Raw genomic sequence first — 115,343 nt, forward strand, 5'->3', positions numbered from 1 at the left:
AACGGGTTCAGCATCAACAAGAACTCCAAGCATCTGGAGGAGGCCAAGAAGGCTTGGGAGTTCCTGATCTCGGATGAAATGTTCGTAGAGCTGGCCCGCAAAGGTCTCGGTTCCTTCACCAACCTCGCCGCTCAGGACAAAGCCATTCAGCCGACTGACCGCAAGGGTACCGATGGCTTCGTTATCGGAGCAGACTCAGTGGATTATCCCATGGCACCGCGGCTTGATTATTCCGTCGTGAATCCTCCGCTGAAGGTAGGTTCGCTGGATGTCAGCAAATCGGCTGTCGTCAATGATGTAATGAATCAGCTGTTCATGACCAGCAAGGACCTGCCGGAGATTGAGAAGACACTGCAGGAGTTGGGCGATGCCTTCAACAAGCTGGCGGAAGCCAATACCGCGGCCGGTACCATAGATCTGAACAACTACCTGAAGCCTGATTTCAAACCGTTGAAGCCTTAAAAAAGCTAGTAAGGAGCTGCAGGGGAACTAAACTAGTACCTGCTTTTGTTGGCACAATCTCAATGGTTAAGGGAGTTGTGTCAACAAATTTAGCGGTTCTTAATTTCGCCCGCAGCTTCAAGGATGCGCCCCGGCCCTGCTTGACCGTCATTGGCAAGGCCGGGGCGCATTGCCCATTATGCGGGAGGAAGTTCAGGGGAGGAGAAGCGGTATGGCGAATGCAGATATGGATGGGAGGAGGAAAGCGGGATGAATAGGGATGTGAATGCAGGTACGGGTGGAGGAGCAAGTGCAGGAGCAGGTGCGGGAAGAAGTGCAGGAGCAAGTGCAGGTATGAGTGCAGAAGGAGGTGCGGGAAGAAGTGCAGGAGCAAGTGCAGGTATGAGTGCGAAGGCGGGTGAAGATTCGGGTGCAGGTCCTTCCGCATCCGTAATAGAGAAGATTCGGCAGCATAAGGTGGTGGCGATTCTGCGGGGCCTGCACGCTGATGACGCACTGCGCGTAACCGAAGCGCTGCTTGCAGGCGGCATCACGCTGGTGGAGATCCCGTTCAATCAGCGCGGGGCCGCGCCGGGGCATGATGCGCCGGCGGTTATCCGCCTGCTCAAGGAGCGCTTCGGCGGCAGTCTCTGCATTGGCGCAGGCACGGCACTGACGGCCGGGCAGGTCGATCTTGCCGCCGCTGCCGGGGCGGAATTCATTCTGTCGCCCGGTACCGCGGCAGCAGTGATCACAAGGACGAAGGAACACGGCCTGGTGTCTGTACCAGGCGCGGCTACAGCCAGTGAGATGGCCGAGGCTTACCGCTGCGGGGCGGATATTGTGAAGCTGTTTCCGGCCGGAGACTTGGGGATCGGCTACATGAAGGCGGTGCTGGCTCCGCTGAATCATATCCCGGTAATGGCGGTTGGCGGCGTGGACGACAGCAATCTGCAGGAGTGGCTGCAGGCTGGAGCATGCTCGGTCGGAATTGGTGCGCGGCTTGTACGGGAGGTGTGGGTGAAGGAACGGCGGTATGACGAGCTGACGGCACTGGCTGCGCAGTATGTGAGCCGGGCAGTACAGGGCGGGAAGACAGGCAGTTAGAAGTTATGGAACTGGCGGTATAGAGGTGTGCAGATGAGCGTGCTGGGAGTTTTATTGTATTTTGTACAACAGACAACGGTTAAATCAGCCTGAAAATAGAATCTATTGTAGTTTGTACACTAGTTTCTTAGAAATTAGGCATTTTAGTCTCCTTTCCCTGAAAAGCATTGTACGAAATACAATAGAATGGATTTTTTGGCTGTTTTCCAAGGAAACTACTGCATTAAATACAATGGCTCCAACACTACGGGCATACTAGCATACTCTTATTGCTGTCAGGCCCTTGAGAGTTTCAGTACAAGCTATATAGCAGCGTAACTCCGGCTTAAGCAGAGTGGGCTTGGAGATCGTTTTGTAGTCAGAGCTAAATCTTCAATGAATGAAAGAAGGATAAGAACTATCTATTTAGGAGGATACAAGAAACATGGATGCAGACAAGGATTTATCACTGGCACCGCCGGAGATCGTTACCTCTCCCGGAGAGAAATACCGTAAGGAGAACCGCCAGTGGCAGGGAATTCCTGCTATTGAGCGTACTCCGGGAGGGAGGCTGTGGGCCGCGCTGTACAGCGGCGGCGATACGGAAGGGCCGGATAACTATGTCGTCCTGATCACCAGCGGGGATGACGGGGTGACCTGGTCCCATCCGGTGCTGGCTGTGGACCCGCCCGGCCCGGTACGCGCCTTCGATCCCTGCCTGTGGATGGACCCGGCAGGCAGGCTTTGGCTGTTCTGGGCACAGAGCTACGAGTTCTACGACGGACGTGCCGGTGTCTGGGCGATGGTCAGCGGGAATGCGGATGAAGCGGCTCCGGAATGGAGCGAGCCGCGGCGGATAGCAGACGGAGTGATGATGAATAAGCCTACCGTACTCTCTACTGGCGAATGGCTGCTGCCCTATGCAGTATGGGGCTTCCGGGATAAAGAGACCGGAGAGCAGATTTCATCAGAGCATAATCATCTTCCGGCTGAGATGTATGCGAATGTCCTCTCCTCTAAGGACCAGGGGGAAACCTTCCACAGGATCGGTTATGTGGATATGCCGCAGCGGAGTTATGACGAGCATATGCTGACTGAGCTGAAGAACGGCGGCCTTTGGATGCTGGTGCGCACTTACGGCGGCATTGGGGAGAGCTTTTCCGCAGATCAAGGTGTTACCTGGTCTGAGCCGCAGGCGGATGTGCTGGAAGGCCCCTGCTCGCGCTTCTTCATCCGCCGCCTGCACTCGGGCAATCTGCTGCTGGTCAACCATCATAACTCCGAGGGCCGGAATAATCTCAGCGCCATGCTGTCACGGGATGACGGCAAGACCTGGGAAGGCTTCCTGCTGCTCGATGAGCGGGAGAATGTCTCTTATCCGGACGGTGTGCAGGCGGCAGATGGCCTGATCTACATCATTTATGACCGGGAGCGGTACAAAGACAAGGAAATTCTGCTTGCGGTATTTGAGGAGGCCGACGTATTAGCGGGTCAAGCGGTTTCAGGCCGCGCCCGGCTGAAGGTGCTTATCGAAGAGGGGACAGCTGACTCTTAATTTGGAAGAATGGAGTTCAAATTTGAGTTAGGGAACACCCGATCAGGATCGCAATTCGAAATCCTGCATGAAATACAACATTCCTCCCACGATTTCGCTGCTAATCGAGAATTGTTGTAAGAAATGCAGCATTCTGCCGCTATCAAACAGGTTAAGGGAGCTATTGTTGTATTTCATGCAACAATCCAGCGATTTTGCGAGAATGGCAGCATTTAAGTTGTATTTTCTGCAGCATTTAGGCTATGTAAATAGATTTGAGGAGGTTAATCAATGAAGAGATATATGCAGGCATTATCATTCATTCTGGTTATCACTTTGCTTATCAGCAGTCTGAATTTGACCTACGGTACGGCGAAGGCGCTGGCTGAAGAGACGGAGAGTCCCGATCTGGAGCAGATTGCTGCTGCCTGGCCGGTCGCTTTTGAAGATACCTTCAGTTCGCCGGCAGCGAATTGGGATGCCCCGGCCGGCAACTATATGAACTACGAGATTACCGGCGGAAGGTTCGCCGCCAAGGATAACTATTCCAGCTCCAAAGCCAGAATAAAAGGGAAATCCTGGTCGCAGTTCATGCTGAGCTTCAATCTGGTGATTCCCGATCTTTCGGCGGCGGGCGCTTTTGCCAGGGTGGATCTGGGCGATGCCGGCAGCGCGAACTATGACTCCCTGCTGATCAAGCAGAACAAAGTCTCGTTCTTCAAATCAGGCGTAACGGGAGAAACTACGCTGTCTACAGCCTATCCCGTGACTTCCGGGACGGGCTATGATGTGCGGATGCTGGTTGAGGGAAATACAGTGGTCGTGCAGATGAAATCCGTGACGGAGACGGTGTACCAGACGCTGGGCGAATACACGAATCTGTATACAGCGGCTGCCCGGACGGTAACCTTCGGGCATAATCTGGCTAAGCCGAGCCTGGATGATGTCCGTGTCTATTCACAGGAAGGCCAGGAGCCGCCAGTTCCTGACATCGACCAGATAACTTCAAATTGGCCGGTAGTGTTCGAGGATCTGTTTCAGACGCCTACGGCCAAGTGGGATACGCCAGCCGGCAATTATATGAATTATCAGTATCTGGGCGGCAGATTTGTGGCTAAGGATGTGAACTCTACCTCCAAGGCGAGAATCAAGGGCAAGTCCTGGAAGAAGTTCCTGCTTACATTCAACCTGACCGTACCTGATCTGTCGGCGGCGGGAGCTTTTGCCAGAGTGGATCTCGGAGATGTGAACAGCGGGAACTATGATTCCCTGCTCATTAAGCAGAATAAGATCTCTTTCTACAAATCAGGAGTTACCGGGGAGACAAAGGTAGCCGATTATATCATAACTCCGGGTGCGGCCTATGATTTCCGGGTGCTGGTGGACGGCAATTCGGTCATTGTGCAGGTGAAGGCGGCGGGAGAATCCCAGTATCAGACACTGGGCCGGTACACGGGGCTGTATGATGCGGTTAAGCGGACGGTTACCTTCGGGCATCATTTGCTGAAGCCGAGCCTGGATGATGTGCGGGTGTATGCTCTTGCGGCTGATAATCCGTATACCGGACCAGTCCTGACAAGCATGCAATTCTACAAGACAGCGATGAACCTCAAAGCCGGGGAGACGGAGAATCTGCGGATCATCTATGAGCCCGCGGCGGTAGAGCTTGATGATGACAGTGTGATCTGGACCAGCAGCAATGAGCAGGTGGTGAAGCTGACCGGCACTGCGTCCAAAGCAAGAGCGGTAACGGCGCTCAGCCCCGGAACGGCAGTGATTCAGGCAGTTACGGCGGACAACCAGATTACGGTGACCAGCACGGTCACGGTTACTCCGGCGACGGCTGCGGGGAGCGGGAGTGCTGCTTTTGCCGTCTACGGGGAGAAGCAGTTAATCCCTTCTGATCTGTACGGGATCAATTACCAGAAGCTGAATGATCTGGGGCGGACCGACAACTGGTACAGTAAGCGTGACATCAGGCTGATGCAGGATATCGGAGTCGATCTGCTGCGCGTCCCGGACGGAACTTCGGCTAACTATTATCTGTATAACGACGGCTCTCTGATTAATGCCAATGATCCGCGGTTCAGCGGGATTACCACTGGCTTCGAATATACTTCGGTGAACGGGATTAACAACGGGCTGAACGGGATTTTTCTGGAGGATATTTACCGGGCACCGAATGAGCTGGAGCTGCCGAGCACGTTTGTGCTGAATGTGGCTTTTCAGAGCGTGGAAGAGATTACTGCCGAGGTAGAGGAGATAGTCAGCCTGTCCGATCAGCCAGTGCGCATCGAGATGGGCAATGAATTCTATCTGAACAAATACGGCGGCCAGTTCCCGTCCGTTACCGATTACGTCTATAAGGCGCGCGATGTGTATCATGCGATCAAAGAGATTGACCCGGCTATACAGGTGGGAATCGTAATTCTGGATAAATGGCAGGAGACGATTATTGTAAAAGACCCCGATTCGCATAAGCCGAACGATCCGCTCGATCTGGAGGACACAGCCGGCAACCGTTATGTGCGCTGGGAGGAGTGGAACCGGACGATTGCCGCCAATCCGGATATCTATGATGCTGTAATTCCGCATGAGTATACGGGGATACACAGCATTGATGATATGACCCAGTCCGATTTCATGGACTTCCTGTATATAAACAACGAAAACCGCTACCAGCTGATTAAAGAGCAGGCGTTAGAATTCCCGGGCAAGGAGATCTGGATCACGGAGTATGGCGGCATCAGCGGGCTGATCTTCGGCGGGGAGACGAATCTTGCGGAGAAGGGCCGGATTCACCTGGGCAAAACCCCGGCCTACTCCCTCCACTACATGGAACGGTTCATGAACTTCATGAAGACCGGCAAGGTGCAGGTTACTGCATATCACTGCCTGATCGACAACCAGTTCTTCGGCATCGTGCAGGACAGCTTTGACAGCAGCAATAAGACCGGCATGGTCGTGCTGCCGCCGTATTATACCTTCCGGGAGATCGGCAGTCTGCTGAAGGATAATGACTATTATTATGATCTGGCCATGACGAGCGGTGATTACCGGATGCTTAACAATGCTGTACCTGCCAATTATGTCTACGGCAAGGATCTGAAGCTTAATGATGTCGGCGCCTGGGGACTCGGGAATGAAGACGAAATGACGACCGTCGTATTCAGCAACCGGACGGATAAGGAGATTGAAGTGTCGCTGCCGGGCCAGGAGCTAATGCCAGTCTGGACTTACGGCGGTGATCCGGTGCCGGATTATCTGGTCAACGATTATACCATCTGGAGACAGGAGCCGAAGAACAATCCGCTGCCGGTAACCCCGGGCGGAGAATTTGCGGCAACGGCTACTTTGCAGCCGTATTCGATGACCGTTGTGAAGCTGCATGCAGCCAGCTATTCCGATGTAGGTGCAGCTCACTGGGCCCGGACCTATATAGAAGCTTTAGGTACCAAGGGTGTTGTATCGGGTGGAACAGGGACGGAGTATCTGCCTGAAGCCCTTATAACCAAAGCGGATATGGCAGTGATGCTGGTCAAAGCACTGCAGATGCCGAATGACTATTCGGATACACCGGCGGTGTTCAGTGATGTTGCGGGTAGCTCGGTTGTGTATCCGGCCCTTGCAGCGGCAGTGTGGAAAGGGATTGCAGCAGCGGACAGTTCCGGTAACATCAACCCGAATCAGCACCTGACGGTGCAAGAGATCATTGCCATGACGCAGAATGCGGCTGTGGTGCTGGGCAAAGATCCTCAGCTGGTCGTGAACCCGGGCTTCGGCGGCACGCCTTCTCCTTCGGGCTATGCTACCCGGGCGGAAGCAGCGCGGATTGTGTATGCGCTGCTTGAGCTGCAATGATCGACCGGAAAGTAATGTTAAATCAGTCTATATTCAGATTGGAGCATAGGTTATGGATGTGGTGAGCCTAGGAGAAACAATGGTTTTGTTCACGCCGGAGAAGCGGGGGCAGATGCGCTACAGCCGGAGCTTCTCCTCGCAAATCGCCGGTGCCGAGACCAATACCCTGATTGGGCTGGCGAAGCTCGGCCATCAGGCGGGCTGGATCAGCCGGCTCGGCAATGATGAATTCGGCGCCCTCGTCCGCGCAGCCGTGCGGGGGGAAGGTGTAGATACAGGTCAGGTCATTATTGACGGAGAAGCCCCGACAGGCCTGCTGTTCAAGGAACGGCTGAATGAACGGGAGGTGCGGATGTACTATTACCGCTCGCATTCCGCCGCCAGCCGCCTGCAGCCGGGGGATATTGATGAAGCTTATATCGCTGCTGCGAAATATTTGTACCTGACCGGGATTACGCCGGCGCTGAGTCCCTCCTGCCGGGAGAGCGTCTTCCATGCCGTTGAGGTGGCCCGCAGGCATAAAGTGACAGTGGTGTTTGATCCGAACCTCCGCCGTAAGCTGTGGGGAGAGGAGGAGGCACGGTCTGTGCTGAAGGAGCTGGTCAGGAAGTCGGATATCGTGCTGGCCGGCATTTCGGAGGGTGAATTCCTGTATGGGACCAAGGATTGCACCGAACTGGCCGGGCATTTGCACAGGGAGGGCTGCGGCACCGCAATTATTAAGCGCGGCGAGCTTGGCGCCTATTATTCCAATACGCTCGAGGCACGTTATGTCAGCAGCTTCAAGGTAGCCAGAGTAGTTGATCCGGTGGGAGCGGGTGACGGTTTCGCCGCCGGGGTGCTGTCCGGGCAGCTGGATGGCCTGCCGCTGGAGCAATCGGTCGCACGGGGCTGTGCGGTGGGAGCGGCAGTAACGATGGTCAGCGGAGATATCGAGGGATTGCCCGATCGCCGGGCACTGGCGTCACTGTTGTCAGCGGCAGCGGAGGATGTACAGCGTTAAATCTGTAACAGGGAGTGGAGACATGGGTAAAGCGACAGAAATTCTTAATGAGCAGGATTATTACCGGATCGTATATGGCGGCTGGCTAGGCAAAAACATCGGCGGAACCCTCGGTGCTCCCGTAGAAGGAGTTAAAGAGCTGCTGCAGCTGGATTTCTATCCGGAGCTGCCGGACGGGCCGCTGGAGAATGATGATCTGGATCTCCAGCTGGTCTGGCTGCATGCGCTGGAGCAATACGGGCCGGGAATAACGGCACAGCAGCTGGGACAGGAATGGGTGGATCATATTTTTTTCCCGTTCGATGAATACGGATATGCCTTAACTAATCTGCGGCGGGGGCTGAAGCCTCCGCTGGCCGGTTTGTTCAATAATCCCTTCAACAATTGTATGGGCTCGCCCATCCGCTCGGAGATCTGGGCGATGGTCGCTCCGGGAATGCCGGAGGTAGCTGCAAGGTATGCCTATGAGGATGCGATCACGGACCATGCGGGCGGCGAAGGTGTGTACGGGGAAATGTTCTTTGCGGCGCTGGAGAGTGCGGTCTTCTATGAGCAGGACCGTGATACCTTAATTGAAATCGGCCTCGGATTCATCCCGGCAGATTGCCGCACGGCACTTGCCGTCAGGGATTTGCTGCGTTGGCATAGCGAGGGGCAAGACTGGCTGAGCGCGCGGGAGCTGATTCTTCAGCATCACGGGCACAGCAACTTTACGGACGCTCCGCAAAATATCGCCTTCACCCTGCTCGGCTGGCTGTATGGCGAAGACTTCGAAGACGCCATTCTGAAGGCGGTCAATTGCGGCTACGATACGGACTGTACAGCTGCTACGCTGGCCGCGATCCTCGGAATGATCCTCGGGCCGGAGGGACTGCCGGCCAAATGGGTTGATCCGGTCGGCAACCGGGTGGTGGTCAGCCCGCCGATTAACGGATTTCCGCATCCGGCCACGCTGGAGGAGCTGACAGAGCGGACCATAGCGATGGGCAAGCGTGTGCTGGCCCACGCCGGTTCCCGGATTGTGGTGCTGCCGGATCTGCCGACCCGGCTGACCGCGCCGGATGTGGCTGACGGGTCTTTCAAGGAGTTATGGACACGCGATCCGGGCGTGGATATCCGCTATCTGCCCGAAGGGTCGCAGGAGCATGCGCTGCTGAAGCTGGAAATCCGATATGAGGGCAATGATCCGGGCATAGGTGCCGGAGGCTCCAAGGCGCTGGCGTTCAGGCTGACGAACCTGACTAACATGCTGCTGTCCTTCCGTACTGGACTTGTGCTGCCGGAGGGCTGGCAAGAGGCGGAGCAGGGATGGATGACTGGGCGAAGTCAAGAGGTAGGGCAGGGCTGGGTGACTGAGCGGACTCAGGAGTCGGGGGAAGGAGAGAGGACTGGGCGAAGTGAGAAGGCCGGTCAAGGCTGGGGAACCGAGCGAAGCCAGGAGGCGGCTCAAGATAGGGTAGTGGAGCAGGAAGCTGGAGGAAACCGGACTGAGCAAGCTCAGGGTGCCGGGAGAAGTCTGGCAGTGGGTCAAGTCCCGGTAATGGAGCAGGGAACTGAGGGAAAGCAGGCGGGTCAAGCACAGGTAACTCTAAGTCTGGCAGCCGGGGAGAGCTACAGCTGGGATACGCTGATTACAGCGGCGGAGGAGCTGGAGGAATCCGCCTATCCCCTGCAGCTGCAGCTGACCCGGCTGCATAACGGTGCGGAGTGGGCGGTTCTCCGGGTGCCCTTCACGCTGGTCCGCGCTAATGGCTGGCTGGTTTCTGGTCCGGGCGGCAAGGCTGAGAAGCCGGTCTGGATATCCGGGAACCGTGTGCCGCTTGACGAAGCTGCCGGGCTGCATACCGCTGGGTGGTACACCGGGCGGACGGCACTGCATAATCCGCTGGAACGCGAGGTTTGTCTGGCTGTATCAGCTCCGGGAGCGGTCCGGCTGAAGCTGAACGGCAAAATGATATTGGATTCACCCGGAGCCGAGGATGCACTTCCGGCGTATCACCGGGGAGCAGACGGGCAGCGTATCGAGCTGCATTTGTCCGCCGGGGTGCACCAACTGGAGGTAGAAGCCCTTCGCGGGCAGGACCCGCTCGAGCTGCACGTACTGACGGTAGCTCCCGCTGTCACCGAGCAGCCCGGCTTCTGCTACAGTCTGACTGATCTGCGGCTTGATCTGCCTGAGGGAGGCCGGCTTAAGTAACAGGATTATAGCGGGCTGAATGAAGAAAGCGAAGTAAGTGGAAGGAAGTAAATGGAATGAAGTAAAAGGTAGAGTTAGAAGGAGAGAAGGAGTGAGGATAGAGAAAGTATAAGGTAGGTAGAATGAGTTGGGTTCTATAAAGTTAATGGAGTGAAGTAAGGGGAATGAAGTAAAAGGGAGAGTTAGAGCGAGAGAAAGAGTGAGGTTAGAGTAAATATAGAATAGGTAGAATAAGTTGGGTTCTATAAAGTTAATGGAGTGAAGTAAGTGGAATGAAGCAAACGGGAGAGTTAGAAGGAGAGAAGGAGTGAGGATAGAGTAAGAGTAATGAAGTAAGTAACTTAGATTAAGGTAAGTATAAAAAAACTGTCCTCTTGCAGAGAAACTTTGCTGGGGACAGTTTTTGTGCTTGTTACTAAAAACTCTACTGGGAGAGGATAAAGTGAAAAATCCCACTAATCCAGCCAAAAGTGGGCTACGTGGAGGAATTAGAGTGAAAAATCCCTCTAAACTAGTCAAAAGTGGACTAAGTGGGAGAAGTAGAGTGAAAAATCCCACTAAACTAGTCAAAAGTGGACTAAGTGGGAGAAGTAGAGTGAAAAATCCCACTAATCCGCCGAAAATTAAGGGCACAAGTGCCCTTAATTCCGCCAGAACCAGGCGGGCAGAGCAAAATAGGGGCACAAGTGCCCTTAAATCCGCCGAAATCAGGCGGACTGGGCAAATTAAGAGCACAAGTGCCCTTAAATCCGCCGAAACTAGGCGGACTGGGCAAAATAAGGGCACAAGTGCCCTTAAATCCGCCGAAACCAGGCGGACTGGGCAAAATAAGGGCACAAGTACCCCTAAATCCGCCGAAACTAGGCGGACTGGGCAAATTAGGGGCACAAGTGCCCTTAAATCCGCCAGAACCAGGCGGAGTAACTATATGAAGGCCACAAGCAAGTGCCCCTAATTCAGCCCGGCAATCCCCTCTGCCAGCTCTCCTTCTGCTTACATTAATTTGTAAAAGGGAAGATTGATTTTTTTGGCAGAAGGATTGATCTAAGCGTTTTCATCTGCTAGAATATCATTATCGTTTATCGATAATGTGGAGGTTGGAGCATGAGTGAAATGAACGGTCCGCTGATTAGTTTATCGATTAGTCAGCAGATATATGAGCAGATTAAGAATGATATTTTGTCCGGAGTATACACTCCCGGTGACCGCCTGCTGGTGCTGGAGCTGGCAGACCGCTTCAAGGTGAGCCAGGCCCCGGTGAGGGAAGCGCTGGAACGGCTGAAGTTTGATGAGCTGATTATTGGTGCGCCTAACAAAGGCTCGGTAGTGTCCAATATCTCCGCGAAGGAGATCCGCGATATCTTCGAGCTGCGTGAGGTCGTGGAGATTTATGCGGTCCGCAAGGCTCTGCCCCAGCTGAATGAGGCCGATTTCCGGCACATGGAGCAGACCGTCCGCCAGATGGAGGAAGCGGTAGCTAAGCAGGATATGCTGCAGATACTGCAGTGTGATCTGGAGTTCCACGGGTATCTGTATGAGCGCTGCGATAATCAGATGGCGCTTGATATCTGGAACCGGATGAAGATGAAGATGATGCATTTCATGTCCATTTCAGTGCGTGTGCATACTACCGACCAGCTGGTGGAGGAGCATCTGGCGCTGCTGGAAATTATCAAGTCGGGCGATCTGAAGACGGCCGAGAAGCGGTTCAAGCAGCACATGAAGGGCTACAAGCTTTTCTCGGTGTGACAACCGCGCTCCAGCGGGGGGATTTACAGCTGCAGCAGCGGGCCCGGCCCGCCTGGAGCAATAACATCATGGAATTGGAGGAGTACATGTATGCATATCGAGCTGCTGAATGAATTCAGCGTGGCAATTCATAGAATGATTGGTCAAAGGTTCCTCGGAGATCTGCTGAGGAAATCTGCGCGCAAGGAATTCCACATGACGGGCAAGGAGATGTTGTCCATCCCGCCCGGCTGCCGGGTGCATGCAGCGATAGCCGTCATTGACGCCGGATACTCTTCCCTCCGCTCCGCTGAGACTGAAACGGCCAGGGAGCTTTTATATGAATATCTGGAGAAGGAGTATGAGGGCAGATATGTTTTTCTGAGAACAGAGGAAGGCCTGATTGTCTGTCTCTTCCCCTGGGGGGAGCGGCAGATCTGGCATGGTATTTATGAAAGCGCAACCGTCAAATTCGGTGTTCCGGTCAGCATCGGTACCGGCCAGCCGTGTGCAAGCCTTCTGGATATCCGGGAATCGTATAATCAGGCGCTGCTGACGTTAAGTGAAAAGTTTCGCAAAGGCCGGGGGATCTATGAGTACCAAACGGATACACAGTACAACAAATGTGTGGATTATCCGTATGCTTATGAGAAGCTGGTGGCGGAAGAGGTTACAGGCAATGGGGATAGCGGCGCCCTGCAGGGGATCATTCATTCCTTTTACAACTCGCTCTATGATAAAGGGCCGGTGGAGGTGGAGGCGGTGTATTCGGTAACGATCCGGCTGCTCGTCTCGGTGGAACAGGCGGTGCGCGGGGATAATGATCTGCCGGCACTATTCAATCTGTCGCTCGTGGAGATTACCAATATCGGTATGTTGTCTGAGCTGGAAGAGAGAGTGTGCGGCATCTTGCTGGAGATTCATCAGGCTTACCAGGAGCGGATTCAGCTGGAGGATCACAACAACATCGTGGAGCAATCCATTACATATATGAAAAAGAATGTCGCAAACGTCACTCTGCAGAGCATCGCCGCCGAGGTGTTCGTGACACCGAATTATTTGAGTATGCTGTTCAAAATCCGCACCGGCAAAACCTTCATCGAGACCTTAACCGACCTGCGGATCGAAGAGGCTAAACGGCAGATTACCGAAACCAGCCTGAAAAATATGGAAATCTCCAAATATATCGGCTATCAGGACCCGCGCTATTTCAGCAAGCTGTTCAAGCAAAAGGTGGGTCTGACGCCAAGTGAATACCGTGAGCACAAAGGCGGCCTGCAGCACCGGCGCCTGGGATAGAGGCTTGCTTGCCCCTACCCCGAAGCCCCCGGGCGGCTGTAGTTATTCCCGGACCTGCGGCAGGCCGGAACCGGCTGGACGATTACGTGCTTCTTCGATTTCCTGCTCCCAGCTCAAGTGCTGGAACTCCTTCGCATCCTCACTGCTCCGGAACCAGTCCTCGAAATCACTCCACAGCTCTGTAGTCCACGGTGAATCGATCTGCGCGGTAGTATAAGTGCCGGACCGCAGCCGGACGAAGCCGAAGACATCCCGGATCTGCGATTTCTCCGCTTCAACGACCGTCTGCTCAGCCAGATGCGGCGGAATGAAGATCACGCCATACGGTGTCCCGAAGACAATATCTCCCGGCAGGCAGATCGCATTACCGATGCGGCAGGGCACATTCATGCCGGTCATCACTACATCAGCAATAGCTGTAGGATCGGAGCCCCGGTAATAGACATTGATTTCTTTAATTTTGCTGACCTGTTCATTGTCGCGGATGCCGCCCCAGACGACAGCGCCGCCTCTTTTGGTACGGGTAGCAATCGCAGTTGACAGGTTCCCGCCGACATAAGTCCCTAAGTGTACCTTATCGAACATATCGGCGACCACGACATCATTTTCCCCGAGCACATCAATGACCCACTGGTTGTAAAAGCCTTTACGGCCCTCTTCCGCACCGACAGCAACAAGGGTCTCATGCAGATCCGGACGCGACGGCACCATCACTGCAGTGACTGCACGGCCGATCATGATCTGATCCGGCTGTACGCTTTTGAAGCCCCCTTCGAACTGAAAGCGGTATCCATTATTCCAAAGCGGCATCCACGCCTCTTCAAGTGTAATTCTTCTCATACGTTCCAGAATATCATCGGAAACCTTCGGCCGGCCGTTCTCAAACCGTTCCCCGTCCCATTTTTCTGTCCATTTCATAATATCTTCCTTGCGGTCAAACATGAATATCCATCCTCTCCTGAGCCTGTATTCTCTGATTCCCTTTCATCATACCCACGCTATAAATTCCGGTCTATCAGCGAAATCAATACTGTTTTGGAGCCGATTGTAGATTTGTCCCCCCTGAATCCGGGATGTAGAACAGCCCGTCAATGATATGGGATTAAAAGTTAAAAATGGATGTTTCAAGTCGTAAAATCATCGTACGCCATCATAAGTCTGTCTGCTATTAAGCTACTTTTGCCGGTGCTATATTAGTGGGGAGTACTCGACATATTACTTGAATCGGGGTGTTGTTCTTGAAATGAGGAATCTCTCTCATAGAAAATCAGTCTCCCGCCACATCGCCGGTTATCTGTTTATTTCCCCATGGCTGACCGGGTTTCTGCTGCTGGCGTTATGGCCGATTGTACAATCGCTTTACCTGTCTTTTACGGAATACTCCTTATTGGAGGCTCCTAAATGGATCGGGCTGAGAAACTTCCAGGAGATCTTTCATGACCAGCTGTTCTATAAGTCTTTGAGGGTCACCTTCCTGTTCGTGTTCATTTCCGTACCGCTGAAGCTGGCGTTCTCCTTGATGGTCGCGATCCTGCTCAACCGCAGCATCCGCGGCATTAATCTGTACCGGACCGCCTTCTATTTCCCTTCGCTGATCGGCGGAAGCATTGCGGTGTCGGTGCTGTGGCGGAATATGTTCGGCATGGACGGTTACATCAATCAGATTCTGGCAATGGTCGGCATCCAGGGCATGGGCTGGATCTCCAATCCGGAGACGGCGCTCGGGACGCTGATCCTGCTGAATGTCTGGCAGTTTGGCTCCACGATGGTTATATTCCTGGCCGGACTCAAGCAGATCCCGAAGGAGCTGTATGAATCAGCAGGTGTAGACGGGGCCGGAGTGTTCCGCAGATTCTTCAGTATTACGCTGCCGATGCTGTCACCTGTGCTGTTCTTTAACCTGATTCAAGCGATTATCGGATCATTCCAGATGTTCACCTCGGCATTCATTGTGACTAAGGGCGGACCGGCTAATGCCACTTACACGTATGCGCTGTTCCTCTACGAGAAGGCCTTCAGCCAATTCGAGATGGGCTATGCTTCGGCGCTGGCCTGGATTCTGCTGCTGATCATCGGAATCTTCACCGCCATCAATTTCACGGCATCCAAGTATTGGGTGTTCTATGAAACGGAGGGGAGATGAGGATGGAGATGCGGATGAAACTTAATAACGTATGGATTCATGTCTTTATGATTGCAGCCTCCATACTGATGCTGTATCCCGTCTTCTGGTGGGTCGGGGCGTCGCTGAAATCACCGGGTGAAATGGGGCTGCCCACCATCTGGCCGAAGCAGCTGATCTGGGACAATTATATTGACGGCTGGAATTACTCGGCCAACTACAGCTTTGCAACCTTTTTCAAAAATTCACTGGTAATGGAGTTCTGGAACGTTCTCGGCGCTGTAATCAGCAGCTCACTGGTCGCCTTCGGCTTCGCAAGAATCAAGTTTGCCCTCAGCAAATTCTGGTTTGCGGTGCTGCTGATGACGATGATGCTACCGGCGCAGGTGACAATTATTCCGCAGTACATTCTGTTTAACAACTTTGGTTTTGTAAACAGTTACATTCCGCTGATTATGCCTCATATTCTGGGGGGAGGCGCCTTCTTCATCTTCCTGGTCGTGCAGTTCATCCGGGGGATTCCGAAGGAGCTGGATGAAGCCGCTACGATTGACGGGACGTCGGTCTTCGGCATTTATTACCGGATCATTCTGCCGCTGATCGTTCCTGCCTTAATGAACGTGGCCATCTTCACCTTCATCTGGAGCTGGGATGACTTCCTGGCCCAAGTGCTGTATCTCAATACGATTGATAAATACACGGTAGGCCTTGCACTGCGGATGTTCATCGACCAGTTCGATATCCAGTGGGGGCAGCTGCTGGCGATGTCTTTATTGTCCATCATGCCTTCTGCGCTGATCTTCCTGTTCGCACAGCGGTATTTCGTGGACGGAATCGCAACGACCGGCATCAAAGGTTAAATTAACCGAGGAGATGATCCATGTGAAAATTCAAAAAAGAGCGGTCATTATTTTAGCATCAATGATGGTACTGGGAAGCAGCCTGGCCGGCTGCGGCGGAGCAAACAAAGAAGAGCCCGCTGCTTCCGGCAGCAATAATCAGACCCCTGCTACAGCAAAAGCAAATCTGAGCATCATGTGGTGGGGCTCGCAGGAACGGCATGATGCCACGGTTAAAGCTACAGAGAAATATACCGAGGCACATCCGAATATTACCTTTACCCCGCAATATACAGACTGGGACGGGTACTGGAAGAAGCTGCCGACACTCGCCGCATCCAAGACACTGCCGGATATCCTGCAGATGGATGCCACTTACATTCAGGAATATGCAGCCAGAGGCGTGCTGGAAGACCTGTCTGACATGGATCTCAGCGATGTGATCGACAGCGGGGTGCTGGAGAATTCCAAAATCGGCGGCAAGCTCTACGGTGTACCGCTCAGTTATAACGGCAACGGCTTTGTCTATAACAAGCCTGAGCTGGAGGCTGCAGGTGTTACCCTGCCGGTACAGGACTGGACGTATGACCAGTTTTTCGCTTTCGCTGAAGAAGCGGCGGAGAAGCTGCCGGACGGCAAATACGGAATCGGGGATTACACCAACTACTGGGATACTTATCAGGCCTATCAAATGGCTTACGACAAAGGTCCGGTATTCGTCGACGGGGTAACCTTAAATATCGACAAGGAGCTGTGGTATAAATTCGAGGAGCTGTATGTTGATTTCCGGGCCAGAGGCGTGATCCCGGATGCACAGACTACGTTCTCCATGATTGAGAATGACCCTGCCTCTGACCCGCTGATCTCCGGTCGTGTGATGACGCGCGGGGTTCCGGTCGGTGCGGTGGGAGCGCTGGACAGCGCTGTACCCGGCAAGCTGGAGATTGTGAACAATCCTTCCGGACCTTCCGGCGGCGGCTGGGCGCAGTCCACGATGTATCTGTCGCTTAGCTCGACTTCAAAGAATAAAGCGGCGGCGAAGGAGTTCCTGAAGTGGTTCATCAGCGATCCTGAAGCGGGCACCCTGCTGGGTACTACACGCGGCATTCCGATCAGCAAGGTTATTTTCGAATCGATTAAGGATAATCTGACCCCGGGTGAACTGCTTGGCGTGAAAATGTATGACATGGCTGCTCCGAAAGCGATGCCGTTCTCCCCGGCCCCATCGGGCTGGGCGGATTTTGTGAAAACATACAGTGACACGATGACTGAGGTCATGTTTAATAAGAAGACACTGGATGAAGCCTACGAGATCATCATGAACAAAGGCAAGGAAGTGCAGGACAAAATCTCTTCACAAGGATGATGTAAAGATGCAGGTAGCTGAGGCTTACTTTTATCATGATTACAAATGCGATTTCTGGACGCTGTGCAAGCAGATGGGCATTACGGATGCGGTCATTCCGCTGACTTCATTAACAGAGGGCAATCCGTGGGAATATGACAACATGGTGCGGCTGCAGCAGATGTATGCGGAGGAAGGGCTGCGGGTAACCGTTATTGAGAACATGCCGCCTTCCAATCTGATTAAGCTGGGCCTGCCCGGCCGGGATGAGGAAATCGAATACTTCAAGACGCTGCTCCGCAATATGGGCAAGCTGAAGATTCCGGTGCTGTGCTACAACTTCATGGCCGAATTCAATTGGTTCCGCACTTCAGTCGGTCTTCCGGCCCGCGGCGGTGCGCTGGTCTCCGGCTATGATCATGAAAGTATGCTCGAGGCACCGCTTACTGAGCAGGGGCAGGTCAGTGAGGAGCGGCTGTGGGAGAATCTGAAATATTTCCTGGAGCAGGTAGTGCCGGTAGCGGAAGAGGCTCAGGTGCAGCTGGCGCTGCATCCGGATGATCCGCCAATCTCGCCGATCCGCGGCATTTCCCGGATTCTGACCAGCAGCGCGGCGCTTCAGCGGGCAATCGACCTGGTGCCGAGCCCGTACAGCGGAATTACCCTGTGCCAAGGGACGCTGGCGACCAGCGGGGATGATATTCCGGCGGTGATCCGCCAGTTCGGGGAGCAGGGGAAGATCTTCTTCGTCCATTTCCGCGATGTGGCGGGGACGCCGGAGAAATTCCAGGAGACCTTCCACGACGACGGCAAAACCGATATGTTCGAAGCGATGAAAACCTACTACGAGGTCGGCTTCAAGGGACCCGTCCGGGCAGACCATGTGCCGACGATGGCCGGCGAGAGCAATCAATATCCGGGATACGAGGTGCTTGGACGCCTGTTCGGCAACGGCTATCTGATCGGGCTGATGGAAGCTGCCGGGTATAAACGGTAAATTGCTGGATATAAACGGTAAATTGCCGGATGTAGACGGTAGCTTTAGAGTATAAACGGTAAGTTGCCGGATGTAAACGGTAAGCTGCAGGATATAAACGGTAAGTTTTAGGCTGAAAAGCTATGATCGTAGTATATGTTTGAGCTTGAGCAGCAGCTTAAGACAAACCACAAATAGAGCATGTCTCCATACTGGAGATGTGCTCTGTTTGGTTTGATGTGGATGAGCTTGAAGGGAAGTAATGTGAAGGGAGGTAGTGTGATGGGAAGTGGTGTGATGGGAAGTGGTGTTTAGTGGATGCAGTGTGATGCATAGTGTATCCGGCCGCCGCTAAGCAGTTCATAGGTCCGCGCACCGCCTGCCCGCTGGTAGCAAAGGATAAATTAAGTGGAAAAATGACAACTAATTCTAGAGTAATCTCCGGATTCAGAGAATTAATTGGAAAAACAACACTTAAATCGGCCCGGGAAGCTAAATCGGCGGGATTCGGGCAGGATTAAGTGCTGTAAATCCACTTAATTCCATCCCGGCGGCAGAATCCAGCCCAATAAGTGTCATTTATCCACTTAAACCCTGCCGCCTACCGGCCAACACACCCGCCCCGCCGCAAGCCTGCCGCCTACCGGCCAACACACCCGCCCCGCCGCCAACCCTGCCGCCTACCGCCAACACACCCGCCCGCCGCAAGCCTGCCGCCAAAGTGCTGCAGTACCTGCAGCTCCTTCCCGCACTCAGAAGGTAATCTTCTGCTCTATCATCATCCGGCCGATCTCGAAGATAGCGGCGCATTCCGCGAACATGACCTCGGAGATGACCGACTGGTCGTGCCTGCGGTAGTAATATTTCCCGTCCGTGTAGACATGGTCGTAGATTGGGCTGATATCGAACACCGAGGTCGGGTACAAATCGCCTTCCCCCTTGGCGATGCCGGCAGTGACCGAATGGTGCCCGGAGCCTTCGACGAAGGCGATCCCGAGCGGAAGCCAGAGAATGACCTGGTGGCCGGCGTCCTGTCTCCAGCCGCCGTTAAGTGTACCTTCGCCGATGCGGATCAGGCTGTCCCGTAATTTCCGGGGAATCCAGGGGGAAGGGAAGACCAGATCACGCGACAGGTGGATCGCTTTGCTGTTATCATCTATGGGTTTCATCAGAAAATGAAAGCTTTGCCCGCCCGGAGTAACCTCTGCCCATTCATCAAAGAACAGATTATCCGAGAAGATCCGCTCAAGCTGGTCGATCTCCCCGTGCAGCACAGGTGCCAGCATCAGCTCGCTCTGGATCCGCCGGCCGATCAGCCGGATGAAGTCGATAATGGGATGGGTCTCGGGCTGGAAGTACCCGTAATTAATATCGTAATAGAAACCGAGATTCTCATTGATTAAATCCTTGGCAAAGGCCATGAGATGATCAAAGTCTTGCTTCGTGTTCATGCAGGAACTGCTCCTTCAGTCGTATAATATTTTGCTTATCATAATACGCCCGAAAACAGTCTGTCTGTGATGAATAAAGCAGGTAAAGAATGGTGTGTTCTGGCAGAAATATCAACCCTGTGCGGAGCAGCGGAGAATATGAAATGCCGCGTAAAAAGATGCCCCGGCGGCCAGAAATGTACTGGGTGCCAGGGCATCTTTTATCAAGCAAGGCTTAGGCGCTATGCGCAGCCGTCCGTACCGGGAACATCCGGGTGAACAGGAAGCGGGTCAGCGGACCGACTACCAGCAGCTGCAGCGGCAAGGCGCAAATGAAGTTAAGCCCCAGAACTCTGAAGTAGTTGCGGAAGAAGTTGTCCCCGAATCCGAAGTGTGCTAGTGTGCCATATAGAGACATGAGAATGACCATGCCGCAGACCATGAAGCAAGAAATCGTCAGTACTTTCTGGATGGCAGGTGAGGCAGGCTTTACAATCTTGAAGGCAAGGCCTTTGGCGATTTTACTGACGATAACAATATCGCAGAATAAGGCGACGATCAGCGCCGGAATCAAGCCCTCAGCCACATGCACGACCAGCTTATTATTGAACCCGCTAGAGATAATCACATTATAGAAAGACATAAAGACGACCATGAAAAAACACATAATGCTGGTGAAGATTAAAGCTTCTTTTTTGTTACTGCCCATTTCTCAAACTCCCTTAAAGTTAAGTTTTATAAACTTCACTCATATTAGCAGGGGGCGGAATTATTGTCAACCTAGTTGACAATAATGGAATGAAGATGTTTATTTGCTGTAACTGTATATGTGAATTTGGAGGCTTCTATATGAAAGAGTATATTCAGGATTTGAATTTGATAGATTTACTTAGTGAAAAGCATAAGGTGCTGCGGGACAAGGTCAATCTGCTGAGCGGAGAGCCGCTGAATAAGACAGAGACGCATATTCTGGCGATGCTGGAGCTGCATGAGATGCTGTCTATTTCCGAGCTCAGCCGGATGATCAGCATCTCCCGCCAGGGAACGCAGAAGACGATTAATAATCTGCTTGCCGAGGGTTACGCGGGGACGGCTGCCGTGGAAGGGAATAACCGGGACAAGCATATCGTGCTTACGGAGAAAGGTGCCGCAGCCTGCAGAAGCATGCTGGAGATCAAGCAGGGCATTGAGGCGGAGATTGCGGCCAAGATCGGCAAGGAGCAGGTGGAGAACCTGCGCAGACTGCTCACGGCAGACTGGCTGTAGCAGCCGGATTGTACCTGAGCGCACAGGCCGGTTCATTATCACAGCTTGTTCCGGCATCCGTACCGGATAATTGAAACAGGGTCCCCGGAGGTTTCCGGCGGGCCTGTTTCTGCCTGCTGCAGCGTGCACCGGGCAGGGGCGGCGGACATTTTGCACACGTTAATAATCCTTGAACTTCACAGAATGAAAACGCTATAATTGAGCTTGAGTACTTAGTTGAAGGAGCCAATCTATGAAAAAAGGCAGGATGTTCTATAAGATTTTCATCCCTATACTGGTGCTTGGCATCGGTCTGGTAATCAGCTTCGGCAGCTATATTTATATGACAACCAACCATTCTGTGATTGAGCGGGTCGCTGACGGCAAGCAGCGGCTGATTAATCAGATCAGAAGCACGCTTGAGCAAAAAATTAAGACGATCGAATATGCCTTCAACACGTACAGCACCACCAGCTCGTTCAGTGAGGTCATCAAGAATCCGATTACCGAATCGGATTTCCAGGCTTACCGCGATATTAATACGCAGCTGAATTACATAGCCTCTCTGGGGATGGACGGCGTGGAATACTCCCTCATCAGCCTGGAGCAGGATTGGCAAATCTCGAACGGCCGGCTCTCGTATCTGACCGCCGGGGACCGGGCCGCCCTGTTCGCGGAATATATTGATGATCAGAAGCAGTCGCTCTTCTGGATCAAGACGGATAACGGCATCCGGTTTGTGAATACGCTGCCGGTATTCTCCCAGAATAAGCAGGCCATCGCCTTATCCGATATATCCCTGCTGTCGCTGCGGCGCACCCTGCAGACGGAAGATAATACCCCGGTATTCCTGCTGAACCGGCAGGGAGATATTCTCTACGGGCCTGATGCGGGAGAAGCAGAGCTGCCGACAGCAGCCCAATTAAGCCGCGTTACAGAGGCAGCCGGCAGCGGAGGCCTGACGGGCATAGTGCCGCTTGAGCTGTCCGACCGCCAGAAGGTTAAGGCCATCTACGCCAAATCTTCCTATAACAATTGGATCTATGTAACGCTGCTGGAGCAGAAGGAGGTTTCGGATGCGCTGACGGCCACCCGGTTCGGCCTAATCATGATGATTGTAATCATTACGCTGCTGATTGTAGTTGTGGCTTACGGCACGGCGCTGCATTTCACCAGGCGTATCCAGAAGATCCAGCGGAAGCTGTCTGGGGACGCTCAGCCTGCACCGAAAGATGAGATTGACTGGATTATCAGATCCATAGATACTATTTTGTCGGAGAAAGAGAATCTGGAGGGGCTGCTGGAGCTGGAGATGCCGCAGCTGGAAACCCAGTGTATCCTGAATCTGTTCCGGGGCAGCATGTCGGCCGGAGAGCTGGAGCATAATATGGCCCGGTTCGGCTATTCGTTCGCGGAGGATACGCGTTTCGCCGCCATGCTGATCCAGCTCGACAATTACGGGGAACGGCAGGCGAATGATAAGAATCTGCTGCTCGTCGCCGTGAACAAGCTGGTAGAGGAGCTCCTTCCGGGCTCCCGGAGGATGATTCCGATTCTGCTCAACGATAAGACGCAGGCGACGATCCTGATCTTCGAAGGCGCAAGTGAGCAGGAGAACCGCAAGCAGGTGCTGGAGGATGCCAAGCGGATCATCAGGGCGGTGCGGGAGCTGCTCAAGCTGTCGGTCAGCGTTGGGATCAGCCGGTTCTATACCGACCTGACCGGCAGCAGGGAAGCCTGCGAGATGAGCAAGCAGGCGCTGCACACCCGGCTGAATCTGGGGAAGGAATCCATTATCTTTTATGAGGATATCTCTAACGTGATCTCGGGGCCGGTGCTGCTGCATTACCCGTCAGAGCTGGAATCCCGGTTGTTCGACGCGATCCGGCTGGGCGATGAGGAGCAGGTGTCGCGTTCGCTCTACCCGCTGCTCGGGGAGATGATGAAGCACAGCAAGAACCCGCTCAACTTTGAAGTGACGCTGATCCGCTTCGTGAATAACCTCATTCAGCTGGAACAGCTGATCGGCGTGGAGGTGCTGCTGACCCAGGATCATTCTGCCCTGTACCACCGGCTGCTCGATATCCGCAATCCGGAGGAGATTGAACGGATTCTGGTCAAAGAGGTGATTCAGCCGATGGTGACCAGCATGAAGGAGAAGACGACCCGGCAGTTCCGCGGCCTTGCCGACCAGATAGCGGGCATTGTGCGCACGGAATATGACCAGGATCTGTCGCTGGAGCTGATCGGTGAGCGCCTGCATTACAGTCCTAACTATTTGAGCAGCATTTTCAAGAAGGAATTCGGCATGACCTTCAGTGAATATCTGATGGGCTACCGGCTGGAGACGGCCAAGAAATGGCTGGTGGAGAGCGACATGACGATTAAGGAGATCGGCGAGCGGCTGCAATACCATAATCCGCAGAACTTTATCCGCTCCTTCCGCAAGAAGGAGCATGTAACTCCGGGCGCCTACCGGTCGATGAAGCAGGAGAAATAGCCTGCCGGTACAGCAGGAGCAGCATAACCAGAATAACCAGAATAAACAGAATAACGAGCATAACAGCAAACAGCCAGCCCCATACCCGGGACTGGCTGTTTGCATCATTTTTGGAAACCGTGTTCATTCCGGCGGGTCAGCCTTTGACTGCACCGAGCATGGCCCCTTTAGTGAAATGCTTCTGCACGAACGGATAGGCAACCAGCATCGGCACGGTGGCAACGACGATAACGGCCATCTTAATCGTCTGGGCCGGCGGAATAATATCGACCGAGGCGTTATCGCCCTGCATCCCGCTGGAGACGATAACGATCTGGCGCAGCAGCACCTGAATCGGCCATCTGACCGAGTCGTTGATATACAGGACGGCTGTCATATAAGTGTTCCAGTAGGCTACGCCATAGAACAGGGAGAGGGTGGCGATGGAGGGCAGCGCCAGCGGCAGCATGATTTTGATTAAGACACCGAAGTCATTGGAGCCGTCAATCTTGGCGGATTCCTCCAGCCCCTCCGGCAGCGCCTGGAAGAAGTTGCGCATAATGATCAGATTGAAGGCGTTGATGGCTGAGGGGATGATCATGGACCCGTAGGAGTCGATTAATCCGAACATTTTGACCACGAGAAAGGTAGGAATCATCCCCCCGCTGAACAGCATCGAGAACACCACTACGAAGTTAATGAAATCCCGGCCGGCCAGATATTTGCGGGATAAGCCGTAAGCCATCAGTGCGGTAAGTATCATACTGAATACGGTTCCGGCAACCGTGACCCCGACAGATACGCCGAGGGCTCTGAAGATTGTGGGTGTAGACAGAATAAAGCGGTAAGCGTCTAATGAAAAGGTCGTGGGGAACAGGACGAATTTCTTCTCCACCACCTCTTGTGTAGAAGCAAAGGAGCTGGCAAACACATTGACAAAGGGAAAGAGACAAATCAGGGCGATGAGTGCCAGCAGGGTGGTATTCACAATGGTGAACATTCGTCCGCCCATCGTTTCTTTTTTGAATGATGATGTTGATTGCGCCATGCGGTTATCCTCCTTGTATTCGTATCAATGACACTGTAACAAGGCGGATACATTCCGTATATAATCATTAGCTACGGCTTTGCGGAAGGGCGGAAAACGGCTCACAACCGGAGATGCTCCTTAGCCATGATAGGTATCCCTGCAAGAGATACTGCTCCAGGAAAGCCTGTAGCGGCGCGGGCTGCGGCAAAAGTGTAGGTAATGATTATATACGTAATTCCGGTGCCGTCATAAGCTTGAGGCGTAGAGAAACACGTTCAAGGAGGCCGATCTGGTGAAGGAAGCAAATGTTGCCGCGATGGAGCTTAATCCGGTAGCGGCAAGCAAGAAGCGGAGAAATTACAATCTGCTGAGTCTAAAAAGAAACAAGCTGTTATATCTGATGATCCTGCCGGGGTTCGTGTACTTTGTAATCTTTAAGTACCTGCCGATGGGCGGTCTGATTATCTCATTCCAGGACTATCAGCCTTATATGGGGATCGGGGGCAGCCCGTGGGTCGGATTCAAACATTTCATCCGCCTGTTCACGGAGCCGACCTTCCTTATGCTGCTCAGGAATACGCTGATCCTGTTTGCGCTGAACCTGGTGATCTTTTTCCCGCTGCCGATTATTTTATCGCTGATGCTGAATGAGGTCCGCAATAAAATGTTCAAAAATGTGGTGCAGACGATCATTTATATTCCGCATTTCCTGTCCTGGGTAATCATTGTTTCCATTACTTATGTATTCATGAATGTGGACGGCGGGGTACTTAATGAGGCTATTGCCGCACTCGGCGGCCGGAAGATCAGCTTCCTCACTTCTCCGGAGTGGCTGCGCGCCGTCTATATCGCACAGATCATCTGGAAGGAGCTCGGCTGGTCGACCATTATCTATCTGGCAGCCATCACAGTTGTCGATACCCAGTTATATGAAGCCGCCGAGATGGACGGAGCAGGCAGATTGCGCAAGACCTGGCATGTTACCCTTCCGGCAATCCGTCCGGTTATCATTACGCTGCTCATTCTCAAAATCGGGCATACGCTCGATCTCGGCTTCGAGCATATGTACCTGCTGATTAACTCCCTGAACCGTGAGGTGGGGGAAATCTTCGATACTTATATCTACACTGCAGGTCTGAAGAACGGCCAGCTCAGCTTCAGTACCACCGTCGGTCTATTCAAGGGGCTTGTAGGTCTGATTCTCGTTATGCTGTCGAACAAACTGGCTAAGAAGATGGGCGAAGACGGGGTGTACTAGACTTAGCTGAATCTAATGTCATTTCAAACGGAGGTTATGATGGCGGACAGGATGAGATGGGCGGTGCGGACGGCAGAATCGGTTATGGAACGGACACCGCGGCTGTATGAGGCTAAAGGCTATGAGGGCAAGTGGTCATATGATTACGGGGTTATATTGAAGGGCTTCGAGCTGCTCTGGCGGCAGACGGGCCATCCGGAATATTTCCGCTACATCCGGGAGCAGATGGATTATTTCATCGGGGAAGACGGCAGCATTAGGGGTTACCGGCCCGATGAGTATAACATTGACCATCTCAATAACGGCAAGCTGCTGTTTGCGCTTTACCGGGAGACCGGGCTGGATAAGTACAGGTTAGCCGCCGGGCAGCTGCGGGAGCAGCTGAAGCAGCATCCCCGGACCTCAGAGCTGGCGTTCTGGCATAAGCAAATCTACCCGCAGCAGATCTGGCTGGACGGATTGTACATGGGGGCACCGTTCTATCTCGAATACTTGCTGGCCTTCGAAGCTGGACAGGGCCTTGAGGATGTAACGCGGCAGTTCATCATCTGTGAGCGGCATACGAAGGACCCGCAGACCGGTCTGCTCTATCATGCCTGGGATGAGCAGCGCGCCCAGCCGTGGAGCCATCCGCAGACCGGCCAGTCCCCGAATTTCTGGGGGCGGTCGCTCGGCTGGTATGTGATGGCACTGGCCGATGTGCTGGCTATTCTGCCCGCCGGGCATGAGGATTATGCAGAGCTGGTGAGAATACTGCAGGATACACTGGGCGCCTTGCGGAGATTCCAGGACCCCTCTTCCGGTGTCTGGTACCAGGTGGTCAATGAGAGCGGCCGCAAGGGCAATTATCTGGAGTCCTCGGCTTCCGGCATGATCACCTATGCCATAGCGAAGGGGATCATGCTGGGCGTGCTGGAGGCAGAGGCGGGCTGGCAGGAGACGCTGGACCGGGCCTATGCAGGCTTAATTGCCGAGTTTGTGACGGTAACCGGACGCGGGTGGGTCAATCTGAATAAGACCTGCCAGGTCGCCGGCCTGGGCGGGGAAGACCGCAGAGACGGAACCTACGCGTATTACATCAGTGAGCCGATTATCACGAATGACCAGAAGGGGCTGGGAGCCTTCCTGCTGGCCTGCGGCGAGTATGAGCAGCTGCAGCGCTCACGCGGGCAGCATACTGCGTCTCATTAAGGAATTCTGACTCCCCCGCAAGCGGGGGAGAGGAAGATACAGCTACACAAATGAGCAGAAAAGGGGAATAGGGAATGAATAAGAAGATTAGTAAATTGGCAGTGCTTGCTGTCAGCAGCGCTCTGGTACTGGGGGCCTGCGGCAACAATGAACCTGCGGACACAGGGCAGGCTGCAAGTCCGGCGGGGAACGGGACAGTGCAGGAAACGCCGGCAGCAAAGACAAAGATCAGCTGGATGAACATTCTGCATTCCACCACGCCGCCGACAGATACCGTGCTTAATAAAATTGAGGAGATCACGAATACAGAGCTGGACTTCACCTGGGTACCGGATGCCTCCAAGGAGGAGCGGATCAATACAGCGCTGGCTTCTGATTCCCTTGCCGATATAGTGACTCTGACCCTGTTGGAGAATTCTTCCGTGCGCAATGCGCTGAAAGCCGGAGTCTTCTGGGATGTCGGCCCGTACCTGGATGAATTCCCGAACCTCGCAGCTATTTCCCAGGATATGCGCACCTCAGCTTCTATTGAAGGCAAGCTCTACGGTATCCCGATGGTGAAGGATCTGGCCAGAAATGGTGTTATTCTCCGCAAGGACTGGCTGGATAAGCTGGGTATGGCGGTCCCCAAAACAACTGATGAACTGATGCAAGTTGCGAAAGCGTTTACAGAACAGGACCCGGACGGCAATGGATCTAAAGATACTACCGGCTTCATCGACCGGAGCGATCTGGTCTTCGGTGCATTCAAAACGCTGGGCTCCTATTTCGGCACGCCGTCCGGCTGGCATGTGGATGACAGCGGGACTGTGACGCCGGAGTTTGAATCTGAAGGTTATGTGAAGGCAATGGATTATATGAAAGAGCTGTATAAAGGCGGCTATATCAATCAGGATTTCGCTGTAACCGCCAAGACCGACCAGCAGCAGGGCTTTGCACAGGGGAAGGCCGGGATTTATGTCGGAGCGCTCTTTGACAGCAAGAACCTGTTGAACATGGCCAAAGGCATTCAGGATAACATGGATCTGGTCATGGTGAACGATATTACCTCCACCGGCAATGAAGCCGACCGGGCGATCTGGAGCTCGAGCAACGGCGTGGGCGGTCTGATGTCCTTCCCGAAATCGGAAGTCAAGGACGAAGCCGAGCTCAAACAGTTACTGCAATTTGTAAATGATATTATGTCGGAGGAAGTATTCGCCCTGATGACCTATGGCATCGAAGGTGTGCACTACACAGTTGATGCCGACAAAGCAGTTACGATTATCAACACCGAGCTGTGGCAGCAGGAGGTCCAGCCGTTCGCTTCCGCGCGGCCCAAAGAGCCTGGCTATGTTATCCATGATGCTGATCCGCTGAGAACAGAAGCTGCGCGCCTGATCCTTGATAACGAGAAGCATGCGGTGCTGAATCCGATGTACTCCCTGGAATCTCCGACGTTCTCTGCGGAAGGCTCCGAGCTGCAGAAGATTATCACCGATGCCACCTACAAGTATATTCTGGAGAAAATCGACCTTGCCGCATTCAAGCAGGAAGTGGAGAAATGGCGCAAATCCGGCGGTAATGACATCATCTCTGAATATGAGGCTGCTTACAAAGCGGTAAACGGCTAAGCGGACAGCTGCACGGGTTCACCAGGGACAAAGCGGAATCTCCGCTTTGTCCTTTTTGCCGTACATGCCATCTGCATCTGTACAGACGGCGTCAAAAGGATTAAGGTAGTTACGGACGGAGCAGCAAATATAGTGTCTCCACCCAGTTATAGGGCCAGATTATAATTGAACGCCATGGGTAATATAACATTAAAAAAAGTCGGGTGAGCTGATATGTTCTCGGTAAAAAGATTCCTGATTGGACGGCCGCTGAAGTCGGAGCAGCTGGGTGAGCAGAAGCTGAACAAGACCAAAGCCCTGGCCATCTTGTCCTCCGATGCCTTGTCTTCGGTAGCTTACGGACCCGAGCAGATTTTGCTGGTGCTGATTACGGTCAGTACAGCGGCTTTCTGGTATTCGATTCCCATCGCTGTTGGTGTGCTTGTACTGCTGCTGGCGCTGATTCTTTCCTACAGGCAGATTATTTTTGCTTATCCGCAGGGCGGCGGGGCATATGTGGTATCGAAGGAGAATCTGGGCAAATATCCCGGTCTCATTGCCGGCGGCTCCCTGCTTGTTGACTATATATTGACTGTGGCGGTGAGCGTATCCGCCGGAACAGACGCCATCACCTCGGCTTTTCCGGGCCTGCGTCCTTATAATGTGCTGATTGCCATTCTGTTTGTTCTGCTGATTACGACCCTGAACCTGCGCGGAGTGACGGAATCCGCGTCCTTTCTGGCGTATCCGGTATATCTGTTCGTCTTCGCCATGTTCATCATGATCGGCCTCGGCCTCTTCCGTATTATGAGCGGCGATGTGCCGGCTCAGCTGCATACTTCGCTGGGCACACCGGTAGCCGGGGTCAGCCTGTTCCTGCTGCTCCGGGCCTTCTCCTCGGGGAGCTCGGCGCTGACCGGTGTGGAGGCCATCTCGAATGCCATTCCTAACTTCAAGGCGCCTGCACCGAATAATGCCGCGAAGACACTGGCGGCAATGGGCATACTGCTGGCGCTGTTATTCTCAGGCATTGTCTTCCTGGCTTACTATTACGGCATAGCCCCGCGCGAAGAGGTGACGGTTGTCTCCGATATTGCGGAGCAGGTCTTCGGCAGGAACTTCATGTATTTCTTCCTGCAGGGAACTACGGCCCTGATTCTGGTTCTGGCGGCCAATACCGGATATTCCGCATTCCCGCTGCTGGCGGTGAATCTGGCCAAGGATAAATTCATCCCGCGGATGTTCACGGTCCGGGGGGACCGGCTTGGCTACTCTAACGGGATTCTTAGTCTTGGCATCTTGTCGATCATCCTGATTATTGCCTTTGAGGGGCGGACGGAGCACCTGATTCCGCTCTATGCGGTCGGGGTGTTCATTCCGTTCACGCTCTCGCAGACCGGGATGATGCTCAAATGGATCCGGCAGAAGCCGGAGGGCTGGCTGCCCAAGCTGATTATTAATACAGCCGGAGCACTCATCAGCTTCATCGTGACTATGATGTTCTTCCTGACCAAATTCCCGCAGGTCTGGCCGGTGCTGGTCTTCCTGCCGCTCATCATTCTGCTCTTCTACCGCATCCGCAAGCATTATGAGTCCGTGGCTGAACAGCTGCGGATTAATACCTGCGGGGAACCGCCGCTTGCGATTGAAGGGAATATTATCATCCTCCCGGTGGCCGGCATTACACATGTAGTGGAGAATTCCCTGCGGTATGCCAAGTCGCTTGGCGCCCAGCAGATCATTGCTGTACACGTCCCGTTTGAGCGGGAGGATGATGCCATTTTCGAAGAAAAGTGGAAGAAATTCCATCCCGAGGTACGCCTGGTGACGCTGTATTCACCTTACCGGACGATCATTCATCCGCTGACTAAGTTCATTGATACCGTTCAGCGCAAGGCCAGTGAATCAAATTATCAGGTGACGGTCATCGTTCCGCAGTTCATCCCGAAGAAGGGCTGGCATAACATCCTCCATAACCAGTCCAGCCTGCTGATCCGCACTCATCTGCTCTACCGGAGGAATGTAATTATCACTACAGTACCTTATCATTTGAAGAAATAATGGTTGCTATACCAAACTCTGCTCTTATACAGGAGCGGAGTTTTTGGTAAGCTGGCTCTATGTAACTAGCAGAGCAATTGCGACAGGAAGGATGGAGGGGAAGAGTTGAAGAAACGGGGGCTCCACAGAATGAAAGCTAGAATACTGCTGATGATAATGGTGCTTGTGCTGCTGCTCTCAGGCTGTGCGCAGGGGACGGCTCATATGACCGTCAAGAAGAACGGCTCGCTCGACCTGGCCTTCAGCCTGCTGCTGGATTCCCGTGCCGAAGCGCTGGTCAGCGGTTCCGTAGAGAAGCTGCTGACGGACAAGCTTGCGGCAGCCGGCATTGAACTGAGTAAAACAGCAAGCGGTAAATCTACGAAATATCAGTTTCTGAAATCCTATGCCTCCTTCGAGGAGCTGCAGGCGAGCGGAAGCAGCTTCGATATCGTGGAGGCCAAGGTCGAGACGGCGGACAAGTGGCTGTATACGAGATATGATGTTGTGGCCCAGCCCAAGCTGAACGCCTATTCGGAAGAAATTATTGACGGCATCGGCAGCTTAAGCGTGCCGAAATCGCTCGTGCGGCTCCTGATGGGCAGCTTCACCGTCGACTTCAAATTAACGCTTCCGTATAATCTGTACGGGGCGAACAATGCTGCTGAGCAAGACGGCAACACTTTGACATGGCATATTTCACTCGCAGATTCTGAGCCGCTGCGGCTGGCCGTGTATGTGCCTGATCTTAAGAATATTGCTATTGCCGCAGGCGGTCTGATCCTGATTGTAGCTATCATTATTGCGTCCTTTATCCGTTCAAGAAAACCGCGCAAACCCCAAGCGGGAGCCGGCCCCTCAGCCGGGGCCTCCTAAGCAGCCGCCAGCTAATAATCATCCGGCACAGCCTTAGGCTTCGAGCTGAAGCTGTCCCGGTATTGTCCCGGTGTCATTCCCTCCTGCTTGCGGAAGGAGCGGATGAAGTTCTGCGAGTTATTGTATCTTAAGCGGGAGGCGATATCCTTGACCGGCATGTCGGTTTCCTCCAGCCATTTTTTGGCCATTTTGAACCGGTACATAATGAGGTAGTCACTGAAGTAATACTGGGTCTCCTTGCGGAACACACTGCTGATGTAGTTGGCGTTATAATGCAGCCGGGAAGCACATTCCTCCAGCGTCAGATCCCGGTCATATTCATGCTGGACAATATCGATCAGCTTCTCGGAAATATTATGATACTGGGCGTTCTGCCTGCTGTTAAAGATAACAATGACCGGCTCGATGACGATGGTCCAGAACCAGTCTTCAATCTCCGCCACGATATGCAGATCGGTCAGCTCCTCGAACAACGATCCGTTAGTGTGATAAATCTGATTCAGCGTGATTCCCGATTCCTGCATCATAATCAGCGTATTGTTCAGCAGCCGGGTCAGCGGAATCTGGTACTCCTGCGGCGAGAGGCCCAGTGCAAAAATACACTTGAACAGCTTATGCAGCAGCTCCTTCGCCTTATCGCTGTCCGCCAGCTTGATGGCGTCCATCAGATCATTTTCGGTATGAGTCGGGTAGTTCAGATTAAGATAATGCTTGCCGGAATTCAGATTCTCGTATTGAATAATGATGCCCTTGCCGAGCGTAATCCGGTGCTTCAAGGCCTCCAGACCCTCGCGGTAAGCGATAGACATTTTATCCAAAGCGTGAAAGGGCAGACTGAGGCCGATACTGACCTGCAGCTTCAGGTAATTATTGATCTCCTGCTGCAGCGTCTCCGTCAAGCCATAGAGCATCCGGTGAAAAGCCTCCGTGCTTGCATCACCGCTGCCGATCACGGTTACGAGGGCATGCCCCATCACCACAGGTGTCAGCCGGTTATCCGCAGAGACCAGCTCTTCAATCATATTGTGCGCGGCAAACAACAGCAGATTGAGATCCTTCTTCTCATAGCTGCTCTCCTCCGTGAAATCGATGCTCAGCGTAATCACCGCCATCGTCCGCCATTCCTCCAGCTGCCGGCTATACCCGTACTGCTCCAGCTCCTCCAGCAGCTCGCGTTTCCTGAGGTTCCCCTGCAAGGCCTGGATGAGGAAGAAGGTCCGCACCTGCCGGATATGCTGGCTGACCTCTTTTTCCAGCTGGGATTTGGATTGAAACAGAGAATGTACCTGCTCCCCGATCAGCTGGAACTCATCCGTATGTCTGGCCCGCAGGCCGGGACGGCGCTGGCCCATCTGGCTGAGCAGTCTGGCGATCGGAGTGTACATGCGCCGGGACCCGAGCCACGCCAGCAGTACAGATAACAGCAGCATGAATGTACAGACCAATACTGTATAGGTACCGATTTTACCGGATTCCCGGGTCAGGCTCTCAATCGAAGTTACAGACAAATAAATCCAGCCGTTAAGCTGGGAGCGCATATACGTCACAGAATAATCCGCTTTGCCGATCTCCGTCTTGAATTGTCCGGAAGGCTCTGCGGCAGCGCTGATCTGCGGAAAGCCCATGAATCCGCCCGCCTCGGCAGGCTGACCGATCAGGGAGCGGTCAGGATGCAGCAGAATCCGCCCCGCCTGATCCAGCACAATGATACTGTCCAGCGGCTGCACATCGGAGTTAATGAAGTCCTGAAGACTGCAGGCCGGGATGTTGGCCAGGGCCAGCCCGTATTTTTGCAGCTTGGTGGTCGGCAGCTTCTTAATCAGACTGATGCTGTAGCTGCAGCCGGTCACATTGATGCTCTCCTCGCTGTAGAACAGGGAAGAGGGATTCAGCACCCACGCAGAGCTGCCCTGAACATTCAGCAGATTGGCGAGCTGCTCGTAATTGGGATATTCATTCAGCCGGTAGAGGCCGGAATTCTTAATCATCCAGTTCTGCCGCTGATTGAGCAGAATCACATCCTCCAGCCGGGTATCAAAGGACTGCATATTGCGGATTTCGTTTCTTATGTCATTATATAAAATGAAATCGGTTTCATTAAGCGGATTATTAAGCGCTTTTTTCAGCACTGAAGAGTTCACTACCTGGTTCAGCGTCTGATTGACAGTGTTAAGCTTATGCTCTACATTTGAGGTAATTTGTAAAATAAGTTCCTTTTTGCTTTCGTTAACATTTTTTTGAATTTCCTTGGAGGATGTGAAATAAGAGAAAGAACCGATGAATACCACCGGAAGGATACTGATGGCGAACGTGAACATCATTAATTTGCTCAGAAAACTGAAATGCTTCAACGGGTTCAGCACCTTTGCTTAGATTTGCGCCGAGAAAGTCTCTATCAGCTGCTTTAAGTGTATGCACCACGAAGGATAATAACAATAATCATCTGGTGCCGCAATAATCATTTTCTCTAATCATCGCTTGAAATGCCAGTAAATTCATGTAATAGGGTCTTATTGTATATAAATTATTCTGATTTTGCTATGAAGATAAGGAGGATATTGAAATGGTCAAAAGACTGGCGGGCAGGGCGCTGAAGATGATCTGCGGGGCAGCACTGATGCTGCCGCTGAGTATGATGAGTGCTTGCAGCAGGGGGGAAAGTGCACTTTCAGACAACTCTGCGGATCAGCCGCCGATCTCGATTCTTGCCCCGCTGCATTTCCCGCAGACGCCTTCAAGTGAGCTGATTACCGAGATTGAGCGCCTGACCGGAACACAGCTGAATATTACCTGGGTGCCGGAAGGGGTCTATACGGATAAGATGAATACGGCGCTGACCACCGGCTCGCTGGACAAAGTAACCTTTGTTAAATTCACCGATTATAATCCGGTCAAGAATATGATCCGCTCCGGCGCTTTCTGGGAGATTGGCCCTTACCTGGAGGAATTCCCGAATCTGCGGCAGCTGGATGCCGCTATCCTCAAGCAGACTGCTGTAGACGGGGGGATTTACGGGCTATACACGGAACGCCCGGCTTCCCGGCAGGGCATCATTATCCGCAAGGATTGGCTGGAGCAGCTGCACCTGAGCCCGCCGCAGACGCTGGATGAGCTGTATGAGGTGATGAAGCAGTTCACCTATAATGATCCGGACGGCAACGGCAAAGCAGATACGCTCGGGCTGGTGGACCGCAATGATCTGGTGTACGGGGTATTCAAGACGTTAAGCTCCTATTTCGGCACGCCGAATAACTGGAAGATCGAGGATGGCCGGTTCATCCCGGAATTTGCGACGCCTGAATATATGGATACGATGAATTTCATGCGTAAATTGTACAACGAAGGGATTATCAACCAGGATTTCGCCCTGACCAGCAAGGAGGTGCAGCGGGATAAGTTCATCCGCGGGACGGCAGGGATTTTCATTGGCAGCATGACCGATGTGCAGCGGCTCTCAATTGAGGCGAAGGCGATTAATCCGCAGGCAGAGCTTACCCTGATTAACCGGATTGAAGGACCGCAAGGGTACAAGGTATGGTCAATTCCCAAGTATAACGGTCTGTATCTTTTCTCCAAAAAAGCAATCGCCACCGAGCAGGAGTTGAAGCAGGTGCTGCATTTTTTTGACCGCGCGATGGATAAGGATGTCGCGAATCTGATGGTGTACGGCTTCGAGGGGCGGCATTATACGCTGGATGGAAAGGGGAAGGTTATTCTTCCCGAGAATACGTCGCAGCTGCGAGTATATGAAGTCAGTCCGCTGTACTCACTGATGATCGCTGACGGGGGCAATAAGAATATTATGGAAGTCGCGCAAAAAGAGCAGCTGACCGCCCTTGCCGACCAGCTGAACAAAGATAACGAGCAGTTTCTGGTCGATGATCCTACCGTCGGCTTAATCTCTCCCACCTATGATGAGAAAAACGTTGAGCTGTCCGCCATTATCGCAGATGCTACTTATAATTATATTCTAGGGAATATCGATGCGGACGGATTTGCCGAAGAGGTGGAGAACTGGAGAACCAGCGGCGGCAGTATGATCATTCAAGAGTATGCCGAGGCCGAGGCAAAGGCGAGAAATGACGAGAATTAGGGAGAATAAGGGCCTGAATATTGTCGAAATGGCAACTCTAATGCCAAATATTAAATTTTTCGGAAAAGAACATAAATAGAGCTTGAAAAATTTATCGACCACTGGTATGTTTTGTATAACAAAAAAGTAAATTTATTCTATTTATTTAAATTATTTAGGAGGGGTGATTTGACTTTGGAGGCAACTGCCACGATATTAGCAGAATTGGAGGAGTACTTGAAAAAGAATGCTCTCACGTTAACTCAATTCGCCAGACATTCGCAGCTTCATTCGGGCACACTGAGTAATATTGTTCACGGGCATCGTCCGATTGCAATGGTGCAGCTGGACCGGATTACCCTCGCCATGGGGCATGAAGAGGGGTTCTTCTATGATCTGTATATCGATAATTACATTATTGATAACTCCTCTGACTGGCGCCGCATCGGTCCCGCGCTGCTCCGTTGTGCAGATCTGAATAAGCTGGACAGCATCCGCAGAATTGCCCGGCATATTATGGACAACCTGATGTACGCTCCGCTTTTATTCGACACGGCAGAAGAATTGTTTCGCAATGAGAAGCTGAATGCGGCAGCGGCCATCTATGAGATTGTTGCCGAAGCGGAGAAGTATCAGCATTCAGAACGGCTGGCCTTATGCCAATACCGGCTGTTTACCATTTCGCTGGGTGATGATCAGGACCGGAATCTGTGGGCGGCCAGCCGCTTCGAGCCTTATGTTGAACGCCTGGATGAAGTGGATCAGCTGGATGCGCTCAAAGAGCTTGCCAATACATACCGTTCGCTGCAGCGCTGGGACCGGGTTGATGAATTTGCCTCCACGATGGGCCATAAGGCCAGAATTCAATACGAGATGTTAGACCGTTCCGGGCGTAGAGCAGCCGATACGGCTAAGCGTCCTAGCAGACCTTTGTTTTTTTACGTTGCTTATAGTGATTTGCTGCGCGGAAATGTATGCGATGAGCTTGGGGATTATGAGGGGGCGCTGGGGTACAAATATACTTATGCGGATTTAAGTTGGGTGAAGGAGCAAGGTGAAGAAGTTGACCATTGGATAAAGCTTTTTCAGGAGTGGGCAGTGGCGAACATTTATATTACGAAGCTACTGAGTGGCGATACGACTGTAATAGAGAAGTATGTATCGTATATTGATAAGCATCAAGATGAATTAGTTATGGGCCTGCTCTTTATATTAAAAACGGCAAATAAATATAATCATAATATCGATCAAACCTTAGAACACTATAAGTTGGAGTTAGAAGAGATATTAAATGAATTAGTTAAAGGAAGGTATTCCCGGAATTTAGCTATGGATCGTCAGGCTACCTTAATGTATGAATTGGCCTTTTATTATCTTCACAAGGGTGAAAACGACAAAGGTTTCGATTTTTTGCTAAAATCTTTAAAAAAATTCCAGCAAATTAACAGCGAAAAGTATATACTAGAAAGTGTAACACTCTTCGAACGATTTCGAAGAGTGGCCAGCCTAGAAATTCAGGAGCAGTACCAAAATCTACTTTTAGGAGGAGTATCTTATGAAGAAAAAGGTAGTCGTACTTCTAACTGTTTTTAGTATTATTTTTGCACCCATTATTGTTGGTCCATCTGTACCAGAGTCCCCTGTTGTCTCCTTGTTTAATCACGGCGAAGGTTAAGTTATTTAAAGTTGCCCGTTAGCCCAGCCCATGTACAGGCAATACTATTCTTTACATATTAGGAGGAGTAACTTTTGAAGAAAAAGGCAGCTGTACTTCTAACTGTGGCTAGTCTTATTTTGTCATCTGTTCTTATCGGGCCAATTGCACCTAACACTCCTATTGTGTCACTGTTCACTCATGGAGACGGCTAATACACTCTATTAAGCCTCTTCCCATTAGCTATATCAACAGCCCCATCGCAGAGGCTTGCGGCGGGGCTTAAGTCTGCTCTGTTTATTATACTGGAGAGACTGGTAACATATAAATAAAGGAGTGAGACTATGCAAGAGCAATTATCAATGGCTAACAAAGCCGCCTGGGAATCGGGAGCTTATCAGGCTTGGATACAGCATCACGGGGCGCCGGACGAATACGCGCGGAAATTAGCAGCGGACCCCAGGCATTCGCTTCGCTATTGGCTGAAGTACACAGGGAATCCGGCAGGGAAACGGATCCTTAATCTGCTGGGCTCGCATGGGACGAAAGCGATTTGCTTCGCTCTGTTGGGTGCGGACGTTACTGTGGTGGATATTTCGGAAGAAAACCGCTTGTATGCGGGTGAAGCAGCGGCTGCTGCAGGTGTGAAGCTGAATTATATATGTGCAGATGTATTGAATATTCCTGATGAAGAAGCGCTTGGAACGTTTGATGCCGTCTTGATGGAATTCGGGATTTTGCATTATTTCACCGATTTGAGCTCCATCTTTTCATTGGTCAGCAGGAGGCTAAACTCAGAAGGGCGGCTGATGCTGACGGATTTCCATCCTTTTGCAAGGACGTGGATGACAACGGTTAATCTGCCGCATCCCACAGGAAATTATTTTGACGACACTCTCCATGAAGGCGAGGTTGCATTTGCCAAGCTGCTTCCCGAAGAGGAGCGTGCCGGATTAAACAAGGTTCTGACACGCAGCTGGACCGTCGGCGATATTCTTAGCTCCGTGGCAGCCGAGGGTCTGTGTATCCGCACCTTTGAAGAGATCAAGACGGCTCAAAACCCCGGTTGTCCCGAGTATTATACGCTGATTGCGGATAAGCTGGGACTTCAGCTGCCTCCTTTGTATCCTGAACCTGTTTCTTAATCGATCTGAAGCTCAGCGACAGCATACAGCACTGACGAGCCGCTTATCTTTAGCCGGTCCCTATTCTTTGGATCGCCTTGGAAGTCCATAGCACAGAAAAAACAATTCGAAGCCTATTTAAAAAATAAATATCAAATCGAATTCAGGTTAAAAAAATGGACTTTGATTTTATGCACCGTACATACCTTACTTATGCCTACCCCGTGAGTGATCCAACTTTAGTTTTTTACCCGAATCCAGAACCCCCCTTTTCTTTGTTTTGATCCCACCTCCGGTAAGTGCAAATAGTGAAATAATCCCAGTTGATACTGCTATACTGCTTGAGCGTTCCTTCAATGAACCAGTATCAATCCGGCGTCAATTATATCTGACCCATGCGGACACCACAGCCTTTATTCGCTCAAAAAAAGTCAATTGGGCGGGCTTACGGACATGACGGCCCTTATCCGCCGCTTATCATGGACAAACTCCGATTTTCCGCTGAAATAACGGCGCTCATGTCCGTAAGATCGACACTCCGGTACCTTTCCGCAGGCTTAACGTCTCTCATGTCCGTAACGCTAAGCTTGTCCCTTGAACAACCGTTGCGTGGCTGGCTGCTTTTTTTAATGGAGGGCATATTCAACCCATTTACCTGCGCGCGGCAGCTCATTGTACATGATTTTCCGCTTATAGATGAGTTTTGGAATTCCGGCCGCTGTTGTTTCCTATTTTTGATGATTACTGCTGTTCATGGTGATCGAATTGTGAGTTCCACGCCTCCATTGGTATGCGGGATACATTAGGTATCTTTCCTTGGCTTGATCCTGCTGTGACTTGGCATTGGCAGACAGGAGATGGATACAGAACAAGTAATGGAGTCTTCGAGTTAGGCGTCAAAGCCCCGCCATCACCCGATAATCATTAACCCACACACCCCATCCATATCCCCCCATTATGAGGAAATGATTGTATTCGTAATCCTGCGCTGGCTGTAATGTGAGGCTTGTAACCAATACAAGTTAAACGGAGGTCAATTAGGAATGACGAAAAAATCCTTCACCCTGCTCCTTAGCTCGCTGCTGACACTCAGCATGCTGTCCGCATGCGGCGGCAACAACAACAATAACGAGGCGGCGGCAACCAAAGATCCGGGCGCGAGCACCGGCACTAACACAGCAGCAACAACAGAACCGGCACCGGCACCAGAACCGGAGAAGCCGACAGAAATCAAAATTATGCTTCCGCTGAACACAACCGATACTCCGCCGGACACGATCAAGACAGAAGTAGAGAAGCTGACGAATACGAAGCTGACCTATCAGTTTTTCCCTGCCGATACCTATGAAGAGAAGCTGAATTCCTCCTTCGCTACCGGCTCGCTGCCGCAGGTGACTTATCTGAAGAACCAGACGACCTTCCTGCAGATGAAGGAAGCAATCAAGGACGGGCAGTTCTGGGAGATCGGGCCTTACCTCAGCGAATTCCCGAACCTGAACAAGCTGAAGCCGGAAATTCTTAATAACACCAAGGTAGACGGCAAGCTGTACACGCTCTATATCGGCCGTCCGCTGGCCCGTCAGGGGATTATCTACCGTAAGGACTGGGCGGATAAGCTGGGACTTGCAGCACCGGCCAACACAGAGGAGCTGTTCGCGATGGCTAAAGCCTTCACGGAGCAGGACCCTGACGGCAACGGTAAAAAGGATACAATCGGGGTTGTTGACCGGAATGAGCTGGTGTACGGTGCGTTCAAAACGGTCTCTTCCTGGTTCGGCACACCGAACAACTGGGCTGAGAAGGACGGCCAGCTGGCACCGGAGTTTACCTTCCCGCAGTATATCGATACGATGGATTTCTTCAAAAAACTGCGTGACGGCGGATACATGAACCAGGACTTTGCAGCCACCAGTAAGACGGATGCGGTCAATATGTTCACCAGCGGTAAAGCCGGACTGTATATCGGCGGTTCGATGCAGGATATCGATACACTGAACAAGGACCTAATCAAGAATGTGCCGGATGCGGTGCTGGATACCCACAGTATGGTAGCCGGACCTGACGGCAAGTTCGCACAATGGATGATTCCAGGCTATAACAACGTAGTGCTGTTCCCGAAATCCGCCGTGAAGGATGAGGCGGAGCTGAAGAAGATTCTGAAGTTCTTTGATTACATGATGACTCCGGAAGTCTCCAACCTGATGTACTGGGGCATTGAAGGCACCCACTATACGGTGGAGGGCGGCAAAGCCAAAGCCACTGACAATAAAGAGCTGATCGAACGCGAAGTCAAGGGCTTCAAGGACAGCGTCATCGGTGAATACGAAACGAACGGCATGTACCAGAGCTTGAACGTGCTGCCGGGCCGGATTCATGCGGAAGAGCTGGTGCTCGAGAATGTGAAGGTCGGGGTCGCAGATCCAACCGCAGCACTTGACTCGGCAACCTACACCGCCAAGGGTGTTGAGCTGCAGCAGATCATTACCGATGCTACTTATAAGTACATGTATGGTCAGCTTGACAAAGCCGGATTCGAGAAAGAAGTAGAGAACTGGAAGAGCCGGGGCGGGGCGCAGATTATTGAAGAATATAATGCCGCGTACAAAAAATAAACCGGATGCCGCAGCTTAGGCTGCATGCTGAAGAAACGATGGAAGGAAGGTTGCCAGGACCCTCCGGCAGCCTTCCTGATGTCTTTTCAGTGCCAGGCAGGTTCGTTCTGCGGGCCAGCGCTGCATCCAGGATTGCCGCCACAAATATAATATTTTTATTTCAAGGAGAAAGGAAGAAAACCATGCAGGAAGTTACCGCCCGGCCCCGGACAGCTCCCGAACCGAAGCCTAAGAGATACAAGAGCAGCAGTGAGCTGAAGAAGCGGCTGTGGAGAAACAAATTACTCTATGTGATGCTGATCCCCGGCGTACTGTATTTTATCATCTTCAAATATTTACCGATGTACGGACTGATCATTTCCTTCCAGGATTACAAGCCTTATCAAGGGATTACAGGCAGCGAGTGGGTGGGGATGAAGCATTTCAGCAGGCTGTTCACCGAGCCTGATTTCCTGAACATTCTGGGGAATACCCTGATTCTGTTCGGGATGAATATTCTGATTTATTTTCCGATTCCGATTATTCTCGCTTTGATGCTGAATGAGCTTAGAGGCACCTTCTTCAAAAGATTCTTCCAGACCCTGGTCTATGTACCCCACTTTATGTCCTGGGTAATCGTGGTCTCGATTTCCTTCGTTATGGTGACGATGGACGGGGGGATTATCAACGAGCTGCTGGCGTACTTCGGATTCTCCAAAATCAATTTCCTGCTCAGCCCCGGCTGGTTCCGGCCGATGTACATCATTCAGGTGATCTGGCGGGAAGCAGGCTGGGGTACAATTATTTATCTGGCGTCGATAGCTGCTATTGACCCCGGGCTGTATGAAGCTTCGCGTATGGATGGGGCCGGGCGCCTCAGACAAGTGTGGCATATCACGCTACCGGCGATCCGCGGAGTTATCATTACCCTGTTTATTCTGAAAATCGGTTCCGTACTCGATCTGGGATTCGAGCATGTCTATCTGCTGCTGAATTCCATGAACCGGGAGGTTGCGGAAATTATCGATACGTATGTCTACACCGCCGGGCTGCGGCAAGGACAGTTCAGCTATAGTACCGCCATCGGCTTCTTCAAGTCGATTGTAGGCCTGATCATGGTTATGACCGTCAATAAAGTATCCAAGAAAATCGGAGAAGAAGGCGTTTATTAAATGCCGCAGGAGGAATTGAAATGGTAGAAGACCGCACGATTAGCGGCAGAATATTCTCTGCTGTCAACTTTACACTGCTGGCAATCATCGCGCTGGTAACGGTGCTTCCGTTTGTCCATGTGGTGGCCGGCTCGTTCACAACCAGCGCTGAGCTGGCTGCCAACAAGTTTGTGCTGATTCCCAAAGTGTGGAGCTTAGAGGCCTACAAATTTATTTTCTCAACGAATACGATCTTCAGAGCCCTGGGTGTATCAATCGGCGTTACGCTGGTCGGGACCGTGTTCAGCATGTTTATCACTGCGCTGATGGCCTACGGCCTCTCCCGCAGAGACCTGGACGGCCGCCGGGTATTCAACTTCCTGGTGGTGTTCACGATGCTGTTCCACGGCGGAATGATTCCGACGTTCCTGGTGGTCAAAGAGCTGGGACTGATTGACTCGTATTCAGCATTAATTCTCCCGTCGGCGATCAGTGCATTTAATATGATTATCCTGAAGAACTTCTTTCAGAATATTCCCGAAGGGCTGGAGGAATCGGCCAAAATTGACGGCTGCAACGACTTCGGCATTCTGTTCAAAATCGTATTGCCTTTGTCGCTGCCGTCGATTGCGACCATCTCGCTGTTCTACGCCGTAACGTACTGGAACACGTATATGAGCGCGATTCTGTATCTGGATGACAGTGCCAAATGGCCGATTCAGGTGCTGCTGCGGCAGATTGTCGTGCTGGCCAGCGGGATGGACCACAGTGCGACGCTGGACGGTACCGTACCGCCGCCGGATCAGACGATTAAGATGGCTGTAATTGTGGTAGCCACGCTGCCGATTCTGATGGTCTATCCGTTCCTGCAGAAGCATTTCGCCAAAGGCGCGATGCTGGGCTCGATGAAGGGTTAACGGTGCGGGACTGCCAGAGTAGACACAGGATACACACAATACAATATAAGGAGGCATCCAGTGTTTAATATAGCGGACTACGGAGCGCTCCGCGACAGCGGGGTGCCGGCAACGGACGCGATCCGCGAGGCCATCGGGGCGGCGGGCCGTGCCGGAGGCGGCACAGTCTATATTCCGGCCGGCGTCTTCCTGACAGGAGCGGTACGCCTGCGCAGTAACATAGAGCTGCACTTAAGCCCAGGAGCGGTATTGTCCTTCAGTACCGATCCGGCGGATTACCCCGCCGTGGTATCACGGTGGGAAGGGGTGAAGCAGGAGGTGCATGCAGCCTGCATCTATGGAGCGGATCTGACCAATGTCTCGATTACCGGCAGCGGGATGATTGACGGCAACGGTGCCCCCTGGTGGGAGAAGCACCGGAATCGGCCGGAAGCGCTGGAGTATCCCCGGCCAAGGCTGATTGGCTTCGACCGCTGCAGCCGGGTAACGATCAGGGATGTGAGGCTGATCAATTCGCCGAGCTGGACCGTGAATCCGATCAGCTGCAGCAATGTGACGATCGATAATCTGTCGATCCTGAATCCGGCAGATTCGCCGAATACGGACGGCATCAATCCAGAATCCTGCCGGGATGTCCGCATCAGCAACTGCCATATCGATGTAGGCGATGATTGCATTGCTATTAAGGCAGGCACTGAAGATACTGAGGAACGTATCCCCTGCGAGAATATTACGATTACGAACTGCGTCATGGTCCACGGCCACGGGGCAGTGGTGCTGGGCAGTGAGATGAGCGGGGATATCAGGGGTGTGACGATCAGCAATTGTGTGTTCAAGCAGACAGACCGCGGTATCCGCATGAAATCGCGGAGAGGGCGCGGCGGGATCATTGAAGATATCCGTGTCAGCAACGTCGTAATGGAGGATGTTATCTGTCCCTTCACGCTTAACCTCTACTATTTCTGCGGGCCGCGGGGCAAGGAGAAATATGTCTGGGACAAGAATCCGTATCCGGTAACGGAGGAGACTCCGCAATTCCGGCGAATCCATTATGCCAATATTACGGCCCGCAATGTCCATGCCGCTGCAGGATTCCTGTACGGGCTTGCCGAGCAGTACATATCGGAGATTACGTTTAACAATATCGATATCTCAATGGCTGAGCACGCCGTGCCGGGGCATCCCGATATGATGACAGGCATGGAGAACATGCAGCGCAGGGGATTCTACCTGGGCAATGTCCGGGAGGTACAGTTCCAGCAGGTGCGGATTGAGAACCATGAAGGCCCAGCCTTTTATATCGAGAACGGGGAAGAAGTGGAGTTCCTGAACTGCCGCTCACGGAATACGGCGAAGCCGGAGCAGCTCGTGGAGCAGGTAACCGTGGAGCCGGCAGGGAAATAGCGCTCAGCGCGGACAGGACAGATTTGCAGCGATACCTCCTTCAGTCTGAGTAAACGAATAACCGGATACCAAAGAGCCTGATTCTGTTAAGGAACAGGCTCTTTGGTATCCGGTCAGGCAGGGCTGCAGTGCCCTGCGTGAACTGGATATTTACTATATGAATTGCAAATCGCAGGCTACCTGCTGCGGCAAGTAAAGTGAAAAGTCCCTCTAACGCTGCTCAAAGCGGGCTGTATGAGGACGAATAAAGTGAAAAGTCCCTCTAACGCTGGCCAAAGCGGGCTGTATGAGGACGAATAAAGTGAAAAGTCCCTCTAACACTGCTCAAAGCGGGCTGCATGAGGACGAATAAAGTGAAAATTCCCTCTAACGCTACTCAAAGCGGGCTGCATGAGGGGAAATAAAGTGAAAAGTCCCTCTAACGCTGCTCAAAGCGGGCTGTATGAGGGGAAATAAAGGGAAAAGTCCCTCTAACGCTGCTCGAAGCGGGCTGTATGATGGGAAATAAAGGTAAATTTCCCTCTAACGCTGCTCAAAGCGGGCTGTATGAGGCAAGTTCGCTTGCCGCAGGTTTGTTTTATCCCAGAAAAGGTATGCTAATTGCACTTCATACAACTAAATAATCTGATTCTCTAACTAATATGGGTTTAGCTGTATTTCGTACAACTAAACTGCTTTGGGAGGCTTGTTTTAACGTATTAGGGCGAATTTAGTTGTACAGAGTGCAGCTATACTACCCGGGCAACAACTTTTAGTTCCTTTTAATTGCACACAATACAGCTATTCCTGGGTTTCCTCTAAGAGATGAAGATATAATTTGCTTCTTGCTCGATGACCCGCTTCTTTGGTTCCTATGCTGTACTAACCCTGTTCGCCAGTTTCATAATGTTACCTGCAAACGGGCGTACAAAAAGCCCTAAAAGCCTACAGCCGTCTCAATAAATCTTTCTTCGTCAGGCCGTTCTGCTTGGCAGTGGCATTCCAGAAGAAATGTGTTGCTGCGAATTTCCAGGCGAAGCGCGGGAAGTTCGGACTGAACAGCTGGGACTCGGCGGCGCTTCTGGATTCTATATTACTTGCCAGGCTGTATATGGCTTTGCCCAGGTTCTTCAGCGGACCCTTGCCGGGAGGAACCTTCTCCAGAGAGCCCATCATTTCACCGGCGCCTTGACCGAGACCCTGCCCGAAATGAACACCGGCCCGTCTGCACCAGTGCTGAAGAATCTCAAGGGCGATATGATTCTGTCTGCCCTCAAAGAATCCATTGTTAATCATGGCATAGACGTAAATCTCCTGCTCATGTCCTGCCTTGAGGTATTCTTCAAGCGTGGCCAGCAGCCTGAACAAGTGTGACGGTATCCCGTCCACATAGAGCGGGAAGGCAAACACCAGGATATCCATGCGGCATAGTTCACTGTATTGTTCAGGAGTGAGCGGTCTTTTATTCGGAGTGTAGTAAGTCAATTCATTTCCGCTGCTTATGAGCGGGTCCAGCATCTTGAGCAGAGCGGCCGAATTGCTGTTAGCAGGCTTGGGGCTGCCGTTGATCATGGCGATGTTCATACGATGGCCTCCTTAACGCTGTCCAGGCTGTTATGGAAATACACCTGGTTTCCTGTAGAAAATAAATTCAGGCTGTTCGCCGCGACCAGACTTCTCGCCGTTCCTTGTTCAGCCTCTGTGATGTCGTCGCCGTAGAAATGGACCGATAAAGCGAATTGGTGATTATAACGGCGGCGGTGATGAGTTTCCCCGTTCTTGCTTGCGAAATAAGGCAGAACGTAAGAAATGCTCCGGTTGAGCACATTCAGCACAAAGGGGCTGTAGCTGCCGTACATACATTGGCTGATGATAATCAGCTCATCACTCCGGGAGAGCAGCTCGCCCATATGCTGATAACTGTCCCGGATTACGCATACTCCAGGCGTCCGGGTCCAGCAGCCGAAGCAGCCCATACACTGGCGGATGGTCCCGTTGTCCGAGATCACCGTCAGCCCCTCCTGCCCGCCGTCTGTCCAGCCCGCAAATTGTTGTTCCTGCAGATCGTGTACAATCATTCTCATGATTCACATCTCCTTATAAGACAGATTGGACCTTCAATAATTCACGCCAATTCCCCGAATAATGCACTCCGTTATTGGTAAGCAGTGAAGCAATGCCATGTACCGTCGCCCAGAGGGTAATTAATTGATGGGAGAAATCATCCTCCGGCAGGCCGAGGGTATGGAACATTTCATAGGCTGTTGTTCTGAACAGGACAAAGGGCGGATAGTTATCGGAATTATAGTTGTCCAGATCGATGACGATGCCTGAATGGTAGTACAGGAACTGGAAATACTGTGGATGCTCCATGAAAAAATCAATATAAGCCTGCCCCAGCAGGTACATTACCTCCGGGCTGCCCTCCTTTCCTTGAACGGATGCGTGAAGTGTCCCCATAAACTGCTCTGTAACATGCTCTCCCATGGCGGAGATCAGCTCATCTATATTTTTGAAATGGCTGTACGGGGCGGTGTGGCTGACCCGGCACTCGGCTGCAACCTTACGCAGGGAAAAGCTGCTGATGCCGTCTGTGTTGATAAGCTTAATGCCTGCTTCGATAAGCTGATTCCGTAAATTGCCGTGATGGTAGGGTTTATCTTTCAATGGTGTGCCGCCATCCTTTCTGGTATCTTGACGCTGGTAAGATTGTAGCATGATATCTTTACGGTGTTAAGATAGATTGATCACACCAGGGCCCCGGAAAGTATTTTTTTTGCAAAACTGCCTGGGGGAAGTTATAATTAGTACCAAGTACTAATATCAGATACTAAAAATATAATTTGAGGTGATATTTATGACAGGTGCAAAAATTACAGCGATCGGGTCTTATGTACCGGCGAAGCGGCTTACGAATCATGATCTGGAGCAATTGGTGGATACGAATGACGAGTGGATTGTCCAGCGGACGGGTATCCGGGAACGCCGGATCAGCCGTGAGGATGAGTACACCAGTGATTTATGTGCTGCTGCCGTGCGGGATTTGATGAACCGTTACGGCAAAAGCGTACAGGATGTCGATATGATTCTCGTGGCTACGAGCACGCCTGATTTCTCTTTTCCCTCTGTAGCAGCTATTGTCCAGAACCGGCTTGGCATTCCGCTGACAGCGGGAGCCTTGGATATGAGCGCTGCCTGTGCCGGATTTGTCTACGCCCTGCATACGGCGCATGCGCTGGTGTCTTCAGGCCTGCATCATAAGGTGCTCGTAATCGGTGCGGATGCCCTGTCCAAAATTACGGATTATACGGACCGCAGCACCTGTATTCTGTTCGGGGATGGCGCCGGGGCAGTGCTTGTGGAGAGCGGCGGCAACGCCGGGGACTTCGCCGGCTTCCATCTGGGCAGCGACGGCAGCGGGGCACAGCATGTGTACCGCACAGGGCTGGCCAATAAGGTCAACGGCGTGGAGCTTACGGATACCGGCAAGCTGGTGCAGAACGGGCGGGAAGTGTACAAGTGGGCGGTCCGGACGGTGCCGCAGGGGGTACAGCGGGTGCTGGACAATGCCGGGGCCAGTCTTGATGAGGTGGACTGGTTCATTCCGCACAGCGCCAATCTGCGGATGATTGAACCGATCTGTGAACGGCTGAACTATCCGTTTGAACAGGCACTCTACAGCCTGGAATATTTCGGCAACACCTCGGCGGCCAGTATCCCGCTTGCCCTTGATCTGGGCATCCGGGAAGGAAAAGTACAAAGCAGCGAGCAGGTGCTGCTCTACGGATTCGGGGCCGGGCTTACCCAGGCGGGCCAGCTGGTCAGGCTGGCGCTTGATCCGCAGGTTGCTGCTCCAGCTCCGCTATAACAGGCAGAATTCTAGCCTGAGAACAGTCTACAGGGGGGCCAAGCCGAAAAATGGTCCCCCTAACCAGAAAAACGGTGCCTTGAAGATTTACAATAAATGAGAGATTATATTATCGAAAGCGTTTTCGGTTTGCTGCCTTGCAGCTTGTCTGCCAGGCATTAACCGGAAGCTGCAGCGTCATTCCGCAATGCGCGCTGCAAGCAAGCGGAGTTCTGAAGTAGAGGGGAGGTACAGACAGCAGACTGAATCCTGAAGGAAGCCGCAGCTTAGTTGTTTAACAGACTGCCGCAGGATTCCCGGATAATTAATGCCGGCTCCACGACAAAGGAGCCGCCTTCTGACTGATTATTAATCAGATCGAACAGCATGTGGGCTGCGAGCACACCCAGGCGCTCTTTGTTCTGGCGGATCGTGGTCAGCGTAGGGCTGGTATAGCGGCAGGCTTCAATATCATCGCAGCCGATGACCGCAATATCCTGAGGCACACGGAGGCCATGCTCCTTCAAGGCACGGATAGCGCCCAGGGCAAGCAGGTCTGAGGCGGCAAAGATCGCCCCGGGCAGATGTCCGTTTGCAATCAGCTGTTTCATGGCCGCGTAACCGCTGGGCTCGAAGAAATCATCGCCATGCACGAACCACCCGGGATGCATCGTCAGGCCGAAGCCGGCAATGGCTTTGACATATCCTGCTTCGCGGCGGCTGGAAATATCCGATTCAGCTGTACTGCCGATGAAGCCAAGCTCCCGGTGTCCAAGCAGGTAGAAATGCTCGACCACTTTGGAGGCAATCTGGTAATTATCAGACATCACATAGCCGGACTTCTTGCCGGTCAGCTCCAGATCCACGCCGATGCAGGGAATATTGCTCATATCCAGATTGCGGATGGCAGGCTCCATCTTTTGCCCGGAGATAATGACACAGCCGTCCACATGAAAATGCAGACAACGCGAGAAATAATCGCCGCTGCTGATGAACTTTTCGTTCGAGAAGAAAATCAGATCATAACCGAGCACCCCCATCTGCTTCTTGAATGAATTGAGCACCTCCACAAAAAAGGGATGGGTAAACTCCACATTCAGCTCACCGGCAAAGATCACCCCGATCAGATTAGACTTCTTGGTAGCCAGCGTCTTAGCGGAGCTGGAGGGAGAGTATCCGGTTTGTTTGATAATCTCCAGCACTCTTTTCTTCGTTTTGTCGGAAACATCGCTGTAATTATTCATTATTTTTGAAACGGTGGACACGGAGACCCCGGCCAGTTCGGCAATTTGCTTAATATTCATTTGCATGCTAATGTCTCCCCCGCAGGATAGTTATAACAGGGCCTAGAGGATGGTCTAACGTGATTAATCCGGGTACAGACCTTTATTCCGGCACTCAGCTGTTGTTAAAAGCAGTATCTTCTAGAGTCTATTCAACTTGTCATAACAAGTCAAAGGTTTATTGCACTCAGGGCATAAGTATGGAGTTTTTCGAAACCGATTTCGATTTACGCAATGGACTAAGCCTGATCATGAGCTTGCAGGAAAGAAGAGAACGGATAACTAGAGGAGGCATAAACAGGATGAAGAGAAATAAGCTAGCGGTGCTGGCTTCTGCGCTGATCATTACCGGTCTGCTGTCACCGGCGGGAAGCGGGGCAGCAAGTGCCGAGCCTGTGCAAAGCAAGCCGGCAGCTGTGGCGGAGGGAACAGCCCCTCTGCAGACCGGAGTCTCCGCTGCTGTATCTTTGAAAGCGTTTACGGATGTGAAGGCGGAATATTGGGCGGCGCAGGCTATTGACCGCTGGAGCCGGAGCGGAGTCATCTCAGGATATGGAGACAATACGTTCCGGCCGGATCTGCAGGTAACCCGGGCGGAGTTCGCGGCAATTGTTAACCGTATCTTCGGTTATAAGGATACAGCTGCCGCGCTGCCTTCGGATATACCGTCAACTGCCTGGTATAAGAACGATATCGCCAAGGCGGCAGCAGCGGGATATTTAAGTGCCGGTGAGGATGGGCAGATCCGCCCTGCTGCTCAGCTGACACGCGGGGAGGCTGTGGTTGCCCTGCAGAAGATTGCCCGGCTGGAGGCAGGTAATCAGGCACAGACAGGGTACAGCGATCTGGCGGGTGCTGGCAGTGAAGTAATTGCGGCCGCAGCCGCGCTTACAGCAGGCGGTTATATTCAGGGTTATCCCGGCGGCTTGTTCAAGCCGGACGGACGGATCACCCGTGCGGAGCTGGCTAAGATTACCGACTTGCTGGTGAAGGAGCTTAAGTCCTCCGCGGGTGAAGCTGTATTAGGCACAGTGCAAGGGAACCTGGTACTGAACCATGAAGGAATTACACTGAAGAACAGTGTAATTGAGGGTAATCTGTATCTCACTGAGGGAATCGGTGAAGGAAATATTACGCTTGATAATGTAGAGGTGAAGGGTACGACCTTCATCCGCGGCGGCGGGGAGCATAGCGTAAGCCTGAATAACAGCACCCTGAACTCTGTTCAGGTGGCGAAGCCGGGCAGCCCGGTCCGTATTGTGGCAAGCGGAACAACCAGGGTTGGCACTGTACAGCTGAACTCCGCTGCCAGCCTCGAAGAAGCCGGCCTCACCGGAGAAGGCTTCGGTAATGTTGAGCTGTCCCTCCGGGATAAGCTTGTGAGCCTGAAGGGGAATTTCGGCGTGGTCGCTACTTCGGATACGGCCAGTGGTGTTACGCTGAATTTCTCCGGCAAGCTAAGCAAGCTCGTCTGGGGCACATCCGGCAAGATTGAGCTGCTGGATAAAGCGCAGATTGCAGAGCTGCTGATTAAGGCCGGCGCCAAAGGCCTGACGATTCAGGGCAGCGGCAGCTTCGGGCTGGTGGATAATCAGGCTGAAGGCGTTACTGCCGGGGCTATTGCGCTCAAGCAGGGCAGCCATAGTAATCTGAACCCGGCTGCACCGTTGGCCGGCCAGGCGCCTGCCGCAGGCGGCGGAGAGACTCCGGCTACAGCTGCGCCGACACCGACTCCAGCACCTACGGCTGCACCGACGCCGGTCCCAACGCCAGTGCCGACAGCAACACCTGCCGGTGAGATGTGGAGTCTTGTATGGAATGATGAATTCAATGATAATTCCATTGATCCGGCTAAGTGGACCTATGACCTTGGAGACGGAATGGCAGTCGGCAATCCGGGCTGGGGCAACAATGAGCTGGAGTGGTACACGAGCGACGCGAAGAACGTGAAGGAACAGGACGGCAAGCTGATCATCACCGCACACAAGGAAGCTGTAGGCGGTAAAGAATATACGTCCACACGGATCAAGACCAAAGGGTTATACAGCAAAAAGTACGGCAAATTTGAGATTCGGGCAAAAGCCCCGACAGGCAAAGGACTCTGGCCGGCGATCTGGATGCTGCCGGAGAATTACGAATACGGCAATTGGGCTGCCTCCGGAGAGCTGGATATTATGGAAGGCTGGGGCAGCCGCCCGCATGAGGTAGCCGGTACGATCCATTACGGCTCCCAGTGGCCGAACAATACACTGTCCAGTACAGAATATGTACTGCCGGATAATTCGACTATTGCGGATTATCACACCTATTCCATTGAGTGGGAGCCGGGTGAAATCCGCTGGTATGTAGACGGAATCTTATTCTCCACGAAGAACGACTGGTACAGCTTCAGCAGCGGCATGCCGGCTATGAATGCTTATCCGGCACCGTTCAACCAGAAGTTCCATCTGCTGATGAATCTGGCGGTAGGCGGCAACTTTGACGGTAATCCTACGGAGGATACGGTATTCCCGAGCTCCATGGAGATTGATTATGTCCGGATATATGAGCTGACCGGACGTGAATACCGTGAACCGGTACCGGTTCAGTTCGAGAAGGAACCATACCTGGAAGGGGCTAAGCTGCCGCTTGCAGACGGTAACTTCATTCATAACAGCGGATTCACTGAAACTGTAGAGGGCGATGCCGGGATGGGCATTCCGGATACAGCGCACTGGGTGCTGTATAAGGACGAAGGGGCAAACGCGGCGCTTACGCTGGAGCCGCTTGAGGGAAGTAATTTCCTTAAGGTGAACATCAGCAGCCCGGGCGGGAATTCTTATTCGATTCAGCCGCAGTCTATTGTCTCGGTAGCCAAGGGCAGATATTATAAGCTGAGCTTTGATGCCAAGACAGACACGGCGCGGAATATTGCCGTCCGGCTGACAGGCGGGGCGCAGCTGAACTGGCCGGCGTACTCACCGGCCTTCAAGGCTGATCTGACATCACAGCTTCAGCACTACGAGACTATGTTCCAAATGAAAGCCGATTCGGATAACGCAGCGCGGATTGAGTTCAATATGGGCACCAATGCTTCACCGGTCTGGCTGGGCAATGCGCGGCTTGAAGAAATAGACAGTATTCCGCTCGACCATGATGGTGCCAAAACCCCGCTCGGCAGCGGCAACCACCTCTATAACGGCAGCTTTGATCTGGGTGAAGCGGACGGCCGCAGCTATTGGCATTTCGCTGGCACAGGAGGTGCAGAGGTTAGTCCGTCTGTTAAGGAAGGCATATTGAAGCTTAATATTGCAGGCACCGGCGGTAAGGATGCCGATGTTACCATGCTGCAAAAAGGAATCTTCCTGGTGCAGGGTCATGATTACAGGCTGACCTTCAATGCTGACAGCTCATCCGCGCGGACTGCTGTAGCGGAGCTGCGGGGCAGTAACGGTTCAGTATATGCCTCGGAGACGATACAGCTTGCCGCAGGTGAGCATGAGGCTGAAGCCGTATTCAAGAATCTTGCCGGAGCCACGGATCGTATGGGGCAATTTGTGCTGCGGCTGGGCGGCACTGCCGGGACCGTGGTGCTGGATCAGCTCCTGCTGGTCCGCACCAGCTTCTATTATGATCCTGATATCGACTATTATCCGCTTAAGAACGGAGACTTCAGCAACAGCTTCAGCAGCTGGGAACGCCTGGTTACCGAGGACGGCGGCCAGAGCACTGCATCGGCAGCGGATGGGGCTGCGAAGTTTCATATTACGAATACCGGCAATCAGGCATACTCGGTGATGCTGTTCCAGAACGGTCTGAAGACTGCTGCCGGCTCGAAATACATCATCGGCTTCGATGCCAGCTCGAGTGTAGCGCGCGATATCAGTGTAAAGGCGGAGAACGGGGATAATTCGCCTTCGTACAGCACAATTGTGAAGCTGTCACCGGATAAAGCGCATTACGAATTCGAATTTACGCAGCTGACGAAGGATACCCTGTCACTGAAGTTCCTGCTCGGCAAAGTGGAGAACGTAAGCATTCTGCAGGCGCATGACATTGTGATTGACAATGTGAACTTTGAGGTCAAGGATGCTCCGGCCAAGCCGCAGGAGCTGATTGCCGACAGCACCAATAACCGGGTATCGCAGCAGATCGGGCTTACTTTTGCGGAGAAAGCGGAGTGGTCGGGTAAGATTAAGACGGTAAAGGTGAACGGAACGGCGCTTACGGAGGAGCAGTATGATATCGGAACCGGAAGCATTCTGATTCATGCATCTGTATTCCCGGTAGAGGACAGCTATAAGATCACCGTAGAAGCGGATGGATATGTCGGGTCATCAGTGGAGCAGTTCGTTCTGGCCAATGATGATAATCTGGTCTTCAACAGTTCATTTAATGCCGGTAATGCGGGGTGGTCAATCTGGAGCAATACAGCGCCTGCTTCTACCTTCAAAGTAACTGAAGGCGCAGCGGAGATTGGCATTGCTGCTGCAGGAAGCGACACCTGGAGCACCCAGTTCTTCCAGGAGAAGATCAAGCTTGAAGCCGGCAAAACTTATGAACTGAGCTTCAAAGCTAAATCAACGGTTCCGCGGCAGATTATTGTAGAGTACAGCGGGACTTCAGCTGCTACGCCTGCGAAGTTTGATATTACGGCAACCTGGGCTACTTACAGCGCACAGTTTACCGTAACCAATGACAGTCCGCTGAAGCTGAACTATCTGATCGGCAAAACCTTGGGGAATGACGGAACGGCAAATACAACTCCGCATGTCATCTCCCTGGATGATATTGTGATTAGAGAGGTTACAGGCGGTCCGGTCATCGATCCCCCTAGCGGCAGGCTGGATAATGGAACATTTGATGCCGAGCCGGCACTCAAGGGCTGGGAACAGTACTTCGACGGACCCGGAAGTGCGGCAGTCAAGAACGGGGAACTGGAGGTATCCCTGAATTTCACTGGAGGCAACAACTTCAGCGCCCAGGTCGACTACAGGAATTTGAAGCTTGTACAGGGCAAGAGCTATACGCTGACCTTCAAAGCCCGCTCAACTATCAATCGTCTGATCGAGCTTGCAGTCGAGCATTATGATGAGGGCTGGACCAAACATTTTGTACCGGCGGAGGCTATAGCTCTGACGGATGCGATGCAGACCTTCAGCTATACCTTCACCATGAACAACGCAACTGATGCCGGTGCGCATCTGGTCTACCTGATGGGAAAGATTGCCGGCAACAGCGCTGAAACCAACACAGCCATCGAAGCAGGCAACCTGATCTGCATCGATGATGTCAGTCTGGTGGAGAATCCGTAAGGATTGTATTGATATTGCAGTCAATAGAAACAGCAGCACGCAGAGCATGATAAACGGCCGTAATCCTTGAGAAGGATTACGGCCGCTTTTGCATTTTAGGAATCAGGAGCGAAGGTGTATCATTACATGCTTAGCGTTACGGACTGAGGAGACGTTAAATTGCGGGAAAGCAGCTGAATTCGCGCCTTAAACGGACACCAGTGAAGTTATTTCACTAGAAGAGTGGAGATAGGCATGAAAAAACGGTGAATAAGAGCTGTGATGTCCGCAAGGGCAGAAGGAAATGAGTCTTACTTGCCCCGGCCGGGAAAAAAATCCTGGGATTTGCTTGAAGCTAATCTTCTTTAGGGATAAAGTCAAAAATCTTGCCCGTCTCCAGGGCTTCAATCAGCTTCAGCAGCCAGCGGTAGTATTTGATGGCTTCCTCAATCTTAGCCTCATCGGTCTGCAGTAAGCGTTCGATGCCCGGCTCCTCACTATATTCGCTCTTCATCTGGCGGATTTCGGCCAGGGAGCGGTTAAGCGCAGTCATATTGCCCTCGACGGCTTTTCTCCACTTAATAGAGAAGTAATCACTGAAATTCTGATGCCAATCGGGAACAACCTCGAACAAATCCTTGCGCGTGCCTTTTCCCCAGACTTTATCAATCATCTTCAGATCCAGCAGTGTGCGTACCCCGGTGCTCATCGATGTCTTGCTCATGCCCATGGTGCGGCTCAGCTCATCCAGCGTGACCGGGCCCTGATTGAAGTACATATACCCATATAAATGCCCGATGGACAAGGTAATTCCGTATAAGTCCATATTTTTGCCGATGGAATCAATTACCCGCTCGCGGGCTTTGCTGATTCGCTCTATTTGCTCGGGCAGAAGCCCATCTAAATCGTTCATGATGTCCCTCCTGAGGATTAAGCTTACAGATACAAACCTCTCCAATGTATTGTAATCAAATCCCTAGTAATAAGTAAAGAATTCAACCGGAACGGAATTTGGCGTTAAACGGAGTATTCTATACGTAAAGTTCGTAAAGTTAAAACTGTACACTAATTTTTTAGCGAATATGAGCTTTGCATGACTTTTCACAAGTCCGTTACACTAGTTCAGGAGAACTAACCTGAGAACTTAAATGGAGAGAAGGAGGTCACCATGGCAATTATAGAGGTGAAACAGCTTACCAAAGTATTCGGTCATGATGCAGTACGGGCACTTCCATTATTAGAACAAGGCTGGTCCAAAGAGAAGATTGCCCGGGAAGTGAAGCTGACAGTTGGAGTCAATAAGGCTGAGTTCAGCATTGAAGAAGGCGAAATATTCGTCATTATGGGCTTATCAGGCAGCGGGAAGTCGACGCTTGTCCGGTTACTGAACCGGCTGATTGAGCCTACCGGAGGCCAGGTCCTGTTCAAGGGCAAGGATGTGGTCCGGATGAATCCTGAGCAGCTGAGAGAGTTCCGGCGCAAGAACATCGGGATGGTGTTTCAAAAGTTCGCATTATTTCCGCACCGCACAGTGCTGGCTAACGCTGAATACGGGCTTGAGGTTCAAGGTGTGGAGAAGAGCAAGCGCACACAGCTTGCTATGGAGGCCCTTGAGCTGGTAGGCCTGAAGGGCTGGGAGAACCACCGCCCGGATCAGCTCAGTGGCGGCATGCAGCAGCGTGTCGGCCTGGCCAGAGGCCTGGCCAATGATCCGGATATCCTGCTGATGGATGAAGCGTTCAGCGCGCTTGATCCGCTGATCCGCAAGGATATGCAGCAGGAGCTGCTGGAGCTGCAGGCGAGAGTAAAGAAGACGATAGTATTCATAACGCATGACCTGGATGAGGCGCTGCGGATCGGCGACCGGATTGCCCTGATGAAGGACGGCGTGATCGTCCAGATCGGCTCGCCGGAAGAAATCCTTATCCAGCCTGCGAACAAATATGTGGAGCGCTTCGTGGAGGATGTCGATTTGTCCAAGGTGCTCACCGCTGCACATGTGATGCGCCAGCCGGAGATGATCCGTCCGGAACGCGGCCCCCGGGTGGCCCTGCAGCTTATGCGGGACAGCGGGGTGTCGAGCCTCTATGTGGCGGATAATGAGATGAGGCTGCAGGGTGTGCTTACGGCGGATAATGCAGCGCAGGCGCTGAAGGAGAACCGCAGCATCCTGGAAGTGATGCAGCGGGAAATTCCCCGTGTTCATCCGGATACGCTGCTGAATGATCTGTTCGAGCTGATGTCCGGGACTCATCTGCCGGTCGCTGTTGTTGATGAAGGGAACAAACTGAAAGGTATTGTAATCAAGGGGGCTGTCTTGTCCGCACTTGCCGGCAATGCGGTTCCGGAAGGAGGTGCAGCTTCATGAATCTTCCCAAAATCCCCCTTGGCAAGGGCGTAGAATGGCTCGAAGACTGGCTGACGGCTTATTTCGGCCCTTTATTTGATTTCATTCATGCGGTAATCGGCGGAATGGTAAGCGGCATTAATGCAGCGCTGACCTTCCTGCCCGCCATTGTATTAATCATTCTTATTGCTGCACTGGCTTATTGGATCGGCAAATGGCGGATGGCGCTGTTCGCTGTCGTAGGGCTGCTGCTGATTGATAATCTCGGATTATGGGACCCTTCGATGCAGTCACTGGCGCTGGTGCTGACGGCTTCACTGCTGGCTGTAATCATTGGAGTGCCGCTGGGTGTGCTGTGCGCACAGAGCCGGACATTTCAGAACATTGCGACACCCATCCTGGACTTTATGCAGACGATGCCGGCGTTTGTCTATCTGCTTCCGGCGGTATCCTTCTTCTCGCTGGGTGTAGTTCCCGGCGTCATTGCTTCTATTATATTCGCGATCCCGCCAACGATCCGCTTAACGAACCTCGGAATCCGCCAGGTCTCACCGGAGCTGGTAGAGGCTGCGGATGCCTTCGGCTCGACGGCAAGCCAGAAGCTGTTCAAGCTGCAGCTGCCCATTGCCCTCCCGACCATTATGGCCGGTATCAACCAGACGATTATGCTCTCGCTGTCGATGGTGGTTATCTCGTCCATGATCGGTGCCCAAGGGGTCGGGGCTTATGTGTACCGTGCGGTATCACAGGCCAAGACCGGAGCGGGCTTCGAAGCAGGGATTGCCATTGTTATTATTGCGATATTGCTGGACCGTCTGACGCAGAAGCTGTTCAAACCTAAAACTCAAGGATAAGGAGTGTTTAATATATGTTTAATTTCAAAACAAATAAGTTTGCCCGTCTGAGCCTGGTTATACTGCTGCTGGCCGTTACGGTGATTGCCGGCTGTTCGTCTAACAATAAGGACACTGTGAAGCTGGCTTATGTTGCCTGGGATTCCGAAATTGCCAGTACGAACGTTGTGAAGGAAGTACTGGAATCTAAGCTGGGCGTTACGGTGGAGATGCTGCAGGTCGATGCCGGACCGATGTGGGCAGGTGTTGCTGACGGCAGTGCCGACGCAATGGTCGCTGCCTGGCTGCCGGGTACGCATGCTTCCTACCTGGAGAAATACGGCAACGATATGGAAGATGCCGGCGTGAATCTGGACGGAACGAAGATAGGTCTTGCTGTTCCGGCTTATATGGATGTAAACTCCATTGAGGATTTGAACAAACCGGAAGTGGCAGCTTCGCTGGACAACCGGATTATCGGGATCGAACCGGGGGCCGGAATTATGACGGCTACGGAAACTGCGCTTGAAGCCTACGGACTGAGTGGCTATACCCTGCTGGAGAGCTCTTCGGCAGCGATGGCACAGGAGCTGCAGAAGGCTTTTGACAATAACGAACCGATTGTAGTGACCGGCTGGACGCCGCACTGGATGTTCGCGAATATGGATCTGAAGTATCTGGAGGACCCGAAGAATGTGTATGGCGGTGACGAGCAGATTCATACTATGGTGCGTACAGGCCTGAAGGACGATATGCCCGAGGTGTACACGTTCCTGAGCCAATTCAAGTGGACACCGGAGGATATGGCACAGGTGATGGTGAAAATTCAAGGCGGCGAGTCCCCTGAGGAAGCGGCCAAAGACTGGGTAGATAACAATGAAGCTAAAGTAAATGAGTGGCTGGCCGGTGTGGCAGATCAGGGATGATCTTCCACATCCCCTGATTTGGCAGTGGAGTTCGATGTGTGCTATGATTGAAAGAACATAGGCTACAATTCTGTAACTTGTACGCTAACGACTGTTCTTTACACCTACATATCATAAGCAAACTCATTTAATAAACACCCCGAGAGGGGTGTTTTTCTTGAAGATTAACGAATCGTCAAGCGTTAATATGCGGTTGCCTTATGTTCATAGTAAATCAGGAGACGGCTGCTGCAAGGAGTCAGGAAAGGAGAGAGCTCCATGACTGAAACCATTAATGCCTGGATTGACTGGCTGCTGCAAAGTCTTGGACTCAGCGGCCCGTATATCCTTTTCGCCACAGTACCGCTCGCGGTTCTGCAAAGTTTGTTCGGATTTTTCCCCTTGGCGATCCTGATTGTGCTCCATGTCTCCGTATTTAATGTAATCGGCGGGATGATTGTCAGCTGGATAGCCTGCAATATCGGGGCGGTCCTTGTCTATTTCCTCTTCAGGCGCTACCTGTTTGACTGGTTTGACCGGAAATGGGGCTATAAGCTGCAGAAGTATGACAAATGGCAGGTATACTTAGACCGTTACGGCATCTGGACACTTGTACTGCTCCGGACGATTCCGATTATGCCGAGCAATATCATCAACCTGATGTCGGCTGTGTCGCCGGTTAAGCCTGCTGCATTTATCTGGGGGACTGTGCTCGGCAATCTGTCTTATATCTGGCTGTTCGGCACGATCAGCTCCACGCTGATTGTCCCCCGGGAGGAATGGAACGGGTTCCTTGCCTGGTACGCGGTATTTGTGGTGATCCTGATTGCTATATTTGTCCGCCGCCACTGGGGCCATCTGCAGGAGGATAAGCGCAAGCGGCTGGGGTAGAGCAGAGCCTGCTGCGCTTTTACCAGCCCCTGCGTCTGCGCAAGGAAATAATATGTGCGAGATGATGCTTGCCGTGCCAGGCGTAGATGCCTATATTTCTGCCAATGGAGACTTCTCCTGATTCCGGATGAACAAATGTCTTGTCCATATCTGCAGGAGTCAAGTTGTGTAAAAGCTTCGTCCAGCGGGTGTGCAAGGCTTCCAGAAGCACAAGTGAAGTCTCGATTGGCAAAGTATAGTCAGATAATTCCGCCCACTCCGTTTCGTTATAAGGCTTGATGGTAGGACGTTCTTCTGTAAGAGCTAATTTGAAACGGATGAAGGCATTCATATGGCTGTCTGCCACATGATGGATGACTTGCCGCACAGTCCAGCCCCCGGGGCGGTAAGCTGTTTCAAGCTGTTCCTGATTCAGATCTTGTACAGCAGACCTTAATAATCCCGGTAAAGCCCCGATTTCACTAATCCAGTTACTTGTAACACTGCCGGTAATTTCTTCATCAAATTGAAAAGTGCCGATCGGATATTTCAGATCCATTGGTGCCATCCCCCTTCTTGCAGCCCACTCAAATGAACCGCTATAGATATAGCTCTAATTCTACAACGAATTCTCCGGCACCTGTACCCCTGAATTGCGGCGGCCGGACAAGGAAACTTACCCCTGTGCCCCACATTGTGGGGTTATTTTGCCTGTCTCCCGAATAGCCTATAAGTATGGAGGCGGCTTGACCGCAGCATGTCGGGAGGGATTGCAGGGCATGGGCAGAATCAGAAAATGGGGGAACCGGAGAGCAGGCATGCCGAACCTTGGCCGTATCCGGCTGCCGGGACTCAGCTGGAGCGGGCTGGCGAGACCGGCCGGGTTCAAAGCTAAACCGTCTAAGGCTGCTGTATTCAGGCCGCCGGGATCAGGTGCACGGTTTCAGGCGAAGCCGTCCAGAAGCGGGGGGAGGCCGGCCAGCCGGGGAACGGGAGGCTTCGTGGCGAAGCCTTCACGGACAGCGGGGCGGCACCTGCAGGGGGAAACGCGCTACGAGAGTGTTCCGCCTGCAGGTGCCGGCGCTCCCGGCCAGCGAGTCTGGCGCAAAGCCGGCCGGGGAAGCGGCTCGCGGTGGTTCCATTTCTTCGGCGGCAGGCGGCAGGGAGGGCAGGGAGCGAACCCGGGGAAGGAGGCCAGGCCGCGCAGGCGCGGCAGATTCTGGCTGATCCTGAGCCTGGTGCTGATTCTGGGCGTGCTGCAGGGGCTGCGTTATGTGGAGCGGCATTTGAAGCCGCCGATTGTTCATCTGGCACAGATCCGCGTGAAGCAGATTGCTACGGAATCAATCAACAAGGCGATCACCTCACAGGTTGAGGACAGCGGAAGCGCTGAAGGCCTGATTGACTGGAAGACGGATCAGAGCGGCAAGATCTCCGGCTTCATGCTCAACTACAAGGAGCATATGCGGATTACCTCGCAGGCAGCGGAGGTCATCCAGTCCACCCTGCAGGAGCTGCAGAACCGGACGGAGCATATTCCGCTCGGCCAGGCGCTCGGCAGTCCGCTGATTGCCTCTTATGGTCCGGATATTCCGATCAAGATAGAGCCGCAGGGCGCAGTCAAGGTAGAGCTGAATACAAGGCAGAAGAATGCCGGCATCAACATGATTCTCGTAGAAGTGTTTATTCATATCGTTACCGAGGTAGCGGTTGTCGTTCCGTTCGATATGGAGCCGCAGATCGTAGATACGGAGATTCCGGTCTCGTACCTGATGGTCGTCGGCGATGTTCCGATGTACTATTATGACAACCAGGGCCAGCCTGTTGGCGAGAACGGCAGCAGTGCACCGGGCATTGCCATTCCGGCACCGTCACTGACCCCGGAGAAGAGCGGCGCGAATACGGAGGGTACAGCCCCCGGCGGCGGCAGCTCAAGCGGAAATATGAATACAGAAGAGAATAATCCACCCCCGGCAGGCAATAACTCCTCACCGTCCGCAAACGCCGGGAACAGCGGCGCTGATAATGGCGGCGGAGAGTAAAGGGATGTAAGAGTAGTAGAATAAATAAGTGGAAAAACTCCATCTGCTGTTGGATGAACCGCTGATTCTGGTAGCTTAGATTGAAAAACGGCACTTAATTTTAGCCGGATTTGCTTACTGCGGGGATATAGGCAGAATTAAGTAGCATAAATCCAATTAATTTCTGTAAAGCAAGCAAACCGGAAGGATTAAGTGGAGGAAATCCAACTATTGTACCTTGGAGGGCCAGGGGCAGCAATCTTGCGGGCCTTCGTGTCGTTGAAGAGATAATAAAAAAGACTGCCAGGAAGAATCCCAGGAACCCTAAGAGCCGCCGTGAATAGGCGGCTCTTCCTTTTGCGCAGGCATAGCCGTGCTTGATGCAGTTAAGAACAGCTTTCCTCCCGCACTCCGTCCACCTGCACAATCATAATCCACCAATCCAATATTAATGCCCTATGATTAAGCCGTTACGGCTTTTATAATTAGGGCAAAGCTGCGGCGAAGCGAAGCTGCAAACCAATATCGGGGGGCTGAGCATAGTGAGAATATTGATCGTGGATGATGAGCCCAGGCATCTCAGGGGGATGGTCAATCTGATTGGGCGTCTCCGGCCGGAGGACCAGGTAGCGGCAGCGAAGGATGGCTTGTCGGCTATGGAGCTGGTGAAGGCTCATCGCCCGGAGGCTATATTGACAGATATCCGCATGCCCGGCATGGATGGGCTTGAATTTCTGGAACGGCTTAAACAAGAGGGCATCACAACCAGGGTTATTATGGTATCCGCTTACAATCTGTTTGAGTATGCCCAGAAGGCGGTTCATCATGGCGCTTATGATTACCTGCTGAAGCCGGTGGAGATTGAGAAAATAGCGGATGTCTTAAGCCGGATCGATCTCCAATTAATAGCAGAGAAGAAGCAGCGGAGCGAGGAGGAGGAGCTGCAGCACCGGCTTAAGCTGTATGGGCTCCGACCCAGATTGGGCATAACGGCCGGCATTATCTGGTCTTTGCCTCGAATGATATTCAGCAGGACGGTGAAACCGGGGGGCTTGAGATAGCCGTCGCGGATTCCCCTGAAGGTCCATACCGAGGGTATCTGGGCAGGCCGCTGATTGGCCGGTTCATTCACGGCGCCCAGCCGATCGACGCTCATCTGTTCAAGGATGATGACGGCGGCATCTATCTGTATTACGGGGGCTGGGGACATTGCAATGTATGCCGGATGAATGAGGACATGACAGGCTTTGTCCCTTTCCCGGACGGGCAATTGATCCGTTCTATTACCCCGCCCGGTTATGTGGAGGGGCCGTGTATGATTAAGAAGGACGGCCTGTATTATCTGATGTGGTCGATGGGCGGGTGGACCAACGGCACGTACCGGGTCGCTTACGGCGTAAGCGATAATCCTCTGGGGCCGTTCGATAACAAAGGAACCATACTGGAGAAGCAGGAGCCGGTAGCGGACGGCCCCGGCCATCACGGATATTTGCATCTGCCGGACCGCGATGAATGGCTGATCGTCTATCACCGGAGAATCATTGGAGACCCGGAGCCGGGCAACCGGATGCTGTGCATCGACAAGCTGGAAATGAATGCAGGCGAGATCAAGCCGGTCATCATGACTGACGGGTGGTGAGCATGTCTGCAGAAATGGCAAAGCAGCCGCTGCGGAGCAAATCGGGTTAACGGACCCCGTGTCTGCTGAAAATGGCAGATGAAGGGATACCTGCACCATCCCGCTCATACACTATAGACAGCACAGTTTTGACTAATGGAGTGTGAGTCTGAATGTCTTATGAGGCGATGAATGCTTGGAATACGGAGACGGACGGGAGTGCGGCACAAGCGGTCAGGAATGAACGGCTTGCCGGGAGATACAGCTATCTGGAACGGGAGGGCCTGCTCCCGCTTCCTGTGCAGGGAGGCATTACGCTTGTAGTAGAACTGCGGCATGCCGGTTGGTCGGCAGAATGCCTGCGGCTGCTGCTTCAGCACTCCGGGCCGTCAGTCCGGCTGATTGCGGTACCGGTGACCGCTGATTTTCCGCTGCAGTCTTTGTCGGAGCAGTTCGCCGGGGAACCGGGGCTGCTGTTTCTTCCGTTTACCGGAGATCATTACAGGGTGAATGAGGCCTTGGCTTTTGCCGAGACCTCCTTTGTCGTGCTGCTGGAGGATTGTGTGATGGTGTCGCCCGGCTGGCTCGGGAACCTGTTGTGGCCGCCGGTTGATGATCCTGCAGTAGGCGTGGTGGCACCCTATTCTGCGTCGGAACGGGGAGAGGGGCAGCAGCGGCGGCATTTTGCCGGATATGGAGAGCTGTCAGCTTATGCGGGGCATTTGCGGGATAACCGGCAGGCTGACTGGAGTGCCCAGGAGGTGCTCAGCGGCTCTTGTCTGCTCATCGCCCGGGAGCTGCTGCTGAGAGTAGGGGGTTTAGATGCTTCGCTGGGCGGGCGGCGGCTGATCATAGCCGACTGGTGCCTGCGGGCTAGGCAGTCGGGGGCAAAGCTTGCCCTCAGTGCTCCGGTATATGTTCATGTTCTGCATCCGCTGGAGGCAGGGGCTGTGAACAGTGCCGGCAGCAGAGCCCGGAGTGAGGAGGAGCAGGCCTACCTCCGGAAATGGAATTTGCCGGAAGGCTCTGACGGCGGGGATACGCGCCTGGTCCCGGCGGACCTCGCGGCTTGTCCTGCACAGCCGTTCATTCCGCTCGGGCTGGATTCAGCCGCCGGTATGCTGGTTACAGCTGTGGTCTATTTCGAAGAGAACTGGACGGCAGCGGATTCCCGTGAACGCCAGCAGAGCCTGCAGGCAAGCCAGAGCTACGGAAATATCCGCTGGGTCTGGGTCAGGGACAGCTGGAGCCAGTCATTCCCGGAATTTCCGGTGCAGGAGCGGGATGCTGTGATCACCGTCCATGGAGAGCAGCCCTGGCTGCATGCGCTGGAGAATATTTCAGCTCTGTACAGCGGCGAAATTGTCGTCTACTTGTCTGCCTCTGCAGCATACGACAGCCAATATGTCGGGAGTATGGCAGAGATTCTGCAGCATAGCCGGGCAGATATTATCGTCAGCTCGGTTTATGCGGCAGATGAGCCGGGACAGCGTGCGGAGACAGACGGATATCCCGGCGCGCTTCCGCTTGAACGGACTGCGCACCGCAGCGGAATTACTCCGGGGAGGATCGTCAGGCGGGAGGGCTCCCTCCGCAGTCTGGTGCTGGCTCCTGACCCGGCGCTGTCGGTCGGCTATACCGGTGGGCTGGCAGAGAAGCCCGGTCCTGCCCGTCCGGCGGCTTTCAGCGGGGAGGGCGAAGAAGGATGAATTATATTGTGCTCAGCCATGTGGCCTGGGAGGATTATCCTTATAAAAGAATGCTGGAGCTGCTCCCGGACCGGGGCGAGGTCTGTTATGCCGGACAGCTGACGCCTGCCCAGCAGCTCCGCTGCGGGATCAGGCCCGTGACGCTGCCGGAGATCTACAGTATGAAGGCTGATGAATATACTTTGCTGGTCTCTTCCCCCTACTGGCTTCCGGATGTGCTTGCGCTTCAGCCTGCTTATACCGTTGCTCTGCTGGAATATTGCCCTGAAGGGGAGGACAGCAAGCTATGGGATAAATACAGCGCGCTGCTCGCGGCAAAAGCAGACCTCGTAGGCACCGCATCGGAACGGCTGTACCTGGAGCAGAATCTGCGCCGCAGCGGCGTGGTGTATTTAAGCGGAGACCAGCCGCTGTCTTACGGGCTGCTCCGCCGGGAGGAAGTGCTGTATTTCCTGGCTGATTATGAAGCCGTCTGGAACCGCGCGCTCATAGAATTATGGCAGCCGCCGCGAGCACCCGGGGAGGTGCCGGACTGGCAGGACATCCAGCGCCGGCACCGGGCTGAATTCTATATCTCGATGTGCGGGCTTATGCCGCAACAGCCTTCAGTGCATTACTTAGCCGCTTCTTATCTGTATTTGTGCGGCGATGAGTCAGCTGCGCGTTATCTGGCGCGCTCCTTCGAGCTGATGCTGCTGCATGATTATACGGATTGTCTGCACTCCCACTACCGATTCTTCTCAGCTGTTGAGACGAAAAAAGGTAATTTGGAGCTTGCGGTACAGCAATATGAGATTACCGCGTTCACGGCCGGTGAACGGGCAAGGGTTGCGTTAATGAAGCAGTGGCTGGACGGCGGCGAGGCCGGGCAGGAGCTGCTGCGGGCAGAGCTGTACAGGGTCAATGAGGACGGGGCGGCGGCCGTTGACATACTGAGCCGGCTGCCCGGACGGGAGGCCCGGGAGCAGCTGCTGCTGAATTATACGGGCACATCCGAGTGGGAGAAGGCGCTGCGGCTGTATGCTGAGCTGGAAGCCGGTGAAACGGGTGGTGCGGAGAATGCGGCATTGGCCGGAGGGGCGGCAAGTGGAGGTGGTACAGGAATTGTGGGAAGTGCAGTGAGTGTAGGAAGCACGGGGAGTGCGGGAAGTGTGGGAAGCGCGGGGAACATTATTCCTGCAGGCGGGCCGGCAGGGTTAAACGATGGGCAGCTGCCCGTAATGGAAGGGACGCTGCATCTGCTGTACGGCAGGCGTCATGAGGCGATCCGCAGCTTCCTGCGCTCGGCAGTGGCGGATCAGGGAGCGAGGCAGCTTTTTGCTGAGATGGCGGATCTGGAGGAAGCGGTGCAGCGGGTAAGGGGGAGGGCTAAAGGTGGCGAAGAGCAGACGTGAACCGCTGCGCAAAACCTCCGGCAACCGCCTGACGGCGATGATGCAGGTGCGCAACGAAAGCGGCCGGTATCTGGAGCAGGTGCTGGAGGAGCTGAGCGGATTTGTCGACGATATTGTAATTGTGGATGACGGCAGTACGGATGAGACGGTACGGCTGTGCCAGTCTTTTGCCAAGGTGAAGAAGCTGGTATCGCTGGAGAGCTCGGTCTTCGGACGCGAATGGGAGCTGCGCAAGACACTCTGGGATTTGGCGGTATCTACCGGCCCGGATTGGCTGCTCTCCGTGGATGCCGATGAATTCTATGAAGACCGGGCCAAGCAGGAAATGCGGCGGCTGATCGATCAGGATGCCTATGACTGGGTGGCCTTCCGGATCTACGATTTCTGGGGCGGTACGACCCATTACCGGGAGGATGAGCACTGGGATCTCCATACGAAGCATACACGCACGCTGATCCGTTATCTGCCTGATTTCTATTTCTTCACTCCGCAGATGGATCATCATGTTCCCCGGCTGCCGCTGTCGTACGCGGTCCTGCCGGGGTTCCTTGCCGAGCTGCGGGTGAAGCATTACGGCTGGGCCCTGGAGCCCGAGGCGCTGCGCCGTAAATACGACCGCTACATGGAGCTTGACCCCGAGGGCAGATGGGGCAGCCTGGAGCAATACCGTTCCATCCTGGATGCGCAGCCCCGCCTGGTGGAGTGGAGGGAGTAGGGGGGCGTGCGGCTTCGTTTGCTGGAGCGGTATGGGCAGGGGCTATGTGCAGTTTACCGTCTGCATTCAATAGCCCTAATTGGGGCTAATCTGTGTTTCACTTATACCGACGAAGCCGTACGCGCTACATTATCTTCATTCTCCTCATGGTCCTCCATTAGTGTTCAAACAGCGAGCTGGCACCCCTGATCCGTCCCTCGTATTTAGGGGATATCCTCACAAATACTCACTCCTTCGCAGGGTTTCACCGCGGTGGAACGGGGGAGAAATCGCCGTAAGCTGCCGGTGCAGATAGCTGAAATCAGGGGCAGAAATACCCCTAATATAACTAAAAGTGGACGATACGAGGCAAACAGGGGCAAAATCACCCTTATTATTCCTAAAAATGGGCGAAAAGAGGAAAATAGGGGCAGAAGTGCCCCTAATATCGCCAAAAGTGAGGAATAGGAGAAAATCAGGGGCAGAAGTGCCCTTATTTTTGCCAGAAGTGGGATATATAAGGGGATTAGGGGCTCTAGATTTTGCTAGAAGCAGGCTGATTCGGTCTAACTGTTGCTTGAGGTGCGGCAAAGCAGAGTAAGCAGGCTGAGGACCTGATGTGCATCAAGTTTCTATTTGGACCAAACTGTTGCGGCTAACTGACAGGAGGAAATGTTACTGTAAATAATTAGTTTTAGTGAGAAGCTGTGAGCATTACGAGTGACGATGGTAATATGATTGCATGTGTGTATCGCCGGGTTACGGACAGCTATATCGACCGGTGTTGTCGGGCTTCTTGGAGTGCGGATCTGACGAGCAGCAGCCAGGGGATGTTACCGGCAACGGGTGCGGTTAGCTGTCTCTGCGGAAATGCCTCTGCTGCAAGCAGAAGGTTATGATAGCTGATACCGATTGCTGCTGCAGTTCCGCCGGATTGCCGAAGTGTATGTTCGTCTGCCGGAGTCAGCTGAGGCATCAGCCCGCAGGAAGTAGACAGGGCTGCGTATAGCAGCCACTCGGCAGCATCGCCGGGCGAGATGTAATCATGAGCCTGCCTATCATACATAGCACACCACTGTATTCTAAAAGGAGCAGGTGCATGCAGCAGCCCATGCAGCAGGGGCTGGGGCAAGCGGCTCCACCTGAAGTGAGTTGTTCCGGTTAAGCTGTGCAGCAGGAGCAGATTATCCCAAGCACCTGCCTGGGCCAGCAGCTGGGCAGCATAAGAAAGGTCCGGGAAGCTTAACGGCTGCTCGGCGCTTTGCTCCGCTCCGGTCATATTCTGCAATAATGGACAGGCTGCATCTGCACCCGTCTGCCCGTTTGTCCGGGCGTTGAGACAGCCGGACGCGGGCGTTAGCGCATCCGGGCTGAGTCTGCTGCCCTGCGGAGGCTGGCATGCGGGCCCGCTGCCAGCTTGTTTACGGCTCCCTGCAGGGTAGCCGTCAGGGAGAGCCGTCTCCGGCTGCTGCGCCGCCGGAGACACCGGTGCCCCGCCTGCCGGCTCCGCCAGGCAGCGGTGCACAGCAGAGAGGCCGTGCCTGTGCGGCGCCAGCCTCTCCAGCCACAGTCCTGCTGCAGCGGTATCGCCGCTGCGGCAGGACAAGGCCCAGAGATAGCCGGACAGCCAGGGCTGCTCCGGCGCTCCCGGGAGCAGCCGTTCCAGCTGAACGGCTGCGGTGCAGGGCTGTTCCGGCTGCCGGAACAGCGTACCCAGCAGCACCTGGAGCACCTGCCGGACGGCTTCCGGCAGATGCGGTGCTGCGCAGAGCGCCGCCAGCCACCCGGCGGCGCGGGCATTGAGCGCGGCAGGCACCAGCCTGCTTAGCAGGTCAGGGGACAAGGAGGGGAGCAGCTGACGGGTGAAGACCGTCAGCCGCTCCTCTTGTCCCCCCAGCAGGCACAGCGCTGCAAGCTGTTCCCAGGCCGCGGGGGAGCCTGGCCTGCAGCGGATAGCCTGCTCATAATGACCGGCCGCTTCTTCGTACAGGAACAGCTTTTCGCAGAGCTGTCCGGCGGAGCAGCGGGTGCGGCTGGTGCCGCTGCCGGAGGAAGAGGGATATCTCCGGGCGGCGTCACCGCTCAGCAGCGCGGCCTGAAGCAGCTCGTAAGCCTGCGGGTAATTCCCTTGTTCCTCCAGCAGACCGGCGTAGCTCTCCAGCAGATCCGTGAAGTCTGCATAAAGAATCCGGCCCGCCTCATACACAGCAATGGCTTCTTCCGGCTTTCCGGCAGACTGAAGGGCGTAAGCCGTCTTCAGATATAAATCGGCTGTGTACCCTGAGCCGGCCGGAACCTGATTCAGCAACGGCAGCAGCACACCGGCGGCTGCGCCGTATTGCTCCTGCTGGTAATACTCTGTGCCGAGGGCGTATTTCAGTTGAATGTTATCCGGATCATGCTTCAGTGCGGCGCGGATCAGCTTCAGGTTGCGGCTGGCCTTATCCTTGCGCTGCAGCTCGCCGTCCAGATAACCGTAGTGATGAACCGGCAGGCCGGCATAGGCGATATGACCCTCAGGAAGGGCCCAGATACTGGAGGCTGCCTCTTCATGAATGCTGCCGCGGAAGTGGATGCGCTCATCATTGCGGAACAGCCGGCACACATGATCTGTAACATAATCCTCTCCGCCGGTACCCCCTACATAATGGATAAATGGCAGAAAATAACCCCAGGCTTCCGCCGCTTCCAGCAGCAGATTTACCTCCTCAGTCTTCCAGTCTGCAAGAACTTCATCGGCGTCCAGCACCAGAATCCAAGGAGAGGAGGCCGCGCACAGCGTCACGTTCCTTGCTTTGGAGAAGTCATGCTCCCAAGGCACCTCAATGACTCTCGCACCGAACCTGCGGGCAATCTCTATACTGCCGTCCGTCGAACCGGTATCCGCGATAATGATCTCCGAGACGATCCCCTGCACAGATAAAAGACAATTCTCCAGATGCTGCGCCTCGTCCTTAACAATCATACAGAGTGAGAGACCGGGTGTGTCCATACCTTAAAGCCCCTTCCTATTCGTCTATCAAGGGAAGCGGAAGCATCATGCGTACTGCTGCGGCAGCCGGAGCATAGGGCGAAGCAGCCTGAAGCTCAGCAAGCACCCGGTCAGCCAAAGCAAGCCAAGGCTGTGCCGGGGTAATGGCTGTCCCGACGGTCCGGGAAACGGCAGGATGCAGCAGCAGTGCGGCAATATCCCCGGTTGTTATCTGAGCAGCAGGAGTTTCCTCCGCCATCCGCAGCAGTCTGAGTAGCGAAGCTTCACCATCATCCCCCTCACCTGCTGTGCCCTGCGCATCCCACTCCACCGCCCGCGCTGCCATCCGCTCTGCATCCCGCTGCTCCGTCCGCTCTGCATCCCGCTGCTCCGTCTGCTCTGCATCCCGCGCTGCCGTCCGCTCCACCGTCCCGGCCCCCAACACTTCAGCCGCCGCTGCATAACAGCCGTCCCTGACCAGCAGCTGCACAAGGCTCTGCCGCTCCTCAGCCAGAACACGGGGCAGATGATCTGCCAGCCATCCGCAGATTTCCGTTTCCCTGCCGGCGCATTTGAACTGCCGGAGCAGCCGGGCAATCAGCGGCCAGGGGGCAGGATGAAGCTGAGCCGCGCGCGTGAAGCAGGCAATGGCTTCAGTCTCATCGCCAGTCTGCTGGCAGACTTGCCCGAGCAGGCTTTGAGTGAGGTATGTGCCGATGCCGTTCTCGGTATGGTAGGCAGGAGGGGAGACCCCGATGTCCAGCGCCCGGTGCAGTGCGGCCTTTGCCTCAGACCGGGCGGAAACCTGCAGCAGCAAGGCCCCCTTAATATGATGCAGATCGGGATAATCCGGAAAAAGCGCAATCCCCTGCTCGCAGGCCTCCAGAGCTGACCTTGAATCGCCTAATGCAGCCAGGCAGCGGATTTCGTATTTATAGAGCAGATGCAGGTAGCTTGTATCCGGCTCTGCCCCGGCAAGTGAGGTCCGGAGATGTTCCAGCGCAGGGTTGTACTCGCCAAGCCGCATATATTCAACCGCCATATTGAAATGATGAAAAGCATCCCCGGGACTCCGCTCCAGCTGCTCCTGAAGCAGCCGGATATTGCGGGTGATTTTATCTTTTTTTTCCACAACCCCGTCCGCATAGCCGTAGTGATGAACGATGACAGTGCTCAGGTGCATTGCGGCTGCCGGTCTTTTCTCTACAATGACACTAGCAATCTGCTCATGAATAATCCCGCTGAACCGGTACTCTGGCCGGCTTCGGAACATGCGGAGGATCGGATTGACTGTAAGGGTCTGCGAAGAGCGTTCAGTTCCCTTATGGTTATGAATCCGGACCCAAAAAGCCTCATACTCCATATGCTGCGCGCATGCCCGCAGCTCATCTTTACTCCCCGGCTCCAGCTCTTCATCCGCATCCAGTACCAGAATCCAGCTTCCTCTGGCCTTGGCCAGGCCGGCATTGCGTGCCGCGGCGAAATCCCCGCTCCAGCGGTGCGTGATAATCCGGGCACCGAAGCTGCGGGCAATAGAAACTGTGGAGTCGGTAGAGCCTGTATCAACAACTATGAGCTCATCAGCGACACCCCGAACGCTTGTTAGACAGCGGGCCAGTGTATCGGCTTCATTCTTTACGATCATACATAAGGAGATTAGCGGTTTGCGCGATTTTGTCATAAGTCTGGTTCGGCTCCTCTCCGGCGCTGCCTGTAGTTCCAGCTTGTGTGCCAGGGAACACGGTTAAGCACAGTTATGGCATGGGCGGTTGCGGTCAGATCCTCCTGAAGAGGCCCATGGACCTTAGCCCCCTTGAAGCTGCCTATAGCCTCCTCCAGAGCCTGCCGGGCCAGCTGCAGATAGCACAGCGACAATCCGGCGTTTGCTGCCCCGCTCCCGGACTCCTGCCCGGACAATAGCCGGTACCAGCCGGCCGCTTCAGCATAATGGCCTTTATCAAGCAGCAATTCCCCGAGATATTGCAGTGTTGTTCCAGCCTCCGGCGCCTGATTGCTGCTGACAAGAGCGATGAATAATTCACCCGCCTCGGCCCGCCAGCCTTCTTCATACAGGACGGCCGCCAGATCCTCCCTGCAAGCGGGGAATACCGCAGCTATAACTTTGCTTAACGGTACGAATTCCAGCTTAACTGCAAGCCGGATGATTTCAGTAAGAAGCGGAGCATGACCGGAAGCGGTGAGAGCTGCCTGCGAAGCGGTTTCTTTTGACGCCAGATGCTGATCGATAAAAAGCAATCCGGAACGCAGCTCCGCCGGCACGGATAACTCATCCTCCTGCGGCAGTGCTTCGCCATGCTCCCACCTGCATAATGCCTCTAGCAGCCATAGCTGCCTTGCAGTTTCCGCATCCAATGCTCCGGTGCTCAGCTGCAGTCCGTTTGAGCGCAATCCGGCTGCAGTCTGCCTGAAAAGAGGGTATTGGCCGGTCATGATCCAGGAGGACAGTCTGATTATAAGTGTCTCCGCCTCCAGCGGGTATAGCTCAGACGGTAAGCCGGCAATCACCCTGTGGGCGCCGATTTCATTTAAAGTACAGAGGATTGCAGCTCTTGCTCTGCCTTGCTCTGTACCGGCGAGCTGCTGCAGCAAGACGGCGATATTCTCATCCGGGACCTCAAGCTGCTGAAAGGCGGAAGCAATCCCGAGCAGCGCGGGGGGATAGACGGAATGATGCTGCAGTGAGCGGTGAAACAGCCGGGCGGCCTCCTCCAGCTGGCCAAGCTGCTGTGCGATCCATCCCATCCGTTGCAGCGGACGGAAGCTGTCCATACCGTGTTCGCTGACATAAGCCCTGTGCGGAACCGTAAGAGCTGCGCTGTCCACAGCATGCTGGTAAGCCTGGTAAGCATGTTCCCAAAGCCCCTGCATCTCCCAGGACTGGCCTTGAATAAAGTGCAAGTCGGGGTAGTCGCTGTAGCGTGCCAGTTCACGGGCCAGAAGGCTGTCAATTGCTTTTACTTTTCCGGCTGCAAGATAGATTTTACACAGATCACGGATGATAGACGGACGATAGGAAATTTGAAGCGGAGCGTAATTGAGGCTATGCCGCAGCAGTTCCTCCGCTTCTTGAAGCCGCCCGTTCTGGCAGCAGTTTACCGCAAGATTGTAGCTGTGAAAAGCATCCTCAGGTTCTTCAGCCAGCGCGAGGCACAGCAGATGTTCGTTGCGGGTGAGTTTGTTTTTGGAGCTTATAATTTCAGGCAGATAGCCGGTATGGATAAGCTCGATCGAACTGCTATGAATCGCTGCGGATCCATGTGTATGCAGAATAGAGGAATCCACACTCTCATGAATTCTGCCGCTGAAGTGGAAGCCCTGTCCGTTACGGAATAAACGCACGCTGCTGTGATGCAGGCGGTCCTCCGGGCTGTACCCCAGCAAATTCTCTATACGCACTGTGTAGGCTAAGGCTCCGCTGTTTTGCAGCAGGCTCCGGATGGTTCCGATCGGGGTATGCAGGACTTCATCCGCATCCAGGACCAGAATCCAGTCCGCCGCAGCATGGGATAATCCGGCATTGCGCGCCGCTGAGAAATCATGGGTCCACGGGATCTCATACACCGCTGCTCCGTAAGTCCGGGCTATGTCTAGGGTATGGTCTGTAGAGCCGGTATCAACCACGATCACCTCATCGGCACCGTCAATACTAGCCAGGCAGCGGGGCAGGAGTCCGGCTTCATTCTTGACGATCAGTTGCACACCGAGTGTAAGCCCGGCAGATTTGTCCACGGTAGATCCTCCCTTGGCGAATTAAATATCATTCGGGTGCTGTTGACAGGCGGCTGGTATACAGACAGAAGGAGAGCGGCCGTCTTATGTAGTCACAGAAGGTCGCACAGGAAACAAAGAGTACACGGGTATCCATGCACTCTTTGTTTAGTTCACGAAATTGTAGCTTAGTACAGTAAATTTACTTCTGTTTCTCGCTGAAACGGACGCCGTCCTACGAAGGGCGGCGTAGCCGTTTATGCATGCTGCATTATATGACGGATGGAAGGCTTACGTTCCTTGGGCATCAAAAATGACATTAATCGTTGATGCTGCCCCCGGAGTAGCAGACTGATAGGAGAGACGGGTGTATTTCAGGAAGCGTGCAGGAACGATAACATCCACGGCACCGGCTGCCAGCGGATTATCGCCTGTAGTATCGATGAAATAGTTTGTTCCGTCTGCGCTGATCTCTACGCGGGTGTTCACAGGATTGGCCCCGGTGTTCACGACAAAATAGGAATAGGTGCCAAGCACGCTCGTAGTATTGGCCGGCAGAGGTGTGAAGGTATCTCCTGTTGCAATTCCGTTCGTAGCAAGCTCGATAAAGCTGCGCTGCGAAATGGAGGTTACGCTGCTCAACGTACCGGCAGTAATCGTAGCGCCAAGCACGCTAGTGATCGTACCGGCGAGGATGTTAGTAACCGTACCAGCTGACGATAATGTACCAGCAGTAATCGTAGCCCCAAGCACGCTAGTAATGGTACCATCGAGCAGGTTAGTAACCGTACCAGCCGATGATAATGTACCAGCAGTAATCGTAGCGCCGAGCACGCTAGTGATCGTACCATCTAACAGGTTAGTAACTGTACCAGCCGATGATAATGTACCAGCAGTAATCGTAGCCCCAAGTACGCTAGTGATTGTACCGGCGAGGATATTAGTAACTGTACCAGCCGACGACAACGTACCGGCAGTAATTGTAGCGCCGAGCACGCTAGTAATCGTACCATCTAACAGGTTGGTCAATGTACCAGCAGTGATCGTAGCGCCGAGCACGCTAGTGATCGTACCATCTAACAGGTTAGTAACTGTACCAGCCGACGATAATGTACCGGCAGTGATTGTAGCCCCAAGCACGCTAGTGATGGTACCATTCAGCAGGTTAGTAACCGTACCAGCCGATGATAATGTACCAGCAGTAATCGTAGCCCCGAGCACGCTAGTGATCGTACCATCTAACAGGTTAGTAACTGTACCAGCCGACGATAATGTACCGGCAGTGATCGTAGCGCCGAGCACGCTAGTAATGGTACCGGCGAGGATGTTAGTAACTGTACCAGCCGACGACAATGTACCGGCAGTGATCGTAGCCCCAAGTACGCTAGTGATGGTACCATTCAGCAGGTTAGTAACCGTACCAGCCGATGATAATGTACCGGCAGTGATCGTAGCGCCGAGCACGCTAGTGATCGTACCGCCCAGAATAACGGGGGTCAGGTTTCCGCTGGCATCCGTTGTAAGCGGGCTGTCGATCAGGGTTGAGGGGTCCCGGCCGAAAATAAGTGTGCGCAGATTATCCGGGTTGGCCTGAAATGAACTGAAATTCGGCAAAAGTATTCATCCTTTCATCATAGAATAGATATCGCCAGCGTACTCATGAAAAGACCCAAACCGTCGTCTGGGTCTATATCATATATAGGCTGCCGTTTGCGTAAGGTGGTCAGGAACCATTCGAATGGTGTGATATTACTATATGGGGATTTTAAGAGAACGCGCGGGGCAACTGTGCAAAAATACGCAGATTGCCAAACAACCCCGTACACACGGATGCATACTATGAGAGTATGCTAGGGCCGATAGGAGGAGTGAGGAAATGCCGAATGATGCAATTTTTAATCAGAATAGCCAGCCGCTGTATACCGAGCAGGTCAATACTTATGTTGCTCCAGCTATAGATACATTGCCTGAGGCGGGAGCTGCCATGTCAGGCTTGCTGTTTGGGGTTCCTTTTGCCGCGACGGTTACTGCTGCTGCCCCGCTTGTTCTGCAGGTGGCGAATCCGGGCGGAAGCGGGCGTACGGTATATATCTCGCGGGTAGTCGGGAGTACCGGAGCCGCGGCGGTAACCTTGACTCTGCTGCGTAATGCAACAGTCGGAGGTTCCACAACGGCTCCGGTTAACTATAACTTTGGCAGTGCGGTCACCAGTGTGACAACTGCCCGTACAGCAGCTGCGGCACCTACAGGCAGTCCGGCAACCATTATGTCCATGCTGCTGGCTATAGGTCCGGTTATTCTTGATTTTGACGGAAGAATTATTGTGCCTCCCGGCAACTCGCTGACCCTTACAATAACAGCTTCGAGCAGTACGGCGGCTACAGGGAACATCAGCTGGTGGGAGAACTAGAATGGGAGGGGGCGGGCTATGCCGAATAATTATGTAATCAACGATAATGATCAGCCGGTCTATGTAGAAATGACTAACACCTTCCAGTCACCGGATATTAGCGCACCGCCGGAGATCAGCGCTTCAGAGTCAGCGGTATTATTTACGGCCAATGCCTCGAACTCTGCTACGATCGTACTGGGGCTGAGCTCGGCGATCATATCGGTGCGCATCAACAATCCTGCGGGCAGCGGCAAAACCTTATATTTATCACGGATCAGCGGCAGTATTGGCGGAACTTCACTGCTGACCTCGATCTCGGGAACCTTTACATTAGTCAGAGGGGGGACGGTCTCGTCTCCAGCCACGGTAACCCCGGTGAATAATAATCTGGCCAGCCCGGCCGCGAGTGCCATGACTGTCCAGTCCTCAACTGCGGTCATCTCAGGAGGGAGTATACTGGCCACATATCAATTGGCGCCGGGAGTGTTCACCCCTATATTTACCGGGAGCATCATTGTGCCGCCCGGTGCGGCGGTCAGTGCCAATGTTACCTCTTCAAGTGCTGCTGTCGGAACGATTATTTCAGCGCTGAGCCTGACCTGGTGGGAAAGATAGCCGGCCGTTCTGCAGATATTCATAACAGGAACCACAGAGTAAACCTTGACTTCGGGGAAGTTAAGGTTTATTTTTCTATAAATGGATCTTAATGTAGAATGGATAGAAGGGGGGAATGGGCGGTATGGACAGTTGTTTGTTGATACATGGCTTCACAGGGGGCGAATATGAAGTCTTACCGTTAGCGCAGTTTCTGGGAGCCCATGATTACATAACCCGGACATTTACGCTAAAAGGTCATGGGGGTACCCGCCGGGACCTGCTTCATTCGGACCGCCATGACTGGCAGCAGAGTGCGGAAGAGGAGCTGAACATGCTGCTGTCCGGGGCCGAGGGGGTACATCTGGTCGGATTTTCCACCGGTGCACTGATTGCTTCCGGGTTGTCTGTCCGGTATAAGCCCTATATCAAATCACTGACGCTGCTCTCCGCGCCTGTATTTCCGCTTAACCCGGCGCAGATCCTGCGGACCCTGGGCAGTCCGGAGATGGTCAGGAACTATTTACGGAAATGGCGCTCCACACCGCTGAAGGCAACCAGGGAGTTTCAGCATTTGGTCCGGGAGAGCTTCGCAGTGTATCCGGAGCTTGAGCTGCCTACATTCATTGTACAGGGCAATCGGGATCATCTGGTGAAATCCAAAAGCGCGGGGTATCTGCAGCAGACCATCCCCTCCCGCCGCAAGCAGGTGCATATGGTATGCCATAGCGCGGACAGCGCCGGCATGATGGATGAAGTGCTGCAGTTTATGCGCAGTGCGGGAGATTACAGATAGAGCTTGTTATTTCTTGTTTTTTTTCAGCCTGCGGTATTCCTGATTCTCCCATTGCTTCAGCAGCGGGTAAGGATCGAAGGCCCATTCGGTAATTCCGCGGTCGCGGTAGATTCCGTAGTGGAGGTGGGGCGGGAATTTACCCTGGGTGCCCGGATTGCCGTAACCTGAGCTGCCCACCCAGCCGATGGTCTGGCCCGGAATGACTATATCTCCACGGGAGAGCGACTTCTCATACCCCATCAGATGCGCATAGTAGTGGTAGCGGTTCTCGATATCGCGGATTCCGATCCGCCAGCCGCCGTAACGGTTCCAGCCCTTGGTCTCTACCACGCCGAAGCAGGTGCTGCGGACGGTCAAGCCATGCGGTGCGAACAAATCCGTGCCTTCGTGGATGCGTGCTCCGCCCCAGCTCCGGCCTGTGCCCCAGGTGCTGCGGTAAGCGTAGTTGGTTCCTATTGGAAGCGGAAAGGCACTGCCCGTTAAGTCAAGACGTCCGAAATGCTCGTACAGCTTGGCGAATTGGGCCACACGCTGGGCCGCCCGGCCGTTATGATAGTACTCCCAGATGCCGATACTGAAGTCACTGGCGGAAGTGCCGTACTTTAGCAGATGACTGGCCATGCTGTACAGAACGTCGGCATCATTAGCGGGATCGGCGAGGCCATCCCCGGAACCGTCCCGGCCGAAGCCGCCGAAGAAGCTGATAGATGCCGGCTGCTTGTCCTCCTGGTCAGGATTCAGCGGCCCCGACCATACCGGTGCGGGAATGGTGATGCCTGTGAGCCTGGACGGAAGGTTCGCCGGGTCAGATGCTGCGGCGGCAGCTGCACCTTTTTTCTTTTTGGATACGGACCGTTCATATTGATCAATGGCAGCGAAGCGGAACCAGGGGATACCGGTCGCTGCACTCATCTGTTCATAGAGTTCTTTGCGGGCAACAGCAAGTGGCTCTTTAGTGTCACCGGCAGCCGGAGCAGCCGAGCTCAGCTCCGGCGCTGTGTAGGAACGCGCAGCGTGAGCTGAGGCGGCGGGCAGGCTGCCGCAGAGCAGGGCGGCTGCAGACATGCATATCAGGGTTTTCCGGGTGGTATCTTTTTTGAAATATAAGAATTTATCGGTGGTACGCCATAAATAATCCTTATATTTCTCGCTGAAACGGATACCGTCCTCTGAAGGACGGCACAGCCGTTTCTGCTTGAATAGGCTCAGCATGCTCACAACCTCCTGCGCTTTCAGGCGCGTCAATGATATATACATCCGCATGAATTGCAACTTGCAGCTGCTTTTCTTTAGATTGAAGCAAAAGCGCTGTTTTTATCCATTCTGTTAAACAGGATGGTCCACAAAAACAGGCAATTGCCCGGTGCACATGCTATAATATGAGGCAGATTGTGATATATTGGCATTAGGACAATAACTCCAGCCTTCGCTTAAAGCAGCTGAATGTGGAGTAAATGGAAAGGCAGGCGACACACGCTTGATCGTTATAGGTGGAAAAGGCTACGAGCTTATGCTCGATCATAAGGACGGCTGGAACCCGGAGGCATTCCGCGGAAGATACAGTGAGGTACTGGACCGTTACGATTACATTATCGGCGACTGGGGTTACAGCCAATTGCGTCTTAAGGGTTTTTACCGGGATAATCATCCGAAGGTGAACCGGGATACAGCGATTTCAGGCATGGTGGATTATATTAATGAATACTGCAATTTTGGCTGCGCTTATTTCGTGCTGCATAAGCTGAAGGAGTCACCGCAGGAAGGAACCTTCAAGGATATTCTGATTAAGGAGCTTCCTGAACCGGGGCTTGAGGAAGAAACGGAGCAGGCCGCAGCGGAGCCGTCAGCAAATGTGAAGGAGCACCGGGAGACTCCGGCCAAGGGAGCGAACCGCGAGAAGGATAATGCTAACGCGCCAGGCCGGGAGCATCCGGCCAAGGACAGACCCGTGCGTGAGCATCAGAGCCGGAACCACCGGAACAAAGAGGGCCAAGGCAAGAAGAACCATAAGGAATTCCAGGGCAGAGCGCAGCAAAGCCATCAGGGGAATTCGCATAACCATAAATCAAACCATCAGGGTAAGCAGGATAACCCGAACAAGCACAATAACCAGAACAGCTGATGTACCAGGAAGGCATAAGTTCAATGCATACAAAAAGAGTCATCCCAGCCGCAGCGGCCGGGATGACTCTTTTTTGTACATATATGAATTTGTATTAGCAGGGATTATTTCACCGACAGCTTAAGCTGGTTCTGGGCAGCATTGTAGCTCCAGGTCAGCTGCGGGAATTTCTTCTTGAAGGCAGCAAGGTCAATGAATGTCTCGCCCTCCTGGTATAAGGCTTCTTTGGAGGCCAGGGTGAAGCCGGAAATTTTGCCGGCACCTGTAGTAATCAGCACCTTCTTGTTCTTGGCATCCCAGGATACTTCGCTCTCCACGAGAGCAGATAATACACGGGAGGAGGCATAGACTTGATTGCCTTGTTTAACCAGACCGACATTTCCGGCAAAAGCAGTACCGTTAATATCCAGAATATGCCCGTCACCGGAAGCGGTAATTCCGGTCATTCCGGCGATTTGCAGTGCGGTGATCAGCTGGGCGGTTTTGCCCTTAACCTCAATATCAGGCGCAAGTCCGATATGGTTGAAATCTTCTTTGCTTGGAGTCAGGTATTTCATGGTTGTCATCTTCAGTTCAGCACCGTCGGAGAGGGGAATTAAGCTCTGAATCCGTGCTTTACCGTAAGAACGGGCGCCGACAACTGTAGCGATCTTGTTATCCCGGAGCGCGCCGGTCAGCGCTTCCGAGGCGCTGGCAGTATATTCGTTCGTCAGCACAACAACGGGAACACCGATTTTGCTGCCGTTCGTGATGGTTACAGGTGTTGGAACACCGCTCTGGTCGGAGGTGTACATCATAATGCCGGCATCCATGAACTTGGCGGCAATGTTCTGGGCACTTTCCATATAGCCGCCTGTATTATCGCGCAAATCAAGCACCAGTGATTTCATTCCGGCGGCACGCACCTTGTCGAGAATTACAGCGAATTCTTCATCGACTGTCTGTGTGAAGCCGTTGATTGCAATGTAAGCGACACCCGAGCCGATGATTGCGCCGCTAACAGACGCGGCTGAGATTTCTCCGCGGGTTACGACGATAGATTTATTAGCCCCGTTTCTCTGAATGAGCAGTGTGACCTTGGAGCCGGAAGTGCCGGCCAGCTCATCTCCTGCTGTATCATCCACCGGTACGCCGTTAATTTTGAGGATGGTGTCCCCGCGCTTGAGTCCGGCTTTCTCTGCCGGAGACCCGCTCATCACTTCTTCGATGTACAGCTCTTTGGTCGTATAGATCAGGCGGACGCCGATGCCCACATATTCCAGATCCACCTGGTGCCCGAATTCAGCAGCCTCATCCTTATCCAGATACTGGCTGTACGGATCATCCAGTGTGCTTACCATACCGTCGATGGCTCCGCGGATCAGTGTATCCTGGTCTACGCCTTCGACATTGTAATATTCAAGATACTGCATAATCTCATTGATAATATCCAGCTTGGAGGATTGTCCGAGCTCGGTGGTAGCCGCATCTGCAGCGAATGCAGCAGGAGAAGCGGCGATGGATAAAGCCAGCAGGCCGCTGAGCGCTGCGGTAACAATTTTTTTGGCTGATTTCATTAGGTCATACATCCTTTAAATAAATTTTAGATGATTAGGATTGCGCGGTTTGTACGGTATCAAAGCTGATGTGATAAGTATCATCAATGGTCCAAGATCCGCTCTCGGATTTGAACATAATGAATATAAGTGACTGGGTATAGTTCTCTCCGGACTCACCGTCTTTAATGGATACTTCTGTGTAGACAGCTGCTTCGTCATCGGAGTAGTAATAGATATTGGCTGTACCCAGTGAATAACTGAGATCGTAGGTATCGAACAGCGCCTGAAGATCGGCTTTGGCGGCAGCATCATAATCCTCACCATAGGAGGTCATCAGTGCCATTGTTGCATCCACATTCTGAGCGCCCATGTACTGGTAGTATTTGCTGAGAGTATCCTTAATCACAGCCGCATCACCTTGCGGAAGCACAGCCGGCTTCATGCCTGCTTCGCGGGTCAGGAGTACAGTGGATTCCTGAACCTCCATATCGGAGATCTTCCATTCCCCGTTCCTGCGGACCAGCGTATACAAATATTCAAACCGTTCATCCGGTGTATAGTAACCGCCGGTACGGATGTTAGTCTCCACCGTGTAGACCGTAGCCTCATCTCCGGCCAGACTCAGAATCTTAAGACTCTCAATAGTATTCTTGAGATCATAGGCCTGGAACAGGGAATTCATATCTGCTACAGAATTCATATTATCAGATTCGGAATCTACCAGAGAATAAAAGCTGATTGCTTTCTCTTCATTATAATATTTGTTGGACAACTGAATAAGAGCTGTAATCTCCGCCTGATCGGTGGAAGCAGACTTGGGTACGGTAATTTTAACGCTGCGGCTTGCGGAATCCCAGAGCGCTGTACCGCCGGTGGCCTCGGCAATGAAACGCAAGGGTATGTAAGTGGTACCCGCTGCGGCGACTGGGGCAACGGTAAGCTGCTTGACGGTACCGTTAACGGTTGCCCGCTTGCTGCCGACCTTAAGGCTGATATTCAGGGTTGCTCCTGTGCCGGTAACCGTTCCTGTCTTGGCATCCCACAGTACCTGCAGTCCCAGCTGTTCAAAAATTACACGGAAAGGCACGAGCACGGTGTTATCCTTCAGATACGGCGTTCCCGCCGGGAAGGACAGAGTAGTGCCGTTTATGTAGACTTTGATGGGCTTCTCCGCCGCAAATGCAGGAACGGCCAGCATGAGGGCCAGCAGGGTGATGCCTATCATGGATAGTAGTTTTTTCAATAGATTCGCTCCTTTTAATTTAACAATCTTTGTCAAATAGATTTATTATACCATTTGAAAATTCTCTCTGTCTATTTAATCTGCCAGATATTCCGGAGGGCGGCAGGCCTCCCGGCAACCGGCACAATAAAGCCGGAGAGGCGGGGCATCTCCGGCTTTATGAAGTAGAAGACAGATGTGTTATTCAGCCCGGATGTCTTCTGTTTCTTCATGCAGACTTCAGATCAGAAATGCATCACGGACACGGTTCCAGAACGGGAAGGGGCGGTAGCGGGCGAAGCTGATTTTTTTGTCAGACACCTGGCAGCGTACGGAGATCAGGTCATCCACAGGGATGTTATTGTGATCTATCGTGAGCAGCAGGCGCTGATCCTTGCGCGAGAAAATATCACAGTGATGGTGCTTCGGCAGCAGCAGCGGCGAGCCCATGGTCCGGAATACCCGGTTATTAATCGAAGCAATTTCCGAAATCTGCAGCGCTTCAATCGTAGGATGCACCATCGCACCCCCGAGGCTTTTGTTATATGCGGTACTGCCTGACGGTGTGGAGATGCACAGACCGTCACCGCGGAACATTTCAAAGGTTACATCGTTGATATCCACCTGAATAACAACTGTTCCGTCTACTCCCTTGAGCGTGAATTCGTTCAGGGCAATATGCGAGCTGGAACCGGATTTCTTATGAATCTCCAGTTCAAGCAGCGGATACTTGACCATACGCGGGTTATGCGGTCCGATATCCCCGCACATATAATCAATCAGGGTAGGCAGTTCCTCGGCCTGCCAGTCCGCATAGAATCCCAGGTGGCCGGTATGCACGCCGACAAAGGCCAGATTCGGAATCTGATCAATGAACGTGTGAAAAGCATGCAGCATCGTGCCGTCTCCGCCAATCGATATCACGATTTCCGGAGATTTGGCATCCAGCTCCAGATTCCGCTCCGCCGCCAGCTTGTGAAATTGCTCCGCTAGTTGGATGGACAATTCATCTCCGCGGTCCAGAACATAATATCTCAAGATGTACAGGCTCCTTTGTATAATTCAGTCATACACCGATCATAATCAATCTTGAACCGGAACACAATATTCAGGGATCTTAAAGTCCCTAAAATTGCAGCTGCCGGTTGACCGGATGTACGGGATTACCTGTGGCCGGGCGGACGGCGGAGCTTGCCGAGCAGCAGAATCAGCAGAGAGAGCAGCAGCATGAATGCCAGCAGAAGGCAAAGCAGGCTGAGGCTGCTGAGCAGGCCGGATTCGGGTGAAGCCAGACCGGCAGCGGCGGGCAGCGTGCTGAAATACGCTGCCAGGCGTGAGCCGGTTACGGGCTTCCACAGCAGGAGCACAAGACCGGAAGAGAGCAGCGCGTGCACGGTCCGGGCCGCCATGAACGGAAGATAGCGCAGGCCGGTGCCGTTCAGGATGCTGGCTACCTGGGCGTGGACAGATAATCCGCCCCAGGAGAGGATACAGGCGGCAGCCGCAGCCTTGAACTGCAGCGGCAGCGCTGCGCCGGCTTCTCCGGCAGAGCGGGCACCGAGCGTCACTTCGAATAATCCGCTCACGAGAGCGGAGGACAGCCCCTGGGGGAATCCGGCCAGGGACAGCAGCCAGCCGGTAACGCTGAACAGGGTGGACATAATTCCGGCGCGGGCGAGCAGCTCCATCAGCACATTGAAGAATACAACCAGGCCGCCGACGACAATAATAAGCTGCAGCGACGACTGAACCGCATTCTTCAGCAGTTCCCCGAAGCTCCGGCCGTCCTGGCGGCGGGCGGCGGCCATGGCATTCAGCGCGGTGCGCAGCCGCCCGGAGCCTTGTCCGGCCGGTCCAGCGGGATTAACCGCCGCCTTGGCCGGAAGTCCGGAGTCCGGGAGATCGTTACGGCCGTGGAATTTCATGAGCAGACCCACGATGAAGCCGCCCCCGTAATGGGCAAGGGCCAGCACCAGCCCGAGCGAGGCATCGTGAAAGAAGCCGACCGACACAGCGCCCAGCAGAAAAATCGGATCCGAGGAGGTTGTAAAAGCCACCAGCCGTTCCCCTTCAAGCCTGCTGATCATTCCCTGCTCCCGCAGCTTGGCCGTCAACTTGGCGCCTACGGGATAGCCCGACACATAGCCCATGGCTGCGACAAATCCGCCGCTGCCGGGAATATTGAAGAGCGGACGCATCAGCGGATCCAGCAGGGCGCCGAAGAGATGGACGATGCCGAAGCCCAGCATAATTTCGGATATGACAAAGAACGGGAACAAGGAGGGAAACAGTACATCCCACCAGACGGACAGCCCGCGCAGTGCTGCATCCAGAGAGCTTGCCGGATGGATCAGCATCAGCAGCATGCAGCCTGCCAGCAGAGCGCCGAGCAGCGGACCGGACGCTTTAAAAGATAAGAAATCAAATATGCTGTGCCATAAATGTTCCTTATCACTTGAAGGATGGCGTAGCCGATTCTGCTTGTTCAGTGTCATATTGCTCCCTCCAGTTCTATGCTTAGTTGTATGCCGCAGTAGGGACAAACATCACAAAAAAAACCGGAAAGCGGTTACATTTTACGGTGCTTTTTCGCTGAAATTATGATAAAATAAAAATTAATTAATGCACATCTTAATCTAAAATGATTTCGGGATGGAGTGATGGTGATGAGTGTAGTTGCCGGAGTTCTGGTTTGTGCCTTTGTATATGTAATCCGGGTCTCGCTTGTCCCGCCCGGTGATGAAGAATTTAGAACCTACTAGAATATGTCACGGGTGCCGGACTCAGGTTCGGCATCCTTTTTTTATGATAAATTCAGATCTGTTTTTGGGCCCATGCAGAGCACCCGGGTCAACTTTGAAGCTAAAGCCCCACTTTACGGAGGCATTTTGGTGCTAATCGATGCAAGTATCACCGGGCATTTTTTGGTATAATAAGTGCAGGCTGCCTGTCAAATTTGAATGAAAGAAGGCTGAACCTCCAATGAATCATCAAGAAAGCCTGTTTGATAAGCTGGGAGGTGCCGGGGGCGTTCACCGCCTGGTGGAAGTGTTCTACTCCAAGGTACAGCTGCATCCACAGCTTAGCCCATTATTTCCTGAAGATATCACACCTGTGATGGAGAAGCAGTATCAGTTCTTAAGCCAGTTCTTTGGCGGGCCGGCACTTTACTCGCAGGAGCACGGCCATCCTATGATGAGAGCCAGGCATATGCATATTCCGATTACACCGGAACTGGCGGATGATTGGCTGGGCTGTATGAAGGAAGCGCTGGAGGAGACAGGTGTAGAGGAGCCTTTGCGCTCATTTGTGCTCAGCCGGCTGGCGGGTCCTGCGCATCATTTTGTCAACATGCCCCGTGAATAAGAGTTGTTGTGAAAGGATGAGGGCATTTTGCCGGATTTAATACCCCTGTACGCTATTAAGGTTACATGCTGCAACTGTGAACATGAATTTACAACATCAAGAGTGCGTCCCAGCCTGAAAAAAGCGATCCGCCGGGATGCGGACTTCTGCTCGTACTATAAGGATGAGAATCCCGACTATTATGTCGTGCGTGTGTGTCCGAAATGCGGGTTTGCTTCCACGGAGAATTCCGCGGATAAACTGGCTGACTGGCAGCGCAAGTCATTTGACGCGCAGGTGGGTAACCGCTGGACAACCCGTGATTTCGGTGAGAAGCGCAGCTGGGAAGTAGCTCTGGAGACGTACAAGCTGGCGCTGATCTGCGCCCAGAGCATTAAGGATAAGGAACGGATTATTGCGAGCCTGCTTCATCATATTGCCTGGATGTACAGGTACAAGGGGGACACAGTCCAGGAGCAGCGCTTCCTGCGTTATTCGCTTGAGGAGTACGTACGCGTCTTCGAGAATGATTCCTTGGGCGGAAATGATGCCCGGCTGATGTATCTGATCGGGGAGCTGAACCGCCGCCTCGGCGAATACCCCACCGCGGTCAAGTGGTTCTCCCGCCTGATTAACGACCAGCGCATTACGGATGCGGCAATGATCCGGGCTGCGCGTGAACAGTGGGCCATTCTGCGGGAGCAGATGCGCGGGGAAGATATTGATCCTGACGGGCTTCCTGCAGGTACATAGCACTCTCAAGCAGCCTGCTCACAGCCGGAACTGCTTGCAGGTAAAAGGCGCAGAAGAGGATTTTCTTCTGCGCCTTTCCGGGGGCAAAGCTATAGTTAGAGCTGCTGCTCTTTGACTGCAGGTTAGCGGACAGCCCGGTCGAATAGCAGATAGTCGGCATCATTGTCGATGACCGTCGGGCTTGCGCTGCAGCAGGGGAAGACGAGCAGCTTTTTTTTGCCGTCACGGACGTTCTGCAGCTCTTTGGGCTTCATTGGCAGAAGCACGTTCTCCCGGTCACAGAACGGGCAATACTGGACGTACATATCTCCCAGAATAATGTCATAAGGCCAGGTGTGGCTGAAGGGGATCATTGCTTGTCCTTCTCCGGAGACGGGGCGGCTGCGCCGCCTTCAGCTGGCTGTGCGTCTTGCTTCTTTGACAGTTCAGCAATTTTTTGCAGCAGGATATGTTGGGGCATATGCATCAGGTGTTCCAGCGGAACGCCGAGTTGTTTGGATAGTGTAATGGCCGTTTCCGGCGATATTTGCAGTGGCTTCACAAGGATTACCTCCTTAAAATTTATGCTGTAGTATTGTAATTCACTTTAACATGGCTGCAGCACAAACACAAAGAAAACCAATCGATTACAAAGGAACGGTGAGAACATATGAAACAACCGTTATCCCTGACATGGGAACTGGAGTCTATTTTCCCGGGAGGCTCGGCATCGCCGCAGTTTGAGCGTTTCCTTAGCAGCCTGGAAGAGGATATTGAACAATTGCGCGTGCAGGTAGCTGCTGCTGTCTCCCCGGCAGATGCTGCCGGAACGGAGTCCTTGGACAGTGTGATTGCACTTCTGCAGAGCTGCGCCGGACGCCTTACACAGGCTGCTGAATTCGCAGGATGTCTGGGTGCACAGAACCAGCAGGACAAAGGAGCTGTGAGGCTGTCAGCGAAGGTAACCGGCATGCGCGCCGGATATGAAGGCATCAGCGCTGCTTTTGACAACGTGCTGCGCCAGACTGCGGATGCGGTATGGACGGAGTGGATGGCCCGGCCGGAGATTGCCCCTTTGAAATTCGTCCTCAGTGAGAGCCGGAATCTGGCCCGTGAGAAGATGAGCCCGGAGCTTGAGAGTCTGGCGCTTGAGCTTGCCGTTGACGGGTATCATGGCTGGAGCGAGCACTATGAGACGATCGTCAGCTCCATTCAGATTCCATTTGAGGACGGGGAAGGAATGAAGCTGCTGTCTGCCGGGCAAGCCTTCAACAAGCTGAGTGATGAGGACCCGGAAATCCGCAGCACCGTGTTCCGCAAATGGGAAGAGGCGTGGGGCGGTGCTGCCGATTATTGCGCCGACACGCTTAACCATCTGGCCGGCTTCCGCCTGAAGCTGTATAAGGGGCGCGGCTGGGAGGATGTGCTGAAGGAGCCGCTCGGCATCAACCGGATGACCCGTGAGAGCCTTGACATGATGTGGCAGGTTATTACGAAGAGTAAGCCGGCGCTCGTATCCTATCTGCAGCGCAAGGCGGAGATCCTGGGCCTGGAATCTCTTGCCTGGACCGACGTGGAGGCGCCTGTCGGCAAGTCCTCCGGCAAAATTCCTTATGAAGAAGCGGCAAACGACATTGTTACCCAATTCCGCAAATTCAGTCCGAAGCTGGCGGACTTCGCCGAGCGCGCTTTCGACAATAACTGGATTGAGGTGGAAGACCGCGCAGCCAAACGTCCGGGAGGCTTCTGCGTATCCTTCCCTGAGAGCAAGGAATCCCGTATATTCATGACCTACAGCGGTACTCCGTCCAATGTGTCTACCCTTGCCCATGAGCTGGGCCATGCTTATCATTCGTTCCTGCTGGATGACCAGCCGCTGTTCAACCAGAATTACGCGATGAATGTTGCCGAGACGGCCTCAACCTTCGCGGAGGTTATTGTAGCTGATGCCCAGGTGAAATCAGCCGGAAGCAGCGAAGAGAAGCTGGCGCTGCTCGAAGCGAAGATTCAGAACAGCGTAGCATTCTTTATGAATATCCATGCCCGATTCCTGTTTGAGACCCGCTTCTATGAGAAACGCAAGGCCGGACTGGTCAGCAGCGAGGAATTGTCTGCCCTGATGGAAGAAGCGCAGAAGGAAGCCTTCTGCGGTGTGCTGTCGGAGTATCATCCGCATTTCTGGGCCTCCAAGCTGCATTTCTATATTACCGATGTGCCGTTCTATAATTTCCCGTACACCGTAGGGTATATGTTCAGCACCGGGCTGTACCGGCTCGCTCTGCAGGAAGGGCCTTCCTTCGCGGATAAATACGACAGCCTGCTGCAGGATACAGGGGTTATGACCCTTGAGGATCTCGTAGCGAAGCATCTCGGCGTTGACCTGTCGCAGCCTGAGTTCTGGCAGGGGGCTGCTGATCTGATCGTGGCGGATATCAATGAATTCCTGGAGATGACTGCGCAGCCTTCTTAAGAATTTGTCGGAATTAAGGCGAAAGCGGTTTTGTATGATGGAGCTACCAAATGTTATCTATGGTACGAACACGCAAAGGTCCCGGATACGGGGCCTTTTTTATAATGTATTTTTGTCGAATATGGGCGACAAAAGTCTGGATTTGCTCATAGAATTAAGAAAATTGCGCACTTGTAGGGATTATAACCCAATTATGTTGAATAATGTTGTACGCCCTTACTTAGTACCCTATAATGAGCCTAAAGCTTTATATAAGCCTCACTGCAAAGCCTAAGCGGCGGCTTACAAAGCGGATTTTGTGAAGTCAGTAAAGTCAAGTCAGGAGCAAGTTTTGTGAAGTCAACTCAGGAACTGTCTCACCTACAAAACTTTTAGGAGGAAATATATGCTTAGAACGGAGCAACTGTCACTGGCAAGACAAATCGATCTGGTGTTCAAGGAACTGCAGGAGGAATTGTCAGGATTGACTTCCGGTACTGTATTTATACAAATCCGAAATAACGTCATCGGCAAATTCGGCATCCGCCATAATCCGCTCGCCGGGCGCAGCGGCAGCTTCACGGCAGAGCAGGAGGGGCTTACATCAGGCCAGCAATCCTCTTTCCGGCTGATGGCTCTGGAGAGCCTGAAGTACAAGAAGCGCTGGACCCATGGTGAGATCAGCTACGAATTTGCTGTCCGCCAGGGAATGGTGGTGGTCGATGCCACACTGGAGTCGAATTACAACATGGCGAACCTGATGATCCGTTATCCCCGCAGCAGCCATGGGGAGTCATCGGACCAGTCCTTTGCCTGAATACATAAATCCCGGATAAACAACAAAAAGCCCCCCTCACGCTTCGACGAGAAACGCGTGGGGGGCTGTGAAGCTGCTCGGCCTAAGTCTTGCGGCTTGGCCGGATACTTATGATAAGGCTGTTACTACGAACGACCGGACAGTTGTTGCTCTGCCAGCTGCACCAGACGTTTGGTGATATATCCTCCCAAAGAACCGGTTTCGCGGGAAGTGTAGTTCCCATAATAACCGTCAGCCGGAATCGTTACTCCAAGCTCCTGTGCTGCTTCATATTTCAACTGCTGCAGCGCTGCATTCGCTTGTGGAACGACCAGGTTGTTAGAACGGCTACCACGACCTTGTTGACCTGCTTGACCCATGTTTGTTCACCTCCTTCGCCCGTTGTGAAGATAGTATGAGCGCTGTGGGGAGATTTCATGCACAGATTTCGAAGGTTCAAAGGCTGGTAATTATATGAAATTTATCAGCGGGGATAAATCAGCTGCAGGCTGCTGCCAAGGGCCAGTGTCTGTCCCGGTTCAAGCGTGATCAGCCCGGTGAAGGAAGCATCCTTCGGCAGGTTTGGCGCATCCGGCAGCCAGGTGTACGGCTCGGCGCATAGGTACTGGTCTGCTTCGCCTTTAGTATAGAGAACCCAGTGGCGGAACAAGTCCTTATCTACCGTATAACGGATTCCGTAGCCGTCGTCACGCATCAATAGGGCCTCAGCAGGCTGTTCATCTGCAGTGCGCAGGACCGTATCCATATTCAAGCCTTTCAGATTCAGGCTGCGGTTCAGGGCATCCAGTTCACCGAGCGGCAACAGGTTGCCGCTGGTCAGAAGCTCATCATTCAGCTCATAAACGGCTTGGACCGGAAGGGTGACCGACCAGCGCTCAGGTGTACCGTCAAGCATGAACCAGGTATGATAACCAATGCCAAACGGGATGCGCGCTTTGCCCAGATGGGTAACTCTCAGCGTCTGCTCCAGCCGGTTATCCTGCAGCCGGAAGGTCATCTCAAATTTGAGCGGCTCCGGGAATTGCCTGATCCATTCTGCATCATCAGTAGTAATGAACTCGGTTGTTACCGCGCAGCCTTCCTCGTCCTCTTCAATGTCGCTGACACACCAGGATTGCGTGCGGTGCAGGCCGTGGATATGATGTCCGTCTGCAGTATTCCGGTCGAACTGGTAGCTTGTGCCTTCGAACTGGAATTGTCCGCCGCGGATGCGGCCGGGCGGTACAAGCAGCGGAATGCCGAAATGATAAGGCTTCTGCAGATACAGAGCCAAGTCGCTTTCATCCGGCTGGCGCAGGATTTGCCGCTCCTCCTTGCGGTCCCACAGGGAAATTACGTTGTTCCCCAGCCGGGGTAAAAGCGTGACTTCCAGCTCATGGCTATGCAAAATATATGTATCATACCCGTTCCATTGCCCTTTGGTCACCTGTTTCATGAGAGATATGCTCCTTTGATAAGCTGTAATCAGATCATACACGAATATCCTTATCATACCAGATTTAATCCGCAGTGGTTAGGGATTTGACAACTTCCCTGACTCGCACTATGATTGAGGCATCAATGAATGACAACAACGTGATGACAGGGACAAGTAGGCAGAGAATGCATCTTCCAGAAAGCCGGTGGCTGATGTGAACCGGTGATGTACCTTTGACCGAATGGACCCTCGAGCGCCGCGCTCGAACGGGCTGTAACAGCCTTCAGTAGACCGGCCGGCTCTTCCCCGTTAACGGAAGCCAAGGCTGCTTGCCATCTTGTCGGTTAGGCATTTAGCAGCGAATAAGGGTGGTACCACGGTCTCACGTCCCTTGCGGATGTGGGGCCTTTTTGCGTACTGCGTTAGCTGGAATAATGATATGGAGGGTATAATAATGGCTAAAAAAGTATTGTCGGGCATTCAGCCCAGCGGTTCACTCACACTTGGGAATTACATCGGGGCGATCAAGAATTTCGTGAAACTGCAGAAGGAATATGAGTGCTTCTTCATGGTAGTGGATCTGCATGCAATAACGGTTGCCCAGGAACCGGCTGCACTCCGGGAGAATTCTGAATCAGTAGCAGCGCTGTACCTGGCGGCAGGCATTGATCCGTCGATTGCGCATGTCTATATGCAGTCCCATGTGCCTCAGCATGCGGAGCTGGGCTGGATGATGACTACGCTGACCGCGATGGGCGAGCTGGAGCGGATGACCCAGTTCAAGGATAAATCAGCGGGAAAAGAATCCGTCGGGGCCGGGCTGTTCGTGTACCCGTCACTGATGGCTGCAGACATCCTGGTCTATAACGCTGATCTGGTACCGGTGGGTGAAGACCAGAAGCAGCATCTGGAGCTGACCCGTGACCTGGCCGGACGCTTCAACCACCGGTTCGGCGACTTCTTCACGATTCCGGAGCCTTATATCCCGGAAGTTGGGGCACGGATTATGTCTCTTGACGATGGTACCAAAAAAATGAGCAAAAGCGATCCGAATGCCGGCAGCCGAATCGGCCTGCTTGACCCGCCGGATGTAATCCGCAAAAAAATCAGCCGGGCGACAACCGACTCCGGGCGTGAAGTTATATTCGATCCGGCGAACAAGCCGGAAATCAGCAACCTGATGAGCATCTACGCCGAATGTTCAGGAATGAGCCTGCAGCAGATTGCCGACAAGTATGAAGGACAGATGTACGGCGGGTTCAAAAAAGATCTGGGGGAAGTGGTCGTTTCCCTGCTTGAACCGATCCAGCAAAGATACTATGAAATCCGCAGCTCCGGCACGCTGGGCGATATTCTCGCCCAAGGTGCCGAAAGTGCGCGCAGCAATGCTGCCAAGACGCTGGAAGGTGTCAGAGAACGGATGGGCTTCCTGCCCTACCGTTAAGCAGAAGGCAGCTTGCTCTCGGCCTTGCGTCTGATTCTGGCTTTGAGGATAAAGCCCCAGCCGATGTTAAGCACGCACAGCGCGCCCAGAATTAATGCCTGCCAAATATTATAGCTGATGGACATGGAGGCTGCGGTTAGTAGAAGAATTGAAGAGCAGGCGAACCATAGTGACAGACCTTTACCCATATGTTCCGGCCTTCCTTTCTGCTGCGACAGCGGTGAATGAATCCCGTAATGCCTTTTGGCATTGCGGGATTTTTTAGAAAGATAACTTCGAAGCCAAAGCCCCACTTTGTGGGGTTGTATGCGATACTGAATGTAACCGCTTTATGGTGATTGTGCCTTATGCAGCGCCGGGCGTCAAGGGGCTCATCGCTGGAAGTCAGGCTCAGTTCCAGGGCGTAAAACCGGACCAATGAAAAAAGACACCCGCCGGAAGCGGGTGCCTGATGCGGGTCTGGTCCAGGCTACAGCTTGACTGTGCCGGGATCAATGGCGAAGCGTTCATCCAGCTTTTCACTGCTGAGCCAGCCTACATAAGTATTCAGCGGATGATAGTCATTATCCATTACCAGCACGGCAACAAACGGGAATTGCTTGCGGTGTAAATAACGGACATCCCCCCAGCGTACAATATAACCAGAGGACAGCTCTTCGACTTCCGCGACAGCATAGGAGGTAAAGTACAGAAAAGCCTGAATATCCGGATGCGACTTAGAGTGTTCTACAGCGGGGTGAGTGGAGCACACCGCATGCTTGAACCATTCCAGCTTGCCGTTGTTCAGCAGGCCGACATTGTAGCTGCCATCCGGCTTCGCTTTAACTACATTCCAGCGCGTAGGTGAAATGGTAGGAATTACGTAATAACGGTCACCGGCATCATGATGGATATCCTTATTCTTAATGTTCCGGGTGATGCGTGCATGCACCAGTGTCCGCCAGATGTAGTAGAGGATGATACTGGCATACAAAGTGATGAACAGAGGGGCCGGCGGCACAATTCCGCCGATCCAGAGAATAATCGCTGCCGCATGGCTGCCGAAGATAAACGGGTCAAAGATGTGGATGATGTTCCAGGCAATCCATTTCTCCGTGAACGGACGTGCCGCCTGGGTACCATACGTATTGAACAGGTCAGAGAACACATGGACAGCGACACCAATGAAGCTCCAAAGGGCAATATGGCTAAGCGCATGGAGATCGGTGAAGCCGAAGAGCGGACCTATAACCAGTGTGATCAGAGCCGGCCAGAGCACTAAAAAAGGCAGCGAATGGGTTATCCCGCGGTGGTTGCGGATGTAGACCGCATTGTTCTTGAGGCGTAGCGCTGTATCGGCATCCGGTGCCTGCGAAGCCAGAACAGTGGCAACCATCACAGCACCGGCCAGTGTCCCGTGGGAGGCGACGGCCGGGTCAACGAAGGACAGTCCGGCGAGTCCAAGTCCCATAACAAAATGTGTAGCAGTATCCATAGGTCAGATCTCCTTTGTACGGAAGTTCTCTATTAATAACTACCCAATTTTACGTTCAGTTATTTAAGGGCAGGAAATAAATATTGTCACGTAATTGTCGAATTGATGAACATCATGGTCAATGATTGTCAAAGTCTTTCGGAGTTTGCTATGATAAAGTTAACAGCGGAGCGGTAACATTATCCTGTATTAACCAGGGCGTTATCCGGTCTCCAGCGGAGCGTAAGAAGTCCCTTAGAAGGAGGAACACCATACGTGGACAATCAATTAAGATATCAAGCTTCTTCCGATTCCGCATCAACGTCTGCCAAATCCCCGCAGGAAGGTGCGGGCTGGCGTGACTTTATTACGGTAACGAAACCCGGCATTATCCGGTCCAATCTGATCGCTGCCTTTGCAGGGTACTGGGTTGCGTCAGGCTGGGAGGTACAGTACGGGCGCCTGCTGCTCACGCTGCTCGGCACTATGCTAGTGATGGCCTCGGCCTGTGTTTTCAATAATTACTTCGACCGTGACCTCGACATGAAGATGGAGAGAACACGCGAGCGCGGACTTCCGACAGGCAGACTGAAGCCGGGAACGGTGCTGGCCTACGGGATCAGCCTGGGAATTGCCGGGCTGGCTGTACTCTTTGCCTTCTGCGGCGTGCTGGCCGGTATATTCGGCATCGTGGGCATGTTCGTATATGTTGTAGTGTACACCCTTTGGCTCAAAAGAACTTCAACCTGGAGCACCTCGGTGGGAGCCATCTCCGGTGCCATGCCGCCGGTCATCGGTTATGTGGCAGTTACCGGAACTGTAGATCTCGGCGCCTGGCTGTTGTTTGCAATGCTCTTTCTATGGCAGCCGCCGCATTTCTGGGCGCTTGGCATCCGCCGCAAAGAGGAATACAGGGCAGCAGGGTTTCCGCTATTACCCGTAGTGAAGGGGACCCGCCGGACCAAATTCCAGATGATTCCTTATGTGGCGCTGCTGCTTCCGGTTCCGGTGCTGATGTATGCTTATGGTTATGCAGGGATCTTTTATCTGATTATCTCAATGGCATTATCCATTGCCTGGCTCTACCTAACTTTAATCGGATTTAAAGCGAAGGATGATGATGCCTGGGCGAAGAAAAACTTCTTTTTCTCCATTAATTATTTGACGTTAAGCCTGATTGCTCTGGTACTGAATACGATTCACGGCTAAAGGAACTCCGTATAGTGCTCTGAAAATGGGGAGGGCGATCTGTGCAGACCTTGAAACGTTATAAATGGACGTGGCTGCTGCTTCTGCTGGCAGTGATCATGGCGGCCTATCTGGCATTCCAGTCGTTTGGGTGGAAAGAGGAGAAGCTGCCGGTTATCGGTAAGGTGCAGGACTTTTCACTGGAAAATGTGGATGGAACCCGGGTAAGCCTGGCGGATACCGCAGGCAAAGTGCGGCTGGTGTATTTCTTTTTCACCGAATGCCCCGATGTATGCCCGATTACGACCTACATGCTATCACAGACGCAGGATTTGCTGATAAAGGACGGCAGTTTCGGCAAGGATGTCGAGTTCGTCTCCATTTCCTTTGACCCTGATAAGGATACGCGGGAGGCCATCCAAACGTTCGCCGACAAATTCCATGCCGATTACAATGGCTGGTATTTCCTGCGCGGCGGACAGGAGGAGATCCGTAAGCTGGCTGCAGAATCCTTCAAGATTCTGATCTATGGTAACAACAAGGAGAATTTCGCCCATGCCAATCTGATCGGTCTGGTTGACCGGGAGAATAAGTTGCGGGGACTGTACGATGCCGGTGATACGGACAATATAACGCCGGAGTTTCTGGCTAAGACGCTTAAGAAGCTGGCCCGGGAGTAAGCTGCGGATATTTAATTCATAGTGTGAAATACAGGATAAGCGAAACGCCCTGCAGGATTCCTCCAAGTGATCAAGGAGCATCCGGCAGGGCGTTTTTGTTATTTATTTGATAATGAACTCCTCAAGCCCCGCTTTCTCAAGCTGTGTAATGTTGTATTCATCAGGAGTGCCCTCAACCCCGGCATATCCTTTACGTGTATACAGATGAACTGCATCAGGGAAGGCATCACGCAGCACCCCGCGGATTTTTTTGCCTGAGCTGTCATTATCCATATAAAGATACACTTCCCCGTCTCTGACCGTTTTCTTCAGCGTTTCCAGCTTGAGTGTATTCAGAGTGCCGAATGTGCACAGAATGTCGACCTCTGGCCTGAGCAGACGCCTCAGCCGGCTGCGGTCATTTTTGCCTTCGACAATAATAGTGATGGACATATGTGCTCAGCTCCCGGATCGTAAGTTGGTATGACGATATTGTACCTAAGGAGCGCTGATTTTAACAGCTGGAAGAGCATTATGTATTCATTCCCCGGGAAATGTCGTAAAATAACCCCGCAATGCGGGGCCTTAGCTCTATGCAAAAAAAACGCCGGACCGCCGGCAAGCTCCCGGGAGGGCAGTTGCGGCGCTTGCCGGCGAATACGGCACGGGAATCAGGCGGCATGGCTGTTTAAGTCGGAGCGGTAAGAAGCCAGCCTACCGGAGCTTGCCGGCGGGAGCAGCAGAAGAGCGGTCATCAGCAGAAGGAAGGCGATGAAGTAAGGCGAGACATAATCCCGCAGCTGGCCGGCCGCGACCGGACCGGCAAAAGCGCCGAGTGACATGGCGATGGACTGCAGCGAGAAGGTGCGGCCCATCCGGCCGGCGCCTCCGAGACTGATGAACAATGAAGCCATAGCCGGGAATAACACGCCTTTGGCTGCGCCAAGTATGAATAGAATCATTCCGGCCGGGATACTGCGGAAGGCGGCAAGTGCGAAGAAGCAGACGGCCATCCCAAGCAGCGCACATGCAATGCGGATGCCCGGTGCCAGCCGGTTCAGGAAGAACAGGCTCAGCGTCAGAAGCGCACCGAGACTGAGCAGTGACAGCAGAATGCCGGTAGAGATTATCCCGCTTCCGCCGCCTCCCTGGGACAGCGGAAGCTCGAAGAAGAGCACGCCCTGGGAGCAGGATACGAAGAAGGGCAGCAGGTAATAGCGCTTGGAGACAGGCTTCGCCGGTGCCTCCGGCTTTCCGGGTTGCTCCGGCTTCACCGGCTTGTACAGAGCAGTTCCGGGCAGATGCCTTGGCACGCTAAAGAACGCCATGACCCCCGTGAAGATCAGCAGCCAGCCCAGGGTGCTGAAAGTACCCGAGTACCCGGCTTTAGCAACAATGAACGCGCCGGCTGCGGGTGAGACGACCGAGGCCAGGGTGTGGATGATCCCGTGGCCGGACATGTACTTACCCTGGGTCACCGTGTCAGACGAGAGGGAGGCCAGCAGGGTCATGCAGGCAGGCGAGAGGAATGCCAGCGCGAAGCCGCTTGCTGCCCGCAGCAGCAGCAGATGCCACGGCAGCTGTGCATGAGCCTGGAGCAGCAGGATTATTCCGGCTGCTGTCAGCGCAAAGACGATGTACCGGCGGCTGCCGTTACGGTCGACCAGCACACCGGCCAGCAGGTTGCCGGGGAGGTGGGTCAGCGAATACATTCCCATCATCCAGCCGATGAAGGCTGGTCCTGCTCCCAGAGAGATGGCAAACGGTGTCAGAATAGGATACTGGGCATGGAGATCAAAGAAGGCAAGAAACAGAAACAGATACAGCCACAGCGCGGTTTTCACGGAATGCACCTCCAGATTGGCGGCCAGCTGTCCAGGTTGGGTAACGGGTTCATGCGGAAGAAACGGCCTACTTGTACTTTACGTGACCCGCAGGGGGCTTATACCATATTATTGCTGCTCAGCAATCTTTAAGTACCGGGGCCGCGCAAGTTATCGGGCTTCTCTTGGCCAATCCCTGTATGAAGATCTGCTATCCGGCAACCATGAATTATAGAGGGCATTCATGTATAATAATTATTATTCATAAAATAGTGGTGAAAATTGCGATAGGGGTGTTGTGAAATTGATGGATCCTGAAGTGTGGTCACAGTTTATCAGAGAGAATTGGCTAGTCATTGTCATTGCGCTTGTCCTGCTGTTTGCGGTAATTAATCTCGTTAAGACTGTGGTGAAATGGGCAATCGTAATCCTTATCGTTGTAGGGCTGTTCATCTATAGCGGAGTCACAATGGATCAGATTGGCGACGCTGTGAACAAGGTAGCGGACGGAACGGTTAACACGCTGAAGAGCGAAGCCCAGGAAGTTATGCTTAAAGAGGCGAAGGAGGCCGTGTACACTTCGAACGGGAACGGCACCTTCACCATTACAACTCCCAATCTGGAAGTGAAGGGTGCGGCCGGCGAGGATAAGGTTGAGGTGACCTTCCGTGGGGTCAGCCTTGGCAAGTGGAGTGTTACGGATACGACCAAGACCTTTATTGATGAAGCACGGAAGCAGGCCGGCAAATAAGTGCGCAGTAATGCCGGCTGAGAAGATTGAGCTGGACGCGGAAGGAGGGGGAATATGCTGAATAGCTGGATAGATAGTCTTAGCGAAGCCAACATCATCACCATTGTTCTGCTGCTGGTTGTGCTGTTCTCCGCCTTGCAGGGCTGGGGCCGGGGCTTCAGGAGAGCAGCCGGAGGGCTGTTCGGACTGCTTGGCTCCGGGCTGCTTACTGTAGCCGCGCTGGCAATGGCGGTACCGGCAGCCGTGTATCTGTCCCCGCTTGCCGCCAAATACGCAGCGGAGGCTGCCCTGCCGGACAGCCGGCTGAGCCAGTGGCAGCAGCTGTACTATACAGCGCTGTCTGTGCTGGCTAATTCACCGCTAGTCCGCTTCCTGCTGCTGCTTCTGCTGTCCTATCTGCTGATCCGCCTGCTGCTGGGCCTTTTGTTCCTGCTCCTGCCCTTCCGCCTGCCCCGCTCCTCGGCACGGGGAGGGAAGCTTACCGGTGCCAGCCGGCTAAGCGGCGCTGTGCTCGGCTTCGCCGCCGGGCTTGCCCGGGCGCTGGCCCTGGTCTTCGCCCTGTACATCGGCGTAAGCCTGAACCCGGGCAGCGGATTCAGCCGCTATGTGGAATCCTCGCCGGTCTACAGCCAGAGTGCCGCAGCGGTCTTCGAGCCGCTTGCCGGCGAACAGGTGAGAGGCAGGCTGCCGGTGCTGACCCAGGCAGTAGCGGCTGAAATGAATGATATTCTGCGGCGCAAATATGAAGTGATTGACCATGATATTTCTGCGGATATTGCTGGTGCTGCTGCAGATATCGCCGGAGAGGCTGGCGGGGATGAAGCGAAGGCCAGGCTGCTGTATGACTGGATCGGATCACGTATTGCATACGACTATACCAAGGCTGAGAACTATGAACAGAAGCGGATCTGGCATGAGCAGACCCCTCAGGATACCTTCGATACCAAGCTTGGGGTGTGCATTGATTATGCGCGCCTGTATGCCATGATGGCCCGTTCCCAGGGGCTTCAGGTGCGGGTTGTAACCGGCAAAGGGTATGACGGCCGGGGCGGGTACGGGCCGCATGCCTGGAATGAGGTCTACATCAGCAGTGAGGAGCGCTGGATCCCTCTGGATTCCACCTGGGCAAGTAGCGGCAACTGGTTCAACCCGCAGGATTTCAGCACGACCCATATCAAGGAAAACATCCTCTGACAGAAGAAGCGGATGCTCCTGCATCTATGGTACAATAACAGCGTGAAGAAGAGCATCTGCCTGCAGCCTGCCGGAAGGTCTGTTGTGCAAACCATATAAGGAGAGGACATGCTGTGAGATGGTTCGGTAAGCCGGGCTTTGGCCCGGAGTCTTCGAACACCCGAAACTACCTGAGTTTACGCATAAATCTGTTTTTCTTCGGCACCTTTTTTATTTTTTGCATCATCATTATCCGGCTTGCGGGGCTGCAGTTTGTGGAAAGTCCCGAGCTTGCCGAGGCGGAGGCCAGCCGTGAGACTAAGGAGGTTCCGCTTGCGGCGATCCGGGGGATCATTCATGCGGCCGGCGGCGAGAATATTGCCTATTCCACATCGATTCAGTCGTTATATATCACTTTAACCCAAGAATATACAGCTAAAGCCAAGAATAAGGACACCGGACATTATGACTTCACTGCTGAGGCCAAAGCCAATGCGGATTCCCTGGTGAAGCGGCTGTCGGCAGTTTTTGCAGAGTATGGCGATTCTTCCAGAGACGGGCTTACCGGAGCGGAAATCCTCGCGCTGCTTGATCTGGATTACAAGAAATCGCTCGGGTATGTTCCCCGCAAAATCAAAGCAGGGCTGACCGAAGCAGAAGTTGCCCACTTCATGGAAAATAAGGATAAGTACCCCGGAGTTTCCATTGTGGAAGAGAGCGTCCGCCACTATGACAGGGACACGGTGGCTGTCCAGACAGTAGGCTATATGAAATTATTCCGTTCTACGGAGAGCTATGATATATACAAGAATATCCGTAATGCCATGAAGCAAACGGATGCAGATCCCGGCCTGATGTACCGCGACGATGAATTTGTGGGTATTTATGGCCTGGAACAGCAATATCAGCGTGAGCTAAGAGGCAAAAACGGCTATCAGCGTCTTGCAGTGAATCCGCAGAATATGGCGGAGGAGGTTATTGCTTCCGTTCCGCCGGTCAAGGGCAATGATATCTGGATGACGATCGACAAAGGGGTGCAGATGAAGACGGAGCAGGCGATCACGGATCAGCTTGACTGGCTGCATAAGAATCCGGTTCAAGGCAAATATCACCCTGATGCATTAACCGGCTATGCGGTGGCGATGGAGGTCGATACAGGGAATGTCGTGGCGATGGCCAGTATGCCTGACTATGACACGAATGTCTATAATGCCGAGAAGCTGCTGCCTGAGGCCTATGAGAAGATCAAGGATAATAACCAGAACGGTACGATTACACAGAATACTTCCGGTGTTTCGGGGAACGGGCTCAAGTCGCTGGTGTTTCTCGGCTCCACAATCAAGCCGTTAAGTGTATTAATCGGTTTGAATGAAGGCTTCTTCTCCGTTACAGATACGTATACGGACAAAGGTATTGCTTATTTCGGTAAAAACGACAGCTCTTCGGTTAGCAATTCCTCCGGCCATGTGCTGGGAAGGATTGATCCTGCCGAGGCGATTCAGGAGTCATCCAATGCCTTCATGGTCGATGAAGTCGGTAATCCGCTGTATAAGAAGTATCAGGGTGAAGGCACCAAAGTATGGGACCAATATATGAAGGCCTTCGGGCTGGGGGTAACGACACAGAGCGGTCTGCCGGGCGAGATCGCCGGAGTTATCGATTACCTGAATACGGAGGAAGCAGGCTCAGCACAGGCGGCACTGGTGTATGCTTCTTTTGGGCAAAAGGGCAAATATACAGCACTGCAGCTGGCCCAGTATACGGCAACGCTGGCTAATGAGGGTGAGCGGATCAAGCCCCAGCTGGTCAGCAGAATTACAGATGCCGAAGGCAACACCGTTAAGGAATTCAAGCGGGAAGTGCTGAACAAATTTACATTTGATCCCTCCTACTGGGAAGAAATTAAGCAGGGTATGAATACCTCCGTTAAAGTGTTTGACGGGTTCCCGTATGACTTTGCCCGCAAGACGGGTACCTCGGAGATGGAGGCCTACGGGGCGATCCGCGACAACGGGGTATTCATTGCTTATGCTCCGCGGGAGCAGCCGAAGCTTGCCGTAGCGGTCATTATTCCGGAAGGCGGCTTTGGATCGAACAGTGCTGCACCGGTGGCCCGGAAGATATTTGAGGCCTATGACTGGGAATACGGGCTTGACGGAGTCCCTAAGAAGAATCTGCTGCCGCCAGCCGGGCAGGATTCAGCAGTGAAATAACTGAAACGGTGCTGCCCCTGTTAAAGGGCGGCAAATCCGTTTCCACTTGAGATGCAGAGGAGTGAAAAACTGTGAGTGTTTTCCGAAAGCAGGCCTCTCCCACAGACGAGAAGGACAGCAAGAGCTCGCTTGGCCTGCGGCTAAACGTGTTTTTCTTCAGCACGTTTGTTATTTTTTGCGTAATTATCATCCGTCTGGCAGTAGTGCAGTTTGTGGAAGGTCCTACCCTGACTGAGGTGGAGACCAGCCGGGATACCAAAAGTGTGCCGCTTGCTTCTATCCGCGGGGCTATCCGTGCTGCCGGAGGCGAAGAGATTGCGTATTCGACCTCGGTTCAGTCGCTGTATGTAACGCTGACGAAAGAATACACAGCTAAAGTTGTAGATAAGGAAACCGGAATCAGCACACTGAAGCCTGAAGCCCGGGAGAACGCCTATGCCCTGGCTAACAGCCTGGTGGCGCAGTTTAATAAATTCGGCGATCCGAACGGCGAGAAGCTGTCGGTGAATGATGTGATCAGTTCCCTGGATTTATATTTCAAGAAATATTCCGGCTATATGGCCCGCAAAATCAAATCCGGGTTGACCTCGCAGGAAATCGCCTATTTCATGGAGCATAAAAGTGAGTTTCCCGGCGTTGAGATTGTAGAGGAAGGCGTACGGCATTACGACAAGGATACAGTTGCTGTACAGACGGTAGGGTATATCAAGCCGTTCAAATCCTCCAGTACGCTCAATATCTACAAAAATATTCTGAATGCGATGAAGAAGATCGGTTCAGATCCCGGACTGAGCTATAAAGACGATGAGTTTGTAGGCTTTGACGGCCTGGAGCTGCAGTATCAGCGTGAGCTGCGCGGCAAAAACGGCTATCAGGTGATTTCTGTTAATCCGCAGAATATGGCTGAGAAGGTTGAAGAGGTTGTACCGCCGGTCAAGGGCAACGATATATGGATGACGATTAATAAGGATGTCCAGCTCAAGACTGAGCAAGCGATTACGGAACAAATTGACTGGCTGCATAAGAATGCGGTACAGGGCAAGACCCACCCCGATGCAGTAACAGGCTACGCTGTGGCTATGGAGGTGGATACAGGGAATATCGTTGCTATGGCCAGCATGCCGGATTATGATACGAATGTCTGGACTGCAGAGAAGCTGGATTCTGCCGTATGGAACCAGATTATGGGCAACTACCAGAACGGTACCATTACTCCTTATTCCTCGGGGATGTCCGGACATGGGTTTGGCTCTACAGTACTGCTGGGTTCAACCATTAAGCCGCTGAGTGTGCTGATTGGGCTGAATGAAGGCTTCTTCAGCACTTCCTATACGTATACTGACAAAGGTATCGCTTATTTCGGCAAGGATGACAAGTCTTCTGTGCGCAACTCCTCCGGGCACGTGTACGGCCGGATGGACCCGGCGAAGGCGATTGAGGACTCCTCTAACGTATTTATGGTCGACATGGTCGGCAAGAAGCTGTATGAGCAATATCAGGGCAAGGGAATTGAGGTCTGGGACAAATACATGAAGGAATTCGGTCTTGGCGTATCTACCCAAAGCGGACTTCCCAATGAATATCTCGGACAGATCAACTACACCGATATCAAGGCAGCAGGCAGTGCGCAAGCGGCACTGGTCTATGCCTCCTTCGGGCAGCAGGGACGTTATACTGTACTTCAGCTTGCCCAGTATGCTTCAACGCTGGCCAATGAAGGAGTACGTATTAAGCCGCAACTGGTCAGTAAAATCACCGATTCAGAAGGCAACGTGGTCAAGAAATTTGAGCGCGAGGTGCTGGATGAAGTCACAACGTTTGATAAATCGTTCTGGAAAGAAATTAAGCAAGGCATGAACAGTAAGGTTTCGGCGTTCGCCGATTTCCCTTATGATTTTGCCCGCAAGACAGGGACGTCCCAGCAGCTCGGTAAAGGGGAACTGCGAGATAACGGGGTATTTATTGCTTTTGCTCCGCGTAATAATCCTAAGCTGGCTGTTGCTGTAGTTATTCCTGAAGGCGGGTTTGGCTCCAACAGTGCCGCGCCGGTCGCGCGTAAAATATTCGACGCTTATGACTGGGAGTACGGGCTGGACGGGATTCCTAAGAAAAATGTAAAAACTGCAGACCCCGCTGCCGGGGATGCTGCAACTACCGGGGGAGGAGCGGACACAGCGGCAGGAACTGCCGGAACGACAGGAACCAACTGACGAACCGCCGTAGGCCTGATTCACAAATATACAGCCTTTCCGGTAAACGGATGGCATACAAGAAATGGAGGGGTGGCATATGACTGCCAAATACCGCCTGCTTGCACTGGATATGGATGGAACCCTGCTGAATGATGAACTGAAAATTACCCCCAAGACTGTGGAATGGATTAAAAAAGCGATGGAGGCCGGAGTGCATGTCTGCCTGTCAACCGGACGCTCCTCGCGGAGTGCTATGCCTTATGCCGAGCAGCTCGGACTTAAGACGCCGATGATTATGGTCAACGGAAGCGAGGTCTGGCGTGCGCCTTATGAGCTGTACCGCCGCTCCCTGATGGATGTGGAGCAGGTTAAGCAGATGCATAAGATTGCTGAGGAATTTGATGTATGGTTCTGGGCGTATTCCGTGGATGAAGTATATAACCGGGATACCTGGGACGGCGATATCGAGGGCCGGGAATGGCTGAAATTCGGTTATTCGACCGAGGATCACGAGATCCGCCATAAGCTGCTGATGCGGCTTCAGGAGCTTGGCGGGCTGGAGATTACCAACTCCTCGCCGTTTAATCTGGAGATTAATCCGCTTGGCGTCAATAAGGCGTCCGGCATTCTGGAGGTCTGCAAGCTGCTTGGGATTAACATGTCACAGGTAGTTGCCGTCGGCGACAGCCTGAATGATCTGGCGGCCATCCAGCAGGCCGGCTTCGGAGTAGCGATGGGCAACGCGCAGGAGGTCGTCAAGCAGGAGGCCGACGCAGTGGTGGCTACGAATAATAATGACGGGATTGCGGAAGTGATCCAGAAGTATATTTTGACGGAGGCGGGAGCCTCAGCCGGAAGGATTTCCAAGCGGGCTTGAGCTTGTCCTATCAAAACTTAAGGAGCTGAAGGAATTGACGATCCTGGGTTGGATTCTGATTATTGCTTTGTTTGCAGTAGGGCTGGCAGGAGCGGTATATCCGATTCTGCCGGGGGCGCTGGCGATCTATCTGGCTTTCTTCGTATACGGCTGGTTCTTTTCCTTCGGCTCCTTCGGTGCCTGGTTCTGGATTATACAGACGCTGATTGTGGTTGTGCTGTTTGTGGCCGATTATGTGGTGGGGGCCTGGGGTGTCAAAAAGTTTGGCGGTTCAAGGGCTTCCGTTATCGGCAGCACGATCGGGATCATTGTAGGCCCTTTTGTAATTCCGGCCTTTGGCCTGCTGATCGGCCCGTTCCTGGGCGCCTTTATCGGTGAGCTGATTGCCGGCTCGAAGCCGGATAAGGCGGTCAAGGTCAGCTTTGGCTCACTCTTGGGGCTGTTCAGCAGCACCGTAGTCAAAATTATTTTGCAGATTGTAATGGTCGTCCTCTTCTTCATCTGGATTGGACGGTAGTAAATTTATTGTGAAGAAGGCGAAACAGCTTGTCCAACAAGAAGGAATCCTTTGTCAAAGGCACGCTTATTCTGGCTGCGGCAGCACTTGTGGCCCGCGTGCTTGGTCTTGCCCAGCGGGTGCCGCTGGAACATTTATTTAACGATATCGGTAACGCCTCGTTTACACAGGCCAATACCGTATATCTGATGCTTCTCCCGCTGGCGACGGCTGGAATTCCCAGTACACTGAGTAAAATGGTGTCGGAGCGTTATGCGCTGAACCGTCCGCAGGAGGCACAGCAGGTGTACCGGGCAGCGCTGATATTTGCGGCTGTAGTTGGTGTACTGATGAGCACGGTGCTGTATATCGCCGCTCCATATTATGCGGATTATGCCAAAGTTCCGGAGAGTACGCTGGCCATCCGGGCGATTGCTCCGGCGCTGCTGCTGTTTCCATCCATTGCAATGATGCGCGGCTATTTCCAGGGCCGCAACAATATGATGGCCGGGGGCATTTCACAGATCGTAGAACAGATTGCCCGGGTTTCCACAGCTGTTCTGCTTGCCTTTATCCTGCTCCGCCAAGGGTACAGCAACACATGGATGGCGGCGGGGGCTTCCTTCGGGAGTGTGTTCGGAAGTATCGGGGCCTTTGGGGTAATGATGTATTACGCTGTGAAAATGCGCCGTACCGAGGAGAAAGCCGCTTTGTATGACAGCAGTGAAGCCAGACTTCCCTTACTCGGTATTTATAAAGATATCTTTAAGTTATCCATTCCGATTGTACTTTCTTCTGTAACCGTACCGGTTGTGAACTTTATTGATACCTCCTTAATTGTACCGCTACTCAGCGGGCAAATCGGGGCAGATGCGGCAACCCGTGCCTTGGGCATCTTCGGCAGCCGGGCACAGAGTGTAGCCGGAATTCCTCCGGTGTTATCCATTGCACTGAGCACTTCACTCATTCCGATCATTTCAGCAGCATTTGCGCGTAAGGATGAGCAGCATCTGAAGCGCCAGGTGACCCTGGCGCTGCGTATTTCAATTCTCACAGGCACACCGATAGTAATTTCGCTGGTGGTTGCAGCATATTCTGTTAACGGTTTGCTATTCAGCAGTCTTGATGGCAGCGGAATCGTAGCTATGCTCACTCTGGGGACAATTTTCCAGATTACGATGATGACTACGAACTCCATTCTGCTCGGAATGGGCAAATCGCGGATTTCGATGTATTACGTACTGGCAGGTATTGTGGTAAAGCTGGCTTCAAGTTTGCTGCTTAGCCAAATTCTCGGGATCTACGGCATTATCGGGGCCACTGCCCTGTGCTTCATTGTAATTACACTGCTTAACTTACGGATGCTCAAAAAAATCGTACCCTTCGAAATTCTCGGCAAGCGCTGGGGAGGGTTCTCGATTGCTGTGCTGGCCGCGGCCGGAATCGGCTACGGATTGAATGAGGCGGGAATTATGCTGACCAACTGGCTGCCTGACCGGCTGGCCTTTCTGATTACCTGTCTGGTGGTAGGAGCTGCAGTTGTCATCGTATATCTGGTTCTGCTGATTGTTCTCGGTGTACTGAGCAGCCAGGAGATTGCGGGATATCCGCGTCCGCTGCGAAAGCTGCTTAATCCGTTGATGAAATTACAGCCTGCCCGTGTGCGTGCTAACGAATAATGATGTGATTATTGTCTTATTTTGTCTTTTTTATTTGACTTATTCCGTACATTTTGATTCACTTAAAGTAAGACTTTAAGTTGCAATGGTCTACGTAGGAAGGGAATGGTCACTGGATGGATAAAATTACTTCTCCTGCCGGTTTTCAGGTCGCAATTCAATCTCCGCGCCTGACAGTGGCGGTGTTCAAGGCGGACTGGTGCTCCGACTGCAAATTCATCGATCCGTTTATGCCGGATGTAGAGCTCAAATATGGTGACCGCCTCACACTGGTTGAAGTTGATGTGGATGCCGTGGGCGATGTCAGCCAGGAACAGAATATACTGGGCATTCCCAGCTTTGTCGCTTATACCGACGGCCGGGAACTGGTCAGATTTGTGAATAAGCTCCGCAAGTCGCGTGAGGAAATTGAGAATTTCCTGAATACGGCACTGGACGTTTACCTCAGCATTCACAAGTAATGCAGCAGCACCGCTTTCGCCCTACCCGAGCAGAAGCGGTGTTTTTTTACAATTTTATACTTATTCATTTCAACTAATAAAATGCGGGTGATAACATTGACAACGCTCCAACTGAAATGGCTCAGCTATATGACCTGTACCGTGATGTTTCTGGCGCTGCTCGGCGGAGTGGTTGTGACCAAGACAGGGTCAGGGCTGGAGTGCGGGAACGGGTGGCCGCTCTGCCACGGCAAGCTGATTCCGGCCTATACGATAGGCTCCCTGATTGAGTACACTCACCGTCTGTTCAGCGGGCTTGCCGGACTGATGTCACTGGCCTCCATGTATGCTTTCTGGCGTTATGCCAGGCACCGCAAGGATTTGCTTACCTATGCCCTGCTGACGCTTGTGTTTGTGATCGTGCAAGGAGGAATGGGAGCGCTTGCGGTAATGAAGTCGCAATCTGCAGCCGTAATGGCCCTGCACATGGGCTTCTCTCTGATTGCCTTTGCCAGCTCACTGATGCTGGCGCTTGGAGCCAGACAGGCATATCTGCACGGAGAATACAGCAGTACAGCAGTTAATTCTGCCCGTGTCAGCAAAAGCTTCCGCAACTTAACCTGGGTTACTGCACTATATTCTTATATCGTCGTTTACATTGGAGCATACGTAAGTCACACGGACTCCCAGGGCGGCTGTTCGGGGTGGCCGCTGTGTAACGGCGAATGGGTTCCGGAGCTGACCGGCGGAGTCGGGATTGTATTCATACACCGGATTGCCGCAGCGCTGCTTTTCCTGCTGACGGCTGTGCTCGGCCACCTGGCATTCTGGAAGCACCGGGAGCTGCCGGAGCTTAGAGCGCTGGGGATTGCTGCAGTTCTGCTCTGCCTGCTGCAGGTACTCAGCGGAGCTGCTGTTGTACATACACTGTACAATGAGCGCTGGTACATATTCTCGGCACTATCCCATATTGTGCTGATCTCAGGCCTCTTCGGGGTTCTGTGTTATATGAGTGTCCGGGTCTGGCAGCTCAGCAGAACGGGCAAGCAAAGATAAGATGACGAAACGGATATAGGGGATGAGTGAATAAGGAGAGGTCCCGTTAGGAGGAACGCTATAGTGGCATATGGTAATTTGCGACAATGGATTGAACAGCTCCGCAGGGACAAGGATCTTGCCGTAATTGATACTCCGGTAGACCCTAACCTGGAGCTGGCAGAGATCCACCGCCGGGTGGTCGAAGAGGAAGGCCCGGCGCTGCTGTTTACAAATGTACTGGGAACGCCGTTTCCGGTGGCAAGCAATCTGTTCGGTACAGTCCGCCGGGTCAACAAAGCCTTTGGAACACGCCCGGAGCAGCTGATGAAATCAATGACCACTGCGGTGGAGGCTATGCTTCCGCCGTCAGCTTCCGGTCTGTGGAGAGAAAAGGGCGTACTCTTTGATCTGCTGAAAGCCGGAACCAAAAATGTGCCGCAGGGTGAAGCGCCGGTGCTTGGCCTCTGCCGCAGCAATGATCCGCTGAAGGAGTTGCCCCGAATAACCAGCTGGCCCAAGGATGGCGGGCCGTTCATCACCCTTCCCTTGGTTTACACAGAGAGTATTACCAACCCCAAAGATCATAATCTCGGGATGTACCGGGTTCAGATTCATGATGACAGCACCACAGGTATTCATTGGCAAATTCATAAAGGAGGCGGGTTTCATCACCGTCAGGCTGAGCTTCTGGGTGAGACCCTGCCGTTATCTGTATTTATTGGCGGACCGCCGGCCCTGATTGCAGCTGCCGTTGCACCCGTACCGGAGCGTCTTCCCGAATTGATGCTGGCTTCACTTATGCTCGGCAGCAAGCTGCCCATGGTTCAGGATCCGTTAGGCGGGCACCGGATTCCTGCTGAGGCAGAATTCTCGCTCCGCGGGCGCGTGTCGCCGTTTGAACGGAGGCCGGAAGGCCCGTATGGCAGCCAGCTCGGCTACTATTCGCAGCAGCATGATTTCCCCGTAATGCATGTGCAGCGGATGTGGCACCGCAAGGATGCCATCTTTCCGGCAACGATTACCGGCAAGCCGCGCCAGGAGGATTATTACCTTAAGGATTATTTGCAGCGGCTGCTCGCTCCGGCCTATCCGCTGCTGATGCCTTCCGTTAAAGCGCTCTGGGCGTATTCCGAGACCGGATCCCATTCCCTGACCGCGGCTGTGGTGCGGGAGAGCTATTCGAGGGAAGCGGTGGCGGCAGCTTTTCGTATTCTGGGTGAAGGCCAGCTGTCCCTGACGAAGTTCCTCTTCCTGACCAGTGAACAGGTGGAGCTGACGGATTTCCCTAAGCTGCTGGAAACGGTGCTTGAACGCTTCAAACCGGAATCGGATTTGCTGATCCTGGCTAATACTTCAATGGATACGCTGGATTATACCGGCCCGAGGCTGAATCACGGCAGTAAAGCAGTGGTGCTGGGTATAGGGAATCCGGTCCGTGAGCTGCCTAGAACGTACACCGGCGGGCTGCTTCCAGCAATCACCGCCGCTGTTCCTTATTGCGGAGGATGTTTAGCCGTTTCCGGAGCATCCTATGAAGAGGACGCAGAGCTGCCGGCCAGACTTGTGGCTTCATTTGAGGAAAAGCCTGCAGACTGGCCGCTGATCGTGCTTGTGGACGATGCGGAAGCGGCGGTCAGAACACAGACCTCATTCCTGTGGTCCGTGTTCACCCGGTTCAACCCGGCAGATGATATTTATGCCGGAATGAAGGTTAGGCGTAATACGGTCAGCTATTCGCTGCCGGTTGTCATTGATGCCAGGATGAAGCGGGGATATCCGGAAGAGCTGGTTCCCCTTGAAGACACCGTAGAGCTGGTGAACCGCAACTGGAAGCACTATTTCCCTCTTGTATAGAGTCATCATTTCATAAGGAGGACCATCATATGCTGCGGATATTGCTGGGAGAGCCGCCCCGGGAGAACAGCGGGGTGCTGGCCGAAGCCATGGACAACATGGCGAAGGTTGCCTCCATGCTGCGCAAGGAGATGAACGCGCATGAAGACCGTGACCACGAATACCGCAAGCTGGAAATATGGACACGCGGTCTGATTTCATCACTGGACGAGCTGGAGCAGAGCTGGTTCGCTGCGGCCTTTTACCGGAGGTCCGTAGTGGCCGGTTATATGGATGATATGTCACCGGATGAGCAGGGGGAGTACGCCAGATATGTGTATTTCTATAAAAACGGCTTTATCCGTGTCTTCTCCCTGCTGGACAAGCTCGGAACGGTGCTGAACAGCCTGTATGATCTGAACACGAGCAAGGTTAAGGCACATTTCTCCTACTTTACGGTTCTGCGGCAATTTCAGCTGCTTAAAGCACATACGCCGCTCGCAACGGAGCTGGAGGGGATCAAGAATTCCTACCGCGAACCGCTGGAGAATCTGCGCAAACGGCGCAATGCCGAGATTCATTATATGAACGCGGAGATGACGGATGATCTCTGGCAGCGCCATCAGGGTCTGCATGACCGGATTCAGCTCGAGGATCTCGACAGCCATCTCGAGGATTTGAAGCAAGGCGTGGAGATGGCCAGCAAATCCTTGTCTGCCGCATTCAGGTACAGCAACGAGCAGTGGCATAGGAACAAAGCTGCTTCCAGCCTGAAGCCAAGGCAGCTGCATTCGTAAAAACTTACCTTTGACAAAGAACAGGAAACTTAATATACTTAGGCATACATTAATTCCTGACATTTGGCGGAATATTAAACTTCATACTTTTATCTTATCGAGAGCGGCGGAGGGATAGGCCCGATGAAGCCCGGCAACCGGTTTGTATACAGCTTACTGCTGCGCGCAAATGTCATGGTGCTAATTCCTACAATGCCGCCAGGTTTGCGGTATTTGGCAGATGAGAAGGCATTGTCATTATACACACAGGGCCTCTTGCGATCTGCACGGATCGCAGGGGGTCTTTTTGCATAAAGCATTAACAAGCATTATCAGCTCTAAGGGGGACGGGACGATTGATTGAACTGAAGGATTTGACCAAAGTATACGGAAAAGGGAGTAAAGCGGCAACAGCACTCTCGGGACTTAGCCTGTCGATTAAAAAAGGCGAAATATTCGGTGTTATCGGCCACTCCGGTGCCGGCAAAAGCACACTGATCCGCTGCATTAATCTGCTGGAACGCCCGACAGAGGGCGAGGTATGGGTAGACGGGGTGGAATTAACGTCTCTCAGCCAGGGCCAGCTGCAGGAGCAGCGGCGTAAAATCGGCATGATCTTTCAGCACTTCAATCTGCTATCCTCAGCAACCGTCTTCGACAACATCGCCTTTCCGCTGCGGCTGACCGGCACCTCCAAGACAGAGATTGAGCGTAAAGTCAAAGATCTCCTGGCTCTGGTCGGGCTCGAGGAGCACTGGAACAAATACCCGGCGCAGCTCTCCGGCGGTCAAAAGCAGCGTGTCGGCATTGCCCGCGCGCTGGCAAGCGACCCTGATGTACTGCTGTGCGATGAAGCGACTTCAGCGCTTGATCCGCAGACGACTGATTCTATTCTGCGCCTCCTGCTGGATATCAATACAAAATTCCGCCTGACTATCGTGCTGATCACTCATGAGATGCATGTCATTCAAAGTATCTGCGACCGAGTGGCTGTCATTCATGGCGGCGGAATTGTGGAGCAGGGCGAGGTAGCGCAGGTATTTCTGAAACCGAAGCATGAAGTTACGAAAGAATTCATCCGCAGTGAAGCCCAGTCTGACGGGCCGCTGCGCCAGGCGATCGACGCGGTGCATGAAGGATATACCAAAGCTGTTAAGATAACATTCCTTGGCCAGAAAACATATGAATCCACCCTTTCGCATGTTGCCCAGGGAACGGGAGTCAACTTTGCCATTCTGCAGGGGACCATCTCGACCATCAAGGACATACCCTACGGCCAGCTGATTGTCCGGTTCGAGGGACCTTCTGAGGCAGTAGGCGCGACACTTACGGAACTTACGGCCCAGGGCCTTGATGTGGAGGTGATTTCCTGATGGGCGGCTTGAATTTTAATGATATTAACTGGCAGGAAATGCTGGATGCAACGGTAGCCACACTAAAAATGTTAGCTTTTTCAGGAATATTCACAATTATTCTTGGTTTACCGCTCGGAATTGTGTTATATTTATGGGGAAGATCAAATAACATTATTATCAGAGCTGTTTACTCGGTATTATCACTGGTTGTAAACATCCTGCGCTCGGTCCCGTTCATCATCCTGATGGTTGCACTTATTCCCTTAAGCAAATCGATTATGGGAACTTCAATCGGCGTTCTTGGCACGATTCCGGCACTGGTGATCGGTGCGGCACCGTTCTTTGCCAGACTGGTGGAGACGGCACTGCGGGAGGTTGACCGGGGAATTATTGAAGCGGCGCAAGGCATGGGGGCATCCACGGGGCAGATCGTTATGCGCGTGCTGCTGCCTGAGGCTCGTCCGGGCCTCTTGGCCGGAGTAACAATTACCATTGTTACACTTGTCTCCTATACCGCTATGTCCGGGATGATCGGCGGCGGCGGGCTGGGTGACCTGGCAATCCGCTACGGGTACTACCGGTATGAGAAGGAAGTTATGCTGATCTCGGTAGCGCTGATGGTCATTCTGGTGCAGCTGCTGCAAATGGCCGGCGACCGGCTGGTCAAACATTTTACACGGAAATAAGGTACGTCCATATAGAGCCTTATTCAACAAACCATACTGATTTGAGGGGGATTTACAGATGAAAAAAGTACTGCTCACATTCTTCAGCTTGACCATGGTATTGGTGCTTGCAGCTTGCGGCAACAATAACGCGGCGAACAATGCAGCGAATTCCGCGGCTACCACTGCACCGACAGAAGCTGCTGCGGCTGAGCCGACAACTGAACCTGCTGCTGAACCGGTAACCCTGGTGGTTGGAGCTTCGCCTGTACCGCATGCGGAAATCCTGAAAGCTATTGCTCCGCTGCTCGAGGCACAAGGCATTAAGCTTGAGATCAAAGAATTCACGGACTATATCCTTCCGAATACACAGCTGGCCGAGAAGGGGCTCGATGCGAACTTCTTCCAGCACAAGCCTTATCTTGATGACCAGAACGCGAAGAACGGTACAGATCTTGTATCTGTGACTGCTGTTCACGTTGAGCCTTTCGGCGCTTATTCCAAAAAAATCAAATCCATCGACGAGCTGGCTGAGGGTGCAAAGGTTGCAATCCCGAACGATGCGACTAACGGCGGACGTGCACTGATCCTGCTGGCTAAGAATGGCCTGATCACCCTGAAGGATGATACCAACATCACTTCCACCAAAGCTGATATCACTGACAACCCTAAGAAGCTGGAAATCATCGAACTGGATGCAGCAATGCTGCCGCGTCAGCTGGATGAAGTGGATATCGCGCTGATCAACACGAACTATGCGCTGGAAGCAGGCCTGGTACCGACTAAGGACGCTTTGTTCATCGAGGGCGGAGACTCCCCGTATGCGAACCTGCTGGTAGCCCGTCCTGACAACAAGGATTCCGATGCGATTCAGAAGCTGGCTGCAGCGCTGACCTCTCCGGAAGCTAAAGCCTTCATCGAAGAGAAATACCAGGGTTCGATTATCCCTGCATTCTAAGCTTGAATCTTAAGCTTAAGCTGAGTAGTTGAAGAGAAGACCAGAGCTTGCTCCGTTAGCCTTATGGCTGCTGAAGCGGACTCTGGTCTATTTTTGTTGCTTAGGATGGTTTCAACATTCCAATTTCTCGCAATAGGCGAATATTGTTCCTAATCGGGCTGTAAGGTTGCCGCTATATATAAAATTTAATATAATAAAATGGCCCCACAAAGTGGAGCTCTGGCTTCGATGATTAATCAGGCACTTTGCAGGGACCCCGAAAAACATTAATTCATAGCTCATAAAAAAATCCCGGCGCTTCTTCAGCAGAAGGCCGGGATGGTTATGAAACGGGATTAGAATACTTGAATAACTTCTTCAATGCCTTCTACTTCTTCGATAAGGGCACGTTCAATCCCGGCCTTCAGCGTGATCGTGGAGCTTGGGCAGCTGCCGCAGGCACCCATAAGCTTCAACTTAACGATGCCGTCTTCTACATCGATCAGTTCTACGTCACCGCCATCGCGCTGCAGGAACGGACGAAGTTTATCAAGCACTTCCAGTACTTCATCATACATGGCTGGGCTTTGTACATTCTCACTCATTTCTCAATCACTCCTTTCGTATGTTTATTATAGTACAAAAAGTTAAAAAATAAAATGGTTTGGGCAGGATAGGGAGATTAACATGAGACCAATTATTGAATTTTGTGCCAGCAATACCGGACATGGCACAGAGGCGCTCAAAGCAAAGCTTGAGCAGAACCCCGAATATGATGTCATTGAATACGGCTGCCTGAGCAACTGCGGGCAATGTTACCTGCAGCCGTTCGCCATGGTCGACGGGGAGATTATCGAAGCGGAATCCCCCGCCGAGCTTGAAGAGGCGATCGAGGCTGCAATCCAGGCCGCAGCGGCCTGGGACAGCCTTGAGATTGATTAAGCGGGAAGCCCGGGAGGTTCTAGCCGA

General features: G+C 53.2%; 95 protein-coding genes and 1 riboswitch (2 of these 96 running past the window's edge). Of the genes, 64 read left to right on the forward strand and 31 right to left on the reverse strand.

Going from position 1 to position 115,343, the window contains the following annotated elements; genetic code table 11:
• From LOS79_RS30235 to LOS79_RS30270, 8 genes are all read left to right on the forward strand, one after another.
• Positions 1-462, forward strand: the 3' end of a protein-coding gene (locus LOS79_RS30235; RefSeq protein ID WP_315414598.1) for an ABC transporter substrate-binding protein. 990 nt of this gene lie to the left of the window's left edge; only the last 462 of its 1,452 coding nucleotides appear in the window; its start codon lies beyond the left edge, outside the window; the stop codon is at positions 460-462.
• A 249-nt stretch (positions 463-711) separates the two neighbouring features.
• Positions 712-1,548, forward strand: a complete 837-nt coding sequence (locus LOS79_RS30240; protein ID WP_315414600.1) for a bifunctional 4-hydroxy-2-oxoglutarate aldolase/2-dehydro-3-deoxy-phosphogluconate aldolase — start codon at positions 712-714, stop codon at positions 1,546-1,548.
• 424 nt (positions 1,549-1,972) lie between these two features.
• Positions 1,973-3,082, forward strand: coding sequence for a sialidase family protein (locus LOS79_RS30245; protein ID WP_315414601.1), 1,110 nt, complete (start codon positions 1,973-1,975; stop codon positions 3,080-3,082).
• 270 nt (positions 3,083-3,352) lie between these two features.
• Positions 3,353-6,922, forward strand: coding sequence for an S-layer homology domain-containing protein (locus tag LOS79_RS30250; RefSeq protein ID WP_315414603.1), 3,570 nt, complete (start codon positions 3,353-3,355; stop codon positions 6,920-6,922).
• A 52-nt stretch (positions 6,923-6,974) separates the two neighbouring features.
• Positions 6,975-7,925 carry a sugar kinase gene (locus tag LOS79_RS30255; RefSeq protein ID WP_315414604.1) on the forward strand — a complete coding sequence of 317 codons (951 nt, stop codon included), beginning with the start codon at positions 6,975-6,977 and terminating at the stop codon, positions 7,923-7,925.
• Positions 7,926-7,947: 22 nt separating this feature from the next.
• Positions 7,948-10,122 carry an ADP-ribosylglycohydrolase family protein gene (locus LOS79_RS30260; RefSeq protein WP_315414606.1) on the forward strand — a complete coding sequence of 725 codons (2,175 nt, stop codon included), beginning with the start codon at positions 7,948-7,950 and terminating at the stop codon, positions 10,120-10,122.
• Between the two features lie 1,104 nt (positions 10,123-11,226).
• Positions 11,227-11,871 (forward strand): GntR family transcriptional regulator, encoded by a 645-nt coding sequence (locus LOS79_RS30265; protein ID WP_315414607.1) that lies wholly within the window; start codon positions 11,227-11,229, stop codon positions 11,869-11,871.
• Between the two features lie 90 nt (positions 11,872-11,961).
• Complete coding sequence (locus LOS79_RS30270) at positions 11,962-13,149, forward strand: helix-turn-helix domain-containing protein (RefSeq protein WP_315414609.1); 1,188 nt, start codon at positions 11,962-11,964, stop codon at positions 13,147-13,149.
• 42 nt (positions 13,150-13,191) lie between these two features.
• Here the strand turns inward: LOS79_RS30270 and LOS79_RS30275 are convergent, their stop codons facing one another.
• Positions 13,192-14,091, reverse strand: coding sequence for an RraA family protein (locus LOS79_RS30275; protein WP_315414610.1), 900 nt, complete (start codon positions 14,089-14,091; stop codon positions 13,192-13,194).
• A 301-nt stretch (positions 14,092-14,392) separates the two neighbouring features.
• On the opposite strand from LOS79_RS30275, the gene LOS79_RS30280 reads away from it, so the two are divergent.
• The 4 genes from LOS79_RS30280 to LOS79_RS30295 are packed head-to-tail and all read left to right on the forward strand — an operon-like array spanning position 14,393 to position 18,452.
• On the forward strand, positions 14,393-15,292 hold the full coding sequence (locus tag LOS79_RS30280; protein ID WP_315414612.1) for a carbohydrate ABC transporter permease: 900 nt from the start codon (positions 14,393-14,395) through the stop codon (positions 15,290-15,292).
• A gap of 8 nt (positions 15,293-15,300) precedes the next feature.
• A complete protein-coding gene (locus LOS79_RS30285) occupies positions 15,301-16,131 on the forward strand; it encodes a carbohydrate ABC transporter permease (protein WP_315414614.1) in 831 nt (276 codons plus the stop codon).
• A 22-nt stretch (positions 16,132-16,153) separates the two neighbouring features.
• Positions 16,154-17,476: an ABC transporter substrate-binding protein gene (locus LOS79_RS30290; protein WP_315414616.1), complete on the forward strand. Its 1,323-nt coding sequence runs from the start codon at positions 16,154-16,156 to the stop codon at positions 17,474-17,476.
• A gap of 7 nt (positions 17,477-17,483) precedes the next feature.
• Positions 17,484-18,452, forward strand: a complete 969-nt coding sequence (locus LOS79_RS30295) for a mannonate dehydratase (RefSeq protein ID WP_315414619.1) — start codon at positions 17,484-17,486, stop codon at positions 18,450-18,452.
• Between the two features lie 731 nt (positions 18,453-19,183).
• On the opposite strand, the gene LOS79_RS30300 is transcribed toward LOS79_RS30295, so the two are convergent.
• Positions 19,184-19,882, reverse strand: a complete 699-nt coding sequence (locus LOS79_RS30300; protein WP_315414620.1) for a DUF6710 family protein — start codon at positions 19,880-19,882, stop codon at positions 19,184-19,186.
• 214 nt (positions 19,883-20,096) lie between these two features.
• Complete coding sequence (locus LOS79_RS30305) at positions 20,097-20,570, reverse strand: DUF2798 domain-containing protein (RefSeq protein ID WP_315414621.1); 474 nt, start codon at positions 20,568-20,570, stop codon at positions 20,097-20,099.
• A gap of 140 nt (positions 20,571-20,710) precedes the next feature.
• Between LOS79_RS30305 and LOS79_RS30310 the strand changes: the two genes are divergently transcribed.
• On the forward strand, positions 20,711-21,127 hold the full coding sequence (locus LOS79_RS30310) for a MarR family winged helix-turn-helix transcriptional regulator (protein WP_315414622.1): 417 nt from the start codon (positions 20,711-20,713) through the stop codon (positions 21,125-21,127).
• A gap of 232 nt (positions 21,128-21,359) precedes the next feature.
• Positions 21,360-23,606, forward strand: a complete 2,247-nt coding sequence (locus LOS79_RS30315; protein WP_315414623.1) for a helix-turn-helix domain-containing protein — start codon at positions 21,360-21,362, stop codon at positions 23,604-23,606.
• Positions 23,607-23,742: 136 nt separating this feature from the next.
• Here the strand turns inward: LOS79_RS30315 and LOS79_RS30320 are convergent, their stop codons facing one another.
• Positions 23,743-24,633, reverse strand: a complete 891-nt coding sequence (locus LOS79_RS30320) for a carbohydrate ABC transporter permease (RefSeq protein ID WP_315414624.1) — start codon at positions 24,631-24,633, stop codon at positions 23,743-23,745.
• Between the two features lie 382 nt (positions 24,634-25,015).
• Between LOS79_RS30320 and LOS79_RS30325 the strand changes: the two genes are divergently transcribed.
• The 5 genes from LOS79_RS30325 to LOS79_RS30345 all read left to right on the forward strand — a co-directional run bounded on the left by LOS79_RS30325 (position 25,016) and on the right by LOS79_RS30345 (position 31,572).
• On the forward strand, positions 25,016-25,873 hold the full coding sequence (locus LOS79_RS30325; protein WP_397386823.1) for an ABC transporter permease: 858 nt from the start codon (positions 25,016-25,018) through the stop codon (positions 25,871-25,873).
• 15 nt (positions 25,874-25,888) lie between these two features.
• Positions 25,889-27,064, forward strand: a complete 1,176-nt coding sequence (locus tag LOS79_RS30330; protein WP_315414626.1) for a glycoside hydrolase family 88/105 protein — start codon at positions 25,889-25,891, stop codon at positions 27,062-27,064.
• A gap of 74 nt (positions 27,065-27,138) precedes the next feature.
• Positions 27,139-28,677, forward strand: a complete 1,539-nt coding sequence (locus LOS79_RS30335; RefSeq protein ID WP_315414628.1) for an extracellular solute-binding protein — start codon at positions 27,139-27,141, stop codon at positions 28,675-28,677.
• 213 nt (positions 28,678-28,890) lie between these two features.
• Positions 28,891-30,717: an APC family permease gene (locus tag LOS79_RS30340; protein ID WP_315414629.1), complete on the forward strand. Its 1,827-nt coding sequence runs from the start codon at positions 28,891-28,893 to the stop codon at positions 30,715-30,717.
• A gap of 129 nt (positions 30,718-30,846) precedes the next feature.
• Positions 30,847-31,572: a hypothetical protein gene (locus LOS79_RS30345; protein ID WP_315414630.1), complete on the forward strand. Its 726-nt coding sequence runs from the start codon at positions 30,847-30,849 to the stop codon at positions 31,570-31,572.
• Positions 31,573-31,583: 11 nt separating this feature from the next.
• On the opposite strand, the gene LOS79_RS30350 is transcribed toward LOS79_RS30345, so the two are convergent.
• Positions 31,584-33,923, reverse strand: coding sequence for an AraC family transcriptional regulator (locus LOS79_RS30350; RefSeq protein ID WP_315414633.1), 2,340 nt, complete (start codon positions 33,921-33,923; stop codon positions 31,584-31,586).
• A gap of 212 nt (positions 33,924-34,135) precedes the next feature.
• Between LOS79_RS30350 and LOS79_RS30355 the strand changes: the two genes are divergently transcribed.
• From LOS79_RS30355 to LOS79_RS30385, 7 genes are all read left to right on the forward strand, one after another.
• On the forward strand, positions 34,136-35,665 hold the full coding sequence (locus LOS79_RS30355; RefSeq protein WP_315414634.1) for an extracellular solute-binding protein: 1,530 nt from the start codon (positions 34,136-34,138) through the stop codon (positions 35,663-35,665).
• A gap of 168 nt (positions 35,666-35,833) precedes the next feature.
• Positions 35,834-37,237 (forward strand): helix-turn-helix domain-containing protein, encoded by a 1,404-nt coding sequence (locus LOS79_RS30360; protein WP_315414635.1) that lies wholly within the window; start codon positions 35,834-35,836, stop codon positions 37,235-37,237.
• Between the two features lie 405 nt (positions 37,238-37,642).
• Positions 37,643-38,443 (forward strand): class I SAM-dependent methyltransferase, encoded by an 801-nt coding sequence (locus LOS79_RS30365; protein WP_315414636.1) that lies wholly within the window; start codon positions 37,643-37,645, stop codon positions 38,441-38,443.
• 1,022 nt (positions 38,444-39,465) lie between these two features.
• On the forward strand, positions 39,466-41,034 hold the full coding sequence (locus tag LOS79_RS30370) for an extracellular solute-binding protein (RefSeq protein ID WP_315414637.1): 1,569 nt from the start codon (positions 39,466-39,468) through the stop codon (positions 41,032-41,034).
• A gap of 182 nt (positions 41,035-41,216) precedes the next feature.
• Positions 41,217-42,185, forward strand: coding sequence for an ABC transporter permease (locus LOS79_RS30375; RefSeq protein WP_315414639.1), 969 nt, complete (start codon positions 41,217-41,219; stop codon positions 42,183-42,185).
• A 20-nt stretch (positions 42,186-42,205) separates the two neighbouring features.
• Positions 42,206-43,081, forward strand: coding sequence for a carbohydrate ABC transporter permease (locus LOS79_RS30380; RefSeq protein ID WP_315414640.1), 876 nt, complete (start codon positions 42,206-42,208; stop codon positions 43,079-43,081).
• Positions 43,082-43,141: 60 nt separating this feature from the next.
• Complete coding sequence (locus tag LOS79_RS30385) at positions 43,142-44,485, forward strand: glycoside hydrolase family 28 protein (RefSeq protein ID WP_315414641.1); 1,344 nt, start codon at positions 43,142-43,144, stop codon at positions 44,483-44,485.
• A gap of 924 nt (positions 44,486-45,409) precedes the next feature.
• On the opposite strand, the gene LOS79_RS30390 is transcribed toward LOS79_RS30385, so the two are convergent.
• The 3 genes from LOS79_RS30390 to LOS79_RS30400 are packed head-to-tail and all read right to left on the reverse strand — an operon-like array spanning position 45,410 to position 47,131.
• Positions 45,410-46,048, reverse strand: a complete 639-nt coding sequence (locus LOS79_RS30390; RefSeq protein ID WP_315414643.1) for an NADPH-dependent FMN reductase family protein — start codon at positions 46,046-46,048, stop codon at positions 45,410-45,412.
• Positions 46,045-46,548, reverse strand: coding sequence for a flavodoxin family protein (locus LOS79_RS30395; RefSeq protein WP_315414645.1), 504 nt, complete (start codon positions 46,546-46,548; stop codon positions 46,045-46,047). The genes LOS79_RS30390 and LOS79_RS30395 overlap by 4 nt, the downstream gene beginning before the upstream one ends.
• Before the next feature lie 13 nt (positions 46,549-46,561).
• Positions 46,562-47,131, reverse strand: a complete 570-nt coding sequence (locus LOS79_RS30400) for a TetR/AcrR family transcriptional regulator (protein WP_315414646.1) — start codon at positions 47,129-47,131, stop codon at positions 46,562-46,564.
• Positions 47,132-47,321: 190 nt separating this feature from the next.
• Here LOS79_RS30400 and LOS79_RS30405 point away from each other — a divergent pair, with 190 nt between their 5' ends.
• Complete coding sequence (locus LOS79_RS30405) at positions 47,322-48,332, forward strand: ketoacyl-ACP synthase III (RefSeq protein WP_315414647.1); 1,011 nt, start codon at positions 47,322-47,324, stop codon at positions 48,330-48,332.
• 266 nt (positions 48,333-48,598) lie between these two features.
• Here LOS79_RS30405 and LOS79_RS30410 read toward each other — a convergent pair whose 3' ends face one another.
• Positions 48,599-49,615: a LacI family DNA-binding transcriptional regulator gene (locus LOS79_RS30410; RefSeq protein ID WP_315414648.1), complete on the reverse strand. Its 1,017-nt coding sequence runs from the start codon at positions 49,613-49,615 to the stop codon at positions 48,599-48,601.
• Between the two features lie 281 nt (positions 49,616-49,896).
• Here LOS79_RS30410 and LOS79_RS30415 point away from each other — a divergent pair, with 281 nt between their 5' ends.
• Positions 49,897-54,888, forward strand: coding sequence for a carbohydrate binding domain-containing protein (locus LOS79_RS30415; protein WP_315414649.1), 4,992 nt, complete (start codon positions 49,897-49,899; stop codon positions 54,886-54,888).
• Positions 54,889-55,222: 334 nt separating this feature from the next.
• Here LOS79_RS30415 and LOS79_RS30420 read toward each other — a convergent pair whose 3' ends face one another.
• Complete coding sequence (locus tag LOS79_RS30420; RefSeq protein ID WP_315414650.1) at positions 55,223-55,780, reverse strand: GbsR/MarR family transcriptional regulator; 558 nt, start codon at positions 55,778-55,780, stop codon at positions 55,223-55,225.
• Between the two features lie 255 nt (positions 55,781-56,035).
• On the opposite strand from LOS79_RS30420, the gene LOS79_RS30425 reads away from it, so the two are divergent.
• The 4 genes from LOS79_RS30425 (at position 56,036) to LOS79_RS30440 (ending at position 59,843) form a co-directional block, all read left to right on the forward strand.
• Positions 56,036-57,235, forward strand: a complete 1,200-nt coding sequence (locus LOS79_RS30425) for a quaternary amine ABC transporter ATP-binding protein (RefSeq protein ID WP_315414651.1) — start codon at positions 56,036-56,038, stop codon at positions 57,233-57,235.
• A complete protein-coding gene (locus LOS79_RS30430; protein WP_315414652.1) occupies positions 57,232-58,068 on the forward strand; it encodes an ABC transporter permease in 837 nt (278 codons plus the stop codon). The genes LOS79_RS30425 and LOS79_RS30430 overlap by 4 nt, the downstream gene beginning before the upstream one ends.
• Positions 58,069-58,082: 14 nt before the next feature.
• Positions 58,083-58,973, forward strand: coding sequence for a glycine betaine ABC transporter substrate-binding protein (locus tag LOS79_RS30435; protein ID WP_315414655.1), 891 nt, complete (start codon positions 58,083-58,085; stop codon positions 58,971-58,973).
• Positions 58,974-59,231: 258 nt separating this feature from the next.
• Positions 59,232-59,843 carry a TVP38/TMEM64 family protein gene (locus LOS79_RS30440; RefSeq protein ID WP_315414656.1) on the forward strand — a complete coding sequence of 204 codons (612 nt, stop codon included), beginning with the start codon at positions 59,232-59,234 and terminating at the stop codon, positions 59,841-59,843.
• A gap of 19 nt (positions 59,844-59,862) precedes the next feature.
• Here the strand turns inward: LOS79_RS30440 and LOS79_RS30445 are convergent, their stop codons facing one another.
• Positions 59,863-60,381, reverse strand: a complete 519-nt coding sequence (locus LOS79_RS30445) for a YfiT family bacillithiol transferase (protein WP_315414657.1) — start codon at positions 60,379-60,381, stop codon at positions 59,863-59,865.
• Between the two features lie 664 nt (positions 60,382-61,045).
• Here LOS79_RS30445 and yunB point away from each other — a divergent pair.
• The 6 genes from yunB (at position 61,046) to LOS79_RS30475 (ending at position 67,279) form a co-directional block, all read left to right on the forward strand.
• Positions 61,046-61,864 carry a sporulation protein YunB gene (gene yunB / locus LOS79_RS30450; RefSeq protein WP_315422527.1) on the forward strand — a complete coding sequence of 273 codons (819 nt, stop codon included), beginning with the start codon at positions 61,046-61,048 and terminating at the stop codon, positions 61,862-61,864.
• A gap of 521 nt (positions 61,865-62,385) precedes the next feature.
• Complete coding sequence (locus tag LOS79_RS30455; RefSeq protein ID WP_315414659.1) at positions 62,386-62,904, forward strand: response regulator; 519 nt, start codon at positions 62,386-62,388, stop codon at positions 62,902-62,904.
• Positions 62,868-63,482 carry a family 43 glycosylhydrolase gene (locus LOS79_RS30460; protein WP_315422529.1) on the forward strand — a complete coding sequence of 205 codons (615 nt, stop codon included), beginning with the start codon at positions 62,868-62,870 and terminating at the stop codon, positions 63,480-63,482. Before LOS79_RS30455 ends, LOS79_RS30460 begins: the two co-directional genes overlap by 37 nt.
• 152 nt (positions 63,483-63,634) lie before the next feature.
• The gene (locus LOS79_RS30465) at positions 63,635-65,170 is read left to right on the forward strand and encodes a glycosyltransferase family protein (RefSeq protein ID WP_315414661.1); all 1,536 of its coding nucleotides are present in this window, start codon (positions 63,635-63,637) and stop codon (positions 65,168-65,170) included.
• Positions 65,167-66,564, forward strand: a complete 1,398-nt coding sequence (locus tag LOS79_RS30470) for a hypothetical protein (protein WP_315414662.1) — start codon at positions 65,167-65,169, stop codon at positions 66,562-66,564. Before LOS79_RS30465 ends, LOS79_RS30470 begins: the two co-directional genes overlap by 4 nt.
• Positions 66,545-67,279, forward strand: a complete 735-nt coding sequence (locus LOS79_RS30475; RefSeq protein ID WP_315414663.1) for a glycosyltransferase — start codon at positions 66,545-66,547, stop codon at positions 67,277-67,279. Before LOS79_RS30470 ends, LOS79_RS30475 begins: the two co-directional genes overlap by 20 nt.
• Before the next feature lie 748 nt (positions 67,280-68,027).
• On the opposite strand, the gene LOS79_RS30480 is transcribed toward LOS79_RS30475, so the two are convergent.
• The 4 genes from LOS79_RS30480 to LOS79_RS30495 form a co-directional block, all read right to left on the reverse strand.
• Entirely contained in the window at positions 68,028-70,250 is a 2,223-nt protein-coding gene (locus LOS79_RS30480) for a tetratricopeptide repeat-containing glycosyltransferase family 2 protein (protein WP_315414664.1), read from the reverse strand.
• A gap of 16 nt (positions 70,251-70,266) precedes the next feature.
• Positions 70,267-71,910, reverse strand: a complete 1,644-nt coding sequence (locus LOS79_RS30485) for a tetratricopeptide repeat-containing glycosyltransferase family 2 protein (protein WP_315414665.1) — start codon at positions 71,908-71,910, stop codon at positions 70,267-70,269.
• On the reverse strand, positions 71,907-73,979 hold the full coding sequence (locus tag LOS79_RS30490; protein ID WP_315414666.1) for a glycosyltransferase: 2,073 nt from the start codon (positions 73,977-73,979) through the stop codon (positions 71,907-71,909). The genes LOS79_RS30485 and LOS79_RS30490 overlap by 4 nt, the downstream gene beginning before the upstream one ends.
• Positions 73,980-74,249: 270 nt before the next feature.
• Positions 74,250-75,572, reverse strand: coding sequence for a DUF6385 domain-containing protein (locus tag LOS79_RS30495; RefSeq protein ID WP_315414668.1), 1,323 nt, complete (start codon positions 75,570-75,572; stop codon positions 74,250-74,252).
• Positions 75,573-75,834: 262 nt separating this feature from the next.
• Here LOS79_RS30495 and LOS79_RS30500 point away from each other — a divergent pair, with 262 nt between their 5' ends.
• From LOS79_RS30500 to LOS79_RS30510, 3 genes are all read left to right on the forward strand, one after another.
• A complete protein-coding gene (locus LOS79_RS30500; protein WP_315414669.1) occupies positions 75,835-76,368 on the forward strand; it encodes a hypothetical protein in 534 nt (177 codons plus the stop codon).
• Positions 76,369-76,386: 18 nt separating this feature from the next.
• Positions 76,387-76,965 carry a hypothetical protein gene (locus LOS79_RS30505; protein WP_315414671.1) on the forward strand — a complete coding sequence of 193 codons (579 nt, stop codon included), beginning with the start codon at positions 76,387-76,389 and terminating at the stop codon, positions 76,963-76,965.
• A 124-nt stretch (positions 76,966-77,089) separates the two neighbouring features.
• Positions 77,090-77,740: an alpha/beta hydrolase gene (locus LOS79_RS30510; RefSeq protein ID WP_315414672.1), complete on the forward strand. Its 651-nt coding sequence runs from the start codon at positions 77,090-77,092 to the stop codon at positions 77,738-77,740.
• 6 nt (positions 77,741-77,746) lie between these two features.
• Here the strand turns inward: LOS79_RS30510 and LOS79_RS30515 are convergent, their stop codons facing one another.
• The gene (locus tag LOS79_RS30515) at positions 77,747-78,805 is read right to left on the reverse strand and encodes a M23 family metallopeptidase (RefSeq protein WP_315422531.1); all 1,059 of its coding nucleotides are present in this window, start codon (positions 78,803-78,805) and stop codon (positions 77,747-77,749) included.
• A gap of 412 nt (positions 78,806-79,217) precedes the next feature.
• Between LOS79_RS30515 and LOS79_RS30520 the strand changes: the two genes are divergently transcribed.
• Positions 79,218-79,862: a YutD family protein gene (locus tag LOS79_RS30520; protein WP_315414673.1), complete on the forward strand. Its 645-nt coding sequence runs from the start codon at positions 79,218-79,220 to the stop codon at positions 79,860-79,862.
• A gap of 104 nt (positions 79,863-79,966) precedes the next feature.
• On the opposite strand, the gene LOS79_RS30525 is transcribed toward LOS79_RS30520, so the two are convergent.
• From LOS79_RS30525 to ylbJ, 5 genes are all read right to left on the reverse strand, one after another.
• A complete protein-coding gene (locus LOS79_RS30525) occupies positions 79,967-81,418 on the reverse strand; it encodes a S41 family peptidase (RefSeq protein WP_315414674.1) in 1,452 nt (483 codons plus the stop codon).
• A 34-nt stretch (positions 81,419-81,452) separates the two neighbouring features.
• Positions 81,453-82,643: a copper amine oxidase N-terminal domain-containing protein gene (locus tag LOS79_RS30530; protein ID WP_315414675.1), complete on the reverse strand. Its 1,191-nt coding sequence runs from the start codon at positions 82,641-82,643 to the stop codon at positions 81,453-81,455.
• A 71-nt stretch (positions 82,644-82,714) separates the two neighbouring features.
• Complete coding sequence (locus LOS79_RS30535; RefSeq protein ID WP_315414676.1) at positions 82,715-82,855, reverse strand: hypothetical protein; 141 nt, start codon at positions 82,853-82,855, stop codon at positions 82,715-82,717.
• Between the two features lie 7 nt (positions 82,856-82,862).
• On the reverse strand, positions 82,863-83,660 hold the full coding sequence (locus LOS79_RS30540; RefSeq protein WP_315414677.1) for an NAD kinase: 798 nt from the start codon (positions 83,658-83,660) through the stop codon (positions 82,863-82,865).
• A gap of 125 nt (positions 83,661-83,785) precedes the next feature.
• Positions 83,786-84,988, reverse strand: a complete 1,203-nt coding sequence (gene ylbJ / locus LOS79_RS30545) for a sporulation integral membrane protein YlbJ (RefSeq protein WP_315422533.1) — start codon at positions 84,986-84,988, stop codon at positions 83,786-83,788.
• Positions 84,989-85,604: 616 nt separating this feature from the next.
• Between ylbJ and LOS79_RS30550 the strand changes: the two genes are divergently transcribed.
• Together LOS79_RS30550 and LOS79_RS30555 are read left to right on the forward strand one after the other, a co-directional pair.
• Complete coding sequence (locus LOS79_RS30550) at positions 85,605-85,988, forward strand: globin domain-containing protein (RefSeq protein ID WP_315414679.1); 384 nt, start codon at positions 85,605-85,607, stop codon at positions 85,986-85,988.
• Positions 85,989-86,015: 27 nt separating this feature from the next.
• Entirely contained in the window at positions 86,016-86,720 is a 705-nt protein-coding gene (locus LOS79_RS30555) for a DUF2225 domain-containing protein (protein ID WP_315414680.1), read from the forward strand.
• 122 nt (positions 86,721-86,842) lie between these two features.
• Here LOS79_RS30555 and LOS79_RS30560 read toward each other — a convergent pair whose 3' ends face one another.
• On the reverse strand, positions 86,843-87,073 hold the full coding sequence (locus tag LOS79_RS30560; RefSeq protein ID WP_315414682.1) for a hypothetical protein: 231 nt from the start codon (positions 87,071-87,073) through the stop codon (positions 86,843-86,845).
• Positions 87,070-87,261 carry a YycC family protein gene (locus tag LOS79_RS30565; RefSeq protein ID WP_315414684.1) on the reverse strand — a complete coding sequence of 64 codons (192 nt, stop codon included), beginning with the start codon at positions 87,259-87,261 and terminating at the stop codon, positions 87,070-87,072. Before LOS79_RS30565 ends, LOS79_RS30560 begins: the two co-directional genes overlap by 4 nt.
• Positions 87,262-87,369: 108 nt before the next feature.
• Between LOS79_RS30565 and LOS79_RS30570 the strand changes: the two genes are divergently transcribed.
• A complete protein-coding gene (locus LOS79_RS30570) occupies positions 87,370-89,169 on the forward strand; it encodes a M3 family oligoendopeptidase (RefSeq protein WP_315414685.1) in 1,800 nt (599 codons plus the stop codon).
• A gap of 385 nt (positions 89,170-89,554) precedes the next feature.
• Positions 89,555-89,965 carry an O-methyltransferase gene (locus tag LOS79_RS30575; RefSeq protein WP_315414686.1) on the forward strand — a complete coding sequence of 137 codons (411 nt, stop codon included), beginning with the start codon at positions 89,555-89,557 and terminating at the stop codon, positions 89,963-89,965.
• A 125-nt stretch (positions 89,966-90,090) separates the two neighbouring features.
• On the opposite strand, the gene LOS79_RS30580 is transcribed toward LOS79_RS30575, so the two are convergent.
• Both LOS79_RS30580 and LOS79_RS30585 read right to left on the reverse strand, forming a co-directional pair.
• Positions 90,091-90,324, reverse strand: a complete 234-nt coding sequence (locus LOS79_RS30580; protein WP_039307200.1) for an alpha/beta-type small acid-soluble spore protein — start codon at positions 90,322-90,324, stop codon at positions 90,091-90,093.
• 104 nt (positions 90,325-90,428) lie between these two features.
• On the reverse strand, positions 90,429-91,400 hold the full coding sequence (locus tag LOS79_RS30585; RefSeq protein WP_315414692.1) for an aldose 1-epimerase: 972 nt from the start codon (positions 91,398-91,400) through the stop codon (positions 90,429-90,431).
• A gap of 436 nt (positions 91,401-91,836) precedes the next feature.
• Between LOS79_RS30585 and trpS the strand changes: the two genes are divergently transcribed.
• Positions 91,837-92,826 (forward strand): tryptophan--tRNA ligase, encoded by a 990-nt coding sequence (gene trpS / locus LOS79_RS30590; protein WP_315414693.1) that lies wholly within the window; start codon positions 91,837-91,839, stop codon positions 92,824-92,826.
• Here trpS and LOS79_RS30595 read toward each other — a convergent pair.
• A complete protein-coding gene (locus LOS79_RS30595) occupies positions 92,823-93,014 on the reverse strand; it encodes a hypothetical protein (RefSeq protein ID WP_315414695.1) in 192 nt (63 codons plus the stop codon). The genes trpS and LOS79_RS30595 overlap by 4 nt on opposite strands.
• Positions 93,015-93,295: 281 nt before the next feature.
• The gene (locus LOS79_RS30600; RefSeq protein WP_315414696.1) at positions 93,296-94,300 is read right to left on the reverse strand and encodes a metal-dependent hydrolase; all 1,005 of its coding nucleotides are present in this window, start codon (positions 94,298-94,300) and stop codon (positions 93,296-93,298) included.
• 255 nt (positions 94,301-94,555) lie between these two features.
• On the opposite strand from LOS79_RS30600, the gene cyoE reads away from it, so the two are divergent.
• Both cyoE and LOS79_RS30610 read left to right on the forward strand, forming a co-directional pair.
• Entirely contained in the window at positions 94,556-95,488 is a 933-nt protein-coding gene (cyoE, locus tag LOS79_RS30605; protein ID WP_315414697.1) for a heme o synthase, read from the forward strand.
• A 41-nt stretch (positions 95,489-95,529) separates the two neighbouring features.
• A complete protein-coding gene (locus tag LOS79_RS30610; RefSeq protein ID WP_315414699.1) occupies positions 95,530-96,147 on the forward strand; it encodes an SCO family protein in 618 nt (205 codons plus the stop codon).
• Between the two features lie 102 nt (positions 96,148-96,249).
• Here LOS79_RS30610 and LOS79_RS30615 read toward each other — a convergent pair whose 3' ends face one another.
• Both LOS79_RS30615 and LOS79_RS30620 read right to left on the reverse strand, forming a co-directional pair.
• A complete protein-coding gene (locus tag LOS79_RS30615) occupies positions 96,250-96,579 on the reverse strand; it encodes a toprim domain-containing protein (RefSeq protein WP_315414700.1) in 330 nt (109 codons plus the stop codon).
• Between the two features lie 218 nt (positions 96,580-96,797).
• Positions 96,798-97,970: an MFS transporter gene (locus tag LOS79_RS30620; RefSeq protein WP_315414701.1), complete on the reverse strand. Its 1,173-nt coding sequence runs from the start codon at positions 97,968-97,970 to the stop codon at positions 96,798-96,800.
• 286 nt (positions 97,971-98,256) lie between these two features.
• On the opposite strand from LOS79_RS30620, the gene LOS79_RS30625 reads away from it, so the two are divergent.
• The 14 genes from LOS79_RS30625 (at position 98,257) to LOS79_RS30690 (ending at position 114,395) form a co-directional block, all read left to right on the forward strand.
• Positions 98,257-98,700, forward strand: a complete 444-nt coding sequence (locus LOS79_RS30625; protein ID WP_315422535.1) for a hypothetical protein — start codon at positions 98,257-98,259, stop codon at positions 98,698-98,700.
• A gap of 54 nt (positions 98,701-98,754) precedes the next feature.
• Positions 98,755-99,894: a transglutaminase domain-containing protein gene (locus LOS79_RS30630; protein WP_315414703.1), complete on the forward strand. Its 1,140-nt coding sequence runs from the start codon at positions 98,755-98,757 to the stop codon at positions 99,892-99,894.
• A 113-nt stretch (positions 99,895-100,007) separates the two neighbouring features.
• Positions 100,008-102,086, forward strand: a complete 2,079-nt coding sequence (locus tag LOS79_RS30635) for a peptidoglycan D,D-transpeptidase FtsI family protein (protein WP_315414704.1) — start codon at positions 100,008-100,010, stop codon at positions 102,084-102,086.
• Between the two features lie 71 nt (positions 102,087-102,157).
• Positions 102,158-104,296 (forward strand): peptidoglycan D,D-transpeptidase FtsI family protein, encoded by a 2,139-nt coding sequence (locus tag LOS79_RS30640; protein ID WP_315414706.1) that lies wholly within the window; start codon positions 102,158-102,160, stop codon positions 104,294-104,296.
• Between the two features lie 79 nt (positions 104,297-104,375).
• Positions 104,376-105,155 (forward strand): HAD family hydrolase, encoded by a 780-nt coding sequence (locus LOS79_RS30645; protein WP_315414708.1) that lies wholly within the window; start codon positions 104,376-104,378, stop codon positions 105,153-105,155.
• 34 nt (positions 105,156-105,189) lie between these two features.
• A complete protein-coding gene (locus LOS79_RS30650; protein WP_315414710.1) occupies positions 105,190-105,672 on the forward strand; it encodes a DUF456 domain-containing protein in 483 nt (160 codons plus the stop codon).
• A 29-nt stretch (positions 105,673-105,701) separates the two neighbouring features.
• Positions 105,702-107,330, forward strand: coding sequence for a putative polysaccharide biosynthesis protein (locus LOS79_RS30655; protein ID WP_315414712.1), 1,629 nt, complete (start codon positions 105,702-105,704; stop codon positions 107,328-107,330).
• A 116-nt stretch (positions 107,331-107,446) separates the two neighbouring features.
• The gene (locus LOS79_RS30660) at positions 107,447-107,791 is read left to right on the forward strand and encodes a thioredoxin family protein (RefSeq protein ID WP_315414714.1); all 345 of its coding nucleotides are present in this window, start codon (positions 107,447-107,449) and stop codon (positions 107,789-107,791) included.
• 96 nt (positions 107,792-107,887) lie between these two features.
• Entirely contained in the window at positions 107,888-108,826 is a 939-nt protein-coding gene (locus LOS79_RS30665; protein ID WP_315414716.1) for a COX15/CtaA family protein, read from the forward strand.
• Positions 108,827-108,889: 63 nt separating this feature from the next.
• On the forward strand, positions 108,890-110,662 hold the full coding sequence (locus tag LOS79_RS30670) for a UbiD family decarboxylase (RefSeq protein ID WP_315414718.1): 1,773 nt from the start codon (positions 108,890-108,892) through the stop codon (positions 110,660-110,662).
• A 29-nt stretch (positions 110,663-110,691) separates the two neighbouring features.
• Positions 110,692-111,438 carry a Cthe_2314 family HEPN domain-containing protein gene (locus LOS79_RS30675; RefSeq protein WP_315414719.1) on the forward strand — a complete coding sequence of 249 codons (747 nt, stop codon included), beginning with the start codon at positions 110,692-110,694 and terminating at the stop codon, positions 111,436-111,438.
• Between the two features lie 91 nt (positions 111,439-111,529).
• Positions 111,530-111,665, forward strand: a riboswitch (SAM riboswitch).
• A 108-nt stretch (positions 111,666-111,773) separates the two neighbouring features.
• Positions 111,774-112,790, forward strand: coding sequence for a methionine ABC transporter ATP-binding protein (locus LOS79_RS30680; protein ID WP_315414721.1), 1,017 nt, complete (start codon positions 111,774-111,776; stop codon positions 112,788-112,790).
• Positions 112,790-113,458, forward strand: a complete 669-nt coding sequence (locus LOS79_RS30685; RefSeq protein WP_315414722.1) for a methionine ABC transporter permease — start codon at positions 112,790-112,792, stop codon at positions 113,456-113,458. The genes LOS79_RS30680 and LOS79_RS30685 overlap by 1 nt, the downstream gene beginning before the upstream one ends.
• 58 nt (positions 113,459-113,516) lie before the next feature.
• On the forward strand, positions 113,517-114,395 hold the full coding sequence (locus tag LOS79_RS30690; protein ID WP_315414724.1) for a MetQ/NlpA family ABC transporter substrate-binding protein: 879 nt from the start codon (positions 113,517-113,519) through the stop codon (positions 114,393-114,395).
• 335 nt (positions 114,396-114,730) lie between these two features.
• Here the strand turns inward: LOS79_RS30690 and LOS79_RS30695 are convergent, their stop codons facing one another.
• Positions 114,731-114,979, reverse strand: coding sequence for a NifU family protein (locus LOS79_RS30695; RefSeq protein WP_315414725.1), 249 nt, complete (start codon positions 114,977-114,979; stop codon positions 114,731-114,733).
• 82 nt (positions 114,980-115,061) lie between these two features.
• On the opposite strand from LOS79_RS30695, the gene LOS79_RS30700 reads away from it, so the two are divergent.
• Positions 115,062-115,316: a YuzB family protein gene (locus LOS79_RS30700; protein ID WP_315414727.1), complete on the forward strand. Its 255-nt coding sequence runs from the start codon at positions 115,062-115,064 to the stop codon at positions 115,314-115,316.
• Positions 115,317-115,335: 19 nt separating this feature from the next.
• Here LOS79_RS30700 and LOS79_RS30705 read toward each other — a convergent pair whose 3' ends face one another.
• Positions 115,336-115,343: the end of an NAD(P)/FAD-dependent oxidoreductase gene (locus LOS79_RS30705; protein ID WP_315414728.1), read on the reverse strand. It continues 1,054 nt past the right edge of the window; only the last 8 of its 1,062 coding nucleotides appear in the window; its start codon lies off the right edge, out of view; the stop codon is at positions 115,336-115,338.

It is taken from the genome of Paenibacillus sp. MMS20-IR301 (genome assembly GCF_032302195.1).
GTDB lineage: Bacteria > Bacillota > Bacilli > Paenibacillales > Paenibacillaceae > Paenibacillus_AQ.

Coding starts and splice junctions, on each gene's coding strand:
- LOS79_RS30240 (WP_315414600.1), top strand. CDS start 712: ATGAATAGGGATGTGAATGCAGGTACGGGTGGAGGAGCAAGTGCAGGA.
- LOS79_RS30245 (WP_315414601.1), top strand. CDS start 1,973: ATGGATGCAGACAAGGATTTATCACTGGCACCGCCGGAGATCGTTACC.
- LOS79_RS30250 (WP_315414603.1), top strand. CDS start 3,353: ATGAAGAGATATATGCAGGCATTATCATTCATTCTGGTTATCACTTTG.
- LOS79_RS30255 (WP_315414604.1), top strand. CDS start 6,975: ATGGATGTGGTGAGCCTAGGAGAAACAATGGTTTTGTTCACGCCGGAG.
- LOS79_RS30260 (WP_315414606.1), top strand. CDS start 7,948: ATGGGTAAAGCGACAGAAATTCTTAATGAGCAGGATTATTACCGGATC.
- LOS79_RS30265 (WP_315414607.1), top strand. CDS start 11,227: ATGAGTGAAATGAACGGTCCGCTGATTAGTTTATCGATTAGTCAGCAG.
- LOS79_RS30270 (WP_315414609.1), top strand. CDS start 11,962: ATGCATATCGAGCTGCTGAATGAATTCAGCGTGGCAATTCATAGAATG.
- LOS79_RS30275 (WP_315414610.1), bottom strand. CDS start 14,091: ATGTTTGACCGCAAGGAAGATATTATGAAATGGACAGAAAAATGGGAC.
- LOS79_RS30280 (WP_315414612.1), top strand. CDS start 14,393: ATGAGGAATCTCTCTCATAGAAAATCAGTCTCCCGCCACATCGCCGGT.
- LOS79_RS30285 (WP_315414614.1), top strand. CDS start 15,301: ATGCGGATGAAACTTAATAACGTATGGATTCATGTCTTTATGATTGCA.
- LOS79_RS30295 (WP_315414619.1), top strand. CDS start 17,484: ATGCAGGTAGCTGAGGCTTACTTTTATCATGATTACAAATGCGATTTC.
- LOS79_RS30300 (WP_315414620.1), bottom strand. CDS start 19,882: ATGAACACGAAGCAAGACTTTGATCATCTCATGGCCTTTGCCAAGGAT.
- LOS79_RS30305 (WP_315414621.1), bottom strand. CDS start 20,570: ATGGGCAGTAACAAAAAAGAAGCTTTAATCTTCACCAGCATTATGTGT.
- LOS79_RS30310 (WP_315414622.1), top strand. CDS start 20,711: ATGAAAGAGTATATTCAGGATTTGAATTTGATAGATTTACTTAGTGAA.
- LOS79_RS30315 (WP_315414623.1), top strand. CDS start 21,360: ATGAAAAAAGGCAGGATGTTCTATAAGATTTTCATCCCTATACTGGTG.
- LOS79_RS30320 (WP_315414624.1), bottom strand. CDS start 24,633: ATGGCGCAATCAACATCATCATTCAAAAAAGAAACGATGGGCGGACGA.
- LOS79_RS30325 (WP_397386823.1), top strand. CDS start 25,016: ATGATCCTGCCGGGGTTCGTGTACTTTGTAATCTTTAAGTACCTGCCG.
- LOS79_RS30330 (WP_315414626.1), top strand. CDS start 25,889: ATGTCATTTCAAACGGAGGTTATGATGGCGGACAGGATGAGATGGGCG.
- LOS79_RS30335 (WP_315414628.1), top strand. CDS start 27,139: ATGAATAAGAAGATTAGTAAATTGGCAGTGCTTGCTGTCAGCAGCGCT.
- LOS79_RS30340 (WP_315414629.1), top strand. CDS start 28,891: ATGTTCTCGGTAAAAAGATTCCTGATTGGACGGCCGCTGAAGTCGGAG.
- LOS79_RS30345 (WP_315414630.1), top strand. CDS start 30,847: ATGAAAGCTAGAATACTGCTGATGATAATGGTGCTTGTGCTGCTGCTC.
- LOS79_RS30355 (WP_315414634.1), top strand. CDS start 34,136: ATGGTCAAAAGACTGGCGGGCAGGGCGCTGAAGATGATCTGCGGGGCA.
- LOS79_RS30365 (WP_315414636.1), top strand. CDS start 37,643: ATGCAAGAGCAATTATCAATGGCTAACAAAGCCGCCTGGGAATCGGGA.
- LOS79_RS30370 (WP_315414637.1), top strand. CDS start 39,466: ATGACGAAAAAATCCTTCACCCTGCTCCTTAGCTCGCTGCTGACACTC.
- LOS79_RS30375 (WP_315414639.1), top strand. CDS start 41,217: ATGCAGGAAGTTACCGCCCGGCCCCGGACAGCTCCCGAACCGAAGCCT.
- LOS79_RS30380 (WP_315414640.1), top strand. CDS start 42,206: ATGGTAGAAGACCGCACGATTAGCGGCAGAATATTCTCTGCTGTCAAC.
- LOS79_RS30390 (WP_315414643.1), bottom strand. CDS start 46,048: ATGAACATCGCCATGATCAACGGCAGCCCCAAGCCTGCTAACAGCAAT.
- LOS79_RS30395 (WP_315414645.1), bottom strand. CDS start 46,548: ATGAGAATGATTGTACACGATCTGCAGGAACAACAATTTGCGGGCTGG.
- LOS79_RS30405 (WP_315414647.1), top strand. CDS start 47,322: ATGACAGGTGCAAAAATTACAGCGATCGGGTCTTATGTACCGGCGAAG.
- LOS79_RS30410 (WP_315414648.1), bottom strand. CDS start 49,615: ATGAATATTAAGCAAATTGCCGAACTGGCCGGGGTCTCCGTGTCCACC.
- LOS79_RS30415 (WP_315414649.1), top strand. CDS start 49,897: ATGAAGAGAAATAAGCTAGCGGTGCTGGCTTCTGCGCTGATCATTACC.
- LOS79_RS30420 (WP_315414650.1), bottom strand. CDS start 55,780: ATGAACGATTTAGATGGGCTTCTGCCCGAGCAAATAGAGCGAATCAGC.
- LOS79_RS30425 (WP_315414651.1), top strand. CDS start 56,036: ATGGCAATTATAGAGGTGAAACAGCTTACCAAAGTATTCGGTCATGAT.
- LOS79_RS30430 (WP_315414652.1), top strand. CDS start 57,232: ATGAATCTTCCCAAAATCCCCCTTGGCAAGGGCGTAGAATGGCTCGAA.
- LOS79_RS30435 (WP_315414655.1), top strand. CDS start 58,083: ATGTTTAATTTCAAAACAAATAAGTTTGCCCGTCTGAGCCTGGTTATA.
- LOS79_RS30440 (WP_315414656.1), top strand. CDS start 59,232: ATGACTGAAACCATTAATGCCTGGATTGACTGGCTGCTGCAAAGTCTT.
- LOS79_RS30445 (WP_315414657.1), bottom strand. CDS start 60,381: ATGGATCTGAAATATCCGATCGGCACTTTTCAATTTGATGAAGAAATT.
- LOS79_RS30465 (WP_315414661.1), top strand. CDS start 63,635: ATGTCTTATGAGGCGATGAATGCTTGGAATACGGAGACGGACGGGAGT.
- LOS79_RS30470 (WP_315414662.1), top strand. CDS start 65,167: ATGAATTATATTGTGCTCAGCCATGTGGCCTGGGAGGATTATCCTTAT.
- LOS79_RS30480 (WP_315414664.1), bottom strand. CDS start 70,250: ATGGACACACCCGGTCTCTCACTCTGTATGATTGTTAAGGACGAGGCG.
- LOS79_RS30485 (WP_315414665.1), bottom strand. CDS start 71,910: ATGACAAAATCGCGCAAACCGCTAATCTCCTTATGTATGATCGTAAAG.
- LOS79_RS30500 (WP_315414669.1), top strand. CDS start 75,835: ATGCCGAATGATGCAATTTTTAATCAGAATAGCCAGCCGCTGTATACC.
- LOS79_RS30505 (WP_315414671.1), top strand. CDS start 76,387: ATGCCGAATAATTATGTAATCAACGATAATGATCAGCCGGTCTATGTA.
- LOS79_RS30510 (WP_315414672.1), top strand. CDS start 77,090: ATGGACAGTTGTTTGTTGATACATGGCTTCACAGGGGGCGAATATGAA.
- LOS79_RS30515 (WP_315422531.1), bottom strand. CDS start 78,805: ATGTCTGCAGCCGCCCTGCTCTGCGGCAGCCTGCCCGCCGCCTCAGCT.
- LOS79_RS30525 (WP_315414674.1), bottom strand. CDS start 81,418: ATGAAATCAGCCAAAAAAATTGTTACCGCAGCGCTCAGCGGCCTGCTG.
- LOS79_RS30535 (WP_315414676.1), bottom strand. CDS start 82,855: ATGAAGAAACAGAAGACATCCGGGCTGAATAACACATCTGTCTTCTAC.
- ylbJ (WP_315422533.1), bottom strand. CDS start 84,988: ATGCTGCTGATGCTGATCCATCCGGCAAGCTCTCTGGATGCAGCACTG.
- LOS79_RS30550 (WP_315414679.1), top strand. CDS start 85,605: ATGAATCATCAAGAAAGCCTGTTTGATAAGCTGGGAGGTGCCGGGGGC.
- LOS79_RS30560 (WP_315414682.1), bottom strand. CDS start 87,073: ATGATCCCCTTCAGCCACACCTGGCCTTATGACATTATTCTGGGAGAT.
- LOS79_RS30570 (WP_315414685.1), top strand. CDS start 87,370: ATGAAACAACCGTTATCCCTGACATGGGAACTGGAGTCTATTTTCCCG.
- LOS79_RS30575 (WP_315414686.1), top strand. CDS start 89,555: ATGCTTAGAACGGAGCAACTGTCACTGGCAAGACAAATCGATCTGGTG.
- LOS79_RS30580 (WP_039307200.1), bottom strand. CDS start 90,324: ATGGGTCAAGCAGGTCAACAAGGTCGTGGTAGCCGTTCTAACAACCTG.
- LOS79_RS30585 (WP_315414692.1), bottom strand. CDS start 91,400: ATGAAACAGGTGACCAAAGGGCAATGGAACGGGTATGATACATATATT.
- trpS (WP_315414693.1), top strand. CDS start 91,837: ATGGCTAAAAAAGTATTGTCGGGCATTCAGCCCAGCGGTTCACTCACA.
- LOS79_RS30595 (WP_315414695.1), bottom strand. CDS start 93,014: ATGGGTAAAGGTCTGTCACTATGGTTCGCCTGCTCTTCAATTCTTCTA.
- LOS79_RS30600 (WP_315414696.1), bottom strand. CDS start 94,300: ATGGATACTGCTACACATTTTGTTATGGGACTTGGACTCGCCGGACTG.
- LOS79_RS30615 (WP_315414700.1), bottom strand. CDS start 96,579: ATGTCCATCACTATTATTGTCGAAGGCAAAAATGACCGCAGCCGGCTG.
- LOS79_RS30625 (WP_315422535.1), top strand. CDS start 98,257: ATGGATCCTGAAGTGTGGTCACAGTTTATCAGAGAGAATTGGCTAGTC.
- LOS79_RS30630 (WP_315414703.1), top strand. CDS start 98,755: ATGCTGAATAGCTGGATAGATAGTCTTAGCGAAGCCAACATCATCACC.
- LOS79_RS30645 (WP_315414708.1), top strand. CDS start 104,376: ATGACTGCCAAATACCGCCTGCTTGCACTGGATATGGATGGAACCCTG.
- LOS79_RS30660 (WP_315414714.1), top strand. CDS start 107,447: ATGGATAAAATTACTTCTCCTGCCGGTTTTCAGGTCGCAATTCAATCT.
- LOS79_RS30675 (WP_315414719.1), top strand. CDS start 110,692: ATGCTGCGGATATTGCTGGGAGAGCCGCCCCGGGAGAACAGCGGGGTG.
- LOS79_RS30685 (WP_315414722.1), top strand. CDS start 112,790: ATGGGCGGCTTGAATTTTAATGATATTAACTGGCAGGAAATGCTGGAT.
- LOS79_RS30690 (WP_315414724.1), top strand. CDS start 113,517: ATGAAAAAAGTACTGCTCACATTCTTCAGCTTGACCATGGTATTGGTG.
- LOS79_RS30695 (WP_315414725.1), bottom strand. CDS start 114,979: ATGAGTGAGAATGTACAAAGCCCAGCCATGTATGATGAAGTACTGGAA.
- LOS79_RS30700 (WP_315414727.1), top strand. CDS start 115,062: ATGAGACCAATTATTGAATTTTGTGCCAGCAATACCGGACATGGCACA.